Below are 112,792 nucleotides of genomic sequence, written 5' to 3'. Positions count from 1 at the left end.
TTCTGCCGGCTCACATAGCCGATATGCGGGGTGGCCAGGACATTGGGCAAGCGCCGCAACGGATGCTCTGGCGGCAACGGTTCCTGGGCGAACACATCCAGGGCCGCACCTGCCAGCCGACCCTGTTGCAGGGCCGCGATCAATGCCGCTTCATCAACGATCGGGCCGCGGGCGGTGTTCACCAGCAGCGCTTGGGGCTTCATCCAGCTCAAGGCCTGGGCATCCACCAGGCCGCGACTGCGCTCGCTGAGCACCAGGTGCACGCTGAGCACGTCGGCCTGCTCGAACAGTTCGCGCTTGCCGACATAGATCACCCCGGCCACGGCTGCGCGTTCGGCGGTGAGGTTTTCGCTCCAGGCAATCACCCGCATGCCGAACACCTGGCCGAACTGTGCCACCCGCTGGCCGATGCTGCCCAGGCCGAGAATGCTCAGGGTCTTGCCGTGCAGGTCGCCCCCCAGGCCCTGTTGCCAATGGCCGGCGCGCAGGGCGTTGGCCTCATTGAGCAGGTTGCGGGTCAGGGCCATCAGCAACGCCCAGGTCAGCTCCGGCGCCGCATGCTTGTAGCTGTCGGTGCCGCACACCTGGATGCCCAGGGCCGTGGCTGCCTGCAGGTCGAGGGCGGCGTTGCGCATGCCGCCGGTCAGGAGCAATTTGAGCTGCGTCAGCTCCCGCAGCAGGGCGGCATCGAAGACGCTGCGCTCGCGCATCACGCAGATCACCTGGAAGGGTTGCAAGCGTTGGATCAGCGTCTCCCGGTCGGTCGGGTAGTCATGCAGGAAACTGACCGTGCCGATGCTCTGCAGCACCGACCAGTCCACCACCTCGCGGGCCACGTCCTGCCAATCATCGATTACCGCAATCTGCAGCGTCATGTTCAGGCTCCTGGGTCAGGGTTGCTTCAACCAGCCCGGCAGGGCCTGGTGAACGTGTTCGGGTTGCGCCATCTGCGGTGCGTGAGCCCGCCCCGGGAACTCGATCAGGGTCGAGTGGGCGTACCTGGTTACCCAGCTCCTGGTAGTGACCGATACGCGCCTTGACCGCGGGCGGGGCGATATCAGCACCGATGACGGTGCTGTCGGCTGTACCGATCAGCAGCAGGCTTGGCATCTGCAGGCCCTGGAACTCGTCGTGCACCGACTGGCTGGAGATGATGTTGTAGATCAGTGCCGAGTTCCATGCCACCAGGTGCTTGCCGGTGCCCGCCCGGCAGCAGGATGTCAGCCGATCCAGCCCAGGGTCAGCCACACCAGCACGGCGTAGCGCGCGCCCTTGGCCAGGGTGACGATCAGCAGGAAGCGCTTGAGCGGTTCGCCCATGACCCCAGCTACCAGGGTCAGGGGGTCGCCGATGACCGGCATCCAGCTCAGTAGCAATGACCAGTGGCCAAACCGCTGGTAATGCCCACGGGCCCGTTCCAGGTGGCGGGGGCTGACCGGGAACCAGCGGCGTTCCTTGTAGTGCTCCAGGCGCCGCCCCAGCCACCAGTTGACCAGGGACCCCAGGACATTGCCCAGGGTTGCCACCAGCCACACCCCCAGCACGGCCAACTGGCCATTGAGCAGCAGCCCTACCAGGAGCGCTTCCGATTGCAGGGGCAGCAGGGTGGCGGCGACAAAGGCCGCCAGGAACAGCCCCAGATAGGCGCTTGCGATCAACGCGCCGGGTAGTCCGCAACCAGTACGTCCTGGCCTTCACGGGTCAGGCCGATGATCTGGAAGGCCTCGGCGCCCATGCCGTCCACTTCCATGCCGGGGGAGCCCATGGGCATGCCCGGGGCCGCGATGCCCAGCAGATCGTTGCGCTTGCGCAGGGCCAGTACTTGTTCGGCAGGCACGTGGCCTTCGACAAACTTGCCGTCGATGACCGCGGTGTGACAGGAGCCCAGGCGCGGTGCCACGCCCAGTCGTTGCTTGACTGCGCTCATGTTGCTTTCCACGTGGTCGGTCACGGCAAAGCCGTTGTCCTTGAGGTGTTCGATCCACTTTTTGCAGCAGCCGCAGTTGGCGTCGCGGTGCACGTCGATGGGGATCAGCTCGGCGGCCTGGGCCAGGGATCCGAGCAACAGGACAGAGAGGGCTGCCAAACGTAGTGGGTTTTTCATGAGGGTTCTCGTTATCAGACAGAAAAGGCGTGGACACAGCCAGGGATGATGCGGCGATCAGCGGGGCTGTGGAGACCAGGGGTAGTGCATTTTGCGGCTTTTTCCCGGTCTTGCTTCGGGTGTTTGTTTCAAGGTTATACAAGGAGGCGCCAGAGCTTCACTCTGTCCGGCCGGGCAGTTCCGGGCTCAGGGTGCCGAGCCAGGCCACCAGGCCGAACACCAGCAGGGCCAGCAGCAGCTCCAACTGCAGGCTACGGCGCAAGACGCCCATCGCGGCATCCGGGTCGCCGTCCGCCAATGCCTGTTGCAGGCGCGGGCTCAGGTACTGCCGATTCAGCGCTGCACACAGCAACATTGCGCCAAACAACGTCACCTTCAAGCTCAGCAACTGGCCGTACAGGCTGTAGCGCAGGACTTCCAGGGAGGCACCGACGATCAGCAGGAAATTGATCACGCCGCTCAGGCTCAAGCTGAGTACCAGCACTGCGCCGAGGCGTTCGAAGCTGTTCAGGCTGCGGGCCAGCTGCAGTACCTGCGGTCGCTCGGCGCCGCGACTGCGGCGCAGTTGCAGGACAAACGCCAGCAGTGCCCCGAGCCAGGCTCCGGCAGCCAGCAGGTGCAGGATGTCATTGCCCAGGTGCAGGTAGCGCCGAGGTCCCTGATCCATGGCGCCGTGACCGGCCCAGGCCAGTGTCGACACGGCCAGTGTGGCCGCGAGGGTGATGCACCAGAGGCTGGCCGAAGGGCGCCGTTGGTAGCCTGTGGCGACGCAGCCAGCCAGCGTCAGGGCGACGATGCGCAGCGTCCAGGCCACCCCGGTATCGGTGTCCAGCACCAGGGCTTGCAACTGCGCCAGTGGTAACTGATGCAGTTGTTCGACGCCGCTCATGACTTTGCCCGTTTGCAGCAGCCAGGCCAGGGACAGCAGGCCGCCTAGCCAGGAGGCCGCCAGCAGTAGATCGCGAAACGGCAGCACCCGGCGGTCCTGCCGCTCTTCTTCGTTGAGGCTGTAGAGGCCAAACAGGGCAACGCCAAACAGCACCAGCAGGTCGAGGTACAACGCCAGGCGCAGGCCCAGGTTCAAGAAGTCGTCCATGGCTCACTTGACGCTGAAGGAGAGGGTGCCGGTGATCGGGTGGGTATCGCTGGAAACCGCCCGCCATTCGACACTGTAGCGGCCCGGACTCAACGCCGCGGCAGGGCTGATGAGCATGTTTTGCGGGTTGCTGCCGGGCTGGACCGCAGCCTTCACCAGCAATGGCGCATGGCTCATCCCGGGCATCCCGGTCTGCAGTAGCCGGGCGCCGGAAAACTGCGTGGTCAGGGCCTCCGAGAAGCGCAGTTCGAGGGCCTCGGGGGCTGCCACGACGGCGCCTTCGGCGGGCACCGAAGACAGCAGTTTTGGGTGCGCCTGGGTGGTTGTGGCCACGCTTATGGCGAGGATGATGCCGAGGCCGGATGTTTTGAGGAATGACATGCAAGGCTCCTCACGGCGTGAACCGTGAATGGGTTGAGGGAATGGGTAAGCGCTGGTGGCAGATGACGGGTTCAGAACCACATGCGTACGCCAAGCACCAGCTGTGCTCGACTTTTGCCGGAGCCTTCTTCACGGGCGTATTCGGCGGTCTCGCCGTAGTTGCGGTTCCAGGTCACACCAATATAGGGCGCAAATTCACGGCGGATTTCGTAGCGCAGCCGCAGGCCGAGTTCGCTCTGGGCCAGCCCGGCCCCCACTTCTCGCTGCGGATCGTTACGGCTATAGATGTTGACCTCGGCGCTGGGCTGCAGAATCAGGCGCTGGGTCAGCAGCACGTCGTAGTCGCCCTTGAGCCGCAGGGCCGCCTGGCCGCCTTCACCCAGGTAGGCGGTGACCTGGCTTTCAAAGTTGTACAGGGCCATCCCCTGCAGGCCCAGGGCGGCCCAGGTCTGAGGGGCGCCGGGTTTGAAATCCTGGCGCACACCGCTGACCAGGTCCCACCAGGGGCTGACGGCGTGCCCCCAGAGGGCTTGCAATTCGGCGCTCTCGGTGACGCCGCGGGTGCGCTCGCCTTCGCTGCGCAGCCAGAGCCGGTCGCGATCGCCGCCGATCCAGCCGTTGACCTCCCAGCCCAGGCTGGAGCCCTGATCGGTGTCCTGCCATTCCAACTGGTCCACCAGGAACAACCCGTTCAGCGATTGGCCATGCAGGACGTGGCCGGCGGCACTTTGATAGACCGCTGCGCGATCGGCGTCGGTCAGCGGCGCAATCGGCGTGCGACTGTGCAGAGGGGGGGCGGCCTGCATGCCCGGCATCTGCGAGTGGTCCATGCCCGCCATGTCGTGGTCCGGCATGCCTGGTGGCGTGGGCTGCTGCTCAGGCATGGCGCGGTGATCCATGCCCGGCATGGACTGGCCATGCACCGGCAGTGCCGGCCAGGTCAGCAGGGCCACGCCCAGGCCGAGGCCGATCAGGCCGCCCGCCAGCGGCCGCAGTACGCGAGTATCAGCCGACATGGGGCACCTCCTGTTCTTCGACCCGGACTTCCCGAAACATCCCGGTCTCCATGTGGTACAGCAGGTGACAGTGGTAGGCCCAGCGGCCCAGGGCATCGGCCGTGACCCGGTAGCTGCGGCGGGTGCCCGGCGGCATGTCGATGGTGTGTTTGCGCACCTGGAAGCGGCCGTGCTCGTCCTCCAGGTCGCTCCACATGCCGTGCAGGTGAATGGGGTGGGTCATCATGCTGTCGTTCACCAGTTCAACCCGCACCCGCTCGCCGTATTTCAGGCGCAGCGGCTCGGCATCGGCGAAGGCAATGCCGTCGAAGGACCAGGCGAACTTCTCCATGTGCCCGGTCAGGTGCAGGCGCAGGGTGCGGCTCGGCTCGCGGCCGTCCGGGTCGACGAAAGTGCTTTTCAGGTCGGCGTAGGTCAGTACCCGGCGGCCGTTGTCGCGCAGGCCGATGCCGGGATCGTCGAGCCGGGGCTGGGGGTTCATGGCCTGCATGTCCACCAGTGGGTTGGCGGTTTCCGACGCCGGGTGCGGGACCTGGCTGCTCATGGCGCTGTGGTCCATGCCCGGCATGGCCATCGCGGCCGAGTCCATGCCGGGCATCGCCGAGTGATCCATGGCCCCTGGTGGCGAACCTGGCATCGCGCTCATGCCCATGTCGTCCATGGTCAGTAACGGCCGTGGGTCCAGCGCTGGCACGGGTGCCTTGAGGCCGGCCTGGCTGGTCAGGGTGCCCAGGGCATAACCGCTGCGGTCCATGGCCTGGGCGAACAGGCTATGGGCCCCGGCCCCGGGTTCCACCAGTACGTCGAAGGTTTCCGCCACGGCGATTCGCAGTTCATCCACCAGCACCGGTTCGACATGCTGCCCGTCAGCCGCCACCACAGTCATCTGCAACCCCGGAATGCGCAGGTCGAAGTAGGTCATTGCCGAGGCGTTGATCAGCCGCAGGCGCAGGCGCTCGCCGGGACGGAACAGCCCGCTCCAGTGGGCGTCCGGTGCCTGGCCGTTAAGCAGGTAGGTGTAGGTGGCGCCGCTGACGTCGGCCAGGTCGGTGGGGGTCATGTTCATCTGCGCCCACATCTTGCGTTCGGCCAGGGTGGCGGCCCAGCCGTCGCGGCTGACGTCTTCGATGAAGTCGCCCAGGGTGCGCTTGTGCCGGTTGTAGTAGTCGGACTGCTTCTTCAGGGTGCGCAGGATCTGTCCTGGAGCTTCATCGCTCCAGTCCGACAGCAGCACCACGTAGTCGCGGTCGTAGCTGAAGGGTTCCGGTTCCCGGGCATCGATCACCAGCGCCCCGTAGACCCCCAGTTGCTCCTGCAGCCCGGAATGGCTGTGGTACCAGTAGGTGCCGTGCTGCCGGACTGGGAACGAATAACGGTACAGGCCGCCGGGTTCGATGCCGTCGAAGCTCAGGCCGGGCACGCCGTCCATGTTGGCCGGCAGAATAATCCCGTGCCAGTGGATCGAGGTCGGCTGATCCAGGCGATTGCGCACCCGCAGGGTCACCCGGTCGCCCTCGCGCCAGCGCAGCAGCGGTCCGGGCAGGCTGCCGTTGACGGTCATGGCCTGGCGCGGGTGGCCGCTGAAGTTCACCGGCATCTGCGCGATGGACAGGTCGAAGTCGGTGCCGGCCGCGACCTGGGGCTGGCCCGGACTGCTGATGGCCCAGACCGGGTTGCGCCACAGGCCGAAGCCGGCGAGTACGCCGCCGGCGGCGATGGCCTTGACGAAGGTGCGTCGAGAGGGGCTGTGTCTTGAAGAGGTGGGCGGCATCGAAGGCTTCCAGTCGGTCAGCAGATTCGAGAGGACTCTAATCAGCGCTGGCTGTCAGGAAACTGAGGTGGGCATTACAGATTTGTCAGTCGGCCAGTTGCTCCAGCCGCTGCTTGAGATTGCCCATGGCCTGGGTCGAGACCTGCTCCATGCGCGCCCGCAGGCCGCCCAGTTGCAGGTCGGTGGAATATTCCAGGGTGCGCCGGAACAAGGTGCCGTTGCCCTGTTTGCTCAATTGGTAGTGAATCGAGCCATCCAGGGCGGTCGAGCTGAAGACACTCTTGAATTCCTTGGGGAAAATCGCGATCAGCACCCGGTAGTTCATTGGGATCTGGACCCCCAGCAGGTCCATCACTTCGCTGAAGCGCTGGCCGGCGGGCATGGAACCGCCGAGGGCGGTCTGGGTACTCAGGGAGGAGGGATGCCACTCGCGCCAACGGTCCGGCTGGGTCACGTAGTAATAGACGGTGTCGATGCTGGCCTGGATGTACAGCTCATGGCGGATCTGCTCTTGCAGCAGATGTGACTGGCGCTGACCCATGATGCACCTCACCTCCTTGTGACCGGAGCCTCCAATATAGTCCCGCCGCCTGGGGTCGCCAGCGGCGGGGGATGACCGTTCAGCGGACTTTGAAACGGCCCATCAGGTGGCTGACTTGAGCATTGGCCTGCAACAGGCTCTGGGTATTGCTTTCTCCGACCCGGGCGCTGTCCACCAGTTCCTCGACCATGTGTCGGATGCTTACCATGCTGCGGTTGATTTCCTCGGTGACCGCACTCTGCTGCTCGGCGGCGGTGGCGATCTGGGTGCTGAGGTTGTTGATCTGGCTGACCGAGTCGGCCATCTCGTCCAGGCCGCTGTTGACCCGAGCGGTAGCGTCCGCCGCAGACTGGCAGCTGGCCTGGGTGTTTTCCATGGCGCTGACCGAAGAACCCACGCCCTGGGTCAGGCGGCCGAGCATTTCATTGATCTGCGAGGTGCTGTCCTGGGTTCGCGCGGCCAAGGCGCGGACTTCATCGGCGACCACGGCAAAGCCGCGTCCCTGTTCCCCGGCCCGGGCCGCTTCGATGGCGGCGTTCAGGGCCAGCAGGTTGGTCTGCCCGGCGATGGCGCCGATCACCCCGAGGATCTCGGTAATGCGCTGGGTGTCGGCCTGCATGGCTTCAACCTTGTGGGTGGCGTCGGCCACCTCGTCGATCAGGGCGACGACGCTGCTGGAGGCTTCACCCACCACCACCCGCGAGCGTTCGGCATGCTGGTTGGCGCGCCGTGTGAAGTCTGCGGTCTGCGCGGCATTGGCGGCGACGCTGTCGGCGGTGCTGCTCATTTCGGTGATGGCGGTCACTGCCTGCTCGGTTTCCGAGGCATGGCGCAGGAGGATCTGTTGGCTGTGGGCCGAGCTCTGCTGCAACTGGAGCAGGCTGCCGGCCATGGCTGCGTTGGCTTGGGTAACTTCGCCGATCATGTTCTGCAGGTACTGGATAAAACGGTTGATCGAGTGGCCGATGGCCCCCAACTCATCTTCGGCACGGATCACGATGCGCCGGGTCAAGTCGGCATCACCGGTGGCCAGGGCGTCGATGTTGCCCTTGAGGATCGTCATTCGCTGCACCAGTTGGCGAATCGCATAGACCTGCAGCAGCACCAGCAGGATCACCATGGGGATCTGCAACAGGCTCAGGGTGCTCAGCACATCGTCGCGCTGGGCGGTGATCAACTGGGTCGGCAGGGCGCTGGCGAGGAACCAGGGCGTCCCCTCGATGGCGCGGATGAAAAAGGTGCTGGGCACGCCGGCGTTATCGAACTCGATGCGCTGGGCGCCATTTCCAGGGTGCGCAAGGGCCGCCTGGACCTGGGCGGCGAAGGGCGAGCCTGTGCTCAGTTCGCGAATGTTCTTGAGGACGATCTGGCCGTTGATCCGCGAACTGTTGCTGATGATCTTGCCGTCGGCCTCGACGATCAGTATCTCGGCGCTCAGAGCCTGTTCCTGACGGGTCACCAGATCGTTGAAGAAACCCAAGGTCACGTCAATCGTGGACACGCCCCAGGGCTGGCCGTCGCGGCGGATGGCCATGGCGCAGTTGGTGCGCGGTTCGGCACTGGCGTCGTCCTTGTAGGCCGCGGCCCAGGCGCACTGGCCGGAGGCAGTCTGCATGCCGCCCAGGTACCAGGGCTGCTCGTAGTAGTTGGGCGCCGGATCGCTGTTCCAGAAGGTATTGACCACCAGCTTGCCGGAGGCGTCGCGGTGCCAGAAGGTGCTGTGCTTGTTGCGTCCCGGGGTGCGCTGGCCGGGCAGGGGCCAGATCCCGCCGCCGAAGACTTTCTGTTCGCCGTACTGGTCCACCAGGCCCGGCAGGACCTTGTCGATGCTGTCGCTGTCGAGCAGTGGGATGGTCTGGGTGATGCTGCGCTGCTGGGCCTGGACCTTGTTCAACTCGCCCTGGATGCGTTGCGCCACTTCGGCGATGCGGTTGAGGGCCACCTGTTCTTCGGTATGGCGCAGCTTGGGCGCCACCAACTGACTGATGCCAACCACCGTGAGCACCAGCATCAGCGCAATGAACAGCACCAGGAACAGCGTGTAGCGGGCTTGAATCGTGCGCAAAGCGGGCATGGGACCTGTCCTTACCGAGCGTTTTTATTATTCGCGGAGGGTGAGCCTTTGCAGGGCATCGACAGGATGTCGGCGGTTTTTTTTAGCTCTTTAGTACGATCGTCCAAAAAACTGCCCGTGGGCTTAAAAACCTGAGGCTGGGTTGCGCCGGAGAATTCGACGCATGGCTCGGGCGCTGCGATTTTCGGCGTTGTCCGAGACTGAAAAGATGACGATTGGATGTCGCTGAAAAGACCCGCCGCCCTTTAAATCAAGCCTTTGCCGAGAATGTGTCGAGATTGTACAAAAATTGTAAATTGCGGAAATAAATCGTTGTTGGGGCCTGCTTCGGCGTTGATACTTGCGCCCATTCAGATGTTTCTACACGGCTTTCACCCTGATTCAGATGCCTGGTCAGACCTTTCAAGGTCGTCGTTCGGCCAATCTGTCAGGGGGATCGAAAGGCCGGACTACAGGAGTTTCAGCATGGCAATCGGATACGTCGGCGGCTGGACCAGCAAGGCGGGTCTGTTGGTACAAGAGAACGGTGGCAGTTCGTCCAAGCCGATCTCGCAGAGCGCGAAGGTACGGCAGGTGCTGGGCCAGGTGGGGCAGAACCCGACCGTGCTCGACATCCGCAAGATGGACCAGCTGAAGATGCACAAGCAGATCAAGGGGTTTGATCCGACCCAGGTCACCACCAAATCCCTGGGTGGCATGAGCACCTTTCTCAAGAACAATGGCATGATCACCGACGTCACGGCTCTGACGTTGATCAATGCCGGCGATCAGTTTGACCGCTTCGGTATCCCGAAGAACCCGGAACAGCCGTTCAATGCCCTCGAATACTTCGCCATGAAGATCGATGACCTTCAGCAGCAGAACCTCAAGGGCAACAAGTACGCCAACTACCTGCTCCCCGAGTACAAGAAGGCCATCTATGTGCTTCAGGGCCTGCAGAACTACGGCAAGGGCAACGGCACCACGGTGACCGACAAGAACGTCTCCACCAAAGCCTGATTCGGCAACGGCGCGCTCGATTGCCGAGCGCGCCAGCTCCCCCCACGCCTTAACGATCCAGCAACGCCATCACCTCCTCCGGGTAGCGGCCTCCGGCGGTGTTCTGTGGGCTGAAAATCTGCTCCAGTGACGCCAGCTCTCCGGCGCTCAAGCGAATCTCCAGCGCCGCCACGTTCTCCTCCAGATAGCGCCGTTGCTTGGTTCCGGGAATTGGAATCAGGTAATCGCCCTGGGCCAGCACCCAGGCCAGGGCCAATTGCCCGGCGCTGACTTGCTTGTCCGCGGCCAATTGCTGCACCTGCGCCACCAGCCGCAAATTGCGCTGGAAGTTCTCACCCTGGAAGCGCGGGCTGAAACGCCGGTAGTCGTCAGCCGCGAAGTCGTCCGGGCTTTTCAGTGCTCCGGTCAGAAACCCTCTGCCTAGCGGGCTGTAAGGTACGAAGGCAACCCCCAGACGCTGACAGGCGGCGAGGCAGCCGTTGTCTTCCTGATCCCGGCTCCACAGCGAATACTCACTCTGCAGGGCGCTGATGGGGTGGACCTGGTGCGCCCGCTCCAGAGTTGCCGCCGAGGCTTCACTAAGGCCCAGGTAACGCACCTTGCCGGCCTTGACCAGTTCCGCCATGGCGCCGACGGTTTCTTCGATGGCCACGTGCGGATCGACCCGGTGCAGGTAATACAGGTCCAGGGTCTCCACTCCCAGCCGGCGCAGGCTGCCGTCGATGGAGGCGCGCACGTATTCCGGACGGCCGTTGACGCCGCGGGCCGCCGCGTCGCCCGGATCGCGGACGATCCCGAACTTGCTGGCCAGGAACACCTGCTGGCGTTTACCGCGAATGGCCTGGCCGATCAGTTCTTCGTTGCTGTGGGGGCCGTACATGTCGGCGCTGTCCAGTAGATTGACCCCCAGCTCCAGGGCGCGGTGCAGGGTGGCGATGGCTTCCCTGGAGTCGCTGCCGGTGGTGTAGAAATCGCTCATGCCCATGCAGCCCAGGCCAATGGCGGAAACCTGTGGGCCGTTATGGCCCAGTTGTCGAGTGTGCATCGATGAAGACTCCAATCAGGGAGGAAGAGCATTCATTGTGCTACTCGACAAAAAGCCGATAAACCGGCTAAAAGAGCTATCACTATTATGATTTTCTAAACAATTACGAGCCTTTGATCCATGGACCGTTTCAACGCCATGCGTGTTTTTACCCGGATCGTCGAGCTTGGCGGTTTTGCCCGAGCGGCCGACAGCCTGCAGTTGCCCCGGGCCTCGGTGACCATTCTGATCAAGCAGCTGGAAGCCCACCTCGGGGTGCAGTTGCTGCACCGCACCACCCGCCAGGTCAGCCCGACCCTGGATGGCAGCGCCTATTACCAGCGCTGTGTGCGCTTGCTGGCAGACCTGGAGGAGACCGAAGCAGCGTTCTCGGCGGCCCGGCACAACCCGCGGGGCCTCTTGCGCATCGACATGCCGGTGGGGATCGGCCGGTTGATCGTGATGCCAGCGTTGCCGGAGTTTTCTGCGCGCTATCCGCTGATCGAGCTGGAGATCGGCCTCAATGATCGTCCTGTGGACTTGATCCGTGAAGGCGTCGATTGCGTGTTGCGCGGTGGTCTGGCCCTGGATGACAGCTTGGTCGCGCGGCCGCTGGCACAGTTGCAGCAGGTGACGTGTGCCAGTCCCGAGTACCTGCGTCAGCGGGGTATTCCGCAGTCCCCGGAGGACCTGGAGGGGCATCAGGTGGTGGAGTACTTTTCCAGCGTCAGCGGCAAGCGTTATGGCCTGGAGTTTTTCTTCGGCGAGCAACTGCGCCAGGTCGAGTTGCCCAAGCAGGTGGCGGTCAACAGCGCCGATGCTTACCTGGCGGCCGCCGAGGCTGGCTACGGCTTGGTGCAGACGCCGTATTACAACGTCGCCCGGCAGTTGCGCAACGCTACCTTGCAGGAAGTGCTGGCGGGCTTTGCGCCACCGGCGATGCCCTTGACTGCGCTCTATCCGCCGCAACGCCATCTGTCCACCCGGGTGCGGGTGTTGGTTGACTGGCTGGTGGAGTTGTTCGCCCGTTCTGGCGCGCACATTTCCCGGGCCTGAGTGCCTGCCTGGCCCATAGCAAAACGCCCGCAAGATGCGGGCGTGGGTTGGACGGGAAAGAGGGTTCAGGCGCTGGCCGATGACTCAGCGGTGGTAGTAGCCCGGGCCGCCATCGTAGTAGCGGTGATGCCAGCCATCATGGGGCATGATGATGCAGCCCGACAGGGTCAGCATGGCCAGCAGGGGAATCAGCAGTGTGATTCGACGGAACATTGATCAATCCTCAAGGGCTCGGGGAACACGACAGGGCGACAGGCAAGAAAAAACTCCTTGGCGCCTGTACCATGTGACCCCGATTTGTGTCGCCCATCCCCGAATCCGGGTATGTGCTTGGCATCGCCCTTGATACACAGCAGATACAATTTCAGCTTCAGGATCCCCGCAATGACTCAGTCACAACGCTTGAAATACTCGATTCTGATTTCCCTGGTGGTACTGGGAATCATGCTTGGCCTTTCCTACCTGCAAAACAACGGTGTCATCAGCGAAAAGATGTTCCAGTACATCGCCATTGGTGTGGCGGTGGTCGTGGTAGTGATCAATGGCGTGATGCGCCGCAAGGTCAAGCCTTGAGCCAGGGGCGGGCCGCCTCAGGCATGGCCATCTAGCACCGCTGCGGCCTGCTGGTGCAGGCTGTAGCTCTTGTCCGCATTGAGGGTGATCACGCCCTCGCTGCACAGCCGCTTCAAGACTTCCCGGACACTCAGAAACGACAGTGGAATGTCCAATTCCAGCAGTTGGCTGTGGATGCCGCGCACTCCCAGGGAGCGCTCGCTCTGGTTGGCGACGAGCAGGGCATCGATGACTTTCAGGCGTATCAGGCTGGTGCGCAGGCCGAAGCTTTTCAGCAGGTGCTTGATCCGTTCGTTACTGTTGCGCTCGGCGTTCTTGCCGAAGACACCGGCGCCGGCATTCAGGGAAGGCGTGTTGTTCACGGTGATGCCGTCCATTGGCAGTTGCGGGTTGTACATGCAAAAACTCCTTATCAGAGCCTGATCAGGAAAAGAATGATGGATGCTCTAGTCATTAGACGAACGAGCACGGCAAATCATGAGGCTGCAGATGTAGAAAATTTGTCAGTATCAAGTCGCTGACATGTCATGACGGTGACTTGGGGGACCACGGCTTAAATTTTTTCCATCGACTTCGTCTTTATGGGCAGGCAGGCGCCGGTTGATCCGTGCGCGGCTGGATTTCCAGACTGGCGGCATTGCCCACCGCTCCTGCACACCAGTCCTGGTTCTGTATTTCTGCATCAGGAGTCGGCGTGATCATTTCCAGGCAGTTACCGCATTTTTGCCTTGCAACCCTGTTTCTCAGCCTCAGCTGTGGCGCTCATGCGCTGGCGCAGCCAGAGGAAATTCGTGCCGAGATTCGTCGCACCAGCTTTGGTGTGCCGCATATCCGCGCCGCCGACGAGCGCGGCCTGGGGTATGGCATTGGTTACGCCTATGCGCAGGACAACCTGTGCTTGATGGCCAACGAAGTGCTGACGGTGAATGCCCAGCGTTCGAAGTACTTCGGTGCCGAAGGGCAAACCCTGGAAGAGCGGGACAACCTCAGTAGCGACCTGTTCTTCAGCTGGCTGAACACCTCAGAGGCGGTGACCGCGTTCTGGCAGGCACAGACCCCGGCGGTGCGCGAGCGCATGCAGGGTTATGTCGAGGGTTACAACCGTCAATTGGCGGAACGCCAGAGCCAGGGCTTGCCCGAACAATGCCAGGGTGACTGGGTGCGGCCGCTGGCGACCTCGGACCTGGTGAAACTGACCCGCAGATTGCTGGTGGAAGGCGGTGCCGGGCAGTTCGCTGAAGCCTTGGCCGGGGCCACGCCGCCGAGCTCCACGGTACAGGCGGCGTTGACCGGCAAGGACTGGCAGTTGGCGGCCAACCGGTCGCAGCGCTTCGCGCTGGACCGTGGCAGCAACGCCGTGGCCATCGGCAGCGAGCGTTCGTTCAACGGTCGCGGGATGCTGTTGGCCAATCCACACTTTCCCTGGGTGGGGGGCATGCGTTTCTATCAGATGCACCTGACCATTCCAGGGCAGCTGGATGTGATGGGGGCAGCCTTGCCCGGCCTGCCGCTGATCAATATCGGTTTCAACCAGCACCTGGCCTGGACCCACACCGTGGACACCTCCAAGCACTTCACCCTGTACCGCTTGCAACTGGACCCCAAGGACCCGACCCGCTATCTGCTGGACGGCCGCTCGCAGCCTCTGGAACGTCAGGTCGTGACGTTGCAGAGCAAGGGACCTGATGGCCAATTGCAGAGCCAGTCGCGAACCCTCTACAGCTCAGTCTTCGGGCCCATCGTGCAGTGGCCGGGGAAACTGGATTGGGACCACAAATATGCCTACAGCCTGCGTGATGCCAACCTCGACAACACCCGGGTGCTGGCCCAGTGGTATGCCATGAACCAGGCTGGCAGCGTCGCCGGCCTGCAAGACAGCGTGCACCAGCTGCAGGGTATTCCCTGGGTCAATACCCTGGCAGTGGACGACCAGGGGCGAACTGTCTACATGAACCAGTCGGTGGTGCCCAATGTCACCCAGGCCAAGCTGGCGCTGTGCAGCGATCCGCGCGTGGGCACTCAGGTCATTGTGCTTGATGGCTCCCGCAGCGCCTGCGCCTGGGATCTCGACCCGGCGGCGGCCCAGCCAGGAATCTTTGCCGCCAGCCAACTGCCGCAACTGGCCCGCAACGACTACCTGCAGCATTCCAACGACTCGGCCTGGATGGTCAACCCGGCGGCGCCGCTGCAAGGTTTCTCACCGGTGATCAGCCAGCAGGATGTGCCGCTGAAGATGCGTGCGCGTTTTGCCCTGGATCGCCTGAGCCGGATGCACAAGGCGCAGGTCAGCGACTTGCAGCACATGGTCAGCGATCAACAGGTGTACCTGGCCGGCCAGGTGATGCCGGACCTGCTGCAGTTCTGTGAGCAGGACCTGGGCCAGGATGCCCAGCGGCTGCAGTCGCTGTGCACCAGCCTGAAGTCCTGGGGCCGCAGCGCCGGCTTGCAAGCGGGCCTGGGTTTCGTGCATTTCCAGGGCATCATGCAGCCGCTGTTGCAGAATCCGGATGTTTGGCGAGTAGCCTTTGATCCCAAGGACCCGCAGCACACGCCACGTGGCTTGGCCATCGGTCGTGCGCCGGTGGCCCAGGCCCTGCGTGAGGCGATGCTGGCCTCGGCGCAACAAGTGGCGGCGGCTGGTCTTGGCGCTGATGTGCGCTGGGGCGATATCCAGCAGGTGAGCCAGGGTGGTCAGCCGACCCCGGTGCCGGGAGGCCCTGAAAACCTCGGGGTGTACAACGCTATCCAGAGCGTGCCCGGTGCTGACGGCAAGCGCGAGGTGGTGAGCGGCACCAGCTACTTGAATGTGGTCAGTTTTGATGAGCAAGGCCCGCAGGCACAGGGGCTGCTGGCGTTTTCCCTGTCCAGCGACCCGGCGTCAGCGCATTTTCGCGATCAGACCGAGGCCTTCGCCAGGAATCAGTGGCGCATGCTGCCGTTCACCGAGGCGCAGATCCGCGCCGACGGCCAGTATCAGTCACAGTTGATCCACGAGCCGCGCAAGGCGCCGGTGCCCTTGGCGCTGAAGTGATGAACGAAGGCTGAGACAACCGAAGGCCGCCCCCGCAATGGGGCGGCCTTCAGCTTTTTGGCGGGGACTGTGGCAGTGAGTTGATCACCGGGTTGCCGTCGCGATTACGGGTCAGGTACACCGGCAGGACCTTGGGCAGCGAGGTCAGCAGGCTCTTGATCTCCCGGGTGTCGTAGATGCCGCCGACGCGGATCTTGCCGGTGTTGCTGTCGGCGACCTGCACCGGTGTCTCCAGGTAGCGGTTGATCAGCGGCAAGGCCTCGCTGAGGGGCAGGTTGTCCAGTACCAGCTTGCCGTCACGCCAGGCCAGCGAGCTGTCGTTGCTGTAGGTCTGGCTGATTTGTGGCTCGAAGTCGCCGGCCTTGTAGCGAGCCTGCATGCCGGGCTCCAGGCGAAAGCCCGCACCGGGCAGGGCGCTGTTGCTGCTCACCAGCACCGAGCCCTGGAGCAGGGTGACCCGCACCTGGTCCTCGTACATCCAGACGTTGAACCGGGTGCCGGTCACCTTGACCTGGCCGCTGGCGGCCTTGACCACGAACGGGTGCGTGAGGTCGTGGCTGACCTTGAAGAAGGCTTCGCCTTTCCTCAGGGTGACCCGGCGCTGGTCCTTGTAGTTGCTGTAGGTCAGGGCGCTGCCCAAGTTCAGCTCCACCTGGCTGCCGTCGGCCAGGGTCACGCTGCGCATGCTGTCATCTGCTTCGAAGCGCTCATAGGACGACGGTAGCCAGCCCAGTTCCCAGCCGCTGTAGGCCGCCAGGGGCAGGGTGCATAGGGCGATCGCCGCAGCCACTCCGTAGTGTTGCCAGGAGCGCCGAGGGGCCGGCTTGATCACGGGGGTGTCGGTCAGTGTGGAAGGGGGCAGTTGATCGGCCACTTCCCATATTTCACGCATCGCTTCGTATTCGAAGGCGTGCAGGGGGTCGGCATCATGCCATTGCTGAAAGGCCAGACGTTCTGCATCGCTGCAGTCGGGTTCATGCAAGCGCATGCACCATTGCGCCGCAGCTTGGGTGATGGCGTCGTATTCGGCTTCTGAGAGGATCTGTTCGCTCATTGACTCTTCCTGATTTCCGACATTCTACCCTCCGCGGCAAGCCTTGTAGAACAGCCGTCATGGCTAATGCGCATCAAAGTGAACTTATTTTCATCTGTGGGCCGCTAAAAACACGTTGTGTATCGAAAGTGTCTACAAATGGAGGGGGGAATGCGGCGCAATACCCTTCCAGGCCACCAGATATGCCCCTATAAAATCCCCCGCCAAAAACATAAATCTGGCCCCATTTCTGCAAGCCCCAGCAGATGGTTGACACGCCCTGATCCCGCCGTTGTTTAATCCCCCAGTCACACGCTGTCGCCCCCTCCAATAATTACACTGGAGCTTCAGATGTCTGCATCATCCCCGGTTATCGAAACTCCCACCGAATACCTCTCGCTGGCAGCACTCGTACAGTTGCTGGAAACCATCTTCCAACGCCATGGTTGCAGCGCCGAAGTGGCCCGCTGCCTGGCCGAGAACTGCGCAAGTGCCGAGCGCGACGGCGCCCACAGTCATGGCGTGTTCCGCATCCCCGGTTATGTCTCGACCCTCGCCAGTGGCTGGGTCAACGGCCAGGCGCTGCCGGTGATAGAGGACGTCGCCCCGGCTTTCGTGCGTGTCGACGCGGCCAATGGCTTCGCCCAGCCGGCCCTGGCCGCCGCCCGCAAACTGCTGGTCAGCAAGGCGCGCAACGCCGGTATCGCGGTGCTGGCGATCCGCAACTCGCACCACTTCGCCGCACTCTGGCCAGACGTCGAGCCTTTTGCCGAAGAGGGGCTGGTAGCCCTGAGCGTGGTCAACAGCATGACCTGCGTGGTGCCCCACGGCGCCGATCGGCCACTGTTTGGCACCAACCCGATTGCCTTTGCCGCGCCCCAGGCCCACGGCCAGCCGATTGTCTTCGACCTGGCCACCAGCGCCATCGCCCACGGCGATGTGCAGATCGCCGCGCAAAAGGGTGAACGCCTGCCCCTGGGCATTGGCGTCGACAGCCTGGGGCAGCCGACCCAGGACCCCAAGGCGATCCTCGAGGGCGGTGCCTTGTTACCGTTTGGCGGTCATAAAGGTTCGGCGCTTTCGATGATGGTCGAGTTGCTCGCCGCCGCGCTGACCGGAGGCAATTTCTCGTTCGAGTTCGACTGGTCCAACCATCCTGGGGCCAAGACGCCGTGGACCGGGCAGTTGCTGATTGTCATCGATCCGAGCAAGGCCGCCGGGCAGAGCTTTGCCGAACGCAGCCAGGAGTTGGTGCGGCAGATGCACGCCGTGGGACTCAAGCGCTTGCCGGGGGATCGCCGCCATCAGCAGCGTGAGCGCTCGCAGCAGCGCGGGATCGCCATTGCCCTTGAGCAGTTGCAGCAGTTGCAGGCGTTGGCGCAGGAGTGAAATGCCAGGCACAAAAAAGGCCAGGCGGCCGCTGGCGCGCCTGGCCTTGCAGGGGCTGCTCAGGTTACGAGCGACGGCCCAACAACAGGCCCACCACCAGGCCGAAGCCGGCGGAGATGGCCACGGTCTGCCACGGGTGACCACCAATGTATTGTTCGGTGGCATCCATCACCGGCTTGCTGCGTTCACGCACATTGTTCACTGAGTCCAGTGCCTGCTTGAGCTTGAGGCTTACTTGCTGGCGCAGGCTTTCACCTTCTTCGCCAATCAGGTTTACGCTGTTCTTCAGCAGTTTTTCCGATTCTTCAATCAGCGCCTGCAACTCGCTGAATGCCTGGTCCTTGATTTGATCGTTTTCCGCTTGCGCGGCAGATTTACGAGCCATGAAGTTTTTCCTTGAAAGTGTGCCTTTGCTGCAGTGTGCAATCAGAGCCGTTGTAGAGCGCCTCCCTTGCGAGTCGAGCGCAGCCTGCAGCAGCGGTTACAGGTGATGGGGTGACCAGCAATGGAGTCTGGCGCGAGGACAAAAGTTGCAGCTATTTTGCGTCTTGCTCGTCACCCTGGGGTAAACCCGTCAGCCCCTACAGTGTAAGATGTCGGCTATTTTACGCAGCAGGAATTTCCCATGAGTTTCAATCTGGCTGACAAGCCACTGGCCGAGCGTGCCGCCCTCGAGGATGAGAAGTCCCGCCTGTTCGACCTGTGGCAGAGCAACCTGGGCAAGGCCAAGGGCGAGGCCGCGCGACTGTTCGGCGAGCGCGGCAAGCGCAAGGGCAAGTGGGCCGAGTGGGTCCGCGCGGAACTCGACGGCATGTCGCCGCCGGAGTTTTCCAACATGGTGCGCAGTGAAGTCAATCGGCTGATGGCGGCGAACAAGTAAGCGCAAAACTCTCGACAATCGCGTCGCGCACTTTCACCAGCAGTGGGTCGATCTGCGGGCTGGTGCGCCAGCCCAGTTCAATCGGATAACGCGGCAGCGCCAGCGGGCAGGGCAGCAGTTGCAGGCCGGTGAACTCGGCGATGCGCCGAGCGGCATGGGCCGGAATGGTCGCCACCGCCTGGCTGCCCTTGAGCAGAAAGGGCAGTGCGGCAAAGTGCGTGGTCGAGGCGCAGACCTGGCGACTGAGCCCCAGGTTCGCCAGCCCTTCATCGGTGATTCCGATAAACCCTTGTGATGACACCAGCAGGTGTTCGCGTTCGACAAACTCGTCGAGGCTGATTTGTTGCTGTCCGGGGGCCAGGCTCGCCGGGTCTGCCAGGCACAGGTAGTCACCTTCCCCCAGCACCTGGCGGCTGAGCATGCGCTCGGCAAACCCACCGGCGCTGATGGCCAGGTCGACGCTGCGTTGCAACAACGCCTCGGCGACGATCTGGCTGTGGGTCTGGCGGAAGATCAGCCGCAGTTTGGGTGCCCGCCGGGCTACCGCCTCGATCAGGCGCCGGCCGTAGGCGATCTCGAAATCATCCGACAGTCCGACCGTCACCGAGCGGCCCTGATAGTCGGCGCTGTCCGGGGCGACCATGGCCAGGCTCTGGCGGCATTTGTTCAGGGCGTCGCTGACCACCGGCTTCAATTGATTGGCCTTCAGGGTCGGCGCCAGGCCGCGCCCCGTACGCACGAATAACTGATCGTCATACAGAGCCCGCAGGCGGCGCAACGCGGCACTCATGGCTGATTGGGTGACGCCCAGACGCAAGGCGGCACGGCTGGCGCTGGACTCGTCATGCAGGGCTTCGAAGGCCTTGAGCAGGTTGAGATCGACGCTGGCGATATTCATCTGGTTCATATCATTAAGCACTGTATTGGGGTTTATCGATGATTAGCGGCCACCGCAGAATGTGCAATACCTGATCGTTCGAGGAGTTACGCCATGCCCAAGTCCATCGTCGCTGCCCTGCAAATCGGCTCCTTGCCTGAGGGCAAGGGCGCCACCCTGGAGCAGATCCTGTCCTACGAGGGCGCCATCATCGACGCTGGCGCGCAGCTGGTGGTGATGCCCGAAGCGCTGCTGGGTGGCTATCCCAAGGGTGAAGGTTTCGGCACTCAGTTGGGTTATCGGCTGCCGGAAGGCCGCGAGGCCTTTGCCCGTTACTTTGCCAACGCCATCGACGTGCCTGGTGTGGAAACCGAGGCCCTGGCCGGTCTCTCGGCCCGCACCGGGGCCAACCTGGTGGTGGGGGTGATCGAGCGCAGCGCCAGTACCCTGTACTGCACGGCGCTGTATTTCGACCCGCAGTCGGGGCTGCAGGGCAAGCACCGCAAGTTGATGCCCACCGGCACCGAGCGGTTGATCTGGGGCCAGGGCGACGGCTCGACCTTGTCGGTGCAGGACACCCAGGTCGGCCGGGTCGGCGCGGTGATCTGCTGGGAAAACATGATGCCGCTGCTGCGCACGGCGATGTACGCCCAGGGCATCGAGGTCTGGTGCGCGCCGACGGTGGACGAGCGCGAGATGTGGCAGGCGAGCATGCGTCATATTGCCCATGAGGGCCGTTGTTTTGTGGTCAGCGCCTGCCAGGTGCAGGCTTCACCCCGGGACCTGGGGCTGGAGATTGCCCACTGGCCAGCAGAGCGGCCGTTGATCGCCGGTGGCAGCGTGATCATCGGGCCCATGGGCGAGGTGCTGGCCGGGCCCTTGGTGGGCCACGCCGGGTTGCTCAGTGCCGAGATCGACACCGACGATCTGGTGCGGGCTCGCTATGACTATGACGTGGTCGGTCACTATGCACGCCCGGATGTGTTTGAACTGAGCGTGGACCTGCAACCTCGTCCGGGCGTGCGTTTTACCTGAGCGGCGCCGCAGCTCAACGCCGGCGGCGCCATTCCTCGCGGGTGATCTCCCAGATATCCAGGGGGAAGCGCCCGCCGACGAACTCGCCGCTTTCGCTGCGGACCAGGCGCATCCCGCCACGCTCCGAAATCTTCCGCGAGGCCTGGTTCGGCGCGGCCTTGGGCACCCGCATCAGCGGTTGTTCCAGCACCTCGAACCAATACTCGTCCACCACCTGGCAGGCCTCGCTCATGTAGCCCTGGCCCTGCCACTGCGGGGCCAGCCAGAAACCGCGGTTATCGTCGGTTGCCAGCATCAGGCTGATGCTGCCGATCATCTGTTCCGGGGCGCTGCGCAAGCGGATCGTCCAGTGCCATTCCTCGCCCCGGGCCGTGGCCGGCAAGGCCAGGTCCCGCAAGTAGCACAGGGCGCCATCGGCCGGGTAGGGCCAGGGCACCAGCGCATTCAGGTAGCGTACCACCTGCCACTGCGGGAACAGCTGTTGTATGGCCTCGGCATCCGCCAGTTCCAGGGGGCGCAGGAGCAAACGCTCGGTGTGCAGGAGTGGGACCTTGTCGATCATGTCTGGGGTTCCTTGTAGGGCTTGCCGAGGACCAGCCGCTGGCTGAGAAAATCGACGAAGACCCGCAGTTTTGGCAGCAGGTGGCGACTGCTGGGCCAGAGAATGGAGAACTTGCCGCGTTCGCTCTGGTAGTCATCCAGTACCGAGACCAGGGAGCCTTCGGCCAAGGCGTTACACACCACGAATTCCGGCACGTAGGCAATGCCCAGGCCCTGGCTGGCGGCATGGATCAGCGATTCCAGGTTGTTGCTGGTCAGGGCGCTCCCCAACACCAGGGGCGGCGCCGCGTCCGGCAATTGCAGGCGCCATTGCTGCAGCTGGGTACCGCCGGGGAATTTGTAGCGCAGGCAGGCGTGCTGTTCCAGGTCCCTCGGGGTGTGTGGTGTGCCTCGCTGGGCGAAATAACCGGGGGCGCCGATCAGCACGAAGCCAAAGGGCCCCAGGCTACGGGACTTGAGTTGCGAGTCCGCCAGTTCGCCGCTGCGAATCACCGCGTCGACGCCCTCGGCGATCACGTCGATCAGCCGGTCGTTGAAGTCCAGGTCCAGCTCGATGTCCGGATAGCGCGCGGAGAACTCCGGAAGAATCGGCAGCAGCATGCGGTAGCCGATGGCCGGCAGGCTGACCCGCAAGCGGCCACGTGGCGTGTCGCTGATCCGCGCCAATTCGGCTTCTGCCTCTTGTACCTCGTCGACGATGCGCTGGCCGCGCTCGTAGAACAGCGCACCCTCATCGGTCAGGCTGATGCGCCGGGTACTGCGGTTCAGCAGGCGCACGCCGAGCCGTTGCTCAAGGCGTGCCAGGGCCTTGCCAACGGCCGAGGCGGACAGCCCCAGGCGCTCGCCGGCCCCTAACAGGCTGCCGCTCTGGACCACGCTGACAAACACTTGCAAGCCGCTAAGGTTGTCCATCGCTCACCTCGACTAAAGCGTTTTTGTCCGTAAAGACCGGAAGAATGCCCTGTTTTTTGCCTATTGCGGCATACCTACCATGGATTTTTCTTCAAGCAACCCTGGCTGCCAGGGCTGAGAGGTGTGAATGAATCCTGAATTCGACTTGACCCAGGGGCCCCTGGCCCCGACCCGCGAACCGCTGGCCTACGGCGTGCTGGCGGCGGTGTGCCTGGCGGCGCTGATGCTGCCTCTGACCTTTGTCGGAGTGGCGGTGGCGACCCCGGCCATTGGCCGCGAACTGGGAGGCAGTCCCCTGGCCCTGAGCTGGACCACCAACGCCTTCATGCTGACGTTCGGCAGTGTGTTGATGGCGGCCGGGACCCTGGCCGACGAGTTCGGCCGCAAACGCCTGTTCAGCCTCGGCGTGGCGCTGTTCGGCCTGACCTCCCTGGCCCTGGTGTTCGTGCCGTCGCTGCTGTGGCTGAATCTGCTGCGCGGGGTTCAGGGGCTGGCCGGCGCTGCTGCCCTGGCCGGAGGTTCGGCGGCCCTGGCCCAAGCCTTCGACGGGCCTGGACGAACCCGGGCCTTCAGCTTGTTGGGCACCACCTTCGGCGTCGGCCTGGCGTTCGGGCCGATCCTCGCCGGGGTCCTGGTCGAGCATGCCGGCTGGCGCGGGATTTTCCTTTCCGGCGCACTGATCGGCGGCCTTTCCCTGGGCTTTGGCGTGCCGCGCATGGTGGAGTCCACGGACCCCGAAGCCCGGGGTGTGGATTGGCCCGGCACCTTGAGCTTCACCCTGGCCCTGGTGCTGCTGACCTGGGGCATCCTGCAGGCGCCGCAAAGTGGCTGGAGCAGTCCCTGGGTCGTGCTGTTGCTGCTGGGTGCGCTGCTGGCCCTGTGGCTGTTCATTGTCGTCGAGCGCCGGGCGGCGCGGCCGATGCTCGACCTGTCACTGTTTCGCTACGCGCGCTTTGTCGGGGTGCAGGTGCTGCCCATCGCCACGTGTTACTGCTACGTGGTGTTGCTGATCCTGCTGCCGATCCGCTTTATCGGCGTCGAGGGCTACAGCGCGATCGATGCCGGAATGCTGATGATCGCCTTGTCTGCACCGATGCTGGTGGTGCCGTTCGCCGCGGGCTGGCTCAACCGCTGGTTCAGTGCCGGCAACCTGTCGAGCCTGGGCTTGGTGGTGGCCGCTGGCGGGTTGTTCTGGCTCAGCCGGGTGGGGCCGGGTCAGGCGCCTATCGAGCGGGTTTGGCCGTTGCTGGTGATCGGTCTGGGCAGCGGCCTGCCCTGGGGCTTGATGGACGGGTTGTCGGTGAGCGTGGTGCCCAAGGAGCGGGCGGGCATGGCCAGCGGCATCTTCAGCACCACCCGGGTCGCCGGCGAAGGCATTGCCCTGGCCTTGGTGGTGGCGCTGCTGGCGGGTCTGGTCCAGCACGCCTTGGGCACCGTGGCAGGGCCAGCTGAGTCAGTGATGCTCGCGGCCCGGCAACTGGCCGGAGGTGACTTGGCGGCCAGCGTCGCATCCTTGCCGGCGTTGCAACCGCAAGCGCTGCAGCAGGCATATGCCGAGGCATTCAGCCAGCTGTTGCAGGTGTTGATGATCATTACCCTGCTGGCGGCGGCAGTGGTCCGGGTGGCGCTGCATGAGCCACGCCACCCAGGGCCGAGGTCGACTGATCAGCGGAACTCGAAGAACTCGTAGTGCAGGTTGCCTTCGGGAATCTTGCACTCGTTCATCAGTTCGCGGACCTGGCCCAACAGGCCCTTGGGCCCGCAGAAGCTGATCTGGATCTGCTGGGGATCGGTCTGTGCGGCGGTGCGTCTCAGGGTCTGCGCCAACGACTCGGTACCGCCGCTGTTGGCGACGAAGTCCACGCCTCGGGCCTGGGCCATGCCTTGCAGGGTATCGACGCTGGGAAAGGCCCGGGACGGGTTGTAGCAGTACACCAGGGTGGCCTTGTCGAACTGTCCGGCGGCCTCGTCCTGCAGCCAGGAAATGAACGGCGAGATGCCGACCCCGCCACCGATCCAGATCTCCCGGGCGCCTTCCAGCGGACGCTTGAAGCGACCATAGGGGGCATAGAGGTCCGCGCGCATGCCGACCTTCACCTGCTTGCGCAGTCTTTGCGTGTAGTCGCCCAGGGCGCGGATCACGAACTCGATGCGCCCGTCTTCGCTGTGGGCGCTGGCGATGGTGAAGGGATGGGGCTCGCGCAGGCCCTTTTCCTGCATCGACAGAAAGGCGAACTGCCCTGGCTTGAAGGCAAAGCCCTGGCCCAGGGGCGTCAGTTCCAGGTGCAGGGAGCTCTTTTCCACCTTGACTGCGCTGACCTGGTATTCACCGGCCTTGGCCACCAAGGGGTAGAGCAGCAGCTTGTACAGGGCGCCGAGCACGCCCAGGGCACAGAGCACGGTGAGCCAGATGCCCGACGGCGTGTCCAGGGCAATGGGCGACTTGAAGCTCAGCCAATGCAGGATGACGATCACGAACAGCGGCCCGGAGAGTTTGTGCCACCAGCGCCACTGGCTGTACGGGATGTTGCGGTTCAGCGCCAGGAGCACGATCAGGCCCAGGGCCACGTAACTCAGTTGGCGCACCATGCGCGTCCAGTACTTCGACCATTCGAGGATCGGCACGCTGTTCCATACCTCGAGGTTGGCCTTGAACACCATGTGATAGCTGGCAAACACCAGGGCCCAGATACCCAGCCATTTATGCACTTCATAGACCCGATCGAGGCCGCCGAACAGGCGCTCGACAAAACCCCAGCGGGCGGCCAGCAGGCAGGACACGGCCATGTAGGCCAGGGCTGCACTGCCGAGGATCAGGCTCAGGGTGGCGGAGCTCAGCCAGGTGTCCGAGGGGATCTCCAGCAACAGGGTGCAGGTGGTGATCAGCAGAATGCCGACGATGGTGTGCCAGGTTCTCAAAAGTGCATGACTCCGATTGGGAAATGCCGTCATGGCGAAAGCATCGACTGCTGCAGGTAGCCCGTGGAAACACCAGCGGGCGCTGGCGCAGGGGACGATGCGTGGAGCGGTTCTGTGCGGGGCCAAGGTGGTTATGACAGGTTTAAGGTCGCGCAACCGGAGGCGATTCTAACGCCTAAGCCAGGATGCAGGGTGATCTAAGTCAGCGATCTGTTGCTTACTAAATTGTTGAAAATGATCGAAAATCAATTGTATTTCCATTCCTTGGTCTGCCGCTCGCACCGCTGTGGGTCCCGGCTTGTCGGCGAAGAGTGCCTTGGGGCATGCGCCCGCGTTGCACACGCCTGCGCTGGCCAGCGGAAAGTGGCCCGGGCGCGCCAGCGCGAACTGTAGTTTTTGATCAGCCTGTACGCTCGGTTTTCTGAGCGGCGAGGCCGGCTGCATGTGCTGCGCAGGCCCTGGCGCGCGTCTAGCAGCCATAGCCCCGTCGCCGTATCGGGGCCCGTGATGATGAGCCAGACCATGCAAGCCTTGTTGAACCAGATCCTCGATGAAGTCCGCCCCCTGATCGGCCAAGGCCGAGTCGCCAATTACATTCCAGCCCTGGCGGACGTGCCGGCCAACCAGCTGGGGATTGCCGTGTATGGCAACGATGGCCAGGTGTTCAGCGCCGGTGACGCCGACACGCCATTCTCGGTCCAGAGCATTTCCAAGGTCTTCAGCCTGGTCCAGGCCATCGGCCATTCCGGTGAGGCAATCTGGGAGCGCCTGGGCCACGAGCCCTCGGGGCAGCCGTTCAATTCCCTGGTGCAGTTGGAGTTCGAGCGCGGCCGGCCGCGCAACCCGTTCATCAATGCCGGGGCCCTGGTGATCTGCGACATCAACCAGTCGCGCTTCGCCGCGCCGGCCTTGTCCATGCGTGATTTCGCCCGGCGCCTGTCGGGCAACAGTCAGGTGATGGTGGATGGCCGGGTGGCCGATTCGGAGTATCAGCACCGCGCACGCAATGCGGCCATGGCCTACCTGATGCAGTCCTTCGGTAATTTCCACAACGATGTCGAGGCGGTGCTGCGCAGTTATTTCAGCCATTGCGCCTTGCGCATGAGCTGCGTCGACCTGGCCCGGGCCTTCTGCTTTTTGGCCAGCGACGGCTTTTGCAAGCACAGCGGCGAGCAGATCCTCACGCGCCGGCAGACCCAGCAGGTCAACTCGATCATGGCCACCAGCGGCCTGTACGACGAAGCTGGCAATTTCGCCTATCGGGTCGGCTTGCCGGGCAAGAGCGGTGTCGGCGGGGGGATTGTCGCGGTGGTGCCTGGGCAGTTCACGGTGTGCGTGTGGTCGCCGGAACTCAACGCCGCGGGCAACTCGCTGGTGGGCATGGCCGCGCTCGAACTGCTGAGCCAGCGGATCGGCTGGTCGGTGTTCTGAGGTCGCCTTACCAGGCGCCCGGGTTGCTCAGGCTGATCTGCCCGCGATCAATGAAACGTTGGGTGCCGAACAGGCCACCGGCCAGTTTGCCGCGCAATACGTAGGGCAGGTTGTCGAGACTCTGGGTTTGGCTCAGGCCAAGGGTCTGGCGTAGCACGGAGAAGGCCGAGACGCTCACCGGGATCACCAGGATGTCTTCGGAATAACGGCCGATATGGCCCTGCTGGTCGCTGACCCCGGAAGCCAGTGGGCGGCCGTTGACCTCCAGGTCCAGGGCCACGCCGTTGTAGTCGATGGTGTTTTCATTGGGGTTCTGCAGGCGCAGTTTCACCGCGAAGCGCATTTCCAGGTCCTGGCTCGGCAGCGGCTCGATGCCCACCACATTGATCGCCAGGGGATCGCGGTTGGGCAGCAGGGCGCAGGCGCTCAGGCTGAGGAACAGCAGCGTCAGGGTGATGAGTTTGCGCATGGGTTACCTGTCAGAAGTGAGGGCGAGTCGAGCAGGGCGAAGGTGCTTCGCCCCTGTCGCGGCCGGCCCAGGTTGCAATCAACCTGGGCGGTATGGCAATGCAGTCAGTGCGGTGATGTCACCGGTCAACCGATGTTGCGCCGCACGCAGCATAGACGCCAAGCAGCCTCAGGAGTTCGCCTTGGCACTCATGTCCGGGTCTTGCATGACCTTGAGGGTCGATGCTTCCGGATCGAACTCATCCTCTTCCAGCTCGAGAAATTCCTCCGGCAGGAAGATGTTCAGGAAGATCGCGCAGATGGCGCCGACGGTGATCGGCGATTCGAAGATGTTGTGCAGGGCCTTGGGCAGCTCGCGCAGCACTTCCGGCACCGCCGCCACGCCCAGGCCCATGCCTAGGGAAATGGCCACGATCAGCACGTTGCGCCGGTGCAGCCCGGCCTCGGCGAGGATCTTGATCCCGGCCACCGCCACGGTGCCGAACATGATCAGGGTGGCACCACCGAGTACCGGCTTGGGCATCAGTTGCAGCACCGCGCCGATCATCGGGAACAGCCCCAGCAGGACCAGCAGCCCGGCAATGAAGTAGGCGACGTAGCGGCTGGCCACGCCGGTCAGCTGAATCACCCCGTTGTTCTGGGCGAAGGTGACCATTGGCAAACTGTTGAACACCGCCGCCACTGCCGAGTTGAAACCGTCCGCCAGCAGGCCGGACTTGATGCGCTTGATGTACAGCGGGCCCTTGACTGGCTGTTGGGAAATCATCGAGTTGGCGGTCAGGTCGCCGGCGGCTTCCAGTGGCGAGATCAGGAAGATCACCGCCAGGGGAATGAAGGCGATGAGGTCAAAGGAGAAACCGTACTTGAACGGCACCGGCACGCTGACCAGAGGCACGTCCGGCAACGCCGCCATGTCCACCCGCCCCAGCAGCCAGGCCACTACGAAGCCCAGGGTCAGGCCGATGACGATCGAGCCGACGCGCAGCATCGGGTGATTGAAGCGGTTGAGCACCACGATGGTCAGCAGCACCAGTGCCGCCAGGCCCAGGTTGCTCGCTGCTCCGAGGTCGCTGGCGCCGTAGCCGCCGGCCATGTCGGTGACGGCCACCTTGATCAGCGACAGGCCCATCAGGGTGATGATGGTGCCGGTCACCACCGGGGTGATCAGCTTGCGCAGCTTGCCGATGAACTGGCTGAGGAACATCTCGATGAAGGCTGCGACAAAGCAGATGCCGAAGATCGTCGAGAGGATCTCGTTGGTGTCGCCGCCACGGCCCTTGACCATGAAACCGGCGCTGAGCAGCACGCTGATGAAGGAGAAACTGGTGCCTTGCACGCACAGCAGGCCAGAGCCGATAGGGCCCAGGCGCCGGGCCTGGACGAAGGTCCCCAGGCCGGAAACGAACAGCGCCATGCTGATCAGGTAAGGCAGTTCACTCTCAAGGCCGAGGACGCCGCCGAAGATCAGGGTCGGGCTGATGATGCCGACGAAGCTGGCCAGCACGTGCTGCAGCGCGGCGAAGATTGCGGCACTGAAGTGCGGGCGGTCGTTGAGGCCGTAGATCAGGTCAGACTTGTAGCGAGGAGGGGAGCGATCAGGTGTGGTCATGGGAAAAGGCCTGCCAGTGGCGTGTGGGTACAGCGGGGGCACACGCCGGAAAGTGGACGGGACTTGGGCCGCAAAAGCATGACGTCGGACAAGACTTGCGGACCCGGTCAGAAAAAAGGAGGCGCAGGATGCCAGAAAGGTGCCGCTGTCAGAAGGGCAAACAGGCGGAAAAGGTCAATGCAGGCCTCAAGAGCCCCGCTTAGTCTGGGACAAAGGCGCGCAGCAGGTCTTCCTCGAAGGCTTGCTGGGCCTCGCCCGGCACCTGGGCGCGGTGTCGGGCGAGGTAGAAGTCCACCTCGAAACTCAGTTGCGGCTGCCCCAGGGGCTTGAGTTGGCCGGCGTTCTCCCAGTTGCGGGCAAAATGGCTGGGCAGGTAGCCGATGTGCTGTCCAGAGAGGATGAAGGCCAGGGTGCCTTCCACCTGTTCGGCTCGGGCCGAGCAACGCTGGCCCTGGAACGGCTCGTCCGGACCGAGGAAACGATAAGGATGGTCGACCCGGTCGGCATGCTGCAGGCTGCTCAGGTCCGGCTCCGCGGCGCTGAACAATGGATGGCCGACAGCGCAATACAGGTGCTGGGTCTCGCTGAACAGGCGGCGGTAATCAAAGGCCCGCTGGACCTTTGAGAAGTAACCGATGGCCAGGTCCAGGCGTTGCTGCAGGAGCAGGCGCTCCATTTCGCCGGGCATGGCACTGAGCAACTCGATCCGCACCGATTCATCGCGCTGGCGAAAGTCGCGGATCGCTGCCGCCACCTTCTGCAACACCGACTGGTCCAGGGCTTCGGACAGCCCCAGGCGCACCTCGCCGATCAAGCGTCCGGCAACACCGTTGGACTGATGGCGAAACACTTCGATGGATTGGAACAGCGGGCGGGTCGCGCTCAGCAACTGCTCGCCCTTGGGCGTCAGCTTGAAGCCGGCCTTGCCACGGCTGCACAGGCGGTAGCCGAGACGGGTCTCCAGGCGCGCCATTTGCTGGCTGATGCTGGACTGGCTCAGTCCCAATTCACCCTGGGCGGCGCTGAAGCCACCGCACTGCGCCACGCTGACGAACAGCCGTAACAGCTGCAGGTCCAGATCGTGCAATTGACCCAGCATCAAACATTACTCCTGGTGAATGTCAGCGTAACAAGCTTGGTATTTTTGTAATGTAACCATCCGGGCAAGCTGCCGCTACTTCCTCCTTGCAGGTGCCCGTCATGTGTCCGTTGCTGCGCTTGTGCCTTCCGTTGGCGATATTGGCCATGGCCCCGTCGTCACGGGCCGAAGAACCGCTGCTCAACCTTTACAGCTGGGCCGATTACGTGGCCCCGCAGACCCTGCAGCGGTTTACCGAAGAAACCGGTATTCAGGTGCGCTACGACACCTTCGACGCTCCGGAGGTGCTGGAAACCAAGCTGCTCACGGGTGGCAGCGGTTATGACGTGGTGGTGCCGTCTTCCAGCGTGCTGGCGCGAGGGTTGGCGGCCGGGGCGCTGCGGGAGATCCCCCGCGCCAGCCTCAAGGGTTACGCCAACCTTGATCCGGACCTGCTGGGCAAGCTGGCGGCAGTCGATCCCGGCAATCGCTACGGCGTGCCCTATACCTGGGGCACCCTGGGCTTGGGTATCAACGTCGAGGCGCTGCGTCAACGGCTGCCGGACGTGCCGCTGGACAGCCTGGACCTGCTGTTCAAACCGCAATACGCCGAACGCCTCAAGGACTGCGGGATTGCCATTCTCGATTCGCCTCAGGAAGTCATCGGGCTGGCCCTGCATTACCTGGGCAAGGACCCCTACAGCACGGACAAAAACGACCTGGCCCAGGCCGAAGCGCTGTTGCGGCAGCTGCAGCCTGCAGTGCTCTATGTGGCCACCGGCCGACAGATCAATGACCTGGCCAACGGCAGCGTGTGCCTGGCGCTGACCTACAACGGCGATGCCAGCATGGCCGCTGACCAGGCGCGCAAGGCCGGCAAGCCGTTCGAGGTGGCTTACCGCATTCCCCGGAACGGCACCCTGGTCTGGCAAGACAACCTGGCGATCCCCAAGGATGCCCCGCACCCCGAGGCGGCCCGAGCCTTCATCGAGTTCATGCTGCGTCCGGAGTCGGTGGCGGCCCTGACCAACAGCCTGTTCTTCGCCAATGCCAACCAGGCGGCGACGCCCCTGGTTGACCCAGCGATCCGCAACGACCCAGACATTTACCCGGCTGCCCAGATGCGTGCCCGGCTGTACGCCGACCGCAGCATGAGCCTCAAGGACATGCGTCAGCGCACGCGTATCTGGAGCACCTTCCGTAGCCGCCAACCCTGAGGAAACACCCATGGATATCGCCGACCTCAACGATCAGGCCCTGACCCGCGACAGCTTGTACGGCACCCAGGCCGAAACCACCTACGCCGGCATCACCAGCTTCATGCGTCGGCGTTATAGCCGTGACCTGCGAGGTGTCGACCTGGTGGTCAGTGGCGTGCCCTTCGACACCGCCACCACCAACCGTCCCGGGGCGCGCTTCGGGCCGCGGGGGATCCGCGCAGCATCCGCTGGCATCGCCTGGGAACGCCATTGGCCCTGGGCCTTCGACCCCTTCGAACACCTGGCAGTGATCGACTATGGCGACTGCGCCTTTGATCACGGCACCCCGCAATCGGTGCCCGAGAGCATCGAGACCCATGCCCGGCGCATCCTCGACGCCGGCTGCGCGATGCTGACCCTGGGCGGTGATCACTTCATCAGCTACCCGCTGCTCAAGGCCCATCATCGCCGGCACGGCCCGCTGGCGCTGATTCACTTCGATGCCCACAGCGACACCTGGCCCGACGAGGAAGGCCAGCGTATCGATCACGGCACCATGTTCTGGCACGCCGCCCGGGAGGGGCTGGTCGACCCGGCGCGCTCGGTGCAGATCGGCTTGCGCACCACCAACGATGACCATCAGGGCTTCCAGGTGCTGGATGCGCGCCAGGTTCATCGGCTTGGCTGCGAGGCGATTGCCGCGGCGATTCGCGAACGGGTCGGTGATCACCCGGTGTACCTGACCTTCGACATCGACTGCCTGGACCCGGCGTTCGCCCCGGGGACCGGCACCCCGGTCTGCGGCGGCTTGAGCACCACCCAGGCATTGGAGATTCTCGGCAGCTTGCGCGGGATCAACCTGGTGGGCATGGACCTGGTGGAGGTGGCACCGGCCTACGACCACGCCGAGATCACCTCCCTGGCGGGCGCCACCCTGGCCATGGAAATGCTCTGTCTCTACGCGGCCCGGCATAAGGTCGACGTCTGACCTTTGCCGTTTGCTTGCGCCGTTGCGCCAGGTCCGGAGGGCCTGGCTTGATGATCTTTCACCGAACCGCTGGCGGCCTTGGGCACGCCGCATCTCCTGGGGCATCCAGGCTAGGGCTGCGACAGGCCTCCTGACATTGTCTGTCAGGAGCCTCTGGTATCCTGCCTCGGTGTTTTTCCCGGGAGTTCACTCAAGGTGTCGCGAGCCAGCCGATTACTCACCCTGTTGCAGATGCTGCGAGGCAAGAGCCGCGCGGTCACTGCTGCAACATTGGCCCGGGAGCTGGAGGTCTCCGAACGCACCCTGTACCGCGACATTGCCGAGCTCACCTCCCTGGGGGCGCCGATCTACGGAGAGGCCGGGGTTGGCTATGTGCTGCGCAGCGGTTTGTTCTTGCCGCCGCTGATGCTCAATGCCGATGAAACCGAAGCCGTGGTCCTTGGCTTGCGCTACGTCGATCAGCGGGGCGACGAGGTGTTGAGCAAGGCTGCCGCCGATGCCATGGCCAAGATCGCCGCGGTGCTGGCCCCGGCCGCCCAGGACGCCTTGCGCAATCCCACGCTGTTACCGGGGCCATCAGGTTATGGCTTTCCGGACAATCCGGTGTCATTGAACGTGTTTCGCCTGGCGATCCGTCATCAGGCCAAGCTGCTGATCGACTATGCCGATGTCAACCAGACCCCCAGCCAGCGGCTGATCTGGCCCCTGGCCCTGGGCTTTCTCAACGAGGCCCGGGTGATAGTTGCCTGGTGCGAGTTGCGTGAAGATTATCGGACCTTTCGCACCGATCGCATCGCCGCCGCCGAGGAGCAGGATGTGGCCTATCCGGGGCGCCGCAGTGATTGGCTACGGGCCTGGCGCAAGCGCATGCAAGGGGATGCAGGCGGCCGTTTCACTGCTGACAAGAAATGACGCGACGGGGTCCTAACATGGCTCGCTCATCTACTCGCAAGGAGCTTGTTCCATGTTCACTACCGACCCTTCGCTGGCCCCGGCCATCATCGCTTATGTGGCGGCGACCAATACCGGGGACAGTTCAGTGGTAGCGTCGATCTTCGCCGACCAGGCGCAGCTTTTCGACGAGCGTGAATACCGCGTCGGGCCGCAGGAGATTGCCCGCTGGATGGACGACACCCGGAGCCGCCTGCGGCCCCGGCTGGAGATCGTCGGGGTTCAGCAGCGCACGGGCAAGGTGCTGCTGGATAATCTGATCTCCGGTGATTTTCCCGGCAGCCCCCAGGCCTTGCGCTACACCTTTCGCCTTGATGCCCAGGGCAAGATCGCGCGCCTGGATATCTCTCGCTGAGCGGTTCTGCCTGACTGCGCGTGCTCGCGGGGTGGCATACTGCGGCTCTTTGCCAGGAGGCCTGCCAGCCATGCCATTCGATTCACCCTTGAGCGCTTATCAGCAGGCACTGGAGCACGATGGTTTTGTCGCCGATGCAGCGCAGGCACGGGCGGTGCAAGCCTTGCAGCGCTGCCATGAAGCCCTGCACCAGGGAGGCACGCCGGTGCAGGGCGTGTACCTGTGGGGCTCGGTAGGGCGGGGCAAGACCTGGTTGATGGATCAGTTCTACCAGAGCCTCAGGGTGCCGGCGCGACGCCAGCACTTTCACCACTTCATGGGCTGGGTGCACCAGCGTTCGTTCCAGCTGACCGGCACCGCCGACCCGCTGCGGGCCCTGGCCCGTGAGCTCGCTGAAGAGGTGCGGGTGCTGTGTTTCGATGAGTTGTTCGTCAACGACATCGGTGATGCAATCATTCTCGGCCGCCTGTTCCAGGTGATGTTCGAACAGGGCGTGGTCATGGTCTGCACCTCCAACCAGCCTCCCGAGCAACTCTATGCCGACGGCTTCAACCGTGAGCGCTTTGTTCCGGCGATCAACGCCATCCGCGAGCACATGCAGGTGCTGGCGGTGGACGGTGAGCAGGATCACCGCCTGCACCCCGGCGCTGTGGCGCAGCGCTATTGGCTCAGCGCCGAGGGGCAGCCCAGTGCCCTGGCGCTGCTGTTCGAGCAGTTGAGCGCAGGGCAGGCGGTGTCCAGCGAGCCACTGTTGCTTGGCTACCGCCCAGTGGCCGTGGTCAAGGCCGCCGAGACGGTGATCTGGTGCCGCTTCGCCGATCTGTGCGAGCAACCGTTCTCGGCCATGGATTTCATGGCGCTGTGTGACCGGTTCCGCGCCATTCTCCTCAGTGAAGTGCCCAACCTCAGTGCCCAGCAACGCCCGGGGCGTATTGCCCGTGGCACCGAGGACGGTGTTCAGCGCGTGGCGGCGGGGGATCGTGAGCTGCCGCAACTGTCGATCCATGACGACGCGGTACGGCGCTTCATCGCCCTGGTGGATGAATGCTACGACCGCAAGGTACCGCTCTATCTGGAAGCGCAAGTGCCGATGGCGCAGCTGTACACCGAGGGTTACCTGGAGTTTCCCTTCCGCCGCACCCTCAGCCGCTTGCAGGAGATGCAACTGCAACGTTTCGGCCCAGCGCCGGGCGCCTGAGGGGGAAACCGTTCCAGTTGATCCGAGCGCTGAGCATTATTTAAGATTTTTCTGTGGTCAGTAGATGAAGAATCTTCGTTTGGTCAAATCCCTCAGCCTACAATCCAGGCTGCCTGAGCCCTGAGTGCTCACTTTCATGTGTTGATCGAGGATGAACATGGACGTTGCCGATGTCGTGGTTCTGCAAGCCAGTTACAGCAACCCGGTGCATGCCGAGGCCATAGGCGTACTGCTCAATCACTATGCCCAGGACCCCATGGGCGGGGGGCAGCCGCTGGCGGCGGACCTGCTTGGGCAGTTGCCGGCGGAACTGGCCAAGCGACCCCAGGCGTTCACGGTGCTGGCCTTTGCCGGTGGCCAGCCGGTGGGGCTGGTCAACTGCTTCGAGGGTTTCTCCACCTTTGCCTGCCGGCCCTTGGTGAATGTCCATGACGTGGTGGTGCTCGACAGCTTTCGTGGCCAGGGACTGAGCAAGCGGATGCTGCAAAAAGTCGAGGACATTGCCCGCCAGCGAGGCTGCTGCAAGATCACCCTGGAAGTGCTGGAGGGCAATACCCAGGCCCAGTCGGCCTATCAGGCCTGCGGTTTTGCCAGCGCCATGCTCGACCCCGCCCATGGCCGCATGTTGTTCTGGAGCAAGGCTTTGTAATGCCCGATGTCACACCCCCTGGAGAGGCCCCGCGTGCCACGGAGACACCCTGGCAGATCTTCCTGGTGTTTCTGCACCTGGGACTGACCTCGTTCGGCGGGCCGGTGGCGCACCTGGGGTATTTCCGCCAGGCATTCGTCCAGCGTCGGCACTGGCTGGGGGAGGCGGCGTATGCCGAGCTGGTCGCCCTGTGCCAGTTTCTGCCGGGGCCGGCCAGCAGCCAGGTCGGCATCGCCCTGGGCCTGGCTCGTGGCGGGGTGCCGGGGGCCCTGTGTGCCTGGGCCGGTTTCACCTTGCCCTCGGCGCTGGCCCTGACCCTGTTGGCCCTGGGACTGGGCTCCGGTGTTCCCCCGGGAGCGCTCAAGGGCCTGCAACTGGTAGCCGTGGCGGTAGTGGCCCAAGCCCTGTGGGGCATGGCCTGGAGTCTGTGCCGTGGTCCGCTGCGGATGGTCATCGCGTTGCTGGCTGCGGTCCTGGTGCTGCGTTGGCCGGGCCTGGGGGTGCAACTGGCGGTGATGGTGCTGGCGGCGCTGTTGGGAGCGCTGCTGATCAAGCCGGTGTTCGAGGCGCAGATCGAAGTCCGGGCTTCGGGCTCAAATCGTCGCCAGGGGATTGTGGCGCTGAGCCTGGCGTTGCTGTTACTGGTGCTTTTGCCCGGGCTGGCGCTGCTCTGGCCAAGCCAGCTGTTAAGCCTGTTCGATGGTTTCTATCGGGTCGGCGCCCTGGTGTTTGGCGGCGGTCATGTGGTGCTGCCACTGTTACAGGCTCAGGTGGTGGAGCCGGGTTGGGTCAGCAGCCAGCTGTTTCTGGCCGGTTATGCCAGTGCCCAGGCGGTGCCGGGGCCATTGTTCAGCGTTGCGGCTTTTCTTGGCGCCGCCATTGATGGCTGGACGGGGGCGCTGGTCTGCCTGCTGGCGATTTTTCTGCCGGGGCTGCTGCTGGTGATCGGGGTGGTGCCTTTTTGGCAGGTCCTGCGCCATCGCCAGGGTATTCAGGCCGCACTGGCCGGGGTCAATGCGGCGGTGGTCGGTTTGCTCGCGGCGGCGCTGTATCAGCCGCTGTGGAGCAGCAGCGTGACCGGCCCCCTGGAACTGGCGGCGGTGCTGCTGGCCTGGGCGCTGCTGCGCAGTGGCCGGGTGCCGCCTTGGGCCCTGGTGCTGCTGGGAGCGGCGCTGGGGGCCTGGCTGGCCTAGCTGTCATGCAGCGCCGGGTCGAGCTTGGGGAACACCAGGCAAAACTCGGTCAGTTCGTCCACGACGCTGCTGGCCTCGGCTCGTCCCTGATGCAGGCTCATGATCGAGCGGACAATCGCCAGTCCCAGCCCAGTGCCGCCTTCGGCCCGGGTGCGGCTGCTGTCGACCCGATAGAAACGCTCGAACAGGTGGGGCAGGTGGCAATCGGCGATGCCCGGCCCGGGATTGCTCACACTGAGGCTCACATTCTGCAACTGGTGCTCGACTCGCAGGCTGACCCGACCCCGGGGCGGGCTGTGACGGATGGCATTGGACAGCAGGTTGGAGATGGCCCGCTGGATCATCAGGCGATCGCCAAGGACCCAGGCGTCCCCCCTCAGCTGCAGTTCGAGCTGCTTGTCCTCGGCGCTCAGGGCAAACAGGTCCATGACTCGGCGCGCTTCTTCTCCCAGTGACACCCGGGTGAAGCGGGCCTGGGATGCGGGCTGGCTGACCTGGGCGAGGAACAGCATGTCGGCGACGATCCGCGTGACCCGCTCCAGTTCTTCGATGCTGGCTTCCAGCACCCCCTTGTATTCCTCCGGGGGGCGCTCCCGGGACAGGGTCACCTGGGCCTTGCCCATCAGGTTACTGATGGGCGAGCGCAGTTCATGGGCCAGGTCGTCGGAGAATTGCGACAGCCGCTGCACGCCGCCATCCAGGCGGTGCAGCATGACATTGATGCCCTGGCCCAATTCCGCCAATTCCCGGGGCAGCTTGTCCAGGTTCAGGCGATGGGTCAGGTCCTGGGTGGTGACTTTCGCGGCGACCCGGGTGAACTGCTGCAGGGGCAGCAGGCCCCGTTGCACCAGCCACCAGGCGCCGATGCCGATCAACAGCAGCAACAGCGGCAAGGCGATGACCGTGGAGCGCAGGTAGGCGCTGAGCAGTGCTTGATCGTTGCTGCGGTCCAGGCTCAGCACCACCTGTACCTGTTCGCCATTGCGCAGGTTCATTTGTCGCGAGGCGCTGAGCAGTTGCTCGCCGCGACTGTCGCGCCAATCGAAGTAGCCGTCTGCGGCCGTTGCCCGCAGGGCTTCGGGCAGGGGCTGCTGGTCGCTGCCGCCGACATTCAGCAAGGGTTCGGCTTGCGGGTCGTTGCCCAGGATACTCAGTTGCAGGTTGTCGTGGCCCATCACCAGGTCCAGCAGGGAATGAGGGCGGGCCGCTAGATCGCTGCTCTTGAGGTCGCTGGTGAGGCTGTGCTGGATCTGCTCCAGCTTGCTCTCCAGGCCCTTGCGCGCCAGGTTGTCCAACTCGTGGTTCAGGGCCAGGTAGGCCAGGGTCGCCAGCAGCAGCACCAGTGCTGCGCCCATCAGGCTGACGGTCAGCCCCAGGCGCATCGACAGGCTGTTATTGGGGGCTGGCGGAGGGCGCGAATTCATTGGCGTACTTCCAGCACATAACCGACGCCACGCAGGGTGTGGATCAGTTTGACTTCGCTGGCGTCATCGATCTTTGCCCGTAAGCGACTAATGGAAACTTCCACCACATTGGTGTCGCAATCGAAGTTCATGTCCCAGACCAGGGAAATGATTTGCGTGCGGGTCAGCACCTCCCCCGAGTGGCGCATCAATACATGCAGCAGGGTGAACTCCTTGGTGGTCAGGTCAATACGCCGGTCACCGCGATAGGCCCGGTGACGCCGCGGATCAAGTTGCAAGTCGGCAACTTGCAAGACTTGCGGTTGGGCTACGGGCTCACTACGGCGCATCAAGGTGCGGACTCGGGCCAGCAACTCGGGAAATTGAAAAGGCTTGACCAGATAATCATCTGCGCCCATATCCAGTCCCTTGACCTTGTCTTCCAGGCGTCCTCGAGCGGTGAGCATCATGACCCGCGCGGGATGTTGCCGGTGCATATGTTCCAATACTTGCCAGCCATCCTTGCCGGGCAGGTTGATATCCAGAATCACCAATTCGTAGGGCTGCTGTTCAACCAGGTGCAATCCATCCACGCCATTGTTGGCGCGGTCGACGATATAACCACTTTCGGTCAATCCCTGGTGCAGGTAGTCCGCGGTTTTCGGCTCATCTTCAATCACCAGAATGCGCATTGTCATGTCCTCTTGAAAATCGTCAGGGGGGATCCAATGACTCGATGCTGAAGCCTGAAGTAGCTACAGGGTCAATAAATTAACTTAAATAATTCAAATAATTAGAAGACTTCCGATAGTCGGCGAGCTGCTGGGGGTACCACCGGTAGCGGCTGTTTTCAGGCAAGGGGGCATGCCAGGAAGTCGTGAGGCTCATGTTTTGAATGCTGTCACGCTGCGGCATGTTAATTGAACTGAAATAGCCAAGGCCGTGAATGACAGAGTTGTAATGTCTTGGTCATCGGCTTGAAAGAATGCTGCTGGGAAGTATTAAAAAAAGGCGCCCGCAAGGGCGCCAAACATCCATCTCTGCCAAAGGAGCACAGTGTTCAGAGTGGGACTTGCTTAAATCGCGGGATCAGGCGTCAGGCTGTTTTTGCTTGGCGTCCGATGCGGAATATGGCGAGACGGGTTTCTGCTTGTCAGCCTGTGCGGTGTTCTCGGTTTTATCGCCGTGAACCTGTTGTTGGCTGACACGGAAGTTCTCGTAAAACTGTTGCACACGTTCGGAACCGCCTTCGGCAAAGGCGGCGCTGGAGCCCGCCAGGATCAAGCCACTGAGTACAAGAGTTGAAAGTTTCATGCTGCGTTTCCTGCTTAAGAGTGTTCGGTACTTGCTTCGTCACTGCTCAACAAGTGAGGAGCAAAGTTTCACCGAAGTCTATTAACTGAGGGTTAACGTCAGCCTGAATCGAAGATTACATTTTTGACATCATGTGTCGGCACGACATTTTTGCACGAACTGCCGGGTGGAGTTTTCTGCTTGCGCAGTGGCTTTGACTGCGCAGCAAGGCGCTGGCACCGGTTCGCCAGCAAGCGGGCTGCCATGAGGAGGGGAAGGGGGATGCAGAACGAGTCGGGGGCCATTGCGGCCCCCGAGGTAGATCTTACTGCTGCACCACCGCGGCGTCGGCAGGCGGTTTGGGTTTCATTAAGCTGAAGTCGATCAGTGCCTTGCTCTGGCGCGAGTAAGGGTCGCCGATCAGCAGCGGCCGCGCCTTGAAGCTGTCGTTGACCAGGCTGCGGCTCGGGTCCAGCTCATTGAAGCTCAGGCCCGCCAGGTCCGCCCAGGTGTGTATCAACTGCGAACTGCTGTAAGGCCGACTGAGGTCGGAAGCAAAGCTCCAATCATGGGTTTCCCGCCACTTTGGCGAGGCCCAGGCCATGAACGGGATGGTGTACATCGGCGCTGTCGGCTTGGCTTCGTTGCGTCCCAGGGTGTCGTGCCCGACGGAATCGAAGACGTCCTCGCCGTGGTCCGACAGATACAGCAGGAAGCCGTTGGGGTCGGTCTTGGCGTAGTCCTTGATCAGGCTGGAAACTACAAAGTCGTTGTACAGGACGGCGTTGTCGTAGCTGTTGTAAGTGGGTACCTGATCGTCGCGCACGCCGGCTGGTACGCCCTGGCGATCGGTGAACTTGTCGAAGCTTGGCGGGTAGCGGTACTGGTAGCTCATGTGAGTGCCCAGCAGGTGCACCACGATGAACTTGCGTGGCGCGCTGTCGGCCAGGGCCTTGGTGAAGGGCTCGAGCACGTCGCCGTCGTACTGGCGGGCGTTCTGGTTGCGGTTGTTGTTCAGGTACACCTGCTGATCCGCCTGCTCGGAGAAGGTGGTGAGCATGGTGTTGCGCTTGGTCATGGTCTGCTGGTTGGTGATCCAGTAGGTCTTGTAGCCCGCTTGCTTCATTACGCTGACCAGCGACGGCGTCTTGAGGTACAGGTCGGGGTTTTCTTCGTCGGCGAAGGTCAGTACCTGCTGCAACGCCTCGATGGTGTAGGGGCGTGGGGTGATGACGTTGTTGAAGACCGCCAACTGGTCTTTGAGCTTGTCCAGCTCCGGGGTGGTCTGGCGCGGGTAGCCGTAGAGGCTCATGCGCTGCCGGTTGGTCGACTCGCCGATCACCAGCACCAGGGTCGCCGGCTGGCCAGCCATGCTGTCCTTGAGGTTGGTCAGTGGCGGGATCTTGCTGACACTGTCGAGCATGCCTTGCATGCCGTCCAGTTGCTCACGGTAGCGGCGGTAGGCAACCAGCATCTGCCAGGGCACGGCGGGCTCGATCCGGGTTTCGAATTTTTCCAGGCCAAGGGCAACGGTGTCGGCGCGGGAGATCTGCTTGACCAGCGGGTAGCCGACAATCACCAGCAGGATCGCCGTAGCGGCGATCAGGCCCTGGGCCCGAGGCAAGTAGACCGGGCGCAGGCGGCTCCAGAGGAAGATTGCGAATGCGGTGTGGGCAATGAACGCCAGCAGCATCCACCAGGCAAAGTACTGGGTCAGGTATTCACCGGCTTCCGAGGGGTTGGACTCGAACATGATGAAGATGACGCTTTGCGAGAACTCTTGCTGATAGACGAAGAAGTAGCCCAGGCTGGCCATGGAACAGGCCCAGAGCACTACGCCGATTACCGCGGCCATGACTTTGGTGCGTGCCGGGAACAGCAGCATCGGCGCGAGCCAGATGGCACTCATGAAGAACGCCTGGCGAAAGCCGGTGAATCCGGAGGTGTCGGTGAGCTGGATCAGCAGCTGGGTGATGCCCGAGAAATACCAGAAGAACAGGAACAGCCAGAGCAGTCCCATCCAGTCAAAACCTTTCGCAGATGTACCACTGCGTTTGAACAATGCCATTCAGCGCTCCCCAGGAATCCATGATCATTGCGCGCCGGCTGGGCGTCGCTCATGAAGGCCGTCCTTGTGTAACAAAACGGCCACAATGGCCTGGAGTATCGATAGGCAAGTGTGAAAACTTTGTGACAGATGCGTTGGATTTTTGTGGGTTCAGCGGTGCGCTGCCCGGCGTTCAACAGGGGCTGGCAACCATTGCGCTGAAGACGTCATGGCATGCAACAACGGGCGGTTGCAGATGAACGCAGGGCAGGCCTGCGCTCGACGTTCGAGTCTCAGCTCGCGGAGGAAAGGTGCAGCGCTTGCGCTTGCTCCTGGTGCTGCAGTTGCAGGCGCAGCTGGGCAAGTTCCTGTTGCAACTGATCGCGCTGGTCTTTGAGTTGACGCAGTTCGTCACGGCGGATGGTGACGTACAGGGTTTGTGCAGGTCGTGCTGGTAGTACGGTGCCCATTGCTCACCTCGCAAATGGCGTGTCTCAACTATGCTTCGTTGTCCGCATTCCTTGCGCAAAGCATTATCGGCGGCAATTTTATTTCTTTTTTTGGCAAAGGGAACTTTTTATTTTTCGGGGTCTTTGTGCCTTCCAAGTGATTTACGTCGTTATCCACCCAAGGATTTGGAAACTTCGTCCAGAGTGTTGGGACTAATCCTCAATAAGGCCGTGTCGGACGGGGTATTGAGTGGGGCCTTTGCAGGCCGTGTTGGCTGCAGGTCGCTACAGAAAGTCGCTTTATGTCTGAAGATTGCGCTGTCTTGGGGCTTTTTGCCTTGTATAGTTGCGCACCTTGAAGTTTCACCCGGCCCCATGGGCTACACATTTTTGATTTGAATTTTTTGCAGTAGGAGCATCAGCACATGCAACTGGGGATTATTGGACTGGGCCGCATGGGCGGCAACATTGCACGGCGCTTGATGCTCAATGGGCACGAAACCGTAGTCTTTGACCGCAACAGCGACTTTGTCAGCACCCTGGCCGCAGAAGGCGCCAAGGGCGTCGCCGACCTGCCAGCGCTGGTAGCCGGCCTGGAACAACCGCGCGCGGTCTGGGTCATGCTGCCCGCCGGCGCACCTACCGAAGAAACCATCGACACCCTGAGCCAGTTGCTGGCCCCGGGCGACGTGATCATCGACGGCGGCAACACCTACTACAAGGACGATATCCGTCGCGCTCGGGACCTGGCGCAAAAGGGCCTGAAGTACATCGACGTCGGCACCTCCGGCGGCGTCTGGGGCCTGGAACGCGGCTACTGCATGATGATCGGCGGCGATGCCGATGAAGTGCTGCGCCTGGATCCTTTGTTCAGCGCTCTGGCCCCGGGCCTGGGTTCGATTGCGCGGACCAAGGATCGGGTGGCTACCGATGACCGTGCCGAGCGCGGCTATATCCATGCGGGTCCCGCCGGTTCCGGGCACTTCGTCAAGATGATCCACAACGGCATCGAGTACGGAATGATGCAGGCCTTCGCCGAGGGCTTCGACATCCTCAAGACCAAGTCTTCGGAAAACCTTCCGGAAGACCAGCGTTTTGACCTCAACGTGGGCGACATCGCCGAAGTCTGGCGCCGTGGCAGCGTGGTGTCCTCGTGGTTGCTGGACCTGACTGCCGACGCCCTGGCCAGCGACCCGAAACTTGACGGTTTCTCCGGCTCCGTGGCCGATAGCGGTGAAGGCCGCTGGACCATCGAGGCCGCCATGGAGCAATCGGTGCCGGTTCCGGTGCTGTCCAACTCGTTGTTCTCCCGCTACCGTTCGCGCGGCCAAGGTACCTACGGCGACAAAGTGCTGTCGGCCATGCGCTTCGGCTTTGGCGGCCATGTGGAGACTGGGAAGAAATGACCTCAACGCGAAAGAAGTCCAAGGCGTTGCCGGCGCCGCCGACCACGCTATTCCTGTTCGGTGCCCGCGGTGATCTGGTCAAGCGCCTGTTGACCCCCGCGCTGTACAACCTGAGCCGTGACGGCTTGCTGGATGAGGGATTGCGGATTGTCGGCGTCGACCACAACGCAGTGAGCGACGCTGAGTTCGCCACCCTGCTGGAAGACTTCCTTCGCGATGAAGTACTTAACAAACAAGGGCAGGGGGCGTCTGTGGACGCCGCTGTCTGGGCCCGGCTGACCCGTGGGATCAGCTATGTCCAGGGCGACTTCCTCGATGACGCCACCTACGTTGAGCTGGCGGCCCGGATTGCCGCCAGCGGCACTGGCAATGCGGTGTTCTACCTGGCCACCGCGCCGCGCTTCTTCAGTGAAGTGGTGCAGCGCCTCGCGACTTCGGGGCTGCTCAAGGAAGGGCCGGAGACGTTTCGCCGGGTGGTGATCGAGAAGCCCTTCGGCTCCGACCTGCAGACCGCCGAAGCCCTCAACGCCTGCCTGCTCAAGGTGATGAGCGAAAAGCAGATCTATCGCATCGACCATTACCTGGGCAAGGAAACCGTCCAGAACATTCTGGTCAGCCGTTTTTCCAACAGCCTGTTCGAGGCGTTCTGGAACAACCATTACATCGACCACGTGCAGATCACCGCGGCGGAAACCGTCGGGGTCCAAACCCGTGGCAGCTTTTATGAACACACCGGCGCCCTGCGCGACATGGTGCCCAACCATCTGTTCCAGTTACTGGCGATGGTGGCCATGGAACCGCCCGCGGCCTTTGGCGCCGATGCGGTGCGTGGCGAGAAGGCCAAGGTCGTGGGGGCGATCCGTCCCTGGTCCATGGAAGAGGCCCGGACCAACTCGGTACGTGGCCAATACAGTGCCGGTGAAGTGGCCGGTAAAACCCTGGCGGGTTACCGCGAGGAGGCCAACGTGGCACCGGACAGCCACACCGAAACCTATGTCGCCTTGAAGGTGATGATCGATAACTGGCGCTGGGTTGGGGTGCCGTTCTACCTGCGCACCGGCAAGCGCATGAGTGTGCGCGACACCGAGATCGTCATCTGCTTCAAGCCGGCGCCTTACGCGCAATTTCGCAATACCGAGGTCGAGCGCCTGTCGCCGACCTACCTGCGGATCCAGATTCAACCCAACGAAGGCATGTGGTTCGACCTGCTGGCGAAAAAACCCGGGCCGAGCCTCGACATGGCCAACATCGAACTGGGCTTCGCCTACCGCGACTTCTTCGAAATGCAGCCGTCCACCGGTTACGAAACCCTGATCTACGACTGCCTGATCGGTGACCAGACGCTGTTTCAGCGAGCGGACAACATCGAGAACGGCTGGCGTGCGGTGCAACCCTTTCTCGACGCCTGGAAGCAGGACGCAGCCTTGCAGAGTTACCCTGCGGGCGAGGATGGTCCGGCCGCGGGTGATGAGTTGCTGGCCCGGGACGGCCGCGTCTGGCACACCCTCGGATGAGTGGCGTGAAGGCGCGCCCCATCGAATTTCTGCTGAGCGACTTGGACGGCACGCTGCTGCGGCCGGATCACAGCTTGAGCCCGCGTACCCTCGACGCGGTCCGGGCCTTGCGCGACGCCGGTGTAGCTTTCAGCCTGGCCAGCGGGCGTCCGCCCCGGGCCATGTTGCAGCAGATCGAGGCACTGGGTGTGGACTTGCCCACCGTGGGCTTCAACGGGGGCAGCATCGTCAACCCCGATGGCAGCTGCCTGGTTCGCCACCACGTGCCTGTGGCAGCGGCAGTCACTGCCTTGCTGTTGTTCGAAGCGCAACCGGGTATCGAAACCTGGGTGTTTGCCGACGATCAATGGCTACTGCGCGACCTCGACGGGCCGTTGATGCCCCTTGAGCGTCAGGCACTGGGGTATGCGCCGAAAGTGGTGGGCAGTTTCGACGAGTACCTGCCGCGCATCGACAAGATTGTGGCCGCCAGCAATGACCATCGGTTGTTGATGGCGCTGGAAACCCGGCTGCAGGCGCGGACTTCTGGGCAGGCCCAGGCCTCCCGTTCGCAACCACGCTTCCTTGATGTCACCGCGTTGCAGGCGGACAAGGGCCAGGCCCTGGTAACCCTGGCCAAGCACCTGGGGGTGTCCCTGGAGCGCACGGCGGCCCTGGGGGATGGCGGCAATGACCCGGCGATGTTCCAGCGTGCCGGTTTGTCGATTGCCATGGGCCAGGCGGAGGAACAGGTCAAGCGCCAGGCCGATGTGATCACCGGCAGCAACCTGGAAGACGGCGCCGCCGAGGCGATCGAGCGTTACATCCTCCAGCGCTGACGCAGGCTGCGCTAACCGGGCCTGCCGAAGCCCTCTCGCCATCAAGGGCTGCCCCATCGGGCGCAGCCTTCGCCGGCCGCTGGGTCCTTACAGCCAGTAACTCACCGCATACCAGCCCAGCAACCCCATCACCACGGTGTAAGGCAGGGCCATCCAGACCATCCGTCCATAGGACAGGCGCACCAGTGGTGCAATCGCTGAGGTCAGCAGGAACAGGAAGGCCGCCTGGCCATTGGGTGTGGCCACGCTCGGCAGGTTGGTGCCGGTGTTGATGGCGATGGCCAGGGTCTCGAAGTGTTCACGGCTCATCTGCCCGGAGATAAAGGCCTGCTTCACTTCGGTGATGTAGATGGTGGCGACGAACACGTTGTCACTGATGGCCGACAACAGGCCATTGGCGATGAACAGCATGCCCGGCTGTTGATCCGCCGGCAGCGCCAGCACCCACTCGATCAATGGAGTGAACAGCTGCTGCTGGTGAATCACTGCCACCACGGCAAAGAACACCACCAGCAACGCGGTGAAGGGCATGGCGTCCTTGAAGGCGTTGCCCACCCGGTGCTCATCGGTAATCCCGGTGAAGGCGGTGATCAGCACGATCACCAGCAGGCCGATCAGGCCGACCTCGGCCACATGCAGGGCCAGGCCGACGATCAGGATCAGCGCGGCCAAACCTTGAACCAGCAACGCCGCCCGCTGGCGTGAGGTGCGCTGGGCGTTGTCTTCCGCGGCGTAGTTGGCCAGCACCTGGCGCACATTGTCCGGCAGCAAAGTGCCGTAGCCGAACCAGCGCAGTTTCTCCAGCAGTACGCAGGTCACCAGGCCGGCCACCAGTACCGGCAGCGACACCGGCGCCACCTTGCTGAAGAAGTCGACGAAGTGCCAGCCCATTTCATGACCGATCAATAGGTTCTGCGGTTCGCCCACCAGGGTGCACACACCACCCAGGGCCGTACCTACGGCGCCGTGCATCAGCAGGCTGCGCAAGAACGCACGGAACTGCTCCAGGTCGTCGTGATGCAGGGCCGGCAGCTGCTGGTCATCACCAAAGGCGCTGTCCTGGCGCGGATCGTTGCCGGAGGCCACCCGGTGATACACCGAATAGAAACCCACAGCGGCGCTGATGATCACCGCGGTGACGGTCAGCGCGTCGAGAAAGGCCGACAGGAATGCCGACAGAAAGCAGAACAGCAGCGCCAGCAACGCCTTGGAACGCACCCCCAGCAGCAACCGGGAGAACAGGAACAGCAGCAACTCCTTCATGAAGTAGATACCGGCCACCATGAACATCAGCAGCAGGATCACCGGGAAGTTGTGCACCAGTTCGTCGTACAGCGCCTGGGGCGTGGCCATGCCCAGTAGCATGGCCTCCACCAGCAACAGGCCGCCGGGCATTAGCGGATAGCACTTGAGGGCCATGGCCAGGGTGAAGATGAACTCGATTACCAGGCACCAGCCGGCCGCCGCCGGGCTGACGGTGTAGAACAGCAGGGGATTGAGCAGCAGGAAGGCGACAATGCTGGCCTTGTACCAGCGGGGCGAGTGGCCGAGAAAATTATGGGCGAACGCCTGGGCCATTGAACCGGACATTGGCTGCTCCTTTGCAGTAAGAAGCGCGCAACTTGCCGCAAGCCGGTTTTAGAATCAAGAAACGATGAAATCTTTTGCCACAATTATCTTCTGGTTCCCCTAGGAGCCGGCAGCCAGTTCCTAGGAGAGGTGTGGGGGGCAAAGGACTCAGTCGTCGCGTTTGACCACCAGGGTCAGGATGTCGTAGCTGGCCACCAATTCGCCCAACTGGTTGGTGACTTCCACATCCCAGGCCACCACGCCCTGAGGAATGCCCTGGGGACTGGTTTTACCCTGGTCAATCTTGCGCTTGCAGGTCAACCGGGCCTGGATGGTGTCGCCAATGCCCACCGGGTTGATGAAGCGCAGGGTGTCCAGGCCGTAGTTGGCCAGCACCGGGCCGGGCGCTGGCGAGACGAACAGCCCGGCCGCTGCCGAGAGCACGAAGTAGCCATGGGCGATGCGCTTGCCGAATTGCGATTCCTTGGCCGCGATGTCATCGAAGTGCATATAGAAGTGGTCACCGGACAGGCAGCCGAAGTTCACCAAGTCGGCTTCGGTGACTGTGCGCCGATGGGTCAGCAGCGATTCGCCGATCTGCAAGTCCTGGAAGTAACGGCGGAACGGATGGACCTCGGTCTCGATCACTTTGGCGCCGCGCACGTATTCCCCAGTGACAGCTGCCAGCATGCTCGGCGAACCCTGGATCGCGGCCCGTTGCAGGTAGTGTTTCACCGCGCGCAGGCCGCCCAGCTCTTCGCCACCACCGGCCCGGCCCGGGCCGCCGTGTTTCAGTTGTGGCAGGGGCGAGCCGTGGCCGGTGGACTCGGCGGCAGACTCGCGGTCCAGCACCAGCAGGCGCCCGTGCCAGGCCGCTGCGACAGGGATCGCCCGGGCCGCGATGCGTGGGTCCTTGGTGACCAGGCTGGCCACCAGGCTGCCTTTGCCGCGCGCGGCCAGGACCAGCGCTTCATCCAGATCGTCGTAGGTCATCAGGGTGCTGACCGGGCCGAATGCCTCGATGTCGTGAGCACCGCCTTCGGCATGGGGATCGCGGGCACGCAGCAGGGTCGGGGCGAAAAATGCGCCCTGGTTGACGTTTTCGCCACGCGGCGCAAAGCCGTCCTTGGCGCCAAACAGTAGGTCGCTGCTGCGCAGCAGGCTCTCCAGGCGCTCGGTGACGTCACGTTGCTGGTCGTGGGAAGCCAGTGGGCCCATGCGCACCCCTTCCACCGATGGGTCGCCGACCACCACCTTGGCCAGGCGTGCGCGCAGGCGTTCGGCCACGGCATCGATGTGTTTGGCCGGAACGATGGCGCGGCGGATCGCGGTGCATTTCTGGCCGGCCTTGACCGTCATTTCCCGAGCGACTTCCTTGATGAACAGTTCGAACTCCTCATCGTCCGGGCTCACGTCCGGGGCGAGGATGGCGCAGTTCAGCGAGTCGGCCTCGGCGTTGAACGGCACCGAATGGCGGATCAGGTTGGGGTTGACCCGCAGCTTGGCGGCGGTATCGGCCGAACCGGTGAAGGTCACCACATCCTGGCCTTGCAGCCGGTCCAGCAGGTCGCCGGTGCCACCGATCACCAATTGCAGGGCGCCGGCAGGCAGCAGGCCCGACTCATCCATCAGGCGTACCACGGCTTGCGTCAGGTAGCTGGTGGAGCTGGCGGGCTTGACGATGCACGGCATACCGGCGAGGAAGCTGGGAGCGAACTTTTCCAACATGCCCCAGATCGGGAAGTTGAAGGCGTTGATGTGCACCGCCAGGCCACCCCGGGGCACCAGGATATGGGTACCGGCGAAGCTTCCCAGTTTACTCAGTGACAGCGCCGGGCCTTCGTGGACGATGTTGCCCGAGGGCAGTTCCCTGGAACCCAGGCCGGAGTAGGTGAACAGGGTGCTGTTGCCGCCCTCGATATCGATCCAGCTGTCGGCCCGGGTCGCGCCGCTGTGGTGGGACAGGGCGTACAGCTGTTCCTTGCGCTCGCTGAGGTACAGGGCCAGGGCCTTGAGCCGTTGCGCCCGTTGCTGGAAATCCAGCGCCATCAGCGCCGCGACACCCTGGCGCCGAGCGTGCTCGACAGCTTCGGCAAAGTCCGGGCGTTCTTCGTGGGTGCGCGCCAGTTCGTGGCCGTCAATCGCGCTGCGCAGGACCTGGGCAGCGTGTTGGCCAATCCAGCGACCGGCGATGAAGCTTTGCAGCGTAGGGGCGTGAGTCATCACGATTGCTCCGGAAGAAAAAAACGGCCGGCGCCCGTTCGGCGCCGGTTGGGGTTTACCAAAGGGCCAGGGTGTAACCGACGATCAGGCGGTTCTCATCCAGGGCGGTGGTCAGGCCGTTGCCCGAGCGAAAGGTCACGTTGCGCCAGCGCAGGCTGACGTCCTTGAGCACTCCGCTCTGGATCACGTAGGTGATGTCGGTGTCGCGTTCCCACTCGCGGCCGTTGTCCACGGCGCCGGCCTTGGCGTGGCGGCCGTCGGTGTAGCGGGTCATGAAGCTCAGGCCGGGCACGCCGAGGGCGGCGAAGTTGTAGTCGTAGCGCAGTTGCCAGGAGTCCTCGTCAGCCCGGGTGTAGGTGTTGTAGGTCACCAGGTTGACCACGTACGGGTCGCCGCCGTTAAGGAACGGAAAGGCACTGTCGCCGGACAGTTGCTGCCAGGTGGCGCTGACTTTATGGGCGCCATGAGCCAGGGTGAACATGCTGTTGAAGTTGCGGTTGTCGATGCGCCCGGCGCGCTCGATGCCGTCGCCGCGACTGTCGAAGTAACGCAGGTCGCTGCGCAGGCTGAAGCCGTTGCCCAGGGGCTGGGTGTGCAGCAGGCCGACAAATTGCTGGCGATAGATCTGGTCCAGCTTGGCGTAGTAGTAGCTCAGGCTCAGTTGCGGGTTGAAGGCGTAGCTGCCGCCGGCGAAGTCGAAGTGATCGCTGGTGGCGGCGCCGTAGCCGATGTCATCGTTGCTCGATGAGTCACGCAGGTTGGTCTTGGTCAGGCGCCCGGCATTCAGGGTCAGGTCGCGAATGTCCTGGCTGGTCAGCAGGCCGCCCTGGAAGGTCGAGCCCAACAGGCGAGTATCGTTGTAGGTGACCACCGGCAGCAAAGGTTGCAGGGTGCCGATTTTCAGCACGCTGTCGGCCACGCGGACCTTGCCGGTCAGGCCCAGCTCGCTGAACTGGTCCGCCGGTTCATGGCTGTCGCGCCCATATGGCAGCAGCCCAGTGCCACGGCGGTCGGGGCTGGAATCAAGCTTGAGCCCCAATTCGCCGAGGGCATCCAGGCCGAAACCGAAGGTGCCTTCGGTGAATCCGGAGGTGATGCGCGCGGTAAAGCCCTGGGCCCATTCCTCGGCCTTGGACTGCGCCGCGTTGTGTTGGCGGAAGTCGCGGTTGATGTAGTGATTGCGCATTTCCAGGCGCGCGCTGCTGTCACTGACAAAGTCGGCCAGGGCCGGTGGGGCGAACAGCGGCAGACTGGCGGCCGTCAGCAGGTACAGCGGAGCTTTGCGCGCATTGAGGTAAACGGGGTGCATTATTTTTATTCCCTGTTATCAAGCCAATGTCAGTGTTTGCTGGCGCTGGAAGCGCCGATCCCGGTCATGGAGCGGATGAACTGCGCCAGGTAGCGCCCGCGTTCCAGATCTGCCCGAGCCGAACGGTCGGTGACCGAGAACAGCCAGGCACAGGCAAATGCCAGGCTCATGGAGAACAGGGCCGGGTTGGAGTAAGGGAACAGTGCGTGTTCGTGGTGCAGGACGTTGACCCACACCGCGGGGCTGAGCACCAGCAGGACAATCGCCGAGACCAGCCCGGCCATGCTGCCGCTGACGGCACCACGGGTGGTCAGGCCTTTCCAGAACATCGACAGGAACAGCACCGGGAAGTTGACCGAAGCGGCAATCGCCAGTACCAGCCCGGAAAGGAAGGCAATGTTCTGCGACTCGAACAGCAGGCCGAGGATGATCGCCAGCACACCAATGCACAGAGTGGCGATCCGCGAGACGCGGATTTCCTGTTTTTCCGTGGCCTGGCCTTTGCGAATCACACAGGCATACAGGTCGTGGGACACCGCCGACGCGCCGGACAAGGCCAGCCCGGCCACTACCGCGAGGATGGTGGCGAAGGCCACCGCCGAGATGAAACCGAGAAACAGGTTGCCGCCCACCGCCTGTGCCAGGTGCACGGCGATCATGTTGGCGCCGCCGACGATGGCACCGCTGGCGTCGCGGTACTCGGGCTCGGTGCCGACCATGACGATGGCGCCAAAGCCGACCACGATCAGCAGCAGGTAGAAGTAACCAATGAAACCGGTGGCGTAGAACACGCTCTTGCGCGCTTCCTTGGCGTCGCTGACGGTGAAGAAACGCATGAGGATGTGCGGTAGGCCGGCGGTGCCGAACATCATGCCCAGCCCCAGGGAGATAGCGTCGATGGGGTTCGACAGCAAGCCGCCAGGGGCCATGATGGCCGTGCCCTTGGTGTGTACTGCTGTGGCCCCGGCGAACATGGCCTCGATGCTGAAGCCAAAGTGCTTGAGCACCATGAAGGCCATGAAGGTGGTGCCGAACAGCAGCATCACCGCCTTGATGATCTGTACCCACGTGGTCGCCAGCATGCCGCCGAAAGTCACGTAGAACACCATCAGCACGCCCACCAGCATCACTGCATAGAGGTAGCTGATACCGAACAGCAATTCGATCAGCTTGCCGGCGCCGACCATCTGCGCCACCAGGTACATCAGCGCCACGGTCAGGGTGCCGAAGGCCGAGGTCAGGCGCACCGGCGTCTGCTCCAGGCGGTAGGAGACCACGTCGGCAAAGGTGTATTTGCCCAAGTTGCGCAGGCGCTCGGCGATCAGGAACAGAATGATCGGCCAGCCGGCCAACACCCCCAGGGCATATAGCAGGCCGTCGTAGCCGTTGAGGAACATCATTGCCGAGATGCCGAGGAAGGACGCTGCGGAAATCATGTCGCCGGCAATCGCCAGGCCGTTCTGGAAGCCGCTCATGCCGCCGCCGGCGGTGTAGAAATCACTGGCCGAGCGGGTGCGCAGGGCGGCCCAGCGCGTGACTCCGAGGGTAAACAGCACAAACACCAGGAACATGCCGATGGCGTTCCAGTTCAACGGTCGTGCACTGCCTTCTGCGGCCAGCGCAAGATCGCTGAGCAACAGGCCGGGCAGCAGGAATAACGCCGACAGTGCTTTCATTGAGCGCACTCCTGCTTGAGTTTTTCATTCAGCGGGTCGATCACATGGTTGGCGCGGTAGACATAAAAGCCGGTCAAGGCGAAGGCCAGCAGCACGATCACTACGCCCACCAGCATGCCGACCGTGGTCACTCCGCCACTGAGCGACCGACCCAGGGTGCTGGGGGAGAACGCCACCAGCAGCACGAAGCCGTAATAGATCACCAGCATGGCCAGGGTCAGGGACCAATAGAGCTTCTGTTTGCGTCGTACCAGTTGGATAAAGTCCGGGTGCAGGCGGATTTGTTCTATTTCTTGCGGGGTCATGGGGGCGCTCTCTTGCTGTTGTTTTTATTGTTTGGGCGTAGGCCTTGCTGGCGCCGGTGAGCCGGCGCCTGTGCACGCAGCTGTCTAGAGTTGGTCGAAGTCCAACACCACCTTGGCGCTGACCGGGTATGACTGGCAGGACAGCACGTAGCCGGCCGCCACTTCGTAGTCTTCCAGGGCGTGGTTGCTGTCCATGTCCACCTCGCCTTCGATGACCTTGCACTTGCAGGTCGAGCACACCCCGGCCCGGCACGAATAGGGCAGCTCGGCACCCTGGGCATTGCCGGCGTCGAGGATGCTCTGGGTGTTGCGCGGCAGGTCGAAGGCCAGGGCGCGGCCGTCACTGATCACGGTGATCTGGCTGACGGCGGCATCAATCTGCCGCGCGGCCTCACGGGCTTGACGTTTGTGTTGGCTGCCGGCGGCGGCGAACAGTTCGAAATGGATGCGCTCGGCCAGCATGCCCTGGGCCTTGAGGCTGTCGCGTACCGCTTCGGTCATTTCCTGTGGACCGCAAATAAAGGCCGCGTCCAGGGTCTTGACGTCGAGCCAGCGGGAAAACAACTGCTGGCATTTGTCAGCAGTGATCCGGCCGTTGTAGAGGTCGATGTCTTGTTGCTCGCGGCTGAATACGAAGATCAGGTTCAGGCGTTGCAGGTAGCGGTTCTTCAGGTCTTCGAGCTGTTCGCGAAACAGTGCGCTGGAACTGGAGCGGTTGCCGTAAAGCAGGGTCACGCGGCTATGGGGTTCGGTTTCCAGGGTGGTCTTGATGATCGACAGGATCGGCGTGATGCCGCTGCCAGCGGCGACTGCCAGGTAGTGGCCGTGGTGGGCCGGATCGAGTTCAACGTGGAAGTGCCCGGCGGGCGGCATCACTTCCAGTTGCTGGCCAGCCTTGAGCTGTTCATTGGCGAAGGCCGAGAAGCGTCCACCGGCCACGCGCTTGATCGCGATGCGCAATTCGCCGTCATTGACCCCGGTGCAGATCGAATAGGAACGGCGCACTTCTTCGCCGTCCATATGGGTACGCATCACCAGGTGCTGGCCCTGGGTGAAGTGGAAGCTGTCCTGCAGGTGTTGCGGAATCTCGAAGGCGATGGACACCGCGTCACGGGTTTCGCTGCGTACATCCTTGATCGTCAGGCTGTGGAATTTACTCATGGTGACTCTCCCTCTGACACGGCCGGCGGCCGTTCAGATGCACTTGAAATAGTCGAACGGCTCTAGGCAGTCGCGGCAGCGATACAGGGCCTTGCAGGCGGTTGAGCCGAACTCGCTGAGGCGCTCGGTGTGCTCGCTGCCGCACTGTGGACAGGCCACGTGTGGGCTCTGCCCCAGGAGGCTGCGTTTACTGGTGCTGGACTCTGGCGGGGCGATGCCATAGGCCCGCAGGCGCTGGCGGCCAGTCTCGGTGATCCAGTCGGTGCTCCAGGCCGGGGTCAGCTTGCGTTGCAGCTGTGGGGCACGAAATCCGGCGAGCTCCAGGGCGGCACGGATATCGCTTTCGATCACCTCGGTGGCCGGGCAGCCGGAGTAGGTCGGGGTCACCACCACGTGCAAGTGACCGTCGCGCCAGTCCAGGTCGCGGACGATGCCCAGGTCGACCACGCTGACCACCGGCACTTCCGGATCCATGACCTGATTCAGGGTCGCCCAGGCAGCTTCCAGGTCGCCGGCGTATACCGCGCGGGCGCCCTGGTCGCTGGCGATCAGCTCACCAGGTCGCATCGGGGTAGGCTCGCGGCAGGGACTGCATTTCTGCCAGCAGAATGCCCAGGTGTTCGCTGTGCAGGCCGCGACGGGCGTCAAGGTAGAAGTAACTGGCGGCGGCGGGCAGGGGCAGGGTGGCGTTGGCAAATGTCTCGGCCACTTGCGCCTGCCAGGCAGCGGCGACTGCTGCGGTTTCGGGGATCAGGCCGGCCTGGTGCAGGCGATTTTCGCTGTCGTCAGCGCTGCTCAGCTCGACGGTAAAACGCCACAGCAAGGGGATGGCATCGAGCATGCGCTGGTGGCTTTCCTCGGTGCCGTCGCCCAGGCGCTCGACCCATTCTGCGGAGCGGCGCAAGTGATAGGTGACTTCCTTGACGGCTTTGGCGGCGATCCCGGCGATGCGCTCGTCACCGCTTGTGCTCAGGCCCTTGAGCACTTGCAGGTGCCAGGCGTCATACAGGAACTGCTTGAGCATGGTCACGGCGAAATCGCCGTTGGGCTGTTCCACCAGCAGCAGGTTGCGGTAGGCGCGCTCATCGCGATGGAATGCCAGGCGGTCGGCATCGCGGCCGTCATCCAGCAGTTCTGCAGCGTAGTCCAGCCAGTTGCGGGCCTGGCCCACCAGGTCGAGGCCGACGTTCATCAGGCCCAGTTCTTCTTCCAGGGCCGGCGCGCGGCCGCACCATTGGCACAGGCGCTGGCCCTGGATCAGGGCGCTGTCGCCGAGGCGCAGCAGGTAAGGGAGCAGATCGGTTTGAATGGTCATGGTCGGCCTCACATGTGTCCGACTTCAGGCGGCAGCTCGTAAAAGCTGGCGTGGCGATAGACCTTGTCGTCGGCGGGATCGAACAGCGGGTCCTTGTCGTCCGGGGACGAGGCGACGATCAGCGCCGAAGGCACCACCCATAGGCTCACGCCTTCGCTGCGGCGGGTGTAGAGGTCACGGGCGTTCTCGATGGCCATGGTGTTGTCGGCGGCATGCACGCTGCCGACGTGTTTGTGGTTGAGGCCGTGCTTGCTGCGCACGAAGACTTCGAACAGGGTCCATTCAGACATCAGGGTGTCTCCACATCAGGCGTTGGATCGCGGTTGGGCGAATCAGGCGGCGTTTTTATTGGTTTTCTTGCGGGCATGAGCGACCGCGGCTGCGCGGACCCAGGCTCCGTCCTCGATGGCCTTGCGCCGGGTGGCGAGGCGTTCCTGGTTGCACGGGCCATTGCCCTTGAGCACTTCGTAGAATTCGTCCCACTGGATGTCACCGAAGTCGTAGTGGCCGCGCTCGGCGTTCCACTCAAGGTCCGGATCGGGGCAGGTGCAACCCAGCAGTTCAAGCTGCGGGATGGTCTGGTCGATGAAGCGTTGGCGCAGCTCGTCGTTGCTTTGGCGCTTGATCTTCCAGGCCATGGACTGGGCACTGTTGGGCGAGTGTTCGTCACTCGGGCCGAACATCATCAGGGCCGGCCACCACAGGCGGTTGATGGCGTCCTGGACCATGTCTTTTTGCGCCTGGTTGCCTTCGCGCATCATGGTCAGGAGGATTTCGTAGCCCTGGCGCTGGTGGAAGCTCTCTTCCTTGCAGATCCGCACCATGGCCCGGGAGTAGGGGCCGTAGGAGGTGCGCTGCAACACCACCTGGTTGACGATTGCGGCGCCATCCACCAGCCAGCCCACGGCGCCCATGTCCGCCCAGTTCAGGGTCGGGTAGTTGAAGATGCTTGAGTACTTGGCGCGGCCGCTGTGGAGCTTGGCCACTTCTTCGTCGCGATCGGCACCCAGGGTTTCCATGGCGCTGTACAGGTACAGCCCGTGGCCGGCTTCATCCTGGATCTTGGCCATCAGTTGCAGCTTGCGCTTGAGGGTCGGGGCACGGGTGACCCAGTTGCCCTCGGGCAGCATGCCGACGATTTCCGAGTGGGCATGCTGGGAGATTTGCCGGACCAGCGTCTGCCGGTAGGCCTCGGGCATCCAGTTCTTGGCTTCGATCTTGATTTCCCGGTCGATCTTTTCCTGGAAGGTGCGTTCCTGCTCGGACATCTCCTCAAGGCTCTTGATGCGCTTGACCCCGGTTTCTACCAGCTGTGCGTACATGTGTTGTCTCCCGCCGTGAGTGTGTGCCTGGGCATGGAAGACTTTATAAGTGATACAAAAATAAATATCAAACATAAAATAAGGTGTCGTAATTGTTTTTGTATCGCTTTGTCAGTGAGGTTTTTCAGCCGGGCACAAAAAAGCCCCGCACTAGCGGGGCTCCCAGGATCTGTGGTGATTACTTGCGGTTGTCGATAACTCGGCAGGCCTTGCCCTCAGAACGCTTGATGCTGAATTGAGGCTGTAAAATGATACGTGAGCTGATGCCGATATGGTTCTTTATGTGTTTGCTAAGGTCGCCACAGATGGCTTTCTGCTCAGCTTCTCCCAGGTGCTGATGTTCCGTCTTGAGTTCCACGTGCACGTCGACACTGTCGAGGTTGCCGTTGCGGTACAGGTGGATCTCATAGCATTCGCACAGCTGCTTGACCTTGAGCACCTGCTCCTCGACCTGGGTCGGGAATACGTTGACCCCTCGGATGATCAGCATGTCGTCGCTGCGGCCGGTGATCTTGTCGATGCGCCGCATCGGTCGTGCCGTGCCGGGCAGCAGGCGTGTCAGATCGCGGGTGCGGTAGCGGATCATCGGCAGTGCCTCCTTGCTCAGGGAGGTGAAGACCAGCTCGCCCATCTGCCCATCCGGCAGTACCTGGCCGGTGACCGGGTCGATGATTTCCGGGTAGAAATGGTCTTCCCAGATCGTTGGCCCGTCCTTGGTCTCGGCGCACTCCATGGCTACGCCAGGCCCCATGATTTCCGAGAGGCCGTAGATGTCCAGTGCGGTGATGCCCAGGCGCTGTTCGATGGCGCCGCGCAGCTCGGCGGTCCAGGGTTCAGCGCCGAAGATTCCCAGGCGCAGGGCCAGTTTGTGCGGGTCCAGGCCCTGGCGCTCGATCTCGTCGGCGATGTTAAGCATGTAGGACGGTGTGACCATGATGATGTCCGGCTGGAAATCCTTGATCAGCTGTACCTGCTTCTCGGTCTGGCCGCCGGACATGGGGATCACCGTACAGCCCAGGCGCTCGGCGCCGTAGTGCGCGCCCAGGCCGCCGGTGAACAGGCCGTAGCCGTAGGAGATGTGCACCTTGTCCCCGCGGCGGCCACCGCCGGCGCGGATCGAGCGCGCCACCACATTGGCCCAGGTGTCGATGTCGTTCTGGGTATAGCCGACCACGGTTGGCTTGCCGGTGGTGCCACTGGAGGCGTGCAGGCGTACCACCTCCTGCATGGGCACGGCGAACATGCCGTAGGGGTAGTTGTCGCGCAGGTCGGACTTGGTGGTGAAAGGCAGCTTGCCCAGGTCTTCCAGGTGGCGGATGTCATCCGGGTGCAAACCGGCTTCGTCGAAGCGCTGGCGGTACAGCGGTACCTTGTTGTAGGCGTGGTTCAGGCTCCAGCGCAAACGTTCCAGTTGATGCTGGCGCAGATGGTCGATGCTCGCAGTTTCCATGGGGTCGAGCAGGCTGTTGGGCACGGCTTTGGCTAATGGCATGTTCATGACTTCACTCGAATTGTTTTTGTCTTGCGACCCGTCCATGGACCGGTCTTGAGTGCATGCGCCAAGGATACCTTCGGGCTCCCTGGAGATCGTTTTTTGTTTGTTACGAAACTCGCTCGATGATCAGGGCAATACCTTGGCCGACGCCGATGCACATGGTGCACAGGGCATAGCGACCTTGGCGGGCTTCCAGCTCGTGCAGGGCGGTGGTGACCAGGCGTGCGCCGCTCATGCCCAGGGGGTGGCCCAGGGCGATGGCGCCGCCGTTGGGGTTGACCCGCGGATCGTCGTCCGCCAGTCCCAGCTCCCGCAGTACAGCCAGGCCCTGGGCGGCAAAGGCTTCGTTGAGTTCGATGATGTCCATGTCTGCCAGGCTCAGGTTGGCCAGCTCCAGGACCTTGCGGGTCGCCGGTACCGGACCGATGCCCATGATCCGTGGCTCGACCCCGGCCGTGGCCATGGCCACCACTCGGGCGCGGGCTTTCAGACCATGGCGCTTGGCCTGGGCCGGGCTGGCCAGCAGCAGAGCGCAGGCCCCGTCGTTGAGTCCAGAGGCGTTGCCGGCGGTGATGCTGCCGCCCTGGCGAAAGGGTGTGGCGAGCTTTTGCAGTTGTTCCAGGGTGGTATCCCCACGGGGGTGTTCATCGTGCTCTACCACCTTGGCCGGGCCCTTGCGCTGGGCAATCGTCACGGCAACGATTTCCTCGGCCAGGCGCCCGCTGGCCTGGGCCGCCGCCGCGCGCAACTGGCTGCGCAGGGCAAAGGCGTCCTGGTCGGCGCGGGAGATATTGAACTGCTCGGCAACGTTTTCGGCGGTTTCCGGCATGGAGTCGATGCCGTACTGCTGCTCCATCAGCGGGTTGACGAAGCGCCAGCCCAGAGTGGTATCGAACAGCTGTGCCTGGCGTGAAAAGGCGCTCTCGGCCTTGCCCATCACCAGTGGCGCGCGGGACATGGATTCCACGCCGCCCACCAGCATCAACCCGGCCTCGCCGCAGCGGATTGCCCGTGCGGCGGTGCCGACGGCGTCCAGGCCCGAGCCGCACAAACGGTTGAGGGTGGTGCCCGGTACGTTGACTGGAAGCCCGGCCAATAGCGCCGACATGCGTGCGACGTTGCGATTGTCTTCGCCGGATTGGTTGGCGCAACCGTAGATCACCTCATCGACCTGGCTCCAGTCGACCTGGGGGTTGCGCGCAATCAGCGCCTGCAGCGGCAAGGCCCCGAGGTCGTCGGCGCGCACGCTGCTGAGGGCGCCGGCATAGCGACCGATGGGGGTGCGGATTGCATCAATGATCAGTGCGTCATTCATGGGGAGTCTCCTGCGTCAGCACCGGGCCGCGCACTTTGTAGGATTTGCCTTGGAACAGAGCGATCAACTGCCCCTGCTGGTTCTCGATGCGGACGTGGTAGTTGCCGGTGCGTCCGCTGCGGCTTTGCTCAATGCAATCGGCGGTGAGCGTATCGCCCAGGCGGGCCGGGGCGATGTAGTCGATGCTGCAGCCAATGGCCACCGTGGCCTCGTCATAACTGTTGCAGGCAAAGGCGAACGCCGAGTCGGCGAGGGCGAACAGGTAGCCGCCATGGCAGGTGCCGTGGCCCTGCAGCATGTCGTCGCGCACGCTCATGCCCAGCCGTGTGGCACCGGGGGCCACCGACAGCAAGCGCATGCCCATGGCCTGGCTGGCCGAATCCCGTTGGAACAGACTTTGTGCGCAGCGGCTGGCGAGGTTCATCGCGAGGTGGTCAGTCATGCAGGTTTCTCCCTTCGGCTACCCGGCGCCGTAGCAGCAGGGACGGGCGATAGCGGTCTTCGCCATAGGCGCCCTGGAGGTGCTCCAGGACTTGAAGCAAGTAGCCCAACCCCAGGCGATCAGCCCAGGCCAGGGGACCTTGCGGGTAATTGACCCCGGCGCGCATGGCCAGGTCGATGTCGACAGCCGAGGCGACGCCTTGCAGCAGGGCGTCGGCGGCCTCGTTGGCAAGCATGGCCACGGTACGCAGTACGGCCAGCGCCGGGGTGTCACTGAGGCGGCAGACCTGGATCCCGGCCCGATTCAACAGGGCAACGGCCTGGTCCTGGGCCAGGGCGCTGGTGTCGGCGCTGCAACTGATGGCCAGGCGCTGGACCTGGCCATAGTCCAGCGCCAGATCCAGCAGGATCAGGTTGCGCAGGCCGCTGTCGCGGGCGCGCTGGCTGGCCATGCGACCATCGCTCAAGGCCAGCACCGCATCGCCAACCCGCAGCAGGCCGCTGCCGTCACGCTGGATGATCTCGAGCCCGGCCTGGCGCAGGCGCGGCAGCAGTTCGCCGAGCATGCCCAGGTCACCCTCGACCACGCAGCCTTCGACCTTGGCGCTGCTGCTCAACTGGCTTGGTGCTGGCCGCTGGGCGTCGGCGGCGTAGCGGTAGAAACCCTGGCCACTCTTGCGGCCGAGGTGGCCGGCGTCCACCAACTCTTTCTGGATCAGCGAGGGCTGGAAGCGGGTGTCGCCGTAGTAGGCGGCGAACACCGAACAGGTGACCCCGTAGTTGACGTCGTGGCCGATCAGGTCGGTGAGTTCGAAGGCGCCCATGGCAAAGCCACCGGCCTCGCGCAGCAAGGCATCCAGGGTTGCGCAGTCGGCGGCGCCTTCCTGCAGCAGGCGCAGGCTTTCGGCATAGAAGGGTCGGGCCACGCGGTTGACGATGAAGCCGGGCGTGGAGCGCGCATGCACAGGTTTCTTGCCCCAGTTACGGGCGGTTTCGTACAGGCATTGGGCCAAGGCTGGATCGCTAGCGAGCCCGGAGACCACCTCGACCAGGGCCATGACCGGCGCCGGATTGAAAAAGTGCAGGCCCAGCAAGCGCTCGGGGTGCTGCAGGCCGGCGGCGATACTGGTGATCGACAGTGAGGAGGTGTTGCTGGCCAGGATGCAGCTGGGGTGACACAGGCTTTCGAGCTCCTGGAACAGCTGGCGTTTGACCTCGAGGTTCTCGACGATGGCTTCAATGATCAAGTCGCTGTCGACCAGTTTGTCCAGGCTCTCCACCGGTTGCAGGCGGTCAAGGGTTGCCTGGCGTGCGCTGGCCTCGAGCTTGCCGTTCTGCACCCGCTTGCTCAGTTGCTGGTCGATGTTGGCGATAGCCTGGGCTGCCGCGCCGGGACGCTGGTCCAGTAGCCGTACGCGGTGCCCGGCCTGGGCGGCCACCTGGGCAATCCCGGCGCCCATGGCGCCGGCGCCGATGACCGCGATGCGCGCTTCCTTGGTCAGTGCTGACATCTCAACGCCCCTTGAAGGTTGGCGTGCGTTTTTCCATGAAGGCGCTGACGCCTTCGCGGTAGTCCTCGCTGCGCCCGGCCAGGCGTTGCAGGTCACGCTCCAGCTCCAGTTGTTCATCGAAGGTGTTTTGCAGGCTGGCATTGAGGCTGCGCTTGATCAGCGCCAGGCCGTAAGTGGGCTGGGTGGCCAGGTGGCGCGCCAGTTTCAAGGCTTCATCGCGCAGGGTGGCATCATCCACGCATTGGTAGATCAGGCCCCATTGCTCGGCCTGTTCAGCGCTCAGGCGATTGCCGAGCATGGCCAGGGCCTTGGCCCGGGCCATGCCTACCAGTCGCGGCAGGGTCCAGGTGCCACCGGAATCAGGAATCAGGCCGATCTTGCAGAAAGCCTGGATAAAGCTCGCAGAGCGGGCTGCCAGCACCAGGTCACAGGCCAGCGGGATATTGGCCCCGGCGCCGGCGGCAACCCCATTCACTGCGCAGATCACTGGCAGCGGCAGGTCGCGCAGTTGGCGGATCAGCGGGTTGTAGAACTGCTCGATGGACTCGCCCAGGTCTGGCACCGCGCTGCCCGGGGCGACATTGCGGTCGCTGAGGTCCTGGCCGGCGCAAAAGCCGCGGCCTTCGCCGGTCAGCAGCAGCACGCGCACGTCGGGGTTGCTGCGCACTTGCTTGAGCGCTTCTTTGACTTCGCCGTGCATCTGGCTATTGAAGCTGTTCAGTTGTTCGGGTCGATTGAGACTGAGCAGGGCAACGCCCGCTTCGACGGAAAACAGAATGTGTTCGAAGTTCATGGTCTTGGCGCTCTCTGGAAGGTCGTGCGAATCGGTGATTCGGGCTCAAAATCCGCTGAAATTGGGGCTGCGCTTGTCCTGGAAGGCGCGGATACCTTCCTCCCGGTCCTGGGTGCCAGCGAGCACGGTAAAGGCCTGGCGCTCAAAGCGCAGGCCGCTGGCGAGGTCAGTGTCCATGGCCTTGAGCACTGCTTCTTTGGCCAGGCGCACGGCCAGCGGGGCTTTGCTGGCAATCAGGCGGGCCAGTTGCAGGGCGCGCTCGACGGTGAGTTCGGCGGGGGTGATTTCACTGATCAGGCCAGCACGCAGGGCGTGGCGGGCGTCGATGGCGACACCGCTGAGGACCATCTGCATGGCCAGTGACTTGCCCACGGCCCGCAGCAGGCGCTGCGTACCGCCAGCGCCGGGCATGATCCCAAGGTTGATCTCCGGCTGGCCGAAGCGGGCCTCTTCGCCGGCGATGATGATGTCGGCGTGCATCGCCAGTTCACAGCCGCCGCCAAGGGCAAAACCGTTCACTGCAGCGATCAGCGGTTTGTTGAAGGCGGTGATACGTTGCCAGGACGCCTGGCGCGGGTCGTTGAGCATGCCCACCAGGTCGCGTTCGGCCATTTCCTTTATATCTGCGCCGGCGGCAAAGGCCTTGGCGCTGCCGGTCAGGACCACTGCCCCGGTACCGTCGTCGGCCTGGGCTTCGCTCAAGGCGGTGGCCAGTTCGTCCAGCAGTTGAGTGGTGAGGGCGTTCAGCGCCTGGGGGCGCTGCAAGGTAATCAGTTGAACGCCGCCGGTGAGGCGTTCAACGACAAGGCATTGAGGCATGGCGGATGCCCTCGGGTGCACGGCGGCCAGGGGCCAGCTCATTATTGGATCGGCTTGGGTAGCCGGTTTTGACCGAGTATATCGCCAAAGCGATACAGTAATGCAATTTTAAAATTGATTTAATGTGTCTTGTTGTTGGTTTTTGCTACGGCCTGAAAATGTCGGCGTTGGCAGCGAGATGGCAGGTTGCCTATTGTTCATTGGGGCTTTAAGGCATTGATCTTCTAGGTGATGTGACTTGTCGATGGGGGTGTAAACGATACGTTTTATTGTTTTGTTGTTATGAATTGATGTGATACAAAATGCGGGAGACTTGCATTAGCTTTGTTCACTCCTCTTGGTGATGCTGCACAAGGACCTCTTCATGACCTGCTACAGCCTCGATGGCCTGACCCCGGTGATCGATCCCAGCGCTTATGTTCACCCTTCGGCGGTACTGATCGGCGATGTGATCATCGGTCCTCACTGCTATGTCGGGCCCCTGGCCAGCCTGCGGGGCGACTTCGGCCGGATCATTCTGGAGGAGGGCGCCAATCTGCAGGACACCTGCGTGATGCACGGTTTTCCTGACAGCGACACAGTGGTCGAGCGCAACGGTCATATTGGCCACGGCGCGGTGCTGCACGGCTGCCGCATTGGCGCCGATGCGCTGGTGGGCATGAATGCGGTGGTGATGGACAACGCCAGGATCGGCCCGCGTTCATTTGTCGCTGCGGCGGCCTTCGTCAAGGCGGGGTTTGAGTGCCCCCCCCAGTCACTGGTGATGGGCACGCCGGCCAGTGTCAAACGCACCCTCAGCGATGCGGAGCTGGCCTGGAAGCAGGCCGGGACCCGCGAGTATCAGCAACTGGCCCAGCGTTGCCTGACCCGGATGCAGGCTTGCGAGCCCTTGAGTGCGGTCGAAGCCGATCGGCCGCGCATCGGCGCCAGCGGTTTTCGCCCCAAGGGCACACAATAAAGGCCGGGCGAGGGTGTAGCCCGCTGAAATCCGGTATATTTCTTCCTTTTTCCTGGTACGCCCATGTCGTCCCTAGTGCCATTGAATCATCTGATCAAACGTTTTCAGGAGCAGACCCCGATTCGTGCCAGCTCGCTGATCATTACCCTCTACGGTGATGCCATCGAGCCTCACGGTGGAACCGTATGGTTGGGTAGCTTGATCCAGTTGCTGGAACCCATCGGCATCAATGAACGGTTGATCCGCACCTCGATCTTCCGCTTGAGCAAGGAGGGCTGGCTGAGCGCGGAGAAAGTCGGCCGCCGCAGCTATTACAGCCTCACCGGCACTGGTCGCCGGCGCTTCGACAAAGCCTTCAAGCGTGTCTATAACGCCAGCGTGCCGGCCTGGGACGGCTCCTGGTGGCTGGTCATGCTCTCGCAACTGAGCCAGGACAAACGCAAGCAGGTGCGCGAAGAGTTGGAGTGGCAAGGGTTTGGGGCGATCTCCCCGGTGCTGCTGGCGTGCCCACGCAGCGATCGCGCGGACATCAACGCCACCTTGGGCGACCTGGGTGCGCAGGAAGAAACCATCGTCTTCGAAACCACCGCCCAGGACGCGCTCGGTTCCAAAGCCTTGCGCCTGCAAGTGCGCGAGAGCTGGAACATTGATGAACTGGCGGCCCACTACAGTGAATTCATCCAACTGTTCCGTCCGCTTTGGCAAGCCTTGCGCGAACAGGAGCAACTGCAACCGGCCGACTGCTTCCTGGCCCGCCTGCTGTTGATCCATGAGTACCGAAAACTGCTGCTGCGGGACCCGCAACTGCCGGACGAGCTGCTCCCGGGGGATTGGGAAGGCCGCGCGGCGCGTCAGCTGTGTCGCAATATCTACCGGCTGATCCAGGCCAAGGCTGAAGAATGGCTGGCCACCGCCCTGGAAAACGCCGATGGCCCGTTACCGGATGTCGGCGAGAGCTTCTACCGGCGCTTTGGCGGATTGACCTGATCGGCCTGCGCCATCCTGGTCCAGGCATCCGTGGCGTTGTGTGTCTCGCACGACGCTGTCCAGTACCTTGAACCTGCGGTGCAGGGGCTGAACTTAAATAACCATCGACCTTTTAATTTGTCCTATCCTAGGGACGCATGCATCTAGCGCGCAACTAAATCTAGAGTATTTCAGAAGCATTGCAGCTGGATGACTTCATGTGGAAGTTCAGGTGATTTGCAGTAAGGAGAGCATGACCAGGCACCGGTATTCGGTCCTGCAGGGAAAGCAGACAGATAAAGGGAATTTCAATGAGAGTGATACGAAACTTCGCGGTAAAACTTTGCCTGGCCGGTATGTTTGTTGTTGGGGGTGGCTTGGTCAGCGCTTCGCAACTTGTTCCGGCGTTCGGGCTGGCAAATGATCAGTATGCCAAGTCTCCGGGCCCCTACAGTGTCAGTACCAATGCCGTCCTGAGTGATTGTCGCGGTTTGCTGGGGGTGCTGGCCAGAATCATGCTCTTGGACAACAGTCTTCAGTGCAATCAATCCTTTCCCTACGGTTTTTCCAGTCCGATTTCAACCAGCGTCTATTATCCGAGCAATATAAAGAGCCTGGATAAGTTGCCGGTAGTCAACTTTGTAGGGGGTATTCTTTCCAATCAGGGGCAATATACGGATTTGTTGAGGCTGTGGGCGAGTTATGGCTTTATCGTGATCATTTCCTCCGACTTCATCAATACCGCACCGACCATGCATGTACTCGGTGCGCTTGAATTGAGCAAGCTCAACCAGGACCCGACCTCGCCGCTGTTCGGCAAGGTCGATCTGTCACGCACCATCGTGGCGGGGCACTCGGCGGGAGGTGGAGCCTCGATTCTGTCGTCAAGTCTCTTGCCAGAGACCTTGAAGGCTATCGACCCGCAACTGAGCTTCATAGGTTCGCTTCCGATCGAACCCGGTCCGATTGGGCTTGGCTCTACGGTGAAGACTCCTACCTTGGTACTCACGGGAGCCGCGGACGTGGTGGTGCCGGCGTGGGCCTGGCCGCGAATCTGGCAGGGCGGGTTGATCCGCACAGTGCCGGGGTGGAGCGCCACGGCCCATAACGCCACGCATTTCAGCCCGGTGAGAAGTATCAGGGAAGACGAGTTCGCGGGTATTACCACTGCATGGATCCTATACATTGGCAAGAATGAGCCGGCGGCCAAGGAGTACTTTGTCGGCGAAGACTATAAGCTCTCCCGGGACCCGCAGTTTATCCGTCTGCTGTTCAATCCACTGCGAGTTCAACGCAATGAAGTGGCGGACAACCTTCAATAAGGTGGTTGCCCGAGTTAGATTGCAGGAAAGGCTGTTTGCATGAGAACGCTCGAGAGCAGGTGTTAACTGCTCTCGGCTCAAGTTTGTAGTCATGGTCATGCCTATAGGCATTTATTCATAGGTTGACCGGTTCGATCTGGCCCTTCGTGAAATCGGGTGTTTTGTTCATGGAATATTCTTCCAGTTTCTGGCAATTATCGGTTATTCGCGAGCAGGTCAGCAAAACTGAAATCCGGTTCTTCAGTCATGGATGAAATAACTGCAATACCAATGTCACTGCATTGTTATTTGAAATGAATACCTTGCATGCAGCGTTATATATCGCACTGCAACCACAAGGACTCTATAAGCCATGCCCAGTCTTTCACGCAGGAAGCTCTTGCAAGCGGCCGCCATCGGTTCTTTCTTTTCATCCTTGCCAGTGGCTATTCGCCAGGCCTTGGCGATACCGGCCAACAACCGCACGGGGACGATCAAGGACGTTGAGCATGTGGTCATCCTGATGCAGGAAAATCGCTCTTTCGATCACTACTTCGGCACCTTTCCCGGTGTTCGCGGTTTCAGCGACCGTTTCACCATTCCGCTACCCGGTCAGCGCGAAGTCTGGGAGCAGCAGGGCAAGGGCCGGCGGGTGATGCCCTATCACCTGGACAGTGCCCGGGGTAATGCCCAGCGTGTCAGTGGCACGCCGCATTCCTGGGCGGATGCCCATTCGGCCTGGAGCGACGGGCGCATGAGCGCCTGGCCGACCCATAAGACCGCCACCTCCATGGGCTACTACCGCGAGCAGGAGTTGCCGTTCCAGTTCGCCCTGGCCAACACCTTCACCCTGTGTGACGCCTACCACTGCTCGGTGCATGCCGGCACCAACCCCAACCGGCTGTTTCTCTGGACCGGCAGCAACGGCCCAACCGGTGGGCAGGTCGCTGCGGTGGTCAACGAATGGGACGGCCCGGGAGCGGTGAACGTCGGCTACACCTGGAAGACCTACCCCGAGCGCCTGGAAGAGCAAGGCGTCAGTTGGAAGGTTTACCAGCATTTACCGGACAACTTCGGCGACAACCCACTGGCGGGCTTTCGCCAGTACCGTGCCGCCAGCGTGCAGGTGGGCAACCCGGCGCAGCCGCCGAAGGACTTCAACGCCTTTGTGCCCTACAGCGATGCCTTGAACGCCGCGGCTCCTCTGTACAAAGGCAATGGCAATACCCTGCCGGCCAGCAGTGGCAGCAACCTGGAAGCGATCATTGGCGGATTTCGCAGTGATGTGCAGGCCGGCAAGCTGCCCCAGGTCAGTTGGATTGTCGCGCCGGCGGCCTATTCCGAGCATCCTGGCCCATCGAGCCCGGTGCAGGGCGGTTGGTTCACTCAGGAGATTCTCCTGGCGCTGACCAATAATCCCGAGGTCTGGAGCAAGACCGTGCTGTTGCTGACCTACGATGAAAACGATGGTTTCTTCGACCATGTGCCGTCGCCTTCGGCACCTTCCCAGCGCCCGGACGGCAGCTTTGCCGGCAAGTCCACCCTGGGTTTCGATAGCGAGCTGTTCAAGCATCCGGCGCCGGCCGGTTCGACCCAGCAACCACGGCCCGATGGCGGTGTATATGGGCCTGGGCCGCGGGTGCCGATGCTGGTGCTGTCACCCTGGAGCCGCGGCGGTTGGGTCAACTCGCAAGTGTTCGACCATACCTCGGTGCTGCAATTTCTCGAGAAGCGCTTCGGCGTCAGGGAGCAGAACATCAGCCCATGGCGCCGTGCGGTCTGCGGCGACCTGACGTCGGCGTTCAACTTCGTCGACCCCAACCACGAGCCGCTTCCGGCCCTGCAGACCACCACCCGCCAGGCCGCCGACAGCCTGCGCCAACGCCAGGAAAAACTGCTTCCGGTACCGCTGCCTTCGGCCAGCCAGCAATTGCCACCGGAGCAGAAGCGCCTGGCACGACCCTCACGGGCATTGCCCTATCGCCTGCATGTCGACAGTCAGGTCGATGCCAAGGCTCGGACGTTGTCGCTGAGCCTGCAGAACACTGGGGGGCAGGGTGTGGTGTTCCACGTCTATGACGGCCTGCACCTGAGTGACATTCCTCGTCGCTATACAGTGGAGGCCGGCAAGGCACTCCAGGACACCTGGTCGGTGCTAGAGAGCTACCAGCTCTGGGTGTTGGGCCCCAACGGTTTTCACCGTAGCTTTCACGGCAATCTGCAACAACGCCAGCCTGAACTGCTGGTGACTTCCAGCAACAACCAATTGCAACTGACCCTGAGTAATCCGCGGGACCAAGGGATTTCCATCAGCATCGATCGCTGTCCTTACACTCAGCAAGGTCCATGGACTCTTGCAATACCGGCGGGAGGGGAGTTGCGCCAAGTCTTCGCCTGTCAGTCCAGCGGTGGCTGGTACGACCTGACGCTGCACAGTGACGGTGGCTGGTTGCGCAGGATTGCCGGGAGACTGGAGACCGGGATGCATAGCATCAGCGATCCTTTAATGGGGCGGCAATGATGGTTCTTTTGCAGGGATCGGCAAGCACTGTTGCCCATCGCCGAGAGCGGGCGGGCTTGCTGAATTCATTACAGCAAAAGCAACTAATACCCTGAGGGTAGAAGTTGTGGCCAGGTTGGATAGATAGCCTGCTTAGTTGTTTGCTTTAAATAACGGATCACCGCTTGCGGTGATCCGTTAGCAACATCACTTACTTGGGCATCGCCCAGGACTGCAGTGCGTAACCGTCCTGGCTCAGTTCGGCGCGAGCTTGTTTCAACAGGTCTTCCAGCTGGGCTGGATCAGAGTAGGCGCTGCTGGGAATCTGGGTGTGGCCGATACGGGTGCTGGTACGGTCGATGACGCTCAGGCTCAGCTCGCCGTGTCCGTCCTGTGGGGCCCAGGCCACGCATTGGAAAGGCTGGAATGCGCGGTCGGCGATCAAAAGTGCTTCGTTGATACGGAGCGGGGCGTTCATGGGGTCTTCTCTCTATGTGCCCAATCAAATGATGTGCCGTCGGCTGGGCTTACCGTTCGGCTGGTCACTTGTACTGATGCACCGAGGTGTCGATCAGGTCACACGGAAAAACAAGTTTTTACAACTTTCGAGCTCACACCCTGTGGCAGAGCCCTTAGTTATGGGGTTTTTAACAAATAGCTGCGACAATCAGTCGCTCGCAACGATGTTAAGCCCGCACATTAGTTCCTTTGGTAAGCAGCGCTATAAGCAATTGATACATTCAGCTGTCAAGTTCTTGCTAATGTTACAGCCAGGTTTGACAAACCACTGTTTCTAATAACTTTTCCACTCTTTGGCGCCAAGGAACAGTCATGCTCGAAGCTCCCGTGCAGCGCCGTTTGCTGGTGGTCGACCCTTGTGATGACTGTCATCGCCTGGTACCTGGATTGCGCACCGTAGGCTGGGATGTCGACAGTTGTGACCTGCAGTCCGCCCGAGAGCGCTCGTGTGATGTCGGCCTGCTGCGCCTGCAACCCTTTCATCTGGAGCGGCCGGAAGCCGTCAAGGACCTGATCAGCCACAGCGGCACTGAGTGGATCGCGGTGTTGAGCCAGGAAGTGCTGCGCCTGCAAAAGGTCGGTGACTTCGTCTGCGAATGGTTTTTCGACTTTCATACCTTGCCGTTCGATGTGTCTCGGGTCCAGGTGACATTGGGCCGGGCCTTCGGCATGGCGCGCCTGCGCGGGCAGGGTTCGATTCATGTCGACCAGCCCGAGCACGAATTGTTGGGGGACAGCCGGCCGATCCGTGATCTGCGCAAGCTGCTGAGCAAATTGGCACCCACCGAGTCACCGGTACTGATCCGCGGGGAAAGCGGCACAGGCAAGGAGTTGGTGGCGCGTACCCTGCATCGCCAGTCCCAGCGTCATGACAAGCCCTTTGTCGCGATCAATTGTGGGGCGATTCCGGAGCACTTGATCCAGTCCGAACTGTTCGGCCATGAAAAGGGCGCCTTTACCGGTGCCCATCAGCGCAAGGTCGGACGTATTGAGGCGGCCCACGGCGGCACCTTGTTTCTCGATGAAATCGGCGATCTGCCTTTGGAACTGCAAGCCAATCTGCTGCGCTTCCTCCAGGAAAAACATATCGAGCGGGTCGGCGGCAGTCAGCCCATTCCAGTGGATGTCAGGGTATTGGCCGCGACTCATGTGGATCTGGAGGCGGCCATCACCAGTGGGCGCTTCCGAGAAGACCTGTATTACCGGCTGAATGTGCTGCAGGTGATCACCGCGCCCTTGCGCGAGCGTCATGGTGACCTGGGGATGCTGGCCAGTCATTTCGCACATTTCTACAGTCAGGAAACCGGACGGCGCCCGCGCAGTTTCAGTGAGGATGCGTTGGTCGCCATGGGCAAGCATGATTGGCCGGGCAATGTCCGCGAGTTGGCAAACCGTGTCCGGCGTGGTCTGGTACTGGCCGAAGGGCGGCAGATCCAGGCCAGTGACCTGGGATTACACAGCTTGCTGGGCCAGGACCTGGCGATGGGCACTCTTGAAGACTACAAGCACCGTGCTGAACACCAGGCCTTGTGCGATGTGCTGAACCGGCACAGCGACAACCTCAGCGTGGCTGCGCGAGTGTTGGGTATCTCGCGTCCGACGTTTTACCGTTTGCTGCACAAGCACCAGATCCGCTAGGGCGGGGAGAAGCGCCAAGGCCCGCTGCGATGAGGATCGCAGCGGGCCTTGGCGTTTTTTTGTGACGTGATGAGCCTCAGAAGTAGTACGGGAATTTCAGGCTGAAGGTAAAGTCCGGCGCGTCCTGGGTCATGCCCAGGGACAGGTTTGGCACAATGGTTAGGTGTTCGGTAGCGGCAATGGTCATGCCGACGTTGAAGTAGGCAGCGTTGGCATCGCTGGAAACGATCGATTGCCAGTCCTGGCCGTTGTACTTGATCTTGCTTTTCCTTTGGATCTGGTCAGATACCGAGAACGCCATACTCATCTTCTCGTTAAGGGCAAAGGCTACACCCGCACCAATCTGGAAGCTGTCGCCCAGTTGCACCTTGCCGGGGGCCTTGACCGCCGGGTCGGGGCTGAGGTCACTGAAGGAATCTTCCATGTTATAGGTGTAGGACAGGCTGCCGAACAGCACCGCCGGGTCGAAAGTCTTGACCAGGGAGATCCCGGGGGTAATGGCCCAGACGCCGTTACCGGTTGGTAGGCTCTCAGGCACTTTCAGACTGTCGCTCTTGGGTGATGTGACGAATTTGATACCGAAAGGATCCTTGCCCGTGGGGGCCTTGACCCGAAGGCTGAAGACGGCGTCAGGCAGGTTGTCCGACTCATCCAGGAACTTGTAGGCGACCCCGACGTTGACGTCACCCAAGGTCGGGTTACGGGTGATGGTTTCTTCGGCAAGGCTCCCGCCGCTACCACCGTTGGCTCCCCCTGACTGGTAGGTGGACTCGCGGTAGATCACTGGCGCGTTGATGTCGAACTGCCAGCGGTTATTGAGGTTGTAGCGAGCGGTCAGGTCCATGGTCCAGGTGTCGGACTTGATTCGATCCAGGTTGATATTGCCCAGAAAGATCGAGTCCAGGGCCAGGAAGCCGTTGAGGGTCAGTTGGCGAGTGTCGTAGCGGGCATAGGTCAAGCCTGTTTCAATGCTGAACTTACCGCCGCCAAAGAAGCCGCTGGCCTCGTCGTAGAGGTTGGTCACACTCTGCGCCGGTGCCGAGTCATCCTTGAGTGATTGACCGTAGCTTGCTCCCCCGGCAGCGCCCCCGGACGCTGCTGCAGCCCCTCTGCCGGCAACCTGCTGGTTGCCTTTCAAGTCGGCCGGTGATTTTGCCAGGCGCTTGGGCGGTGGCGCTACAGGCTGGTCCTCAACCTGTCGTACACGTTGTTCCAGCACTGCCAGCGCCTTCTGCTGCACTTCGTAACGTTGCTTCAGCTCCAGAAGTTCCTGTTTTAGGGTTGCTACATCCGCGTCGGGCGCTGCTTGCAGCGCTGCCGCCGGAAATAGCGTGCTCAAACACACCACCGCGCGCAGTGAAACCGATCGATACATGAAATAAACCTTCCCTTGTGAACCCCAATGGTCGAAAGGAGCGTAGTTCAGAATTTCATGTTGCGCAGTCCATTGAGCGTGGTCAGGTTGCAGTCCAGCGCTCCGGTGCTGGGGCCGTTGTTTTGCAGCACTACATTGAGTTGGGTCAGGTTATTGACCAGGTTGTTGTTACCCAGCAGCCGGGTGTTCTGCAGGACGTTGCCCTGGGCCACCTGCTGCAGGGTATTGCCTTGATTGCTGTTGGCCAGGATCGCCATCTGGACCCCGCCATTGACTGCGGAAACCGAAACACTGCCGGCGGGACCGCTGCCTGTGATGGTCTGGCCGCTCAGCAAGGCCTGGCCCGGATTGCTGAGTATGACCGGAGCCTGATTGGCTTCGCTCACGTTGATGCTGACATTGTTGTAGGCCGTGTTGCCGTCACCTGCGGCACGCACGCTCTGTGTCACGCCCTGGTTGGCCGCCAGGCCTGCGCCTCCGATGACGTTGCCGGTGCCCAGGGAGGGGGTTGTGCCGTTGCCGGTCTGGTTGATGGTGGTGACATAGAATTGCGGGGTTACGGTGGCTTGCTGGACCTGCAGGGTGCTGGTGGCGCCAATCAGGTCGCCACTGGCATTACGCCAGGTACTGCTCATGACGATGCCGAAACTGATGATCCGTCCCGGCATCACATAACGGCCACGCAACTGCGAGAGTTCCTGGTCCTGAATTTCGATCGGTTTGAAACCAGCATGGGCCGGAAGAGCTGCTGCCAGGCAGGCCGCAGCCAACCAGTATGAAGTCTTCATCTGCTGCTCCTGGAGCGTCCTGCCCCCTTTTTTTCGTTGAGTGCTCTTCTAGAAGAAGTCGCTTTGGATGAAACCGAAATCCATCAGCTCTGCATCTTTGACCGGGTAGAAGCTGTCGATCTTGTTTTTAGCGGTCAGGGGAGCTGGCGGGTCGAGCAAGGCGTTGGCCTTGTCGTAGCCGGGGCCGATGATGGCGAAGACGATGCCATTCCAGCCTTTGACGAAGTCTTCATGGCTGTAGCGCTTGTGGCCCAACACTGGGTCGCCGATGTAGACCCAGTCTTTTTGGGCGCGCTGCATCACCACAAAGTGCTTGTAGCCACGTATTTCCATCAGCACCACCACCGGAATGGTCACCGCCTCAAGCTTTTCAGGAGGAATCCTGTAACCCCTGGCACGCATGCCGATGCTTTCCGCGTAGTGCTTCATGTCAAGCATCGAGAAGCCCTGGGTCTGGACCAGTTTCTGATCCGAATTCACCAGCATGCCCTTGATCACCTGTTCCTCGTTGACATCCAGCCAGTAAGCCTGGCGCAGGATGGTGGCCAGTGCGGCGGCGCCGCAGCTGAAATCGGTTTTCTGTTCGACGATGTCGCTGAACCTGCGCTCACGCACGCTCTGCACTTTCTTGAATATCAGGCCACCGTCGGGAAGTCCGGCAACCGCCATCTGTGCCGCATGCACGGTGCCGCAAAGGCTCAGCAGTAGAATGATGATCGCAGTACGCATGATCGTTACGCCTGGTGAGACTGTGGAAAAGCCCCGTTTCCGGGGCTTTCGTGACGATCGCGACTACATGCAGGCTTTGCAGCCAGCGGCGATGGACAGCGAGTTGCTTTGTTGGTTGCCCACACCGGCCGAGACGTTGGCGCCGCCGTTGCCGGAGAAGCCGTTCATCGAGCCGGTCATGCTGGCGTTGTTGACCACTGGGTTTTTCCAGCCGTCTTTGGTCAGCACTTGCTGGGTCCAGTAGCCAGCCAGTTCGATAGAGCCTTGTTCCTGGAAGGTCAGGCTTTGTCCGCCATGATCGCCACCTTGGCCACCCCATTGGTCACCGCCATGGTCGCCGCCTCTACCGCCGCCCACGGTGCCGTGACCAGTACCGTGGTAGGAGCCGTCCGCCTCGAAGGTGCCAGTGAGGGTGGTGGTTTTGTAGGCTTGGACTCCTTTGTTATCCACTACCAGGTTGGTGGAGGATTGGTTGGCCGATGCGGCGGCGGTGGCTACGCGACCACCGGACACGGCGATTGCCAGGTTGTTTTTCTGTTGGTTGAAGTCGCCGGCAGTGACGTTCATGCCAATGTTGCCCGAACCGTTGTTGCCGGAGTTGTTGAGCACGGCGTTGTTTTGGGTCGAAGAGTTTTTCACGTAGTTGTTGTTGTTCACCTGAGTAGCGCTGGAGGCGGCTACTGCGCTACCGAAGATGAAGGTCTCATCGGCGGTGGCCAGGGCGGCGGCGTTGTCTTGTTGGTTGCCGTCGCCGGCGGCGGTGTTGGCGCCCATGTTGCCGTTGGAGCCGTTGAGGGAACCGTCAATCTTGGCGCTGTTGAGGGTGCCCTGGTTTTTCACCACGTTGGTGTTGCTGTTCTGTACATCCAGAACGGCAGCGCCTGCGCCTGCGGTGATTTGCAGCAGAGTGCTGAGGTCTGGACCCTGATCGCCATGATCGTTGCCATGACCGCCGTTGTTACCATGATCGTTACCACCTGCCTGAGCGGCCATTGCCATGACTGCGGCCAGGGCGAAAACCAGTGGTTTGAGAGCCATTGTGGGTTTCATGGTGTTTCTCCGGTGCTTATTAGTTGGTTAAGTGTTGGTACTTTCTAATTGCACTACGAGGGGTCAATCTGCGACCCGGATACTCAGGGTGTTAGCCATTCGGTTCCCCACCCCGGCACTCTGGTTCACCTGAATCACTCCACGGCTGCCGGTGAAGGCCTGGTCGCTGGTAACGACCTGGCGGCTGCCTTGCTGAGAGCCAGATGCTCCTGAGTTTGGTAACAGCGCAACGTTCTGCTGTGAGAGCGCGCTGTCGTCGACGCTTTGCGGATTGGCGCTGATGCTGATCCGCAAGGCATTGACCATTTGGTTATTGGCCCCGGAGGACTGGTTCACGCCCAGTGCGCCGCTGCCGTTGCTGAAAGAGTTGCCACCGATGGTGCTGCTGGCGTTGACCGAGCGATCGGCTGGCGTGGTGATTTTCTGGGTCACGCTGGTGCTGGCATTGGCATTGGTGCCGATGGCGATGGCCCGCACGTTGGTTTGCTGTTGCTGGTCGCCGGCAGCCTGGTTGATGTTGAAGTTGCCGGTATAGCCCGCCCCGGAGTTGCTCAGGGTCGCGGTGTCCTGGGTCTGGCCGCCGCTATCGGCCATGGCCGAGGCGCAGCCGAGCAGGGCGAGGAGGATCAGCGAATGTCTCATCTCAGTGGCCTCCGATATTGCTCAAAGGCGCCATGCCGGAGCTGATGGAGCGGTTGATCGAGCCGGAGATCGAAGCGCCGGAACCACCACCGTGGCCGGCGGTCATGCCGGGTAAGCCGTCCGGATTAGTCACCACATTCAGCCCGGCGACACCGGTGCCGTTGGGTGTCACGGTGCGGTGGATCAATGAGCCGCTGCTGACCCCGGCGAACTCGTTGTCGCTCATCTCGCTATTGAGCGTGCCAGAGACCAATCCGGATGGATTGGCGTTGACCGTGGTGGGGTTGGGGTCGAGCTGCATAGGGCGACCGATAGCGGTGGGGTGTACTTCGCGCTCAAGGACGATCTCGCCATTGCCTGCCGCCAGAGCCGGGAGGCAGTGCACCGCGCTGATGGTGCAACCGATCAGCAGTAGGCGGGTGAAACGAGTATTCAGATTCCCCACGGCGGCATTCCTTCTTCTCAGTGCTGGCCCTAGTCAGCGTTGGGAGGAAGAGAGCAGAAGCCGTGCCGCTTTTGATTTTTATAAAAAAATCAATGGCTTGGGGTGGCTAAGGGGAGTGCGCCGGCGTGACTGTTTCAGGAATGAGACAAGTTCCTCCGGCGGCCATTGGCCATGGCTGGGGGAATGCTCTGGAACAGGGGTTGCTGCGGGGTTGTATCAGTGGCTTAACAGTTTCCCCGGCAGCACGCGCTACCCCGGGAAATAGCGGCCTGATGGCCAGGGAAGTGTTTCAGCAATGGACACTTGCAGCCTTCAGGCATGCTCCCCAGTCAAGCCGGCAGCAGTTGCCGGACCTGTTCGAAAGCCTGCTGCCGACGCGCCTGCCAATCGCCGCGAATGACTCGATAAGGCTGCTGGTGCTGCTCCAGCCACTGCCGAGTGGCCTCGAAGAAGGCCAGGCGTTCAGCCAGTTGCGGTTGGCAGCGCTGGCCATCGTCGCTCCAGGCGACATCCTCCGGGGACAGCAGCAGGTGCAGGTCGTAGTGACGGGCCAACAGTTGCGGCTCAAGCCAGTCTGGGACGTCGCCGAATAGGGTCTGGCTCCACAGCAGGTTGCTCAGCAGATGGGTGTCGAGAATCAGCAGGGCGGGCCGTTGTGCCCGCGCCTGATCTTCCCAGGCCAATTGCCCGCGGGCGATCTCGGGGATGTCCGAGAAGCAGGTGTCACGGCGCTGCTGCTCGATGAAGTGCCGTACATATTCACCCACCAGGACACCGCCGAAGTGGGCTTGCAGCTCGGCCGCGAGCCAGCTTTTGCCACTGGATTCGGGGCCGGTCAGGACCAGCACCTTCATGATTGCAGGGCCGGGTCGGCCCGCCAGGCGCGCCAGCCCTGGAGTGCAATCAGGGTGAACAGCGCATAAAGGGCTGCGGTCAGGTACAGCTCTTTGTAGATGAACAGGCCGACGAAGATCACATCCACTGCCACCCACAGCGGCCAGCATTGCACGCGTTTCTGCGCCATCCACCATTGCGCCACCAGACTGAAGCCGGTCAGGGCAGCGTCCAACCAGGGTTGCGCGGCGTCGGTCCAGTGGGCCATGGCCGCACCCAGCAACAGGCTGCCCAGTGCCCCAAGGGCCAGCCCCTGGAGCAGCGCCGGGCCCTGCAACTGGCTGACCGGACGGCCCTGATGCTGTTCACCTCCGCGGGTCCACTGCCACCAGCCATAGAGTTGCAGCACCGCATAGACCACCTGCAGCAGCATGTCGGAATAGAGTTTGACCTCGTAGAAGATCCAGCTGTAGAGCAGCACCATGACCAGGCCGATGGGCCAGCACCAGGGGTTCTGCTTGACCGTTAGCCAGACGGCGATAACGCCGAGGGCAGCGGCAAACAGTTCAAGCCCGGACATGGCGATTCCTTGGGGGAAATAGAGGAGGGGGCGGATTGTACCCAGACTGGGCCCCGGGCGTTAGCCCGGGACCCTTGGCTCAGACGCGGAACTGCCGGAGCAGGCCATTGAGCTGCTCGGACAGCTCCTTGAGATGACGGCTGGCGACACTGGAGTGCTGGGCCGCCAAGGCGGTGCCCTGGGACAGTCCCGCGGCCTGACTGACATTGTGATTGATGTCCTCCACCACATGGGCCTGCTGCATGGTGGCGCTGGCAATCGACGCGTTCAAACCATTGAGGGTGCGCAGGGCCTGGCCGATGGCATTGAGGCTGGCGCCGGCGAGCCCGGCCTGTTCGATGGTCAATTGCGAGGCGCGGCTGCTGTCGCCGATGACCTTGACCGCGGCTTCCGAGTGGTTCTGCAGGCGTTCGATCATGCCCTGGATTTCTGCGGTGGATTGCTGGGTCCGCTGGGCCAGCAGGCGCACCTCATCGGCCACCACGGCAAAGCCGCGGCCCTGTTCTCCGGCGCGCGCCGCTTCGATGGCAGCATTCAAGGCCAGTAGGTTGGTCTGTTCGGCAATCGAGCGGATCACTTCCAGTACCGTGCCGATCTGGGTGCTTTCCGTCGCCAGGGTGCGAATCACTTCCACTGCCTGGTTGATGGTCGCTGACAACTGCTCGATCTGTTGCAGGCTGCCGTCGATATTGACCTGCCCCTGCTGGGCCTGGGCCTCGGCTTCGCGAACCTCACTGGCGGCATGCTCGGCGTTCTTCGCCACGTCCTGGACCCCGCTGGTGACCTGGCTGATGGCAGCGGCCACCTGTTCCATTTGCTGGGATTGCTGCTGGCTGCGCTCCTGAGCCTCGGAGGCGTTGCTGCCCAGCTCGTTGGAGGACTGCTCGAGGGCACCAGCGCTGGTTTGCAGTTGTGTCACCACCCCACGCAATTTGGCGGTAAAGCCGTTGAAGTGCCGGGCCAGTTCGGTGACTTCATCCTGGCCGTGGGTGTCGAGGCTGCGGGTCAGGTCGCTTTCGCCGCTGGCAATATTGGCCATGGCGTGCACGGTTTCCCGCAGCGGACTGACGATACTGCGCACGATCAACACCACCAGCCCAGCCATCAGCAGGGCAATCACCAGGCCGACGGAGGAGGCGCGCAGGACCTGGGCATAGAACTCCTCCTGCAGGTCATCGATGTACACCCCGGAACCGATGATCCAGCCCCAGGGTTGGAACAGCTGGATATAGGAGGTTTTCTGCACCGGCTGCTCGGCCCCGGGCTTGGGCCAGCGATAGTCCACCATGCCGGCGCCCTTGGCCTTGGCCAGGCTGACCATCTGGTTGAACACTTCGAAACCGTCCGGATCCTTGACGGCCGCGAGGTTCTGCCCGTCGAGCTTGGGGTTGGCCGGGTGCATGATCATCACCGGCGTCAGGTCGTTGATCCAGAAATAGTCACTCTGGTTATAGCGCAGCCCGCGAATCACCTGCAGCGCCTGCTGTTGCGCCTGCTCGCGGTTCAGGCTGCCGGCGGTTTCCAGGCCATGGTAGTAATTCAGCACGCCGGCAGCGGTCTGTACCACATGCTGGGTTTTCTGTGCCTTGGCCTGGTACAGGTCGCCATGAATCTGCTGCAGCATCATCACGCCCAGGGTCACCAGGGTCAGTACGGCGACGATCAGGATCAGCCACAGGCGCTGACTGATGGACATCTTGCGTAAGCTATTCATCATCCGGTCACTCCAGATTCTTGTTCTTGTCATAAAAGGCCGCGAGCATCCAAGCATGCCTGCCTCTGAGCGCCAACCCTACGGAAGTCCAATAACATCGCGGCGCGTTTTGCGCCTGTCTGCTAGGATTTCGGCGGCTTCGCGCAAAACCTCAATCTTTCTGAAATTTTCAGAGGATTTTCATGGGCTTGTGTTTAGCTTAAAGGCACCGAAATCTCGGTGGCGCTCGACGCAGTGAACGCTTTGACTACTTAAAAAGAGGCATGCCAGGAGCATAGCCTCATGGGGGATGGATGGATCTTTGGACCGCCGCACAAGCATTGATACTCGGGATTGTCGAAGGCCTGACCGAGTTTTTACCCATCAGCAGCACCGGGCACCAGATTATCGTGGCCGACTTGCTGAATTTCGGTGGCGAGCGGGCGATAGCCTTCAACATCATCATTCAATTGGGCGCGATCCTGGCCGTAGTCTGGGAGTTCCGGCGCAAGATCCTCGAGGTGGTGAGCGGCCTGGCGACCCAGCCGAAGGCCCGGCGCTTCACCGTCAACCTGCTGATCGCCTTTTTCCCGGCGGTGGTGCTGGGGGTGATTTTTGCCGACCTGATCCATGCCTACCTGTTCAATCCCATCACTGTGGCCACGGCCCTGGTGATCGGCGGCATCATCATGCTCTGGGCCGAGCGCCGGCAGCATCAGGTGCATGCCGAGAGCGTGGATGAAATTACCTGGAAAGATGCGCTCAAGGTCGGTTGTGCCCAATGCCTGGCGATGATCCCAGGCACCTCGCGCTCCGGCTCGACGATTATCGGCGGGTTGTTGTTCGGCCTGTCACGCAAGACGGCCACCGAGTTCTCGTTCTTCCTGGCAATGCCGACCATGGTCGGTGCTGCGGTGTACTCCGGCTACAAATACCGGCACCTGTTCCAGCCCGATGATTTCCCGGTGTTCGCCATAGGGTTTGTCACCGCCTTCATCTTCGCCATGATCGCCGTCAAGGGCCTGCTGAAATTCATCGCCAGCCACAGCTATGCGGCGTTCGCCTGGTACCGCATCGCCTTCGGCCTGTTGATCCTGGCGACCTGGCAGTTCGGCTGGATCGACTGGGCGGCGGCCAAGTCATGACGGCCTCGCGTGGTGATTCGCGCTCTGGCAACGGCGTGCGCATCCAGCATCCACGGGCCAAGCTGCTGGCGTTTGTGCTGTTGTGCGGGCTGCCGCTGTTTGGCTCATTGTCCCTGTGGTGGCGGGGGATCTCGCTGATTCCCCTGGCCGCCTATGGCGTGGTCAGCCTGCTGACGTTCCTGGTGTATTGGCACGACAAGCGCCGAGCCCGGGTCGAGGGTCAGAGAGTCCCGGAGAATGTCCTGCACGCACTGGAGCTGGCCGGTGGCTGGCCCGGTGCCTTGCTGGCGCAGCAACTGCTGCGCCACAAGACCCGCAAGGTGTCCTACCAGGCTCTGTTCTGGTTGATCGTGGCGCTGCATCAGGTGTACTGGATCGACCGGCTGTTCCTGGAGAACAGCCTGCTGACGCTGCTCTAGAGCAAGAGGCCGGTCTGGACCCGCTTGGGCAACTTGCTTGCCACCAGTTGGTGGGAGCGCTGCAGCAACGCCTTGAGTTCCTCGGCGCCCAGCGGGTAGGGCGTTTGCATGATGATCCAGTGCGCTCGGGCCAGATAGGGCGCCGGGGCGATGCCCGGCCGATCGACGTGACCGAGGAACAGTTGCTGATCGACCTTGAACGCCAGGGAGTCGCCCCGCAGGTTCTGCACGGCGAACATCTTGTTGCCGGCGATCGAGAAGACTCGTACGCCACCCCACTTGTAGTCTTCCCGCGCACCTGGCAGGGCCAGGCAGAATTGCGCCACTTGCTGCTCATTCAGGGTTCCGGCTTTCACAACAGTCGTTCTCCACAGCGTTCGAAGGATTCGCTCAGGTGTTCGATCCAGGCCCGTACGGCCGGCAACACCCCCCGGCGGTGAGGATACACCGCTTGCAGCCAGCCGCCGGGCAACGACCACTGCGGCAGTAGCTGGACCAACTGACCGCTGGCCAGTTCTTCCTCGCAATACAGCATCGGCAGCATGGTACAGCCCAGGCCGGCGAGGGCGCAGGCTCGACGGACAATGAAATCGTCGATACCCAGGCGTGCCTCCAGGGCCAGCTCACAGGCGTTGCCTTGTTGGTCCAGTAGGCGCAAGTGCACCAGGCGATCGGCTTCCAGTGCGCCAAGTATCGGCAGGCGCCGCAAATCTTCGGGATGCTCCACCGGGTTGTCCCGCAGGAACGCGGGAGTGGCGACCATCGCCGTCTGTGCCGGACGCAGGCGACGGCTCACCAGCAGCGGATCCTCATCGCCCTGTTCGCGTACCCGCAGGGCCACATCGATGCCTTCGTTGATCAGGTCGACGCGGCGGTTGAGCAGCAGCATCTCCAATTGCACCTGCGGGTACTTCTCCAGGAAGGAACTCACCAGGGGTGTCATCAACTCATGGGCCAGGCCTACCGGGCTCGACACTCGCAGACGACCCCGGGGTTCACTGGCCATGCTGGCCACGGCTTCGTCGGCCATTTCCGCTTCCAGTAGCATTGCCTGGCAGTGGCGCAAGTAACGCTCGCCTACGGCGGTCAGCTTCAATTGGCGGGTGGTGCGTTGCAGCAGTCGCGCCTTCAGGCGCTCCTCCAGTTCGGCAATGCGCCGCGAAAGGCGCGACTTGGGAATGCCCAGGAGGCGCCCGGCCGCGGCAAAGCCACCGGCTTCGACTACTTTGGCGAAGTAATACAGGTCGTTGAGGTCTTGCATGGGAGTAGGGCTCTATTGTCCTGCTGATAGGACGAACTATCGCATTTATGCTGACTAATCAGCTATTGGTTTCACCTGTAGGATTGCCAGCATCCGATCGCTCAGTGGCGGTCCTCACTTGGAGATTCCTGATGAAACTGTTGCATATCGATTCGAGCATTCTTGGTGACAACTCGGCCTCCCGCCAGCTGAGCCACACCGTGGTTGAAGCCTGGAAGGCCGCGCAGCCGGGCGCCGTGGTGACCTACCGTGACCTGGCCGGCGATGCGATCAATCATTTTTCCGCCGCCACCCTGGTAGCAGCCGGCACCGCCGCCGAACTGCGTGATGCTGCACAAAAGCACGAGGCCGAACTCAGCGCCCAGACCCTGGCCGAGTTCCTCGATGCCGATGCGGTGGTCTTGGCTGCGCCGATGTACAACTTCACCATCCCGACCCAGCTCAAGGCCTGGATCGACCGCATCGCCGTCGCCGGCCAGACCTTCCGTTACACCGAAGCCGGTCCCGAAGGCCTGTGCGGTGGCAAAAAGCTGATCGTGGTCTCCACCTCCGGTGGATTGCACGCCGGTCAAGCCACTGGTGTTGCCCATGAGGACTACCTGAAAGTGCTGTTCGGCTTCCTCGGCATCACCGATATCGAATTCGTTCGTGCCCACGGCCTGGCCTACGGTGAAGAGATGCGCAGCAAAGCCATGAATGACGCTCAGGTGCAGATCAGCGAACAGCTCTTCGCTGCCGCGTAATACTTGTGTAAAGACGCTTCCAGACGCGGTAAGCACCACTAAACTCTGTACTCTGCTCACTGTTTTAAGTGAGCAGGGTGCGGAGTTTTTTTATTGGTGTTTTTCAGTGTTTCTGGCCCAGGTTATGCAGAGCAGGGAGTAATGCCCCCTTTCTGTGCATCCATGGTGACAGGCCGTTACCGCTTCAAGGCCTTGGCGGCAAGGGATGGCTGGGGGAAAGCGCTTTCTCGATCTAGCAGCAAAGGTGGGCGAGTGATGAAACGTCTTTGTGCAATGTTACTGATTTGCCTGCTCAGCAGCCTGATTTCAGTGCAGGCCGCACCTGCGCCACACCCGCACTGGAGCGTCGGTTTCCATGAGATGAGCTTTCTCGATCCCCTGGACTTGCAACCGATGCGCGCAATTGCGTTCTATCCGTCCACCGGCATCGAACATGCCAGTAATCTCGAGGGTTATCAGATCGCCGCGTCCCGGGATGCGAAGATCGCCATCGGCCGTTTCCCGATGCTGATGCTGTCCCATGGCAACACCGGCACGCCCCTGGCCCTGCACGACCTGGCCACGTCCCTGGCACGTAAGGGTTTTGTCGTGGTGGCGGTGATTCACCCCGGGGACAATTCCAAGGATCACAGCCGCCTGGGGACCTTGAGCAACCTCTATGGGCGGCCGATCCAGATCTCCGAAGCCATTACCGCAACCCTGGGCGACCCGATGCTGTCACCTTTTGTCGACGCCGATCAGGTCGGGGTGATCGGTTACTCCGCCGGTGGCGAGACGGCCTTGATCCTCTCCGGGGCCATGCCGGACCTGGGCCGGCTGCGGCGCTACTGCCAGGAGCGTCCCGATGACGGCGATGCCTGCAATACCCGGGGCGAACTGATTGTCGACCGCGACGACTTGCAGCCAGTAGCCGATCCACGGGTGCATGCGCTGATGCTGATGGCGCCCCTGAGCTTGAAGTTCGGCCGTCATACCCTGGCCGGGGTGCATGTGCCGGTGCTGCTGTACAGCGGTGATGGTGACAAGCTGGTGGCCCTGGACAAGAACGCCGCCGCCCTGGCGCGCAAGCTGCCGGTGGCGCCGGACTTCAAGTTGCTGGCCGGTGCCGGGCACTTTGTGTTCATGGCGCCGTGCACCGCTGAGCAAATGGCCGCCATGCCGGCCCTGTGCACCGATGCCGATGGCGTCGACCGCGAGGACATTCACCGCAACCTGATTTCCGAAGCCGGAAAGTTCTTCGCCCATACCCTGAGCAGGCCGAGCCGGGCAGGGATGCAGACCGCGGATCAGTGACTCAGGCGCCGGCCCAGCGCTTGAGCAGCAAGGTCAGCCCCAGGCCGCTGACCGAGAGCAGAGCGGCGCCGAAGAAGATCCAGGAATACCCCAGGTTCAGCGCTACCGCACCCATCAACGGGCCGGCGATCGCCAGCGCCAGATCGAAAAACACCGCATAGGCACTCAAGCCGGCGCCGCGGCTGCTACTGGGCACTTGCTTGATGGCTTCCACCCCCAGTGCCGGGTAGACCAGCGACAGGCCGAACCCGGTAAGCCCGGCGCCGATCAGTGCCCAGGCAGTGGAGGGTGCGAGCCAGAGCAGGATCAGCCCCAGGGTCTCGATGCACATGCAGGCAATCGCCGAGGAAAAGCCACCAAAACGGCTGATGCAGGAGATGAACAGCAACCGCGAGAAGATAAAGCACACCCCGAATACCGTCAGGCAATAAGCGGCGCCAGTCCAACCGCGGCTCAGGTAGAACAGGGTAATGAAGGTGGTCAGGGTGCCGTAGCCGATGGAGGCCAGGCTCAAGCTGGCACCGAAGGGCGCGATGCGTCCGAACACCGCCCAGAACGGCAAGCGCTCACCGCGAATCACTGGCACCGAGGGTTTGTTGCGGATCAGTATCAGGGCCAGTAGCGCCAGGCTCGACAGGGCGATGCCGAGGCTGGCAAAACCGTATTGCTCGACCATCACCACCCCAAGCGGTGCACCGATCGCGATGGCGCCGTAGGAGGCGATACCGTTCCAGGAAATCGATCGTGCGGTATGTTCGGCACCGACCTGGCCCATGCACCAGCTGATGGTGCCGACCCCGATCAATCCCTGGGCCACGCCCAACAGCACACGGCCCCCGAGCAGGATGCTCAGGCTCAGCAGTGGCAGGCTTTCCAGCAGCCCGGAAACCAGTGTCAGCACACCGCTGAGCAGGATCCCCAAGAGCCCGTAGATGATCGAGCGCTTGGTGCCCACCGTGTCCGACATGCGCCCGGCCATGGGCCGGCTTAGCAGGGTCGCCAGGTACTGAGAACCGATGGTCAACCCCGCGACTACTGCACTGAAGCCCAATTGCCCGTGCACATACCCCGGCAACACGGCAATCGGCAGGCCGATGCAGATAAAGGCGATAAAGGTATAGAAGACGATGGAGACGATCTGCAGGGTGATCGCCATGGAACTTTGAGCGGGCGTTTGTGGCTCGGGCATGAAGGCTCGTTCGCGGGCGGCGGTTAGAGAGGTGCATCATCGCGTGCCACGAAAATAAAAGGAAGCAGGCTAACGATCTATTCCCTGTCGGCCCGGCAGTGGCAATTGCCCGATACCGTGCGAGGTTGACGAACCTGCAAGCCAGCTCTTGCCGCCAGTGACGGCGATGACCGATGTACAAGGTTCAGGGGGAGGACCGCGCATACGAAAAAGCCCCGTCACACTGGACGGGGCTTTTCCCTTGACGCTTGTAGCTTGAAACGTGCCGCTGCTTTTAGAACACCACACCCTGGCTGCGCAGGTAGTCGTCGTAGGTGCCGCTGAAGTCGATCACGCCACTTGGGCTCAGCTCGATGATGCGGGTGGCCAGGGACGATACGAACTCACGGTCGTGGCTGACGAAGATCAGCGTGCCCGGGTAGTTTTCCAGCGCCAGGTTCAACGCCTCGATGGATTCCATGTCCAAGTGGTTGGTCGGTTCGTCCATCACCAGTACGTTGGGCTTTTGCAGGATCAGCTTGCCGAACAGCATGCGCCCTTGCTCACCACCGGAAATCACCTTGACCGACTTGAGGATCTCGTCGTTGGAGAACAGCATGCGGCCCAGGGTGCCGCGAACCACTTGTTCGCCTTCCTTGGTCCAGCGGCCCATCCAGTCGAACAGGTTGGATTCGTCTTCGAAGTCCGAAGCGTGGTCCTGGGCGTAGTAGCCGACCTCGGCCGCGTCGGTCCATTTCACGGTGCCTGCGTCCGGGGTCAGTTCGTTGACCAGGGTGCGCAGCAGGGTGGTCTTGCCGATACCGTTCGGGCCGATGATCGCTACGCGCTCGCCAGCTTCAACCTGGAAGCTGAAGTCCTTGAACAGCGGCTTGCCGTCAAAGCCTTTGGCCATGCGATCGACGATGACCGCCTGGCGGTGCAGCTTCTTGGTCTGGTCAAAGCGGATAAACGGACTGACGCGGCTCGACGGCTTGACTTCGGCCAGCTGGATCTTGTCGATCGCCTTGGCGCGGGAAGTGGCCTGCTTGGCTTTCGAGGCGTTGGCCGAGAAGCGGCTGACGAACGATTGCAGCTCGGAGATCTGGGCTTTCTTCTTGGCGTTGTCCGACAGCAACTGCTCGCGGGACTGGGTCGCCATGGTCATGTATTCGTCGTAGTTGCCCGGGAACAGGCGCAGCTCGCCGTAGTCCAGGTCAGCCATGTGGGTGCAGACGCTGTTCAGGAAGTGACGGTCGTGAGAGATGATGATCATCAAGCTCGAACGTTGGGTGAGGATGTTTTCCAGCCAGCGGATGGTGTTGATGTCCAGGTGGTTGGTTGGCTCGTCGAGCAGCAACACTTCCGGATCGGAAAACAGCGCCTGGGCCAGCAATACGCGTAGTTTCCAGCCTGGCGACACTTCGCTCATCGGGCCGTTGTGCTGCTCGATGCCGATACCCAGGCCCAGCAGCAACTCACCGGCGCGGGATTCGGCGGTGTAGCCGTCCATTTCAGCGAAGTCGGTTTCCAGTTCAGCAACGGCCATGCCGTCGGCCTCGGTCATTTCCGCCAGCGAGTAGATGCGATCGCGCTCGGCCTTGACCTTCCACAGCTCTTCGTGACCCATGATCACGGTGTCGAGTACGCTGAATTCTTCGTAAGCGAACTGGTCCTGGCGCAGTTTGCCCAGGCGCACGTTCGGCTCCAGCATGACTTGGCCGCCCGACGGATCGAGGTCGCCACCGAGGATTTTCATGAAGGTCGACTTGCCGCAACCGTTGGCGCCAATCAGGCCGTAACGGTTGCCACCGTTGAACTTGACCGAAACGTTCTCGAACAACGGCTTGGCGCCGAACTGCATGGTGATGTTAGCTGTGGAGATCAATTACTTACCTACCAATGATTTAGCGCTGGGCCGAATCCACAGAGCGCGATCTGGAGCCTTCCAGGTCGGGCCGGTCTGGGTGTGGAACTGAGCCAGCGGGCGTACGTCGAGCGCAACATTCCGGCATCGAGGCCAGGTTGCCGAGCAAAAGGTGCGGGGTGCATGTTGGAATTTGTGCGCATTGTCGCATATGTAAACGAGCAGTTGTATGACGCTCTGGCAGGGAATTTAGCTCGGATGGCCGATACTCGATCCGCCGCTGGCCACGGCCCTGGTGTTCAGCAGCCGCTGCATGAACTGCTGCAAGTGCAGCGCAGCCTCGACAGGCGCGGCCTGGAGCAGGCAATGAGGCGCGTCGATGGCCACGACTCGGGCATCCTGGCGCAGGTGCAGGACCAGGGCCGAAGCAGAGGAAGGCACCAGGCGATCGCGACGGGCGCGCAGGTACAGCAGCGGCAGCTCCAAGGTGGCCAGGGCCTGGCGTACATCCACCACGATCACCGCCTGCAGCCGGGCCTGCAACACCTGCGGCTGCACCTGGGCAATCGCGGCGGCCAGCGCTGCGCGCAAAGTTGGCGTGGAAAAACCACCCAGCAGCAGAGCGTCCATCGGCCAGAAAGGTAGGCGCTGCAGCGGCAGGAACTTGAGTAGCGGGCTCAGGGGCGCCAATCCGGGCCGTGGATTGCAGACAAAGCTGCTGCACAGCACCAGCCCCATCAGCCCGCTCGGGCACTTGGCGGCAACACTCACCGCTACCGGGCCGGAAAAGGATTCACCCAACAGGACAAAAGGCCGATCCGTCGGTAATTGCGCCATCACCCGGGCGACCAGGGCCGGGTAATCCAGGGGCTGATCGCTGGGGTAGCGCACGACCTGTACCGGCCAAGCCGGGTCCAGGGCTTGTAGCAAGGGCTCGAACAGGCTGCCGGTGCCGTCCATGCCCGGTAGCAGGATCAGGGTCGGGCTCAGTGTTAAGTCCATCGGTTCTGCGATCCTTGCCGGGGAGGAGGGGGAGGTCAGCGGCATGCAGGATACCTCGGTAATCACGGCCAACACAGCTGGCCAGTACGGGGTAGAGCCGTCGAGCGACTTCCATTGAGCTGAATCAAAGCCTGGCGCAATACACGCATATTCCTACAGAAGCACCACAGCTTTTCACAAATTTGAGTTAACCATTGGTTACAAACTGTGGCTAAAATGCCAGCAGACGGCCAGACGCCGAGGGTCGGGTCGGCGACGAAGACCGTAGCCGATTACGTTTTTTTCAACGCAGACGCTGCCACTTGCCTTTGGCCCTCCGGGCTTTCAGGGGCGCAGCATGTTCTCTTCTGACGTGTGACATTTCCGTGAAACTCATCATTGCCGCTGTATACGTTCTATCCATTGCCTACGTACACCTGCGGGGGCGCGTGCGCCATAAACTGGGTCGCCAACTGAGTGATCACTCAACCTTTCTGGCCCCCATCAACTGCTTCCTCTATCTGTTTTCCAAGCACCCCAACCGGCCTTATCTGGATCCAGCCGACTTCCCCGAAATGAGCACGCTGCAAGAGCACTGGGAAGAGATCCGCGCCGAGGGGCAGAGCCTGTTGCAGGCCGGTGAGATCAAACGCTCCGACCAGTACAACGATGTGGGTTTCAACTCATTCTTCAAGACCGGCTGGAAACGCTTCTACCTGAAGTGGTACGGCGACAGCCATCCTTCAGCGATGAAGCTGTGCCCGCGTACTACCGAACTGGTGCAGAGCATCGGTTCGATCAAGGCGGCGATGTTCGCCGAGTTGCCACCGGGCTCCAGACTGGTGCGTCACCGCGACCCGTATGCCGGCTCCTACCGCTACCACCTGGGGTTGTCCACGCCCAATGACGAAGGCTGCTTCATCGAGGTCGATGGCGAGCGCTATCACTGGCGTGACGGCGAAGCGGTGATGTTCGACGAGACCTATATCCACTACGCGGAAAACACCACGCAGCAGAACCGCATCATTTTGTTCTGCGACGTCGAGCGGCCGATGAAGTATCGCTGGGCTGCGGCATTCAACGGCTGGTTCAGCCGCACCGTGATGTCCGCTGCAGGTGCACCCAATGACGCCGGTGACAAGACCGGGGGGCTCAATCGCGCCTTCACCAAGCTGTACAAGATTCGCCTGCGGGGCAAGGAACTGAAGAAGCGCAATCGCACTCGTTACTACCTGGAAAAGTGGGCGATCTTCGCGGCGCTGCTGTTGTTGTTCATCTATATCTGACGCTGCCGGTGTCGCGGCTTTCTCGTTGGTTCCTGCGGTTGCAGCAACTGGCTTGCCAATGATGGCTGCGCGGGGGCGATGCAAGCCTTGAGGGCCTGTTCGCCGGCAAGCCGCCCGCCATGGCAAAGACCCCGTGGACTGCACACCTGGCTCCTTGCAGATACCGGGTGTTACATGTTCTGAAGGATTATTTAATTAACAAAGCCGAACCCTGGGCGTAGCGTGGAATCGTATTCGATACCCCGTCACGCCTCAGGAGGCTTGTCATGAACAGTCTGGTTCGCGGCTTAGCGGCCATCATCGCGTTGGGTTCGGCCACCGGCGCAGCTTGGGCTGCCAACCCTGGAGCGCTCCCACCCAGCCAGCTCCCCAGCACCTTGCAGCTGGCACAAAATCTGCCCAACAGCGGCAACAACGATCCTTACAGCAACCCGATTCGCCGAGCCAATCCCAACAGCATGCAGGGTACCCAGCCCAGCAACCCGGGTATTCGGGGCCCCGGTACGGCCCCGATCAGCCGACCACCGACCTTGGAAAATGGCGGCATCGGCAACGGCTACCCACGCGGCGGCGTCCAGCCACCAGCCCCCGATCCCCGGGTGCACAACCCTCGAGACGACGACAGCAACCGGCGCTGAGGCGCTTGCGTGGGAAGCCCGCAGCGGCCTCGTACGCGGTTGCCAGGGAATCTCTTGATCGATAAAAGGAAGCGAACATGCTGGGTAAAACTCTCTTCGCCACCTTGTGCGCCAGCATTGTGCTGGGCAGCACCGTGCCGGCTTCGGCCGCCAGCTCCCAGTCGTATCCCAGTGAGCAGGGCAGCGTGCGCCTGACACCGCTGGCCCACGGCTTGAACCATCCCTGGGCCCTGGCTTTCCTGCCGGATCGTCAAGGCATGCTGGTCACCGAACGGCCAGGGAACCTGCGCCTGGTCAGCCCGCAAGGCCAGCTTTCGGCGCCCTTGAGCGGGGTACCGCAAGTCTGGGCCAATGGTCAGGGCGGCTTGCTGGATGTGGTGTTGTCACCGGACTTCAAACAGGATCGCATGGTCTATCTGTCCTACGCCGAAGGCGGTGGCGCAGGGGGCACCGCCGGCACCGCGGTGGGGCGCGGCCGGCTGGCCGAGGACCTGAGCGGGCTCAAGGACTTCCAGGTGATCTTCCGCCAGGAGCCGAAGCTGTCCACGGGCAACCACTTCGGTTCACGCTTGGTGTTCGACCGTGATGGCTACCTGTTCATTACCCTGGGGGAAAACAACGACCGGCCTACCGCCCAGGACCTGGACAAGCTCCAGGGCAAGATTGTGCGCCTGTACCCGGACGGTCGGGTACCGGAGGACAACCCCTTTGTCGGGCAGCCCGGGGTGCGCCCGGAGATCTGGAGCTATGGCCATCGCAACCCCCAGGGAGCGGCGCTCAACCCCTGGAATGGCACCTTGTGGGAGAACGAGCACGGGCCCAAGGGCGGTGACGAGGTCAACATCATCGAACGTGGCAAGAACTACGGCTGGCCCCAGGCGACCCACGGCATCGACTATTCCGGCCAGCCAATACCCGAGGCCGGCGGCCAGACTGCACCGGGCAGCGTGGCGCCGCACCATGTCTGGGAGAAATCCCCCGGCATCAGCGGCATGGCGTTCTATGCCGGTGAGCGCTTCAAGCCCTGGCAGCACAACGTCTTCATTGGCGCCCTGGCCAGCCGCGAGCTGATCCGCCTGCAGTTCGATGGCGATCGGGTCGAGCATGAAGAGCGTCTGCTAGGCGACCTCAAGGCGCGTATTCGTGACGTGCGCCAGGGGCCGGACGGCTACCTCTATATCCTCACCGACGAAGACCAGGGGGTGCTGTACAAGGTCGGCCTGGAATAACCCGTCCTGCAGGAGCCGGCTTGCACGGGAGCTGAGCTGCCAGCGAAGGTGTCGACGAGGAGGCTGCAGCGCTGCGCTCCTCTTCGCCGGCAAGCCGGCATCCTACGATGGGCGCGGCGCTACGCTGAGGATTACGGCGGCTCGCAGCTTGCTGCTGCCAAAGCTGCACATCTTGTCGAACTCGCCGTGGCTCACCGGCAGGTGCTGGCAGTCCATCGGCTGCCGGTGTTGGCTGTGGTCGACATCCGGATCATGCAAGTAGACGAATTCCTCGTCGCAGTCGGTCACTATCACCCAGTGCGGCGCCTTGGAGCGGGTCAGGCGGTAGCTGCTGATCAGTACCAGGGGCTGGCCGCCCTGCGCCAATAACCTCGGCAAGTCCAGCGGACCGCCCAGCACCTGCTGCACCTCGCTGGCATCCAATTCCTTGCAGAACTCGTCGTGGACCAGGCGCATGACGTCCTTTTTATGCTCGTCGCGCACGCCGTTGAGAAACAGCGGCCCGGCGCTGTTGACCTGCAGGCGCACGGCAAAGCCACGGCGCCAGGCGGACAGGGCCAGTCCCTGGGGGCTGCAGCCGCCATGCCCGGCGGTCATGAATACGGTGGTGGCTTCACGCCAGATCTGCAGTTCTTCGCGGCGCTCCAGCGGCCTTGATGGTTGCAGTGCCGCCATGGCCATCAACAGGCAGGCCGGACCGCAGGTGAAGTCGGTGGTCTGCTGGTAGTACGGCACGCGGATACTGCGGGTCTCGCGGTGCTCAAGGATGCGTTTCTCCAGGCGCAGGGCATCGGCATGGTCCTCGTAGTAGTCGTGGATCCGGGCGAAACGCCGATAACCATGGCGCTCGTACAAGGCGATTGCCGCCGGGTTGTCGCTGCGCACTTCAAGCCGCAGGTAAGCGCAGTCATGGGCCAGGGCACAGGCTTCGATCCGTTGCAGCAGGCGTTTGCCCAGGCCCAGGCCCCGGGCGTCCTCGGCAATGGCGATGGAGTACAGGCGCGCCAGTGAGGTGCCACGATGAAACAGCACCAGGGCATAACCCAACAAGCGCTTCTGGTGTTCGGCCACCAGCAATTGCCCGTGGGCGCGGTTGATCATCCACTGGAAGCTGCGTGGCGTCAGCCGGTCGCTGGTGAAGCATTGCTGTTCCAGGCTCACCAAAGCCGGCAGGTCGGCTGGGGTTGCAGTGCGAAAGACAAGATCCATATAACCGCCGTAAAAGTTGCGTAACGGAACGAGACTTCGGAAAAAGTTCGTGCTTAATAGAAAGGGTCAGGTTCTTCAGCGAGAGCGAACTTTATGTCAGCGGTACAAGGTCATTGGCGAGAAGTATCCGAGCAAAGTTTGCCGGCGACAATCACTTCGACAGGTTATTTTACTCAAGTCGATAAGATTTCCAGCCAGGTCATCATCATTGTCGAGCGCAAGGAAGACTGGGCCTCCTACTTCCCCAGCGAAGACATGCTCACCGCCCAGGAATACCTCGAGCAAAGCCGCGAAAGCGAGCCGGGGAAAAGGCTTCAAGTGATCAACCTGTGCCGCAGCTACAAGTACCTGGGGCACGGCTACTACTGCTCGCTGCTGGCGGAAGCCCGGGGTCACCGGGTGATTCCAACGGTGCGGACGATCAGTGAACTGACCCGCAAGGCGCTCTACGGACTGGCCTTGGACGATCTGGATAAAACCCTGGAAAAAGCCCTGAGCAATCACCTTTACAGCGATACCGAAGGGTTTACCCTGACGCTCTATTTCGGCAAGACGCATATCGAGCCGCTGCAAGAGTTGGCTCGCCAATTGTTTGAACTGTTCCCTTGCCCAATTTTGCTAGTTGATTTCAAACGAACTAACAGTTGGCACATCGAAGGTGTAAAGTTTGGTGCGCTGCATAAGTTGCGCGAAGACCAGGAAGATCAATTCGCCAACTCCCTGGACAGTTTCAGTCGCAAGGTCTGGCGTGTTCCGCGCTCCAAGCGGCTGGCACGTTATGACCTGGCGATACTCCACGATCCCCAGGAAGCGCTGCCACCCTCAAACGCCAGGGCTCTGGAGAGTTTTATCCGGGTGGGCAAGGGCCTGGGGATCGATGTCGAGCTGATCGAGAAGAAGGATTACTCTCGCCTGGCCGAATACGACGCCTTGCTGATCCGCGAAACCACCAGCGTCGACAACCACACCTACCGCTTTGCCAAGAAAGCCGAAAGCGAAGGGTTGGTGGTGATGGACGACCCCGCATCGATCCTGCGCTGCACCAACAAGGTCTACCTCAGCGACCTGCTCAAGGGGCATCAGTTGGCCATGCCCGCCACCGAAATCCTCTACAAGGAGCGACCGGAAGACTTCGAACGGGTCGGCGAGCGCCTGGGCTTTCCCCTGGTGCTGAAGATTCCAGACGGTTGTTTCTCCCGCGGGGTGATCAAGGTTGAAAGCCAGCAGGCGCTGCTCGAGGCGACTGCCGAACTGTTCGAACATTCGGTGCTGCTGCTGGCCCAGGAGTTTTTCTACACCGAGTACGACTGGCGTATTGGCGTGCTCAACCGCAAGCCGATCTTTGCCTGCCAGTACTTCATGTCCAAGGGCCACTGGCAGATCTACAACCACAAGGCCAAGGGCCAGGACATCAACGGCGAGTGCCGCACCCTGGCGATCCACGAAGCACCGCGAGCGGTGGTGGAACTGGCAGTGAAGACCGCCAACCTGATCGGCGACGGCCTGTACGGTGTCGACCTCAAGCAGTCCGGCGACAAGGTGGTGGTGATCGAGGTCAACGACAACCCCAACCTCGATGCCGGCATCGAAGACGCCTACCTGCAGGACGATCTGTACTCCCTGGTGCTGGAGGAGTTCGTCCGCCGCCTGGAGCTCAAGCGCCGCGGCCAGGCCTGGTGAGGTGGCGTCGACCCACGGATATCCACCAGCCTCTGGCGGCGTGCAGGCGGTGCCTCGGCTGGCGGACACTGGCTGTGCCTCTGCGGATCGACAGTGCCACGAACGTGCGGAGTTTATTGCGCCTGCAGGGTCAGCACCTCAAAGCCGTCCCGGGTCACCGCCACGGTGTGTTCCCACTGGGCGGAGAGCCCGTTGTCGCGGGTAACCACGGTCCAGCCGTCCTTGAGTCCACGCACCCGGGCGCTGCCCTGGTTGAGCATCGGCTCGATGGTGAAGACCATGCCTTCACGCAACTCCAGGCCCGTGCCGGGCCGGCCGAAATGCAGGACCTGCGGTTCTTCATGCATCTGCCGGCCAATGCCGTGGCCGCAGTACTCGCGGACCACGCTGTAGCCTTTGGTTTCGGCCAGGGACTGTATGGCATGGCCGATGTCGCCCAGCCGGGCTCCCGGGCGCACCACCTTGATTGCCGCCCACAGGGCCTCGAACGTGGTGTCCACCAGGCGCCTGGCCTTGGGCGCGACGTTGCCGATCAGGTACATCTTGCTGGAGTCGGCGATGTAGCCGTTCTTCTCCAGGGTGATGTCGATATTGATGATGTCGCCGTCCTTGAGCAGCGCCTTGGGGTGGGGCATGCCGTGGCACACCACCTCGTTGATCGAGGTGTTGATGCAGTAGGGGTAGTTGTATTGGCCCTTGCTCGCCGGGCGCGCCTTGAGCTCATGACGGATCAGCTGTTCCACCGCGCTGTCCAGTTCCATGGTGGACAGGCCAGGGGCGACAAAGCCGTCGAGAAAGGTGAATACCTGGGCCAGCAGGCGCCCGGCTTCGCGCATCAGCGCCAGTTGCTCCGGGGTCTTGATCAGGGCCTGAGTCATGGGCGACCCCGGAGCAGATCAGGCTTGTTCAGCAGCAACCCATTGATCAGGTCGTTATAGGCCAGGTGCGGATTGAGCTCGGCCAAGAGGCCAATCTTCATCCAGAACTCGGCCTGGGCGTTGATTGAGCGATCCATCGCGGCACTGGCCACACGGATCTGCTCGTGCAGTTCATCGGAGATCTTGACGATGCCCATGTTGATTGCGGCTCTCTTGAGGAAATATACGAAGCATATATGTTTCGTATATACCGGCTCAAGTGGCAAGCTTCACGCAGCAACAGAAAAACCCGTTGCCTGGTGCTTGCAGCCGCCATCCGGATTGGTTAATTTCCACCCATGAGTTTTCCATCCTTGCGTTCCCAGCCAAGCATTATTACCGCCATTCCTTATTGGCGGGCTTGCTGACGACTGCACCCAACCCGCCCTGGAGGCGGGTTTTTTCTCTCTGTCTCCCGGGCTTTGAACACCGCCAGGAGATCCACCATGAGTCCACTCAGTCGTTTTGCCAGCATGGCCCCACCCAGTGCCGACATGGCCTTGCTGGCGCGCTATGTGAAGATGATTCTTGCCGCGCCGGTGTATGACCTGGCGATCTGCACGCCCCTGCAGGTGGCACCGGCGCTGTCGCAACGGCTGGGCAACCAGGTCTTGCTCAAGCGCGAAGACCTGCAGCCGACCTTTTCCTTCAAGATCCGCGGTGCCTATAACCGCCTGGCACAGCTTGGCAATGAGCAAAGACAACGCGGAGTGATCACCGCGTCCGCTGGCAATCACGCACAGGGAGTGGCCTTGGCGGCGCGTGAACTGGGCATCAAGGCGACCATCGTGATGCCCGCCAGCACTCCCGGGCTCAAGGTATTGGGCGTGCGCAGCCGAGGCGCCGAGGCGATCCTGCATGGCGAAAGCTTTCCCTTTGCCCTGGCCCATGCCCTGAGCCTCGCGCAGAGCTCGGGCGGGACTTTCGTCTCTCCATTTGACGATCCGCTGGTGATTGCCGGGCAAGGCACCGTGGCCATGGAGATCCTGCGTCAGCAGCAGGGAGCGCTGGACGCGATCTTCGTCCCGGTGGGCGGTGGCGGGCTGATCGCCGGGATTGCCGCCTACGTCAAATACCTGCGGCCAGAGGTCCGTATCATTGGCGTCGAATCCGAGCATTCCAATTGCCTGCAGCAAGCGCTGGCGGCCGGGGAGCGGGTGATCTTGCCGACAGTGGGCACCTTTGCCGACGGCGTTGCGGTGGCGCAGATCGGCGAGCATGGTTTCGAGATCTGCCGGCACCACGTGGACCAGGTGATCAGCGTCAGCAATGACCAACTGTGCGCTGCGATCAAGGACATCTACGATGACACCCGCTCGATCACCGAGCCTTCGGGAGCGTTGGCGGTGGCCGGAATCAAGGAGTACGTGGCGCAAAGCGGGGCCACTGGGCAGACCTTGGTGGCCATCGACTCGGGAGCCAACATCAACTTCGACAGCCTGCGCCATGTGGTCGAGCGTGCGGCGCTGTGCCCCCCCTTGTAGCTGGCGCTCGGCTTGCCGGCTGCGAAGGGCCTCAGGACAACAGGGGGCGCATGAAGCTGCGCTCGTAGTTGAGGATGAACTTCTTCTCCACCACCGAGGCCACCAGGGCCACGCTTTCGGCATCGGTCAAGGCCGCCTGGCGATAGGCTTCGTAATCTGCCAGTGACGCAAAGCTGAACAGGCAGTAGGCAATATTGCTGGCGCCCTCGGATGGCAGGAAATAACCATGGTGAGTGCCGCCCAAGCGCCGGACGACCGCGATCCAGGCCTTGGAATAGGCTTCGAACTCGGCCAACTGGTAAGGATCGATCACATATTTGACGTGGCAAGTAATCAAGGACAGTGCTCCTGGTAATGACGGCGGATTATTCCTGACGGGCGGGCTCGACCTTGTCGCTGGCGCTCCACAGGCGATAGCGCACCTCCACGTCCTTGGGGGCATAGATCACGATGGGCAGTTTGCTGTTGTAGCGCAGGACAAAGCCTTCACCGATCACTGCTACGAAATCCTTGCGGGTCTTGCCGTCGGGGCAGGCCATCAGCGTGCTCATCGGCCCGCTGACTTTTTCCAGGCGGTAGTAGGGGTAGCCCCAGCCTTCGAGGTTCTTCTCTTCCAGGTTGCCACCCAGGCGCTGCTGGTTGCAGTCCACGGTGAGGATCTTGCCGGCGAGGATCTCGACCTTGTAGCGATCTTCATGGGGCTGTTTGGGCAGGTGGATGACCTGGCGGGTGAAGCCGTCTTCGGCCTTGGGGTAGGGCGCGGTGTCTTCAAGCTTGGCGGCCAAGGCCGACACCGACAGGATCGAAAGCACAATTGCAGTGGAAAGGGGGATCAGACGCATAACGCCTCCTGGCTTGTTGAGCAGGGCATCCAGCCGTTTGGCTGGAGCCGAAGGTTAAACCCAACCCGGGCATTCTGCAGGGCGCGAAAGCGCCCATGCAAACCCGCCTATATCACCGGATATGTTGCAAGGTGGTCAAGGCTGTTTCTTGCACTTGGTATGGCTCGGAATTGCCAAGGCGTTGATTTGACAGGCGGCGACGCAACGTCGATCCAGGCACTCTTCCTGCTCCAGAACGTTCAGACCGCGCTGAGCAAGGCCCTGAAAATCACCGTTTGCAGGCAGATAGAGGGAGCCGGCTGCGGCCTTTGCCGGCGATCGCCGATTCAGGTCCAAAAGCCCGGTACTCAGAGCGAAATCGAATTTAGCAAGGGCGTAAAAGCGGCTTAGTCTGTGACTTGGCTCTGTCTGCAAGGACTATCAGGACCGAGCCGGATCACTACCGAACACGGACGTCAGTGCTGTGAAGTTGTTTGCCAATTGATTGGCCGTCTCGAAAAAAGGAGAGAGTCGCCATGTTTTTATCTACCCTGGAACTGCGCAACATCATTGAAAGCAGTTTCCTGCCCAAACGTTGCCAATGCACCCTGAGCCCTGACCTGTCGATGACAGTGAAAGTCTTCGGTGACCATGAGACCGACCGGGTCGACCTGGTGGTGACCGGCATCGACGCCGCGCACCTCAATGGCTGCCGTGAAATCAATGAACTGATTGCTGAATTACGTTACGACCTGGCCCACAACCCGGGGCATGTCACGGCCCTCAAACGGGCTCATTGAGGGTGCCACCATGGCGAGGGAAGCGCTTCCCTCGCCAGACTCAATACTGCACTTCGTGCCTCAATTCTGATTGCTGCAGGCGTCCGACAGCTTGCGGTAGGTGATCTCCTCGGGCTTGCCGGCATTGTCGATGTACTTCATGTCGGCGGTGATCACTTTGCAATCCTGGGTTTCAGGTTCGCTCATCGAGATCACCTTGGCCACGTGCACAGGCATTCCATAGTGATAGGGCACAGCTGTGGTGCTGTCCGCCTGGGCCAGGCCACTGGCGGCACTGAGCAGCAGGACAGCGGTCAAGCCGATACGCAGGTTCATGGCGCTTCTCCTCTACAGACTGAACGTCAGTTCAGCGCCCATCAGGCGTAGAACTTGCCGCGCAGCGCATCAGAAAGATCTGAGTTAGCGCGGTCGAGGACACTGTTGACCTGCAGGATTAACCGCCGATTAAGTCAGTAGGGAGCTAATGATTGTCCTGACTATCGCGCCCGCTTTCCCACTCGCGCTTCACCGTTCACTGTAGGCAATCCGCTGATGCCTGGGCAGGGCCAGGTTCAGCAGTTGCTCCAGTGACTGCTCCGGCGGCAGGTAGTCGTCGCCAAAATCGCCATCGGCCAATTGCGTCGGATGGGCCACCACTTCCACCACGCCCTCGGGACGAAATCCGTCCAGCAGGTCCTTGGGCGTGCATACCGTGATCATGCCAAATCCCGATAACCCGCAAATCCGCCGGTTCAGCGAGCTTTTGAACAGTCGCTTGAGCGGGCCGATATTGCCGCCGAGATTGCGGGCCAGGCGCACCGGCACACCCTGCTGGGCGGCAAAGCGCGCAACGATCACGCCAATCGGCCAGATATTGTGCACGTGCTGGTGCGAGTCGATATGGCTGGGGCGCAGCCCCTGATCAACACAGCGTTGCCACTGGGCCTGCAGCTCCTGCCTGACGGCTTCGCTGGCGGGGGCCGAAAGGCGCAAGGCCGAGCGCGGCAGGTTGAGATCGAACTGCCCCTTGGCGTCGCAAAACAACGGCTGGGTGCGGATCGCCGGGCTCAGTGGCTCGCCATAGGTCAGGTTGAAGTGCAAGCCGATGCGCCCCAGCAAGGCATGTTCGTGGGCCAGGCGGCAGGCATCCTCGAAGGCCGGCATGTTGGCCATCAGGGTGGCGGAACTGATCACCCCACGCTTGAAGGCGCGCAGGGTCAGTTGGTTGTAGTCCAGGTCGAGACCGAAGTCGTCAGCATTGACGATGACCCGGTGCACGCGTGGAACGGACAGGGTGTAGTTCATCGGTGAGCCCCTTGTGCAGTGCCGGCCTGGCGGCGTTCGCGCCAGGCTTTGAGGCGAGGTTTGAGGTATTGCCAGAGGCGTTCGGCGACGCCCGCCAGCAGGCCCAGGGGGCGCCAGGAGTAAAAGCTCCAGCGCTGGTGCTCCACCAGGCCGCTCATGCGTTCATGCAACTGGTGGCTGGAGCGACTGAGGCTGACCCGAGAGGCATCCACCCACTGCCAGCCTTCGTCCAGCCCCCAGCGAATCCACTCGTCCAGCAGCAACCGGCCACTGCCGAGGTTGGCGTGCTCGGCCAAGAAGGCGATGTTGTAGTCATACAGGCGACCGCGCTCCAGCAGGCCGAGACGATAGCTGATGCAGTGCCCCTGATGTTCGAGCATCACCACCCGCACGCAGCCCTCGGCGGCCAGCCCGCGCAACGCCGTCTGCATCCATTGCTGGCGTTGTTCTCCGGAGAAAATCCCCAGGCCGTCGGCGCCTTTCCAACTGGCCTGTTCCACCTCACTGAGCCTCTGCAGAACACTATCGATGCCATCCGCATCGGGCGCCATGCGCACCACTCGGGCATCGATTTCCCCGCAGCGTTTCTTCGCTCGCCGCAGTTCATAGCGCAAGGTGCCACTGGCTTCCCCACGGTCGCTGTCGACGATCAAGTGTTCCGGCGCGCGACAGCTCAAGGATTGCTCGCTGTACCAACTGGCCCGACGCCAAGGCGCGAGCAGGCTGGCGGCATTGACCAGTTCGTGGAACTGCAGCAGGTCGTGGGGCATCTGCCGGCGGATTTCCTGCAACACCTCGGGCATCGCGCTTTGCGCCGGGTCTGCGACCAGCAGCGCCAGGCGGTCACTCAGGGGGTGGCCCAAATGGCGTACCACCTGCAGGGGCAGTCCGGCCTTGCGCTCGCGGCCGCGGATCAGTGGCAGGCAGAGCAGCAGTTGCTGATCTTGCCAGCCCAGCAGAATCTGCAAGTGTTGTCGGCCATCGAGCGCCTGTTCGGCACCCTGCAACCAGCTCAGGCGGTTGAAGGGCGTGGCGTCAACGCAGCGTTGGCGCAGCTGTTCATAGGCCGCCACGGGGAAATCTGCTGCCGCAAGGCTTGCGCACCATTGCCACCGAAAGCTCACGAGAGGTCCTTATCAGTCTGGCTGGAAGAGACCGGATGCTGGGCCAGGCGCCCCCGGCGCAGATGATGCAGGCGGGTCTGGTGATAGGGGCGGCGGCGATGGAAATGCAGGCACCGCAGCAGGCAATAGACGTGCAAGGATTCACCGATCTCCTGAAAACCCAGGCGCATGTGCATTTTCAGCGCGGCTTCGTTGCGCACATTGACCAAGGCCCGGGTGGCCTTGAAACCACGCTCATGGTACTCGTCCCAGAGCATCTTCTGCGCCAGGATCACCACCCCCGAACCGCGAAACGGCGGCGCACATTCACCGGCGAACTGGTACAGGCAGCCTGGCGGCATGCGCATCCAGCAGCGGTATAACTGGTCATCGTAGTAATCGCGCTCGCTGACCCAGACCATCATCATCACGTTGCCGTCTTCATCCAGGTGCGCGCTGCCGCGGCTGCCCTTGTTCAGCAGGCCGCGAATGGCTGGCAGCTGGGCCTTGAAGTACTTGTCGAAAGCCGGCAGCAGGTCGGTGGTGATACGCACCTGGGGCCAGCGGCTGGGGTTGATGGGGCAGGGCACCGGCAGGGTCAGGGAACGCTCCAGGGTCAGCAGTTCCCAGTGGTAGAAAAAGAATCGTTCACAGAACACCCGCAGGCTGCCGCGCAGGCCCTTGCGGCGGATTTTGGCCAACAGGCCGGTCAAGCGATTCATAGGGTTTTCCAGGTCAAGGCAAACAGGGTTTCAGTGGGCAGTTGGAACTGCGCCCGGCCATCGCTGCACTGCACCGCTGCAGGGCGGCTGCGGCCATCGGGGCCCAGCAGTTCGAGGCTCGGGTTCGACTGGCAGATATCCAGTGCACCTGCCAGGTCAATGGTGTAGGCACGGGGCGTCTTGGCCACGCCCAACAGGCTGTGGCGCGGGCCGTCGCGCAGGGCCAGGGCATCCACCTCGAACGCCGGGTTATCGAGGCTCTGCACCTCGCCCAGCCAATGCTGCTGGATGAACTGCTGGGCCCGTGCCACCGGCTTCAGGCTAAAGCGCTGGGCATCTTGCTGGGACAGCATGCCCTTGGGGTACTCGGGCTCGTCGGCGGCCTGGAACCAGTTGAGCATGTCCAGCAGGCCGTCCTGGGAAGCGTTGATCACCACCGAGGCCCACCACAGGGCGGCGTAGTGGGTGTCTTGCTGATAGGGGCTGAGGTCCGGGCCGCTGGAGATATTGGTCTGGCTCAGCAGCAGCGCCTTGCGCGGCCGGCCGTGTTCGTCCAGCCCCACCAGGTCGGCTGCGGCGCGCACGCTGGCGCGATAACGGCGGGTGGCCAGCAGATCGCGAACCATCCACTCGTGCCAGGCCAGGGCATCGATATCGGCGCCGTGCTCGGCCAGCAATTGCCGGGCCCAGTCGATGCCCCGGCGTTGCCCGGCACCGACCCGGAACGGTCCATCGAGCAAGCGCGAGCTCACCGGCATGGCAATGCGTACACCCGCGGCACGGGCGTCAGGGTTGGCCTTGGTGTGTTCCAGCATCCGCGCAAAATACGCGGCAAACACCGCGTAGCTCGGGTAGTTGAGGTTGGGCTCGTCGGCGAATGCCAGGTAGTGCAAGCCCTGGTTACCCAACTGGACGCTGTCGGCCAGCCAGGCATCGAGTCCGGCAAAGGTCTGGCTGCCGGCCTCCAGCACTGCCTGGCGGCCGGTGCCCGCGAGCAAGGTGATGTCGCGGTCGATCTTGAACGTCTCGCGGTACAACCGACGGAAGGCTATTTCCCGCTGCGGCTCTTGCTTGATCACATCGACGAAGCTGTAGAAGTTGGCGGACCGCGGGCCCAGGGCCCGCAGCAATTCGAACGTCGACTGCGGGGGTTCGGCATAGGGCAGGGCGATCCCCAGGTGCGGGCTGGGACCGCGCACCTGGGGCTTGAGGGTCAGCTCGACCCGGCTCGGTGCCCACTGCAGCGGGTGCAGTTGGCGCAGGTCCTGGGCGAACAGGTTGGCGGTGCCGTCGAGCCAGAACCCGACCTTGCCCGAACCGCCCAGCGACAAGCGCCAGACTTCGTCCTGCTGGGCCACCGGCAAGGCGGCCTGGTCGAACTGCCCGTACTGCGGGTGTTCCACCAGCTTGAGCCGGACCAGTTGGCCGTCACTCAGGCGTGAGGCCTGGAGCACACTGACGCCGTCGTAATACTTGCCCGCCAGCACCGCCTGCTCGCCAGCCGCTACGCGAAAGTACAGCTCGACCCCGCTGGGGACGTCGGCACTGAAATGTACCTTGGCCGGTTCGAATTGGCCGCGAGTGGCGCTGTCGTGGTTGACCTTGAAGTTACGGAAGCTGTAGCCCGGGACTTGCAGCCGATAGTCACCCTGGGCGGCAGGCAGCTGGATTTCCCGTTGGCCATAAGGTTGATCGGCGCGGATTTCCAACTGTTGCAGCAACTGGCCGTCGGGGCCCAGCAGGTACAGCTGTTCCTGGTTGGCATCGCTTTGCCAGGCCGGGCTCCAGCGCAATTGCAGGGTGTCTGCGGCAGCGGCCTGCAGATACAGGCTGCCGTCGCGGATATCCGCCCATTGCATGGGCTCCGCGTGCAGGGATGAAGCCGCTGAGATCAGCATCAGGGCGAGCAGGGAGCAGGGTTTCATCAGGCCTTTTCCTTAGGACGCAATAAGTGACGCACGTAGACAATGTCTCCAGGTAGCAGGATCAGGGTGCGGTACCAGGCCACACCACTGAGGTGGCAATACAGGCCAAGCATCACCAGGCTCACCGCCAGGTAGGCGATGGACGAGGCCAGGCCGGCGCCGACGATGCCCAGGTGCGGGATCAATACGGCGTTGAGCGCCAGGTTCAGCAGGGCACCGCCGGCCAACAGCAATGACAGGGCCCCAGGACGCTGCTTGCCCAGCAGGTCCAGGCGCAGGATGCTCGCATAGCACAGGCCGAACAGCCCCGGCAGCAGGGCCAGCAGCGCGCTGTACGCCGGGGCGTATTCGGCGCCGAATAGGGTGACGATCAGCCACTGGCCGATCAGCGCCATGCACAGGCAGGCGCCGAGCATGACCGTGGCAGTCAGGCGCAGGGCCAGGGCGGTGAGTTGCTCGATGCCGGCCCCCTGTTGCAGCAGGCGCTTCATCAAGGGTGTGGTCACTGCCTCGGGAATGATCAGCAACAGCTCGGCGGCGGCACTGGCCATGGCATACCAGCCCAGGGCGGCCGGATCGAGCAGGGCACCGATAAACAGGTAGTCCGAACGCAGCATCAGTTGCTGGGACAGCACCCCGGGATGGCTCTGGGCGCTGTAGCGCAGCAGCTTGCCTTGTTCCCCGGCCTGCCAGCGCAGGCGCAAATCATGAAAACGCGCCAACCAGCACCAGCCGACCACCACCACCAACACGGTGCCGCCCAGCCAACTGATGAGTGCGGCGGACAGCGGCTGGTCGCGCCAGATCCACCACAGGCCGACGAACAACAGCAGCGGCACCAGGGATTCCAGCAGGCGCAGGGCATTGAAGGCTTCGACCCGGCCATCGGCGTTGTGCAGGGTCAGCAAGCCGCTCTTGAGCACGGTGATCGGCACTGCCAGCAACAACAGCCAGGCCAGGTCCCCCAGTTGCAGGCTGATCTCCCACTGGCTACCCAAGGTGTTGCTCACGGCCAGGCCGGCCAGGGTCAGCAAGCCGGCCAGCAGGCAGCCGTAGATCAGCACCTGGGTCAGCAACAGCCCCATGGGCCGCTGGCGCGCCGCCTCATAACCGACAGCGGTGTTGAGGCCGCCACTGGTGAGCGCGGCGATCAGGTCCGGCAAGGTGCTGAGCAGGGCGAACAGGCCGCGATCGGCGGGTCCCAGCAGGCGTGCCAGCAACACATTGCGCAGTAATCGCAGGCCGATCATCGCCAGCCGCGTGCCTATGCTCAGGGCCAGGTGCCAGAGGTAGCTGCCGCGCTTCATGCCCGCGCTCCCTGCAGCAAGCGCCAGGCCAGCAGGCCCGGGCGCCCGGCGCTGGCGTGGCTGACATCGATGCGCGGCAAGGCCAGCAGCGGATTGCCGTCGGCCTCGATCAAGCCGGGGCGCGTGCCCAGGGCGTAGCGATAGCCCAGCTCGGCGACTGCTGCGCGCACCTCGGGGCTGTGATCGCCATTGGGGTAGCAATACACCCCCAGTGGCGCCTGGCAGTGTTCCTGCAGGGCCGCGTGGGAACGGTGCAGGTCGCTGCGCAACGCTGGGCCGTCAAGGCGGGTGAGGATGCCGTGACTGGCGCCGTGGGGGCCAAAGCGCACCAGCCCAGAGCGTTCCAGGCGCTGGACCTGGGCCCAGTCCAGGCTGTGGGGGGCACTGGCGGCGGGGCAACTGTCGGCCAGGGCTTGCAGGGTCTCGGGAGCCAGGTTTTTCAGGCATTGCAAATAGCTCCCGAGTGCCCGGCTGCGAGCGTCGCTGTCGTCGGTTTGCAGCAAGCTGGGCGGGGGCGTCAGTTGCAGCGCCCGCAATTGCACCAGCAGCGGCTGTGCTGCGGGGCTGGCGCCGTGCTGCCACAGGGTTTCGCCAATCGACTCCCACCAGAAACCTTGCTGGCTGCCGATGAAATCGGTGGACAGGAAGATGCTCGCCGGCACTTCGTAACGCTCCAGCAGCGGATAGGCGACCTCGGCATTGTCGCGCCAGCCATCGTCGAAAGTCAGTGCCACTCGCGGCCGATCGCCACCGGGATACTCCAGCAAGTGCTGCAGCGGCACACAGTCGAAATGCCGCCGCAACCAGCGCAGCAGATGCTCGAAGTGATCCTGGCCAACGCACAACGGAGCCCGGTGGGGCTTGCGCGCGGCGGTGGAATCGGCCAGTACCCGGTGCAGCATCAGCACCACCCCGGCGTCGCTCAGGCGGGCGCGGCCGAGGCTGTGCAGGTAGGCGCTGCCGAGCAGGCGCTTGAGGGATTGTTTGAAGTTCATGTCAGCGGTTCTGTTGTGGGTTCCACAGGGCATAACGCCGCCCGCGGAGAAACTGCCAGAGGCCCATGCTCATGCCGGCCAGGGTCACCAGCACGAAGCCGGCGAGACGAAACACCTTGGGCAGGCGCCCGCGACTGTCCAGCAGCCCCAGCACCCCGGCACCGTAACCCAGCACCTGGGCGATCAGGCTCAGGCTGTAGAAGGCTCCGGCGTTCCACAGCCACAGGCTGCTGAGCAACAGTGGCAGCAACAACACCGGGGCCAAGCGGCGTATCAGTTTGTGGCTGATCAGGGCAATGGCGTAGGCGCCGTGGCGCAACGGGTTCATCAGCTCGCGCCGCTGGGCCAGGCTCTGCAGGCCGCCGACGGTGACCCGCAGGCGCCGGCGGTATTGCTTGCCGGCTTCGTCGACGCCCTGGTCGAGTACCTGGGCCTCTTCGACATAGACGATGCGCTTGCCGGCCACAGGGGCGCAGGTGCTAATGAAAAAGTCATCGTTGACCTCGGCGGGAATCCGCTGGAACAGCTCGCGGCGCAGGGCCAGCAATGCGCCGTCGGCGGAAACCATGCAGCCGGTACGGTTTTCCGCCTGGCGCAACCAGGCCTCGTAATGCCGGTACAGGCTGTCTCCCAGGCTCAGGTTGTGCCCCGGGTTGGGGATGATCATGTGCCCGCCGCAGGCCCCGACCTGCGGATCGGCCAGGGGCGCCAAGAGTTTGCCCAGGGTATCGGTGGACCACTGGTTGTCGGCGTCGGTGAACACCAGGATGTCGTTGCGCGCCAGCTCCACGGCGGCGTTCAGGGCTCCGGCCTTGCCCACTCTGGGCAGGTCGAGGACCACGATCCGCGAATCGCGTACGCCCAGGGCGGTGGCCACGGTGTCGTCACTGGAGCCGTCGCTGGCGAGGATGATCTGCAGGTCGCTGGCCGGGTAGTCCTGTTGCAGCAGGGTGCGCAGCTTGTGTTCGATGTGCGGGCCTTCGTTATGCGCGGCAATGATCACGCTGACCGACAGGGGCGGGCCTGGTTCCTGCGGTCGCGGTTTGACGAACAGGCTCAGCAGGGCCAACAGCAGCGGATAACCAACCCAGGCATAGAAGGGCAGTAACAGGCACAGCCAGAAAATTATTTTAGCCACGGTCAGGCCTCACAGCAGAACGGTTGAACAGACCCTGAATCAGTGCCACGGCCCCCAGGTGCAGACGCACCCAGTGCAGGACCCAGAGTTGCAGGACAAACAGCGGATCACGCTGACGCAGGCCTTGGCGCAAGGCCAGGACCAGGGGCACCAGCCCCCCCAGCAACGGGCACAGCGCGGCCATGGCCGGACGCCCCAGCAGCAGGCCGAGCAGGGCCAGCAGGCTGAGTGCCGCACAGGCCAGGCACAACAGGGGAAAACGCAGCAAACGCAGGTTGAGGCCACTGCCCTTTAGCAGTTGCACATGGCTGCCCTGGCGCCAGCGCTCCTTGCCGGCCCATTCGCCCCAACTGCCCTCGAACCCCCAATGCAGCACCTGGGGTTGCGGCTGGCTCAGTTGGCGGGCGCCGGCAGCGTGCAGGCGCAAGCCAAAGTCCTTGTCTTCGCCAGTGCGCAGTTGCTCGTCAAAGCCGCCGACACGTTCGAACCAGACCCGCTGCAGGCACAGATTGGGCGTAGGCATCCAGTGCAGCAGGCGGGCTTGCTGGCCGCCGGCCAGACTGCGACGTTGCCAGGCCCTGGCGAACCAGGGAGCGCTGGCAGGCGCTGCGCAGTCCAGAGCGAAGACCTCGGCGCGTTGTTCGGCCAAGGCCTGTTGCCAGAGTTGCAGCCAGTTCTCGGGGACCTCGATATCCGCATCGAGAAATGCCAGGCAATCGCCAGTGGCGATGGCCGCTCCGCGATTGCGCAAGGCCCCGATGCTGATCCCCGGGCAGAGCAGGACCCGCGCGCCCAGCGCCTGGGCCTGTTGCGGCCCCTGGTCGGTGGAACCGTTGTCGACCACGATCAATTCGCAGTCGACGGCGGCAGCCCTGGCCGCGCGGAGCACGCTGTCCAGGGTCCGGGTGATGTGACGTGCCTCGTTGTACATGGGCACTATCACGCTGATCCTTTGCATCTTTGCCTCCCTTGGCCAGATTGCGTTGTTGTCATGGACGCCTTGTCTCGGCGCTGTTTTTTCGGCCTTGCTCGGTGTTTGCCATACCGCCTGGCGCCGCTCGCAAGCGGCGCAGGAGGGAGGCTCAGGGACTACCGATCAGGTCGGGGCACGGCGCGTCGGGGCTTCTTCGGCTTGCAGCCGGAGCACGCTGGACAGGGCCAGGAAGATCCACAGGTACTTGTGGTTCGGCGCGCTGAGAAACAGCAGGAACACCGCCATGGCCAGCAGGCTCAAGCCCAGGTGGGTGGCGATATCGGCCTGCTCGCGCTGATCACGGGCGAGAAACCCCTGGCGCGCCCGCTCGAAATTGCGCAGGCCCATGAGCATCAGCACCACAAAGCTCAGGCCGCCGGGAATCCCCAGTTCGCTGAACAGTTCCAGGTAGGTGTTGTGGGCCCGGCGGAACAGGTCCGGCTCGTTCATGTTTTCCGAGAAGCTGCTGGCAAAGCCGGTCTGTGCGTAATGAATCGGGAAGGTGCCCAGGCCCGAGCCCAGCAGCGGGTTTTCGCGGATCATCTGGCCACCCACTACCAGGTAGGAGGTGCGCCGGCCCAGGGAGGTGTCTTCCGAGTGGGCACCGGACTTGAGCATGCCCAGGGACTTGATCCGTGCCACATAGTCCGCCGGCAGTGCGGCAATCCCCAGGGGCACGACGATCGCCACGGCGAACATGGCGAACCCCAGGTGCTTGGGTCGCAGGCCCTTGAGCCGGTCGCGGTAGTGCCAGGCGCCGATGGCGATGATGAACAGCACCACCAGCAGGCCGGAGCGCGAGTCGGTCTTGGTCATGCCGGCCATCAGGGTCAGGCTGATGCCGACCCAGAACAGCCGCACCGGCCAGTAGGGCGAGCGCAAGGCAAGGAAGATCGCCGGTGGAACCGCCATGGCGATCAACAGGGCGAAATAGTTGGCGTCCTGCAACAGGCCGATAGCCCGGCCGCCCACCTGGTACTTGGCGGAAATCAACGCGATCACGCAAGTGATTGCCACGCTCACCGCCAACAGCCGGCAGAGCATCAACAGGTTGATCTCGCGGGCGATCAGCAGGGTGACGAAAAACAGCACCAGGCCCACCGCCAGCTCCCGCAGGTTGTCCAGGGACACCAGCAGATTCTCGCTGTACATCAGGCTCAGCAGCAGGCACAGCAGGAACGGCCCGAGGGCCCGCCACAGATTGCTGCGCAAGCGGGTTTCGGGGATCTGCCGCAACAGCAGCTTGAACAGCATGATCAGGATCAGCGAGGCGCCCAGCAGCTTGGCCCCGGAAAACGCGCTGTCCTTGAACAGGCCCTCGAAGGGCACCAGGGCACAAATCCCCAGCAGGCCCCAGCCTGGGCGGCGATACAGCACGGCCAGGCCAAATAACCCGACCACCACCAGCGGCGCGAGAAACGGCCACGGGCTGGCAAGCAGCAGCAAGCTGGCCAGGCCCAACAGAAGTCCGAGGAGCGGGGCGGCGATCATACCGGGGTGGCCTCTCTGGCGACGCGGTACAGCTCATCCCAGCTGCGGGCCAGGGTGGGCAGGTGATAGTACTTGCGCTGGGTAACACGGGCGGCGCCGGCCAGTTCCTCGGCCAAGCCCGGATCATCCAGCAGCTCGCCGATGCGGCGTTCCAGCTCGGCACTGTCCAGGGGCTTGGCCAAGAGGCCGTTGTGCCGGTGTTGCAGCACATCGGGAATGCCGCCCACGGCAAAGGCCACTACTGGGGTGCCGGCCTGCATGGCTTCCAGGAGGATCATCGGCGTGCCCTCGGTGCGTGAGCTGAGCACCAATACGTTGAGGCGCTTGAGCCAGGGCTGCATGTCGTTCTGATAACCCGGCAACAGGATCCGCAACGCCAGCCCGGCGTCTTCGATGCGTTGGCGCAAGGCCTGGTTCTGCTCGCCGTCGCCCAGCAGCACGGCCTTGAGCCCGGGGCGCTGGTGGCACAGGGCAATCAGCGCATCGAGGAACAGGTCCGGACCTTTTTCCGCGCTCAAGCGGCCGACAAAACCCACCAGGGGTTCGGCTTCGTCGCGGCGCACTTCGGGCTCGCGCAGCGGCGGGCCATCGGTGCTCGCCGGCAGGATCAGCTTGGGCTCCGGCAGGCCGTTGGGGATCACCCGCAGCTTGGCCTCGGCCACGCCCGCCTGCACGTGCAACTGGGCAATGCTCTGGGCCACGCAGGCCACCCGGCGTACCTGGCGGCTGCGGCACAGGCGCAGGCTGATCCAGGTGTAGAGCTTCTGTTTCAGGCTGCGCGGGGTGAAACCGTGCTGGGTCAGCACCAGGGGCAGGTGCAGGCGCCGGGCGCAAACCCAGGCGAACACCTGGGCCTTGAAGTTGTGGGCGTTGAGCAGCCCAGGCTGGTGCCGCAGGTGAGCCAGCAACTCTTTCAAGCACTGGCAGTTGTGGCTCGGCACACCGGCCTTGGCAAAGCGCTCCAGCAGTGTTGCCGGAGCGTTGAGGAACACCACCCGGTGCTGCCCCGGCGTGACCAGGCAGTGATCCAGCAGCATGCGTTCGGCACCATAGAAGCCGCCGCTGTGGATCAGGTGCACGATGGGCTGCACGGCCCGGCTCAGGTCGTTCACTGTTTGGCCCAATACCAGGCCCAGCGCCAGGTCCAGCGTGGATAGGGATTGACCTGCTGCTCTTCAACCGCGTTGAGCACCATCAGCACCGGCAGGCCGAGGTGATCGCTGACCTGGGCCGGGTGCTTGAAGCGGTGGTCGAAGAACTCGTAGACATAGCCCAGGGCGATGGCCAGCAGCAGGCCGGTGAGCAGGCCCAGGGGAATGATCAGCATCGGTTTGGGGAACGCCGCTTCGCTGGGTTCATAGGGCTGGCTGAGAATCCTCGCGTTGGACAGTTCACCGCTGATCAGGCGTTCGCCGCGGCTTTCTTCGTAGCGCTGGGTGTAGGTGAAGAAGGCTTTGTGCAAGGCATCGATTTCGGTGTCCAGCTGACGCAGTTTGCTCAGCACTTCCTGCAGGTCGCGTACCCGGGTCTTGTACTCGTTGATCCGCGCACTCTTCTGGGCAATCACCGACTGGGTGATCTGCAGGTCGCTGCTGCGCTCGCGCACGCGGTTTTCCACCACCTTGAGGAACTGCGCCCGGGCCCGCACGATCTGCTCGCGCTGCTGCTGCATCGGTACGCTGTCGGCCCGGTAGGTGTCGGCCGTGGTGCCGAACTGGGTCACCAGGTTGGTCAGTTGCTCGCCCAGTTGCTTGATCTCGCGGTCTTCGTAGGCAACGTTGTCCACGGTGTTGGCAAAGGCGAAGGGGAAGGTGTAGTCGGTCAGGTTGGCCTTGCGCGCAGCCGCCAGGTTCTTCTGCAGGTAGTCCAGGCGGCGCTGGTTCTCCAGGGCCTGGTCGCGGTAGCCGTTGAGGGACTGCTCTTCAGTGTTGATGGCGTTCAGGCGGAAGGTGATTTCTTCCTTGGGGTCGGAGGCATGGGCCGCTTCCAGCAGGGCCTGGCGCTTGCCTTCCAGGTCATCCAGGCGCGACTGGTACTGAGCCTTTTTCTGTTCGTAGAAGGCTTCGGGCAGTTCGTTGGATTGCAGGTCCTGGCGATTCTTCAGGTAGTTGGCCAGCAGGCGCTCGACGAAGCGCGTGCCTTCGGCGGCATTCGGGCTGCTGTAGACCACCGAGATCACGTTGGAGCCGGGCAGGGTGCCGATCTTCAGGTCCTTGACCGCCTGGTCGGTGAAGGCATCCAGACTGGTGTCGCGTACCGGATCCACGGCCAGCCCGAAGAAGCCGCGCACGGGATTGATCACATGATTGCGCAGCGGATCGATCAGGCCGTTCTTGATCGGCTTGACGATCAGCTTGCTCAGCAGGCCCTCGCTGCCACCGAACTGGCCCTCGCGGCGCAGCTGGTCGATGGTGGTGCGGATCAGGGTCGGCGAACGCAGGATATTGCTCTCGGTCTCCATGTCCGCCAGCGACGGCGGGATGAACTTGTCGGAGTCCGGGGTGAGCATGGTGTTGGCGTCGGTCTGCGACAGCTTCTTGGACTGCACAATCACTTCGGCAGTGACCTCGAAGCTCTGCTTGAGCACCAGCGGCAGTAGCAGGGCGATCAGCGCGAAGCCCAGGAACACCCGTTTGATCAGGCGTCGATTGACAAAGAACACGAGCAGGAACTCGTGCAGGTAGTTTTCGATCTTGGTCATCAAGAGGGGGCTCAGTTATTTTTCGTTTCTTTGTTGTCGACGCGGTAGCCGAAGCTGAACCCGACACCCTGGAACATGATCACGTCAGCCAGCTGCTTGCTCAGGGCCCCGGCCTTGGCCAGGCGGGTCTTGGGCACGTAGAGCATGTCGTCTGGCTGCAGGTAGGCGAACTGCAAGGCCTTGCCGTCCAGCGCCGCATCGGCGTCATAGACCCGCGCTTCGACCTGGTTGCCCTTGCGCCGCATGATCACCACCGAGTCCAGGCGCGCGGTGGGTCCGGCGCCCTTGGCCAGGGTCAGGGCCTCGAGCACCGAGATCGGCCTGCGGATCGGGTAGGCTCCCGGCTGGCCGACTTCGCCCATGACGAACACTTCGTTGGCGGCGGTGGTCTTGAGCAGTACATCGACGCTCACCCCTCCCACTTCCTTGGCGTAGCGCTGGTTGATCAGGCTCTGCAGCTCGCTCAGGCTCTTGCCCTGCAAGGACAGGCTGCCCAGCAGCGGGAAACTGGCGCGGCCGTCGGAACCCACGACGATCTCGCGGCTCAGGCCGGTAGCGGGGTTGGTCAGGCTGGTGCGCAGATTGTCCAGCTGAGCCATGGCGTGGGAAATCGAGAAGGTGATCTGCGGCTTCTTCAAGACCTTGGCGTACTGCGTCTCCAGAACCTGGCGCGCCTGTTCCGCCGATAGCCCGGCAACCTGGATATTGCCCACGTAGGGCATGTCGATGCTGCCGTCGGGCAAGACCAGCTTGCTGCCCCCCAGTTCCGGGGCGGTGAGGAAGCTCACGTCGACCTGATCACCGGGCTGCACCAGATAGCGGCTCTGGCTGGTGGTGCCGATGTGGAAGATCACATCGAGTACGTCCTGCGGGCGCAGCACCTGTTCGATGGGCATGACTTCAGTGAGCTGGGCCTGATCGGCCGCGGCACTGAGAATCTGCACTGGCATCTGCTGCGGCTCGCGGTTGATGCAGCCACCCAGGGCCACCAGCAGCGACAGGCTCAGCAGGGAAAGTATGGGTTTGTTCATGGTTACACGTTCCTTGTGCCGGTCAGAGACGGTCATAAACCCACTTGGGCATGTAGTACTTGCGGGCGTTGAACACACTGCCGATCAATTTCGCTTCGGCCTGGATCAAGCGCTGCGCCGCGGCCTGGGCCACTTCCCAGCGGGTTTCCTCGCTGCGTACCACCAGCACCACGCCATCCACCTGAGTGCTCAAGGTGAGGATGTCGCCGCTGCTGTACACCGGGTCGCCATCGATGATCACGAAGCGGTATTCCTTGGCCAGGCTCTGCAACACTTCGCGCAGCAATTGCGGGGTCAGGCGCTCGGCGTATTGCTGGCGCCGGCCCAGGGGCAGGAAGTCGAAGTTCAATTCGTCGCGGCTTTCGATGCAGAAGGCCAGGGTCGGCGGAGTGTCAGCCAGGGCCAGGTCGAGAAAACCCGCACGGTCACCCAGGTCGAGGCGCCGGGTCAGGCTGTTTTCCGAGAGGCTGGTGTCCACCAGCAACACCCGGCCGCGGCTGGTGCGCGCCAGTTCGTTGGCCATGCTCAGGCTGCTGCTGGTGATGCCGCTGTTGCGATTGGCCGCCGTGAGCAGGATCACCCGCAGCTCCT

General features: G+C 62.6%; 109 protein-coding genes and 2 pseudogenes (2 of these 111 cut by a window edge). 34 read left to right on the top strand and 77 right to left on the bottom strand.

Features of this window, described 5'->3' with window-relative positions; all coding sequences use genetic code 11:
• From GV819_RS07375 to GV819_RS07330, 10 genes and pseudogenes are all read right to left on the bottom strand, one after another.
• Positions 1-875: the 5' portion of a D-2-hydroxyacid dehydrogenase family protein gene (locus GV819_RS07375; protein WP_161755009.1), read on the bottom strand. It extends 79 nt beyond the left edge of the window; only the first 875 of its 954 coding nucleotides appear in the window; its start codon is at positions 873-875; its stop codon lies off the left edge, out of view.
• A 15-nt stretch (positions 876-890) separates the two neighbouring features.
• Positions 891-1,203 (bottom strand): annotated as a pseudogene (locus tag GV819_RS07370) (alpha/beta fold hydrolase); the annotation flags it as partial.
• 17 nt (positions 1,204-1,220) lie between these two features.
• Complete coding sequence (locus tag GV819_RS07365; RefSeq protein ID WP_161755007.1) at positions 1,221-1,658, bottom strand: YqaA family protein; 438 nt, start codon at positions 1,656-1,658, stop codon at positions 1,221-1,223.
• A complete protein-coding gene (locus GV819_RS07360) occupies positions 1,655-2,104 on the bottom strand; it encodes a DUF411 domain-containing protein (RefSeq protein WP_161755004.1) in 450 nt (149 codons plus the stop codon). The genes GV819_RS07365 and GV819_RS07360 overlap by 4 nt, the downstream gene beginning before the upstream one ends.
• Positions 2,105-2,261: 157 nt before the next feature.
• Positions 2,262-3,200 carry a copper homeostasis membrane protein CopD gene (copD, locus tag GV819_RS07355; protein ID WP_161755002.1) on the bottom strand — a complete coding sequence of 313 codons (939 nt, stop codon included), beginning with the start codon at positions 3,198-3,200 and terminating at the stop codon, positions 2,262-2,264.
• A gap of 3 nt (positions 3,201-3,203) precedes the next feature.
• Positions 3,204-3,581: a copper homeostasis periplasmic binding protein CopC gene (gene copC, locus GV819_RS07350; RefSeq protein WP_161755000.1), complete on the bottom strand. Its 378-nt coding sequence runs from the start codon at positions 3,579-3,581 to the stop codon at positions 3,204-3,206.
• Between the two features lie 71 nt (positions 3,582-3,652).
• Complete coding sequence (locus GV819_RS07345) at positions 3,653-4,597, bottom strand: copper resistance protein B (RefSeq protein WP_434738422.1); 945 nt, start codon at positions 4,595-4,597, stop codon at positions 3,653-3,655.
• Positions 4,587-6,368, bottom strand: coding sequence for a copper resistance system multicopper oxidase (locus GV819_RS07340; RefSeq protein WP_161754998.1), 1,782 nt, complete (start codon positions 6,366-6,368; stop codon positions 4,587-4,589). Before GV819_RS07340 ends, GV819_RS07345 begins: the two co-directional genes overlap by 11 nt.
• Positions 6,369-6,453: 85 nt before the next feature.
• Entirely contained in the window at positions 6,454-6,909 is a 456-nt protein-coding gene (locus GV819_RS07335; RefSeq protein ID WP_161754996.1) for an SRPBCC family protein, read from the bottom strand.
• A gap of 79 nt (positions 6,910-6,988) precedes the next feature.
• Positions 6,989-8,983 (bottom strand): methyl-accepting chemotaxis protein, encoded by a 1,995-nt coding sequence (locus GV819_RS07330; protein WP_161754994.1) that lies wholly within the window; start codon positions 8,981-8,983, stop codon positions 6,989-6,991.
• Between the two features lie 465 nt (positions 8,984-9,448).
• On the opposite strand from GV819_RS07330, the gene GV819_RS07325 reads away from it, so the two are divergent.
• Positions 9,449-9,982, top strand: a complete 534-nt coding sequence (locus tag GV819_RS07325) for a hypothetical protein (protein WP_161754992.1) — start codon at positions 9,449-9,451, stop codon at positions 9,980-9,982.
• A gap of 49 nt (positions 9,983-10,031) precedes the next feature.
• On the opposite strand, the gene GV819_RS07320 is transcribed toward GV819_RS07325, so the two are convergent.
• Positions 10,032-11,027, bottom strand: coding sequence for an aldo/keto reductase (locus GV819_RS07320; RefSeq protein ID WP_161754990.1), 996 nt, complete (start codon positions 11,025-11,027; stop codon positions 10,032-10,034).
• A gap of 120 nt (positions 11,028-11,147) precedes the next feature.
• Between GV819_RS07320 and GV819_RS07315 the strand changes: the two genes are divergently transcribed.
• Positions 11,148-12,062 (top strand): LysR family transcriptional regulator, encoded by a 915-nt coding sequence (locus GV819_RS07315; protein WP_161754988.1) that lies wholly within the window; start codon positions 11,148-11,150, stop codon positions 12,060-12,062.
• Between the two features lie 84 nt (positions 12,063-12,146).
• On the opposite strand, the gene GV819_RS33130 is transcribed toward GV819_RS07315, so the two are convergent.
• On the bottom strand, positions 12,147-12,275 hold the full coding sequence (locus tag GV819_RS33130; RefSeq protein WP_256667397.1) for a hypothetical protein: 129 nt from the start codon (positions 12,273-12,275) through the stop codon (positions 12,147-12,149).
• Positions 12,276-12,446: 171 nt separating this feature from the next.
• On the opposite strand from GV819_RS33130, the gene GV819_RS07310 reads away from it, so the two are divergent.
• Positions 12,447-12,635 carry a hypothetical protein gene (locus tag GV819_RS07310; protein WP_161754987.1) on the top strand — a complete coding sequence of 63 codons (189 nt, stop codon included), beginning with the start codon at positions 12,447-12,449 and terminating at the stop codon, positions 12,633-12,635.
• A 17-nt stretch (positions 12,636-12,652) separates the two neighbouring features.
• Here the strand turns inward: GV819_RS07310 and GV819_RS07305 are convergent, their stop codons facing one another.
• A complete protein-coding gene (locus tag GV819_RS07305; RefSeq protein WP_161754985.1) occupies positions 12,653-13,033 on the bottom strand; it encodes a fe2+ zn2+ uptake regulation protein in 381 nt (126 codons plus the stop codon).
• Between the two features lie 296 nt (positions 13,034-13,329).
• On the opposite strand from GV819_RS07305, the gene pvdQ reads away from it, so the two are divergent.
• Positions 13,330-15,666, top strand: a complete 2,337-nt coding sequence (gene pvdQ / locus GV819_RS07300) for a bifunctional acylase PvdQ (RefSeq protein WP_161754983.1) — start codon at positions 13,330-13,332, stop codon at positions 15,664-15,666.
• A 49-nt stretch (positions 15,667-15,715) separates the two neighbouring features.
• Here pvdQ and GV819_RS07295 read toward each other — a convergent pair whose 3' ends face one another.
• Positions 15,716-16,720 (bottom strand): FecR family protein, encoded by a 1,005-nt coding sequence (locus tag GV819_RS07295; RefSeq protein WP_161754980.1) that lies wholly within the window; start codon positions 16,718-16,720, stop codon positions 15,716-15,718.
• Positions 16,721-17,050: 330 nt separating this feature from the next.
• On the opposite strand from GV819_RS07295, the gene GV819_RS07290 reads away from it, so the two are divergent.
• Positions 17,051-18,088 (top strand): Ldh family oxidoreductase, encoded by a 1,038-nt coding sequence (locus tag GV819_RS07290; protein WP_161754978.1) that lies wholly within the window; start codon positions 17,051-17,053, stop codon positions 18,086-18,088.
• 64 nt (positions 18,089-18,152) lie between these two features.
• On the opposite strand, the gene GV819_RS07285 is transcribed toward GV819_RS07290, so the two are convergent.
• On the bottom strand, positions 18,153-18,473 hold the full coding sequence (locus GV819_RS07285; RefSeq protein ID WP_161754976.1) for a DUF883 family protein: 321 nt from the start codon (positions 18,471-18,473) through the stop codon (positions 18,153-18,155).
• Positions 18,474-18,713: 240 nt separating this feature from the next.
• On the opposite strand from GV819_RS07285, the gene GV819_RS07280 reads away from it, so the two are divergent.
• Positions 18,714-18,968, top strand: a complete 255-nt coding sequence (locus GV819_RS07280; RefSeq protein WP_161754974.1) for a hypothetical protein — start codon at positions 18,714-18,716, stop codon at positions 18,966-18,968.
• Here GV819_RS07280 and GV819_RS07275 read toward each other — a convergent pair.
• Positions 18,940-19,875, bottom strand: a complete 936-nt coding sequence (locus GV819_RS07275) for a LysR family transcriptional regulator (RefSeq protein ID WP_161754972.1) — start codon at positions 19,873-19,875, stop codon at positions 18,940-18,942. The two genes, GV819_RS07280 and GV819_RS07275, sit on opposite strands and share 29 nt — an antisense overlap.
• An 84-nt stretch (positions 19,876-19,959) precedes the next feature.
• Between GV819_RS07275 and GV819_RS07270 the strand changes: the two genes are divergently transcribed.
• Positions 19,960-20,880 carry a carbon-nitrogen hydrolase family protein gene (locus tag GV819_RS07270; protein ID WP_161754969.1) on the top strand — a complete coding sequence of 307 codons (921 nt, stop codon included), beginning with the start codon at positions 19,960-19,962 and terminating at the stop codon, positions 20,878-20,880.
• 13 nt (positions 20,881-20,893) lie between these two features.
• Here GV819_RS07270 and GV819_RS07265 read toward each other — a convergent pair whose 3' ends face one another.
• Together GV819_RS07265 and GV819_RS07260 are read right to left on the bottom strand one after the other, a co-directional pair.
• Positions 20,894-21,442, bottom strand: coding sequence for a GNAT family N-acetyltransferase (locus GV819_RS07265; protein ID WP_161754967.1), 549 nt, complete (start codon positions 21,440-21,442; stop codon positions 20,894-20,896).
• Positions 21,439-22,353 (bottom strand): LysR substrate-binding domain-containing protein, encoded by a 915-nt coding sequence (locus GV819_RS07260; RefSeq protein WP_161754965.1) that lies wholly within the window; start codon positions 22,351-22,353, stop codon positions 21,439-21,441. The genes GV819_RS07265 and GV819_RS07260 overlap by 4 nt, the downstream gene beginning before the upstream one ends.
• Before the next feature lie 127 nt (positions 22,354-22,480).
• Between GV819_RS07260 and GV819_RS07255 the strand changes: the two genes are divergently transcribed.
• Positions 22,481-24,043: an MFS transporter gene (locus GV819_RS07255; RefSeq protein ID WP_161754963.1), complete on the top strand. Its 1,563-nt coding sequence runs from the start codon at positions 22,481-22,483 to the stop codon at positions 24,041-24,043.
• On the opposite strand, the gene GV819_RS07250 is transcribed toward GV819_RS07255, so the two are convergent.
• A complete protein-coding gene (locus tag GV819_RS07250) occupies positions 24,019-25,272 on the bottom strand; it encodes a ferredoxin reductase family protein (protein WP_161754961.1) in 1,254 nt (417 codons plus the stop codon). The two genes, GV819_RS07255 and GV819_RS07250, sit on opposite strands and share 25 nt — an antisense overlap.
• Positions 25,273-25,794: 522 nt before the next feature.
• Here GV819_RS07250 and glsB point away from each other — a divergent pair.
• Entirely contained in the window at positions 25,795-26,703 is a 909-nt protein-coding gene (glsB, locus tag GV819_RS07245; protein WP_161754959.1) for a glutaminase B, read from the top strand.
• 7 nt (positions 26,704-26,710) lie between these two features.
• Here glsB and GV819_RS07240 read toward each other — a convergent pair whose 3' ends face one another.
• From GV819_RS07240 to GV819_RS07230, 3 genes are all read right to left on the bottom strand, one after another.
• Positions 26,711-27,172 (bottom strand): LEA type 2 family protein, encoded by a 462-nt coding sequence (locus GV819_RS07240; RefSeq protein WP_161754957.1) that lies wholly within the window; start codon positions 27,170-27,172, stop codon positions 26,711-26,713.
• Between the two features lie 168 nt (positions 27,173-27,340).
• Positions 27,341-28,780 (bottom strand): nucleobase:cation symporter-2 family protein, encoded by a 1,440-nt coding sequence (locus GV819_RS07235; protein ID WP_161754955.1) that lies wholly within the window; start codon positions 28,778-28,780, stop codon positions 27,341-27,343.
• A gap of 199 nt (positions 28,781-28,979) precedes the next feature.
• Complete coding sequence (locus tag GV819_RS07230) at positions 28,980-29,879, bottom strand: LysR family transcriptional regulator (RefSeq protein ID WP_161754953.1); 900 nt, start codon at positions 29,877-29,879, stop codon at positions 28,980-28,982.
• A 101-nt stretch (positions 29,880-29,980) separates the two neighbouring features.
• Between GV819_RS07230 and GV819_RS07225 the strand changes: the two genes are divergently transcribed.
• The 7 genes from GV819_RS07225 (at position 29,981) to chrA (ending at position 36,391) form a co-directional block, all read left to right on the top strand.
• Complete coding sequence (locus tag GV819_RS07225) at positions 29,981-31,075, top strand: polyamine ABC transporter substrate-binding protein (RefSeq protein WP_161754951.1); 1,095 nt, start codon at positions 29,981-29,983, stop codon at positions 31,073-31,075.
• A gap of 10 nt (positions 31,076-31,085) precedes the next feature.
• Positions 31,086-32,045: an agmatinase gene (speB, locus tag GV819_RS07220; protein WP_161754949.1), complete on the top strand. Its 960-nt coding sequence runs from the start codon at positions 31,086-31,088 to the stop codon at positions 32,043-32,045.
• A gap of 195 nt (positions 32,046-32,240) precedes the next feature.
• Complete coding sequence (locus GV819_RS07215; protein ID WP_161754946.1) at positions 32,241-32,957, top strand: helix-turn-helix transcriptional regulator; 717 nt, start codon at positions 32,241-32,243, stop codon at positions 32,955-32,957.
• Positions 32,958-33,009: 52 nt separating this feature from the next.
• The gene (locus tag GV819_RS07210) at positions 33,010-33,351 is read left to right on the top strand and encodes a nuclear transport factor 2 family protein (RefSeq protein ID WP_161754944.1); all 342 of its coding nucleotides are present in this window, start codon (positions 33,010-33,012) and stop codon (positions 33,349-33,351) included.
• A gap of 70 nt (positions 33,352-33,421) precedes the next feature.
• The gene (gene zapE, locus GV819_RS07205; protein ID WP_161754942.1) at positions 33,422-34,549 is read left to right on the top strand and encodes a cell division protein ZapE; all 1,128 of its coding nucleotides are present in this window, start codon (positions 33,422-33,424) and stop codon (positions 34,547-34,549) included.
• A 157-nt stretch (positions 34,550-34,706) separates the two neighbouring features.
• Complete coding sequence (locus tag GV819_RS07200; RefSeq protein WP_161754940.1) at positions 34,707-35,198, top strand: GNAT family N-acetyltransferase; 492 nt, start codon at positions 34,707-34,709, stop codon at positions 35,196-35,198.
• Complete coding sequence (gene chrA, locus GV819_RS07195; RefSeq protein ID WP_161754938.1) at positions 35,198-36,391, top strand: chromate efflux transporter; 1,194 nt, start codon at positions 35,198-35,200, stop codon at positions 36,389-36,391. Before GV819_RS07200 ends, chrA begins: the two co-directional genes overlap by 1 nt.
• Here the strand turns inward: chrA and GV819_RS07190 are convergent.
• From GV819_RS07190 to GV819_RS32930, 5 genes are all read right to left on the bottom strand, one after another.
• Positions 36,388-37,815 carry a heavy metal sensor histidine kinase gene (locus GV819_RS07190; protein ID WP_161754935.1) on the bottom strand — a complete coding sequence of 476 codons (1,428 nt, stop codon included), beginning with the start codon at positions 37,813-37,815 and terminating at the stop codon, positions 36,388-36,390. The genes chrA and GV819_RS07190 overlap by 4 nt on opposite strands.
• Complete coding sequence (locus tag GV819_RS07185) at positions 37,812-38,486, bottom strand: heavy metal response regulator transcription factor (RefSeq protein ID WP_161754933.1); 675 nt, start codon at positions 38,484-38,486, stop codon at positions 37,812-37,814. The genes GV819_RS07190 and GV819_RS07185 overlap by 4 nt, the downstream gene beginning before the upstream one ends.
• 397 nt (positions 38,487-38,883) lie before the next feature.
• Complete coding sequence (locus tag GV819_RS07180) at positions 38,884-39,108, bottom strand: hypothetical protein (protein WP_161754931.1); 225 nt, start codon at positions 39,106-39,108, stop codon at positions 38,884-38,886.
• 304 nt (positions 39,109-39,412) lie between these two features.
• Positions 39,413-41,155: a phosphoethanolamine transferase CptA gene (locus GV819_RS07175; protein WP_161754929.1), complete on the bottom strand. Its 1,743-nt coding sequence runs from the start codon at positions 41,153-41,155 to the stop codon at positions 39,413-39,415.
• Between the two features lie 272 nt (positions 41,156-41,427).
• Entirely contained in the window at positions 41,428-41,604 is a 177-nt protein-coding gene (locus tag GV819_RS32930; RefSeq protein ID WP_178124722.1) for a DUF6026 family protein, read from the bottom strand.
• A gap of 404 nt (positions 41,605-42,008) precedes the next feature.
• Between GV819_RS32930 and gnd the strand changes: the two genes are divergently transcribed.
• The 3 genes from gnd to GV819_RS07160 are packed head-to-tail and all read left to right on the top strand — an operon-like array spanning position 42,009 to position 45,321.
• Positions 42,009-42,989 (top strand): phosphogluconate dehydrogenase (NAD(+)-dependent, decarboxylating), encoded by a 981-nt coding sequence (gene gnd, locus GV819_RS07170; protein ID WP_161754927.1) that lies wholly within the window; start codon positions 42,009-42,011, stop codon positions 42,987-42,989.
• Positions 42,986-44,503 (top strand): glucose-6-phosphate dehydrogenase, encoded by a 1,518-nt coding sequence (gene zwf, locus GV819_RS07165; protein WP_161754924.1) that lies wholly within the window; start codon positions 42,986-42,988, stop codon positions 44,501-44,503. Before gnd ends, zwf begins: the two co-directional genes overlap by 4 nt.
• Complete coding sequence (locus tag GV819_RS07160; RefSeq protein ID WP_161754922.1) at positions 44,500-45,321, top strand: Cof-type HAD-IIB family hydrolase; 822 nt, start codon at positions 44,500-44,502, stop codon at positions 45,319-45,321. The genes zwf and GV819_RS07160 overlap by 4 nt, the downstream gene beginning before the upstream one ends.
• A gap of 87 nt (positions 45,322-45,408) precedes the next feature.
• Here the strand turns inward: GV819_RS07160 and nhaB are convergent, their stop codons facing one another.
• The 16 genes from nhaB to paaF form a co-directional block, all read right to left on the bottom strand.
• Complete coding sequence (gene nhaB / locus GV819_RS07155) at positions 45,409-46,911, bottom strand: sodium/proton antiporter NhaB (RefSeq protein ID WP_161754919.1); 1,503 nt, start codon at positions 46,909-46,911, stop codon at positions 45,409-45,411.
• A 147-nt stretch (positions 46,912-47,058) separates the two neighbouring features.
• Positions 47,059-49,113, bottom strand: coding sequence for a phenylacetic acid degradation bifunctional protein PaaZ (gene paaZ / locus GV819_RS07150; RefSeq protein ID WP_161754917.1), 2,055 nt, complete (start codon positions 49,111-49,113; stop codon positions 47,059-47,061).
• Between the two features lie 55 nt (positions 49,114-49,168).
• A complete protein-coding gene (locus GV819_RS07145) occupies positions 49,169-50,422 on the bottom strand; it encodes an OprD family porin (protein WP_161754915.1) in 1,254 nt (417 codons plus the stop codon).
• A gap of 29 nt (positions 50,423-50,451) precedes the next feature.
• The gene (locus tag GV819_RS07140; RefSeq protein ID WP_161754913.1) at positions 50,452-52,098 is read right to left on the bottom strand and encodes a cation acetate symporter; all 1,647 of its coding nucleotides are present in this window, start codon (positions 52,096-52,098) and stop codon (positions 50,452-50,454) included.
• Entirely contained in the window at positions 52,095-52,403 is a 309-nt protein-coding gene (locus GV819_RS07135; protein ID WP_161754911.1) for a DUF485 domain-containing protein, read from the bottom strand. Before GV819_RS07135 ends, GV819_RS07140 begins: the two co-directional genes overlap by 4 nt.
• An 84-nt stretch (positions 52,404-52,487) precedes the next feature.
• Positions 52,488-53,564, bottom strand: coding sequence for a 1,2-phenylacetyl-CoA epoxidase subunit PaaE (gene paaE, locus GV819_RS07130; RefSeq protein ID WP_161754909.1), 1,077 nt, complete (start codon positions 53,562-53,564; stop codon positions 52,488-52,490).
• A gap of 33 nt (positions 53,565-53,597) precedes the next feature.
• Positions 53,598-54,131, bottom strand: coding sequence for a 1,2-phenylacetyl-CoA epoxidase subunit PaaD (paaD, locus tag GV819_RS07125; RefSeq protein WP_161754907.1), 534 nt, complete (start codon positions 54,129-54,131; stop codon positions 53,598-53,600).
• The gene (paaC, locus tag GV819_RS07120) at positions 54,118-54,879 is read right to left on the bottom strand and encodes a 1,2-phenylacetyl-CoA epoxidase subunit PaaC (RefSeq protein WP_161754904.1); all 762 of its coding nucleotides are present in this window, start codon (positions 54,877-54,879) and stop codon (positions 54,118-54,120) included. The genes paaD and paaC overlap by 14 nt, the downstream gene beginning before the upstream one ends.
• Before the next feature lie 8 nt (positions 54,880-54,887).
• On the bottom strand, positions 54,888-55,169 hold the full coding sequence (paaB, locus tag GV819_RS07115; protein WP_161754902.1) for a 1,2-phenylacetyl-CoA epoxidase subunit PaaB: 282 nt from the start codon (positions 55,167-55,169) through the stop codon (positions 54,888-54,890).
• Between the two features lie 42 nt (positions 55,170-55,211).
• Entirely contained in the window at positions 55,212-56,201 is a 990-nt protein-coding gene (gene paaA / locus GV819_RS07110) for a 1,2-phenylacetyl-CoA epoxidase subunit PaaA (protein WP_161754900.1), read from the bottom strand.
• 178 nt (positions 56,202-56,379) lie between these two features.
• Complete coding sequence (paaK, locus tag GV819_RS07105) at positions 56,380-57,699, bottom strand: phenylacetate--CoA ligase PaaK (protein ID WP_161754898.1); 1,320 nt, start codon at positions 57,697-57,699, stop codon at positions 56,380-56,382.
• A 103-nt stretch (positions 57,700-57,802) separates the two neighbouring features.
• Entirely contained in the window at positions 57,803-59,011 is a 1,209-nt protein-coding gene (pcaF, locus tag GV819_RS07100; RefSeq protein ID WP_161754896.1) for a 3-oxoadipyl-CoA thiolase, read from the bottom strand.
• On the bottom strand, positions 59,004-59,453 hold the full coding sequence (gene paaI / locus GV819_RS07095) for a hydroxyphenylacetyl-CoA thioesterase PaaI (RefSeq protein ID WP_161754894.1): 450 nt from the start codon (positions 59,451-59,453) through the stop codon (positions 59,004-59,006). Before paaI ends, pcaF begins: the two co-directional genes overlap by 8 nt.
• On the bottom strand, positions 59,446-60,963 hold the full coding sequence (paaH, locus tag GV819_RS07090) for a 3-hydroxyacyl-CoA dehydrogenase PaaH (protein WP_161754892.1): 1,518 nt from the start codon (positions 60,961-60,963) through the stop codon (positions 59,446-59,448). The genes paaI and paaH overlap by 8 nt, the downstream gene beginning before the upstream one ends.
• Position 60,964: 1 nt before the next feature.
• Positions 60,965-61,756 carry a 2-(1,2-epoxy-1,2-dihydrophenyl)acetyl-CoA isomerase PaaG gene (paaG, locus tag GV819_RS07085; RefSeq protein WP_161754890.1) on the bottom strand — a complete coding sequence of 264 codons (792 nt, stop codon included), beginning with the start codon at positions 61,754-61,756 and terminating at the stop codon, positions 60,965-60,967.
• 45 nt (positions 61,757-61,801) lie between these two features.
• Positions 61,802-62,575, bottom strand: coding sequence for a 2,3-dehydroadipyl-CoA hydratase PaaF (gene paaF, locus GV819_RS07080; RefSeq protein ID WP_161754888.1), 774 nt, complete (start codon positions 62,573-62,575; stop codon positions 61,802-61,804).
• Between the two features lie 364 nt (positions 62,576-62,939).
• On the opposite strand from paaF, the gene paaY reads away from it, so the two are divergent.
• The 4 genes from paaY to GV819_RS07060 all read left to right on the top strand — a co-directional run bounded on the left by paaY (position 62,940) and on the right by GV819_RS07060 (position 68,321).
• On the top strand, positions 62,940-63,533 hold the full coding sequence (paaY, locus tag GV819_RS07075) for a phenylacetic acid degradation protein PaaY (RefSeq protein ID WP_161754886.1): 594 nt from the start codon (positions 62,940-62,942) through the stop codon (positions 63,531-63,533).
• 63 nt (positions 63,534-63,596) lie between these two features.
• The gene (paaX, locus tag GV819_RS07070; protein ID WP_161754883.1) at positions 63,597-64,520 is read left to right on the top strand and encodes a phenylacetic acid degradation operon negative regulatory protein PaaX; all 924 of its coding nucleotides are present in this window, start codon (positions 63,597-63,599) and stop codon (positions 64,518-64,520) included.
• Positions 64,521-64,810: 290 nt separating this feature from the next.
• Positions 64,811-65,821 carry a poly(ethylene terephthalate) hydrolase family protein gene (locus tag GV819_RS07065; protein WP_161754881.1) on the top strand — a complete coding sequence of 337 codons (1,011 nt, stop codon included), beginning with the start codon at positions 64,811-64,813 and terminating at the stop codon, positions 65,819-65,821.
• A gap of 352 nt (positions 65,822-66,173) precedes the next feature.
• A complete protein-coding gene (locus GV819_RS07060; RefSeq protein WP_161754879.1) occupies positions 66,174-68,321 on the top strand; it encodes a phosphocholine-specific phospholipase C in 2,148 nt (715 codons plus the stop codon).
• Between the two features lie 190 nt (positions 68,322-68,511).
• Here GV819_RS07060 and GV819_RS07055 read toward each other — a convergent pair whose 3' ends face one another.
• On the bottom strand, positions 68,512-68,778 hold the full coding sequence (locus GV819_RS07055) for a hypothetical protein (protein ID WP_161754877.1): 267 nt from the start codon (positions 68,776-68,778) through the stop codon (positions 68,512-68,514).
• A gap of 353 nt (positions 68,779-69,131) precedes the next feature.
• On the opposite strand from GV819_RS07055, the gene GV819_RS07050 reads away from it, so the two are divergent.
• A complete protein-coding gene (locus GV819_RS07050) occupies positions 69,132-70,457 on the top strand; it encodes a sigma-54 dependent transcriptional regulator (RefSeq protein ID WP_161754875.1) in 1,326 nt (441 codons plus the stop codon).
• Positions 70,458-70,533: 76 nt separating this feature from the next.
• Here GV819_RS07050 and GV819_RS07045 read toward each other — a convergent pair whose 3' ends face one another.
• From GV819_RS07045 to GV819_RS07005, 9 genes are all read right to left on the bottom strand, one after another.
• A complete protein-coding gene (locus GV819_RS07045) occupies positions 70,534-71,832 on the bottom strand; it encodes a transporter (protein ID WP_161754873.1) in 1,299 nt (432 codons plus the stop codon).
• A gap of 47 nt (positions 71,833-71,879) precedes the next feature.
• Complete coding sequence (locus GV819_RS07040; RefSeq protein ID WP_161754871.1) at positions 71,880-72,620, bottom strand: hypothetical protein; 741 nt, start codon at positions 72,618-72,620, stop codon at positions 71,880-71,882.
• A 48-nt stretch (positions 72,621-72,668) separates the two neighbouring features.
• Positions 72,669-73,349 (bottom strand): C39 family peptidase, encoded by a 681-nt coding sequence (locus tag GV819_RS07035; RefSeq protein ID WP_161754869.1) that lies wholly within the window; start codon positions 73,347-73,349, stop codon positions 72,669-72,671.
• Positions 73,350-73,412: 63 nt separating this feature from the next.
• Positions 73,413-74,399 (bottom strand): heme utilization protein, encoded by a 987-nt coding sequence (locus tag GV819_RS07030; protein ID WP_161754867.1) that lies wholly within the window; start codon positions 74,397-74,399, stop codon positions 73,413-73,415.
• 63 nt (positions 74,400-74,462) lie between these two features.
• A complete protein-coding gene (locus tag GV819_RS07025; RefSeq protein ID WP_161754865.1) occupies positions 74,463-75,041 on the bottom strand; it encodes an adhesin in 579 nt (192 codons plus the stop codon).
• A gap of 1 nt (position 75,042) precedes the next feature.
• A complete protein-coding gene (locus tag GV819_RS07020; RefSeq protein WP_161754863.1) occupies positions 75,043-75,486 on the bottom strand; it encodes a hypothetical protein in 444 nt (147 codons plus the stop codon).
• Positions 75,487-75,815: 329 nt separating this feature from the next.
• Positions 75,816-76,340, bottom strand: a complete 525-nt coding sequence (locus GV819_RS07015; protein WP_161754860.1) for an AAA family ATPase — start codon at positions 76,338-76,340, stop codon at positions 75,816-75,818.
• Positions 76,337-76,900: a nicotinamide riboside transporter PnuC gene (gene pnuC, locus GV819_RS07010; RefSeq protein ID WP_161754858.1), complete on the bottom strand. Its 564-nt coding sequence runs from the start codon at positions 76,898-76,900 to the stop codon at positions 76,337-76,339. Before pnuC ends, GV819_RS07015 begins: the two co-directional genes overlap by 4 nt.
• A 79-nt stretch (positions 76,901-76,979) precedes the next feature.
• Positions 76,980-78,614, bottom strand: a complete 1,635-nt coding sequence (locus GV819_RS07005; RefSeq protein ID WP_161755281.1) for a methyl-accepting chemotaxis protein — start codon at positions 78,612-78,614, stop codon at positions 76,980-76,982.
• A gap of 293 nt (positions 78,615-78,907) precedes the next feature.
• Here GV819_RS07005 and GV819_RS07000 point away from each other — a divergent pair, with 293 nt between their 5' ends.
• On the top strand, positions 78,908-79,738 hold the full coding sequence (locus GV819_RS07000) for an undecaprenyl-diphosphate phosphatase (protein ID WP_161754856.1): 831 nt from the start codon (positions 78,908-78,910) through the stop codon (positions 79,736-79,738).
• On the top strand, positions 79,735-80,157 hold the full coding sequence (locus tag GV819_RS06995) for a DUF1294 domain-containing protein (RefSeq protein WP_161754855.1): 423 nt from the start codon (positions 79,735-79,737) through the stop codon (positions 80,155-80,157). The genes GV819_RS07000 and GV819_RS06995 overlap by 4 nt, the downstream gene beginning before the upstream one ends.
• Here the strand turns inward: GV819_RS06995 and GV819_RS06990 are convergent.
• Together GV819_RS06990 and GV819_RS06985 are read right to left on the bottom strand one after the other, a co-directional pair.
• Positions 80,154-80,498: an MmcQ/YjbR family DNA-binding protein gene (locus GV819_RS06990; protein WP_178124731.1), complete on the bottom strand. Its 345-nt coding sequence runs from the start codon at positions 80,496-80,498 to the stop codon at positions 80,154-80,156. The genes GV819_RS06995 and GV819_RS06990 overlap by 4 nt on opposite strands.
• A gap of 11 nt (positions 80,499-80,509) precedes the next feature.
• A complete protein-coding gene (locus tag GV819_RS06985) occupies positions 80,510-81,418 on the bottom strand; it encodes a LysR substrate-binding domain-containing protein (RefSeq protein ID WP_161754851.1) in 909 nt (302 codons plus the stop codon).
• A gap of 131 nt (positions 81,419-81,549) precedes the next feature.
• On the opposite strand from GV819_RS06985, the gene GV819_RS06980 reads away from it, so the two are divergent.
• Both GV819_RS06980 and GV819_RS06975 read left to right on the top strand, forming a co-directional pair.
• Positions 81,550-82,161, top strand: coding sequence for an FMN-dependent NADH-azoreductase (locus GV819_RS06980; protein WP_161754849.1), 612 nt, complete (start codon positions 81,550-81,552; stop codon positions 82,159-82,161).
• Positions 82,162-82,416: 255 nt separating this feature from the next.
• Positions 82,417-83,454, top strand: a complete 1,038-nt coding sequence (locus tag GV819_RS06975; protein ID WP_161754847.1) for an alpha/beta hydrolase family protein — start codon at positions 82,417-82,419, stop codon at positions 83,452-83,454.
• A 1-nt stretch (position 83,455) separates the two neighbouring features.
• Here GV819_RS06975 and GV819_RS06970 read toward each other — a convergent pair whose 3' ends face one another.
• From GV819_RS06970 to GV819_RS06960, 3 genes are all read right to left on the bottom strand, one after another.
• Positions 83,456-84,643: an MFS transporter gene (locus tag GV819_RS06970; protein ID WP_161754845.1), complete on the bottom strand. Its 1,188-nt coding sequence runs from the start codon at positions 84,641-84,643 to the stop codon at positions 83,456-83,458.
• A gap of 274 nt (positions 84,644-84,917) precedes the next feature.
• The gene (locus GV819_RS06965) at positions 84,918-86,507 is read right to left on the bottom strand and encodes an ABC-F family ATPase (RefSeq protein WP_161754843.1); all 1,590 of its coding nucleotides are present in this window, start codon (positions 86,505-86,507) and stop codon (positions 84,918-84,920) included.
• 228 nt (positions 86,508-86,735) lie between these two features.
• Positions 86,736-87,488, bottom strand: a complete 753-nt coding sequence (locus GV819_RS06960; RefSeq protein ID WP_161754841.1) for an alpha/beta fold hydrolase — start codon at positions 87,486-87,488, stop codon at positions 86,736-86,738.
• Positions 87,489-87,853: 365 nt separating this feature from the next.
• Here GV819_RS06960 and lpxO point away from each other — a divergent pair, with 365 nt between their 5' ends.
• The 3 genes from lpxO to GV819_RS06945 all read left to right on the top strand — a co-directional run bounded on the left by lpxO (position 87,854) and on the right by GV819_RS06945 (position 90,620).
• Positions 87,854-88,753 carry a lipid A hydroxylase LpxO gene (gene lpxO, locus GV819_RS06955; protein ID WP_161754839.1) on the top strand — a complete coding sequence of 300 codons (900 nt, stop codon included), beginning with the start codon at positions 87,854-87,856 and terminating at the stop codon, positions 88,751-88,753.
• Between the two features lie 266 nt (positions 88,754-89,019).
• Positions 89,020-89,391: a hypothetical protein gene (locus GV819_RS06950; protein WP_161754837.1), complete on the top strand. Its 372-nt coding sequence runs from the start codon at positions 89,020-89,022 to the stop codon at positions 89,389-89,391.
• Between the two features lie 77 nt (positions 89,392-89,468).
• A complete protein-coding gene (locus GV819_RS06945) occupies positions 89,469-90,620 on the top strand; it encodes a PQQ-dependent sugar dehydrogenase (protein WP_161754835.1) in 1,152 nt (383 codons plus the stop codon).
• Positions 90,621-90,722: 102 nt separating this feature from the next.
• Here the strand turns inward: GV819_RS06945 and rimI are convergent, their stop codons facing one another.
• Positions 90,723-91,829: a ribosomal protein S18-alanine N-acetyltransferase gene (gene rimI, locus GV819_RS06940; RefSeq protein WP_161754833.1), complete on the bottom strand. Its 1,107-nt coding sequence runs from the start codon at positions 91,827-91,829 to the stop codon at positions 90,723-90,725.
• 93 nt (positions 91,830-91,922) lie between these two features.
• Here rimI and GV819_RS06935 point away from each other — a divergent pair, with 93 nt between their 5' ends.
• Positions 91,923-93,509, top strand: coding sequence for a RimK family protein (locus tag GV819_RS06935; protein ID WP_161754831.1), 1,587 nt, complete (start codon positions 91,923-91,925; stop codon positions 93,507-93,509).
• A 113-nt stretch (positions 93,510-93,622) separates the two neighbouring features.
• On the opposite strand, the gene map is transcribed toward GV819_RS06935, so the two are convergent.
• Both map and GV819_RS06925 read right to left on the bottom strand, forming a co-directional pair.
• Positions 93,623-94,387 carry a type I methionyl aminopeptidase gene (gene map, locus GV819_RS06930; protein ID WP_161754829.1) on the bottom strand — a complete coding sequence of 255 codons (765 nt, stop codon included), beginning with the start codon at positions 94,385-94,387 and terminating at the stop codon, positions 93,623-93,625.
• Positions 94,384-94,584 (bottom strand): ParD-like family protein, encoded by a 201-nt coding sequence (locus GV819_RS06925; RefSeq protein ID WP_161754827.1) that lies wholly within the window; start codon positions 94,582-94,584, stop codon positions 94,384-94,386. The genes map and GV819_RS06925 overlap by 4 nt, the downstream gene beginning before the upstream one ends.
• Positions 94,585-94,899: 315 nt before the next feature.
• Here GV819_RS06925 and ilvA point away from each other — a divergent pair.
• A pseudogene (gene ilvA / locus GV819_RS06920) lies at positions 94,900-95,895 on the top strand (threonine ammonia-lyase, biosynthetic); the annotation flags it as partial.
• A gap of 46 nt (positions 95,896-95,941) precedes the next feature.
• Here ilvA and GV819_RS06915 read toward each other — a convergent pair.
• A complete protein-coding gene (locus GV819_RS06915; RefSeq protein WP_161754822.1) occupies positions 95,942-96,247 on the bottom strand; it encodes an NIPSNAP family protein in 306 nt (101 codons plus the stop codon).
• Between the two features lie 28 nt (positions 96,248-96,275).
• Positions 96,276-96,752, bottom strand: coding sequence for a serine protease inhibitor ecotin (eco, locus tag GV819_RS06910; protein ID WP_161754820.1), 477 nt, complete (start codon positions 96,750-96,752; stop codon positions 96,276-96,278).
• Between the two features lie 515 nt (positions 96,753-97,267).
• Between eco and GV819_RS06905 the strand changes: the two genes are divergently transcribed.
• Positions 97,268-97,531: a DUF1652 domain-containing protein gene (locus GV819_RS06905; protein WP_161754818.1), complete on the top strand. Its 264-nt coding sequence runs from the start codon at positions 97,268-97,270 to the stop codon at positions 97,529-97,531.
• Positions 97,532-97,591: 60 nt separating this feature from the next.
• On the opposite strand, the gene GV819_RS06900 is transcribed toward GV819_RS06905, so the two are convergent.
• The 14 genes from GV819_RS06900 to GV819_RS06835 all read right to left on the bottom strand — a co-directional run.
• Positions 97,592-97,846: a DUF2790 domain-containing protein gene (locus tag GV819_RS06900; RefSeq protein ID WP_161754817.1), complete on the bottom strand. Its 255-nt coding sequence runs from the start codon at positions 97,844-97,846 to the stop codon at positions 97,592-97,594.
• 189 nt (positions 97,847-98,035) lie between these two features.
• Entirely contained in the window at positions 98,036-98,815 is a 780-nt protein-coding gene (locus GV819_RS06895; RefSeq protein WP_161754815.1) for a carbohydrate deacetylase, read from the bottom strand.
• Positions 98,812-99,939 carry a GNAT family N-acetyltransferase gene (locus GV819_RS06890; protein WP_161754813.1) on the bottom strand — a complete coding sequence of 376 codons (1,128 nt, stop codon included), beginning with the start codon at positions 99,937-99,939 and terminating at the stop codon, positions 98,812-98,814. Before GV819_RS06890 ends, GV819_RS06895 begins: the two co-directional genes overlap by 4 nt.
• A complete protein-coding gene (locus GV819_RS06885; protein WP_161754811.1) occupies positions 99,936-100,640 on the bottom strand; it encodes an N-acetyltransferase in 705 nt (234 codons plus the stop codon). The genes GV819_RS06890 and GV819_RS06885 overlap by 4 nt, the downstream gene beginning before the upstream one ends.
• Positions 100,637-102,565 carry a hypothetical protein gene (locus GV819_RS06880; protein WP_161754809.1) on the bottom strand — a complete coding sequence of 643 codons (1,929 nt, stop codon included), beginning with the start codon at positions 102,563-102,565 and terminating at the stop codon, positions 100,637-100,639. Before GV819_RS06880 ends, GV819_RS06885 begins: the two co-directional genes overlap by 4 nt.
• Positions 102,565-103,872: a lipopolysaccharide biosynthesis protein gene (locus GV819_RS06875; RefSeq protein WP_161754807.1), complete on the bottom strand. Its 1,308-nt coding sequence runs from the start codon at positions 103,870-103,872 to the stop codon at positions 102,565-102,567. The genes GV819_RS06880 and GV819_RS06875 overlap by 1 nt, the downstream gene beginning before the upstream one ends.
• The gene (locus GV819_RS06870) at positions 103,869-104,867 is read right to left on the bottom strand and encodes a polysaccharide deacetylase family protein (protein WP_161754805.1); all 999 of its coding nucleotides are present in this window, start codon (positions 104,865-104,867) and stop codon (positions 103,869-103,871) included. Before GV819_RS06870 ends, GV819_RS06875 begins: the two co-directional genes overlap by 4 nt.
• A 1-nt stretch (position 104,868) precedes the next feature.
• Positions 104,869-106,005, bottom strand: a complete 1,137-nt coding sequence (locus tag GV819_RS06865; protein ID WP_161754803.1) for a glycosyltransferase — start codon at positions 106,003-106,005, stop codon at positions 104,869-104,871.
• Complete coding sequence (locus GV819_RS06860; protein ID WP_161754801.1) at positions 105,998-106,963, bottom strand: glycosyltransferase family 2 protein; 966 nt, start codon at positions 106,961-106,963, stop codon at positions 105,998-106,000. The genes GV819_RS06865 and GV819_RS06860 overlap by 8 nt, the downstream gene beginning before the upstream one ends.
• Positions 106,964-107,101: 138 nt before the next feature.
• Positions 107,102-108,469 carry an O-antigen ligase family protein gene (locus GV819_RS06855; RefSeq protein WP_161754799.1) on the bottom strand — a complete coding sequence of 456 codons (1,368 nt, stop codon included), beginning with the start codon at positions 108,467-108,469 and terminating at the stop codon, positions 107,102-107,104.
• Positions 108,466-109,593 carry a glycosyltransferase family 4 protein gene (locus GV819_RS06850; RefSeq protein ID WP_161754797.1) on the bottom strand — a complete coding sequence of 376 codons (1,128 nt, stop codon included), beginning with the start codon at positions 109,591-109,593 and terminating at the stop codon, positions 108,466-108,468. The genes GV819_RS06855 and GV819_RS06850 overlap by 4 nt, the downstream gene beginning before the upstream one ends.
• Positions 109,578-111,170, bottom strand: coding sequence for a GumC family protein (locus GV819_RS06845; RefSeq protein ID WP_161754795.1), 1,593 nt, complete (start codon positions 111,168-111,170; stop codon positions 109,578-109,580). The genes GV819_RS06850 and GV819_RS06845 overlap by 16 nt, the downstream gene beginning before the upstream one ends.
• 11 nt (positions 111,171-111,181) lie before the next feature.
• Entirely contained in the window at positions 111,182-112,201 is a 1,020-nt protein-coding gene (locus tag GV819_RS06840) for a polysaccharide biosynthesis/export family protein (protein ID WP_161754793.1), read from the bottom strand.
• A 22-nt stretch (positions 112,202-112,223) separates the two neighbouring features.
• A protein-coding gene (locus GV819_RS06835) for a CpsD/CapB family tyrosine-protein kinase (protein ID WP_161754791.1) crosses the window boundary here: on the bottom strand, positions 112,224-112,792 show its 3' portion. The gene runs 76 nt beyond the window's last position; the window shows 569 of its 645 coding nt (coding positions 77-645); its start codon lies off the right edge, out of view; it ends in the stop codon at positions 112,224-112,226.

The organism is Pseudomonas sp. Fl5BN2 (genome assembly GCF_009908205.1).
Lineage (GTDB): Bacteria > Pseudomonadota > Gammaproteobacteria > Pseudomonadales > Pseudomonadaceae > Aquipseudomonas.
This window is presented reverse-complemented; position numbering and strand designations above follow the sequence as displayed.

Coding starts and splice junctions, on each gene's coding strand:
- GV819_RS06900 (WP_161754817.1), bottom strand. CDS start 97,846: ATGAACCTGCGTATCGGCTTGACCGCTGTCCTGCTGCTCAGTGCCGCC.
- paaH (WP_161754892.1), bottom strand. CDS start 60,963: ATGTCAGCACTGACCAAGGAAGCGCGCATCGCGGTCATCGGCGCCGGC.
- paaB (WP_161754902.1), bottom strand. CDS start 55,169: ATGTCTGAATGGACCCTGTTCGAAGTCTTCGTGCGCAGCAAGCACGGC.
- GV819_RS07335 (WP_161754996.1), bottom strand. CDS start 6,909: ATGGGTCAGCGCCAGTCACATCTGCTGCAAGAGCAGATCCGCCATGAG.
- paaI (WP_161754894.1), bottom strand. CDS start 59,453: ATGACTGACCACCTCGCGATGAACCTCGCCAGCCGCTGCGCACAAAGT.
- GV819_RS07290 (WP_161754978.1), top strand. CDS start 17,051: ATGTCTGCATCATCCCCGGTTATCGAAACTCCCACCGAATACCTCTCG.
- GV819_RS07340 (WP_161754998.1), bottom strand. CDS start 6,368: ATGCCGCCCACCTCTTCAAGACACAGCCCCTCTCGACGCACCTTCGTC.
- GV819_RS07035 (WP_161754869.1), bottom strand. CDS start 73,349: ATGCGTACTGCGATCATCATTCTACTGCTGAGCCTTTGCGGCACCGTG.
- GV819_RS07140 (WP_161754913.1), bottom strand. CDS start 52,098: ATGAAAGCACTGTCGGCGTTATTCCTGCTGCCCGGCCTGTTGCTCAGC.
- GV819_RS07230 (WP_161754953.1), bottom strand. CDS start 29,879: ATGCTGGGTCAATTGCACGATCTGGACCTGCAGCTGTTACGGCTGTTC.
- eco (WP_161754820.1), bottom strand. CDS start 96,752: ATGCGTCTGATCCCCCTTTCCACTGCAATTGTGCTTTCGATCCTGTCG.
- GV819_RS07270 (WP_161754969.1), top strand. CDS start 19,960: ATGCCCAAGTCCATCGTCGCTGCCCTGCAAATCGGCTCCTTGCCTGAG.
- GV819_RS07025 (WP_161754865.1), bottom strand. CDS start 75,041: ATGAGACATTCGCTGATCCTCCTCGCCCTGCTCGGCTGCGCCTCGGCC.
- GV819_RS06860 (WP_161754801.1), bottom strand. CDS start 106,963: ATGCAAAGGATCAGCGTGATAGTGCCCATGTACAACGAGGCACGTCAC.
- chrA (WP_161754938.1), top strand. CDS start 35,198: ATGCCCGATGTCACACCCCCTGGAGAGGCCCCGCGTGCCACGGAGACA.
- glsB (WP_161754959.1), top strand. CDS start 25,795: ATGCAAGCCTTGTTGAACCAGATCCTCGATGAAGTCCGCCCCCTGATC.
- GV819_RS07055 (WP_161754877.1), bottom strand. CDS start 68,778: ATGAACGCCCCGCTCCGTATCAACGAAGCACTTTTGATCGCCGACCGC.
- GV819_RS07060 (WP_161754879.1), top strand. CDS start 66,174: ATGCCCAGTCTTTCACGCAGGAAGCTCTTGCAAGCGGCCGCCATCGGT.
- rimI (WP_161754833.1), bottom strand. CDS start 91,829: ATGGATCTTGTCTTTCGCACTGCAACCCCAGCCGACCTGCCGGCTTTG.
- GV819_RS06840 (WP_161754793.1), bottom strand. CDS start 112,201: ATGAACAAACCCATACTTTCCCTGCTGAGCCTGTCGCTGCTGGTGGCC.
- pnuC (WP_161754858.1), bottom strand. CDS start 76,900: ATGTCCGGGCTTGAACTGTTTGCCGCTGCCCTCGGCGTTATCGCCGTC.
- GV819_RS07030 (WP_161754867.1), bottom strand. CDS start 74,399: ATGAAACCCACAATGGCTCTCAAACCACTGGTTTTCGCCCTGGCCGCA.
- zapE (WP_161754942.1), top strand. CDS start 33,422: ATGCCATTCGATTCACCCTTGAGCGCTTATCAGCAGGCACTGGAGCAC.
- map (WP_161754829.1), bottom strand. CDS start 94,387: ATGACTCAGGCCCTGATCAAGACCCCGGAGCAACTGGCGCTGATGCGC.
- paaX (WP_161754883.1), top strand. CDS start 63,597: ATGTCGTCCCTAGTGCCATTGAATCATCTGATCAAACGTTTTCAGGAG.
- GV819_RS32930 (WP_178124722.1), bottom strand. CDS start 41,604: ATGGGCACCGTACTACCAGCACGACCTGCACAAACCCTGTACGTCACC.
- gnd (WP_161754927.1), top strand. CDS start 42,009: ATGCAACTGGGGATTATTGGACTGGGCCGCATGGGCGGCAACATTGCA.
- paaC (WP_161754904.1), bottom strand. CDS start 54,879: ATGACCATTCAAACCGATCTGCTCCCTTACCTGCTGCGCCTCGGCGAC.
- paaZ (WP_161754917.1), bottom strand. CDS start 49,113: ATGACTCACGCCCCTACGCTGCAAAGCTTCATCGCCGGTCGCTGGATT.
- GV819_RS07285 (WP_161754976.1), bottom strand. CDS start 18,473: ATGGCTCGTAAATCTGCCGCGCAAGCGGAAAACGATCAAATCAAGGAC.
- GV819_RS06885 (WP_161754811.1), bottom strand. CDS start 100,640: ATGAATCGCTTGACCGGCCTGTTGGCCAAAATCCGCCGCAAGGGCCTG.
- GV819_RS07045 (WP_161754873.1), bottom strand. CDS start 71,832: ATGTATCGATCGGTTTCACTGCGCGCGGTGGTGTGTTTGAGCACGCTA.
- speB (WP_161754949.1), top strand. CDS start 31,086: ATGGATATCGCCGACCTCAACGATCAGGCCCTGACCCGCGACAGCTTG.
- GV819_RS07260 (WP_161754965.1), bottom strand. CDS start 22,353: ATGGACAACCTTAGCGGCTTGCAAGTGTTTGTCAGCGTGGTCCAGAGC.
- GV819_RS06845 (WP_161754795.1), bottom strand. CDS start 111,170: ATGACCAAGATCGAAAACTACCTGCACGAGTTCCTGCTCGTGTTCTTT.
- GV819_RS07185 (WP_161754933.1), bottom strand. CDS start 38,486: ATGCGCATTCTGGTGATTGAAGATGAGCCGAAAACCGCGGACTACCTG.
- paaA (WP_161754900.1), bottom strand. CDS start 56,201: ATGTACGCACAGCTGGTAGAAACCGGGGTCAAGCGCATCAAGAGCCTT.
- nhaB (WP_161754919.1), bottom strand. CDS start 46,911: ATGTCCGGTTCAATGGCCCAGGCGTTCGCCCATAATTTTCTCGGCCAC.
- GV819_RS06950 (WP_161754837.1), top strand. CDS start 89,020: ATGAACAGTCTGGTTCGCGGCTTAGCGGCCATCATCGCGTTGGGTTCG.
- GV819_RS06980 (WP_161754849.1), top strand. CDS start 81,550: ATGAAACTGTTGCATATCGATTCGAGCATTCTTGGTGACAACTCGGCC.
- GV819_RS07315 (WP_161754988.1), top strand. CDS start 11,148: ATGGACCGTTTCAACGCCATGCGTGTTTTTACCCGGATCGTCGAGCTT.
- paaK (WP_161754898.1), bottom strand. CDS start 57,699: ATGAACATGCCATTAGCCAAAGCCGTGCCCAACAGCCTGCTCGACCCC.
- GV819_RS07135 (WP_161754911.1), bottom strand. CDS start 52,403: ATGACCCCGCAAGAAATAGAACAAATCCGCCTGCACCCGGACTTTATC.
- GV819_RS07000 (WP_161754856.1), top strand. CDS start 78,908: ATGGATCTTTGGACCGCCGCACAAGCATTGATACTCGGGATTGTCGAA.
- GV819_RS07235 (WP_161754955.1), bottom strand. CDS start 28,780: ATGACCACACCTGATCGCTCCCCTCCTCGCTACAAGTCTGACCTGATC.
- GV819_RS07050 (WP_161754875.1), top strand. CDS start 69,132: ATGCTCGAAGCTCCCGTGCAGCGCCGTTTGCTGGTGGTCGACCCTTGT.
- paaE (WP_161754909.1), bottom strand. CDS start 53,564: ATGAGTAAATTCCACAGCCTGACGATCAAGGATGTACGCAGCGAAACC.
- copD (WP_161755002.1), bottom strand. CDS start 3,200: ATGGACGACTTCTTGAACCTGGGCCTGCGCCTGGCGTTGTACCTCGAC.
- GV819_RS07160 (WP_161754922.1), top strand. CDS start 44,500: ATGAGTGGCGTGAAGGCGCGCCCCATCGAATTTCTGCTGAGCGACTTG.
- GV819_RS07005 (WP_161755281.1), bottom strand. CDS start 78,614: ATGAATAGCTTACGCAAGATGTCCATCAGTCAGCGCCTGTGGCTGATC.
- GV819_RS06870 (WP_161754805.1), bottom strand. CDS start 104,867: ATGAACTTCAAACAATCCCTCAAGCGCCTGCTCGGCAGCGCCTACCTG.
- GV819_RS07180 (WP_161754931.1), bottom strand. CDS start 39,108: ATGAAACTTTCAACTCTTGTACTCAGTGGCTTGATCCTGGCGGGCTCC.
- GV819_RS06970 (WP_161754845.1), bottom strand. CDS start 84,643: ATGCCCGAGCCACAAACGCCCGCTCAAAGTTCCATGGCGATCACCCTG.
- GV819_RS33130 (WP_256667397.1), bottom strand. CDS start 12,275: ATGTTCCGTCGAATCACACTGCTGATTCCCCTGCTGGCCATGCTGACC.
- GV819_RS06880 (WP_161754809.1), bottom strand. CDS start 102,565: ATGAAACCCTGCTCCCTGCTCGCCCTGATGCTGATCTCAGCGGCTTCA.
- GV819_RS07200 (WP_161754940.1), top strand. CDS start 34,707: ATGGACGTTGCCGATGTCGTGGTTCTGCAAGCCAGTTACAGCAACCCG.
- copC (WP_161755000.1), bottom strand. CDS start 3,581: ATGTCATTCCTCAAAACATCCGGCCTCGGCATCATCCTCGCCATAAGC.
- GV819_RS06985 (WP_161754851.1), bottom strand. CDS start 81,418: ATGCAAGACCTCAACGACCTGTATTACTTCGCCAAAGTAGTCGAAGCC.
- GV819_RS06925 (WP_161754827.1), bottom strand. CDS start 94,584: ATGGGCATCGTCAAGATCTCCGATGAACTGCACGAGCAGATCCGTGTG.
- GV819_RS07325 (WP_161754992.1), top strand. CDS start 9,449: ATGGCAATCGGATACGTCGGCGGCTGGACCAGCAAGGCGGGTCTGTTG.
- GV819_RS07210 (WP_161754944.1), top strand. CDS start 33,010: ATGTTCACTACCGACCCTTCGCTGGCCCCGGCCATCATCGCTTATGTG.
- GV819_RS07040 (WP_161754871.1), bottom strand. CDS start 72,620: ATGAAGACTTCATACTGGTTGGCTGCGGCCTGCCTGGCAGCAGCTCTT.
- GV819_RS06905 (WP_161754818.1), top strand. CDS start 97,268: ATGTTTTTATCTACCCTGGAACTGCGCAACATCATTGAAAGCAGTTTC.
- paaY (WP_161754886.1), top strand. CDS start 62,940: ATGACCTGCTACAGCCTCGATGGCCTGACCCCGGTGATCGATCCCAGC.
- paaF (WP_161754888.1), bottom strand. CDS start 62,575: ATGCCTCAATGCCTTGTCGTTGAACGCCTCACCGGCGGCGTTCAACTG.
- GV819_RS07275 (WP_161754972.1), bottom strand. CDS start 19,875: ATGAACCAGATGAATATCGCCAGCGTCGATCTCAACCTGCTCAAGGCC.
- GV819_RS07265 (WP_161754967.1), bottom strand. CDS start 21,442: ATGATCGACAAGGTCCCACTCCTGCACACCGAGCGTTTGCTCCTGCGC.
- zwf (WP_161754924.1), top strand. CDS start 42,986: ATGACCTCAACGCGAAAGAAGTCCAAGGCGTTGCCGGCGCCGCCGACC.
- GV819_RS07175 (WP_161754929.1), bottom strand. CDS start 41,155: ATGGCATTGTTCAAACGCAGTGGTACATCTGCGAAAGGTTTTGACTGG.
- GV819_RS06960 (WP_161754841.1), bottom strand. CDS start 87,488: ATGGACTTAACACTGAGCCCGACCCTGATCCTGCTACCGGGCATGGAC.
- GV819_RS07360 (WP_161755004.1), bottom strand. CDS start 2,104: ATGAAAAACCCACTACGTTTGGCAGCCCTCTCTGTCCTGTTGCTCGGA.
- GV819_RS06975 (WP_161754847.1), top strand. CDS start 82,417: ATGAAACGTCTTTGTGCAATGTTACTGATTTGCCTGCTCAGCAGCCTG.
- GV819_RS07305 (WP_161754985.1), bottom strand. CDS start 13,033: ATGTACAACCCGCAACTGCCAATGGACGGCATCACCGTGAACAACACG.
- GV819_RS06995 (WP_161754855.1), top strand. CDS start 79,735: ATGACGGCCTCGCGTGGTGATTCGCGCTCTGGCAACGGCGTGCGCATC.
- GV819_RS07145 (WP_161754915.1), bottom strand. CDS start 50,422: ATGCACCCCGTTTACCTCAATGCGCGCAAAGCTCCGCTGTACCTGCTG.
- pcaF (WP_161754896.1), bottom strand. CDS start 59,011: ATGAATGACGCACTGATCATTGATGCAATCCGCACCCCCATCGGTCGC.
- GV819_RS06945 (WP_161754835.1), top strand. CDS start 89,469: ATGCTGGGTAAAACTCTCTTCGCCACCTTGTGCGCCAGCATTGTGCTG.
- GV819_RS07330 (WP_161754994.1), bottom strand. CDS start 8,983: ATGCCCGCTTTGCGCACGATTCAAGCCCGCTACACGCTGTTCCTGGTG.
- GV819_RS07320 (WP_161754990.1), bottom strand. CDS start 11,027: ATGCACACTCGACAACTGGGCCATAACGGCCCACAGGTTTCCGCCATT.
- GV819_RS06855 (WP_161754799.1), bottom strand. CDS start 108,469: ATGATCGCCGCCCCGCTCCTCGGACTTCTGTTGGGCCTGGCCAGCTTG.
- GV819_RS06895 (WP_161754815.1), bottom strand. CDS start 98,815: ATGAACTACACCCTGTCCGTTCCACGCGTGCACCGGGTCATCGTCAAT.
- GV819_RS07065 (WP_161754881.1), top strand. CDS start 64,811: ATGAGAGTGATACGAAACTTCGCGGTAAAACTTTGCCTGGCCGGTATG.
- GV819_RS06875 (WP_161754807.1), bottom strand. CDS start 103,872: ATGAAGCGCGGCAGCTACCTCTGGCACCTGGCCCTGAGCATAGGCACG.
- GV819_RS07310 (WP_161754987.1), top strand. CDS start 12,447: ATGACTCAGTCACAACGCTTGAAATACTCGATTCTGATTTCCCTGGTG.
- GV819_RS07345 (WP_434738422.1), bottom strand. CDS start 4,597: ATGTCGGCTGATACTCGCGTACTGCGGCCGCTGGCGGGCGGCCTGATC.
- GV819_RS07280 (WP_161754974.1), top strand. CDS start 18,714: ATGAGTTTCAATCTGGCTGACAAGCCACTGGCCGAGCGTGCCGCCCTC.
- GV819_RS07015 (WP_161754860.1), bottom strand. CDS start 76,340: ATGAAGGTGCTGGTCCTGACCGGCCCCGAATCCAGTGGCAAAAGCTGG.
- GV819_RS07240 (WP_161754957.1), bottom strand. CDS start 27,172: ATGCGCAAACTCATCACCCTGACGCTGCTGTTCCTCAGCCTGAGCGCC.
- GV819_RS07225 (WP_161754951.1), top strand. CDS start 29,981: ATGTGTCCGTTGCTGCGCTTGTGCCTTCCGTTGGCGATATTGGCCATG.
- GV819_RS07190 (WP_161754935.1), bottom strand. CDS start 37,815: ATGAATTCGCGCCCTCCGCCAGCCCCCAATAACAGCCTGTCGATGCGC.
- paaG (WP_161754890.1), bottom strand. CDS start 61,756: ATGAACTTCGAACACATTCTGTTTTCCGTCGAAGCGGGCGTTGCCCTG.
- paaD (WP_161754907.1), bottom strand. CDS start 54,131: ATGCGACCTGGTGAGCTGATCGCCAGCGACCAGGGCGCCCGCGCGGTA.
- GV819_RS06935 (WP_161754831.1), top strand. CDS start 91,923: ATGTCAGCGGTACAAGGTCATTGGCGAGAAGTATCCGAGCAAAGTTTG.
- GV819_RS07295 (WP_161754980.1), bottom strand. CDS start 16,720: ATGAGCGAACAGATCCTCTCAGAAGCCGAATACGACGCCATCACCCAA.
- GV819_RS07255 (WP_161754963.1), top strand. CDS start 22,481: ATGAATCCTGAATTCGACTTGACCCAGGGGCCCCTGGCCCCGACCCGC.